The 96,247-nt window shown below is 63.7% G+C and carries 95 protein-coding genes; 52 read left to right on the top strand and 43 right to left on the bottom strand.

Annotated elements, in window-relative coordinates; translation table 11 throughout:
- Nucleotides 1-94: 94 nt before the first annotated feature.
- From KY379_RS18215 to lexA, 3 genes are read right to left on the bottom strand one after another with little or no spacing between them, the layout of a single operon-like run.
- The gene (locus tag KY379_RS18215) at nt 95-1,513 is read right to left on the bottom strand and encodes a Y-family DNA polymerase (protein ID WP_196174310.1); all 1,419 of its coding nucleotides are present in this window, start codon (nt 1,511-1,513) and stop codon (nt 95-97) included.
- A 6-nt stretch (nt 1,514-1,519) separates the two neighbouring features.
- A complete protein-coding gene (imuA, locus tag KY379_RS18210; RefSeq protein WP_261241048.1) occupies nt 1,520-2,140 on the bottom strand; it encodes a translesion DNA synthesis-associated protein ImuA in 621 nt (206 codons plus the stop codon).
- Nucleotides 2,140-2,757 (bottom strand): transcriptional repressor LexA, encoded by a 618-nt coding sequence (lexA, locus tag KY379_RS18205; RefSeq protein ID WP_196174308.1) that lies wholly within the window; start codon nt 2,755-2,757, stop codon nt 2,140-2,142. The genes imuA and lexA overlap by 1 nt, the downstream gene beginning before the upstream one ends.
- 93 nt (nt 2,758-2,850) lie before the next feature.
- Between lexA and KY379_RS18200 the strand changes: the two genes are divergently transcribed.
- A complete protein-coding gene (locus tag KY379_RS18200) occupies nt 2,851-3,510 on the top strand; it encodes an HAD family hydrolase (RefSeq protein ID WP_133324169.1) in 660 nt (219 codons plus the stop codon).
- A gap of 60 nt (nt 3,511-3,570) precedes the next feature.
- Here the strand turns inward: KY379_RS18200 and ureG are convergent, their stop codons facing one another.
- Genes ureG through KY379_RS18160 form a run of 8 tightly spaced genes read right to left on the bottom strand, consistent with a single transcriptional unit; the run spans nt 3,571 to nt 9,127 of the window.
- Complete coding sequence (ureG, locus tag KY379_RS18195; protein WP_133324170.1) at nt 3,571-4,194, bottom strand: urease accessory protein UreG; 624 nt, start codon at nt 4,192-4,194, stop codon at nt 3,571-3,573.
- Nucleotides 4,195-4,205: 11 nt separating this feature from the next.
- The gene (locus tag KY379_RS18190) at nt 4,206-4,880 is read right to left on the bottom strand and encodes an urease accessory protein UreF (RefSeq protein ID WP_133324171.1); all 675 of its coding nucleotides are present in this window, start codon (nt 4,878-4,880) and stop codon (nt 4,206-4,208) included.
- On the bottom strand, nt 4,880-5,425 hold the full coding sequence (locus KY379_RS18185) for a HupE/UreJ family protein (protein WP_261241051.1): 546 nt from the start codon (nt 5,423-5,425) through the stop codon (nt 4,880-4,882). Before KY379_RS18185 ends, KY379_RS18190 begins: the two co-directional genes overlap by 1 nt.
- 23 nt (nt 5,426-5,448) lie before the next feature.
- On the bottom strand, nt 5,449-5,934 hold the full coding sequence (gene ureE, locus KY379_RS18180) for an urease accessory protein UreE (RefSeq protein ID WP_261241052.1): 486 nt from the start codon (nt 5,932-5,934) through the stop codon (nt 5,449-5,451).
- Nucleotides 5,935-5,944: 10 nt separating this feature from the next.
- Complete coding sequence (gene ureC / locus KY379_RS18175; protein ID WP_261241053.1) at nt 5,945-7,648, bottom strand: urease subunit alpha; 1,704 nt, start codon at nt 7,646-7,648, stop codon at nt 5,945-5,947.
- A complete protein-coding gene (locus KY379_RS18170) occupies nt 7,645-7,962 on the bottom strand; it encodes an urease subunit beta (protein ID WP_133324175.1) in 318 nt (105 codons plus the stop codon). The genes ureC and KY379_RS18170 overlap by 4 nt, the downstream gene beginning before the upstream one ends.
- Before the next feature lie 19 nt (nt 7,963-7,981).
- A complete protein-coding gene (locus KY379_RS18165; RefSeq protein ID WP_133324176.1) occupies nt 7,982-8,284 on the bottom strand; it encodes an urease subunit gamma in 303 nt (100 codons plus the stop codon).
- Nucleotides 8,285-8,293: 9 nt separating this feature from the next.
- Nucleotides 8,294-9,127: an urease accessory protein UreD gene (locus KY379_RS18160; RefSeq protein ID WP_133324177.1), complete on the bottom strand. Its 834-nt coding sequence runs from the start codon at nt 9,125-9,127 to the stop codon at nt 8,294-8,296.
- A 424-nt stretch (nt 9,128-9,551) separates the two neighbouring features.
- Here KY379_RS18160 and KY379_RS18155 point away from each other — a divergent pair, with 424 nt between their 5' ends.
- The 3 genes from KY379_RS18155 to KY379_RS18145 all read left to right on the top strand — a co-directional run bounded on the left by KY379_RS18155 (nt 9,552) and on the right by KY379_RS18145 (nt 12,769).
- Nucleotides 9,552-10,571 carry a branched-chain amino acid aminotransferase gene (locus KY379_RS18155; RefSeq protein ID WP_133324178.1) on the top strand — a complete coding sequence of 340 codons (1,020 nt, stop codon included), beginning with the start codon at nt 9,552-9,554 and terminating at the stop codon, nt 10,569-10,571.
- Between the two features lie 148 nt (nt 10,572-10,719).
- Nucleotides 10,720-11,400 (top strand): response regulator transcription factor, encoded by a 681-nt coding sequence (locus KY379_RS18150; protein WP_133324179.1) that lies wholly within the window; start codon nt 10,720-10,722, stop codon nt 11,398-11,400.
- Complete coding sequence (locus KY379_RS18145) at nt 11,378-12,769, top strand: sensor histidine kinase (protein ID WP_133324180.1); 1,392 nt, start codon at nt 11,378-11,380, stop codon at nt 12,767-12,769. The genes KY379_RS18150 and KY379_RS18145 overlap by 23 nt, the downstream gene beginning before the upstream one ends.
- A gap of 35 nt (nt 12,770-12,804) precedes the next feature.
- Here KY379_RS18145 and cysS read toward each other — a convergent pair whose 3' ends face one another.
- Both cysS and KY379_RS18135 read right to left on the bottom strand, forming a co-directional pair.
- Nucleotides 12,805-14,187 (bottom strand): cysteine--tRNA ligase, encoded by a 1,383-nt coding sequence (gene cysS, locus KY379_RS18140; protein WP_133324181.1) that lies wholly within the window; start codon nt 14,185-14,187, stop codon nt 12,805-12,807.
- Nucleotides 14,188-14,196: 9 nt separating this feature from the next.
- A complete protein-coding gene (locus KY379_RS18135; protein ID WP_133324182.1) occupies nt 14,197-15,900 on the bottom strand; it encodes a glutamine--tRNA ligase/YqeY domain fusion protein in 1,704 nt (567 codons plus the stop codon).
- Between the two features lie 248 nt (nt 15,901-16,148).
- On the opposite strand from KY379_RS18135, the gene KY379_RS18130 reads away from it, so the two are divergent.
- From KY379_RS18130 to KY379_RS18120, 3 genes are all read left to right on the top strand, one after another.
- On the top strand, nt 16,149-16,649 hold the full coding sequence (locus KY379_RS18130) for a peptidylprolyl isomerase (RefSeq protein ID WP_133324183.1): 501 nt from the start codon (nt 16,149-16,151) through the stop codon (nt 16,647-16,649).
- The gene (locus KY379_RS18125; RefSeq protein WP_133324184.1) at nt 16,646-17,368 is read left to right on the top strand and encodes a UDP-2,3-diacylglucosamine diphosphatase; all 723 of its coding nucleotides are present in this window, start codon (nt 16,646-16,648) and stop codon (nt 17,366-17,368) included. The genes KY379_RS18130 and KY379_RS18125 overlap by 4 nt, the downstream gene beginning before the upstream one ends.
- A 132-nt stretch (nt 17,369-17,500) precedes the next feature.
- Nucleotides 17,501-17,875: a fe2+ zn2+ uptake regulation protein gene (locus tag KY379_RS18120; RefSeq protein ID WP_133324185.1), complete on the top strand. Its 375-nt coding sequence runs from the start codon at nt 17,501-17,503 to the stop codon at nt 17,873-17,875.
- A 35-nt stretch (nt 17,876-17,910) separates the two neighbouring features.
- On the opposite strand, the gene KY379_RS18115 is transcribed toward KY379_RS18120, so the two are convergent.
- The gene (locus tag KY379_RS18115; protein ID WP_133324186.1) at nt 17,911-18,099 is read right to left on the bottom strand and encodes a hypothetical protein; all 189 of its coding nucleotides are present in this window, start codon (nt 18,097-18,099) and stop codon (nt 17,911-17,913) included.
- A 384-nt stretch (nt 18,100-18,483) separates the two neighbouring features.
- On the opposite strand from KY379_RS18115, the gene KY379_RS18110 reads away from it, so the two are divergent.
- Nucleotides 18,484-18,852: a Mor transcription activator family protein gene (locus KY379_RS18110; RefSeq protein ID WP_261241054.1), complete on the top strand. Its 369-nt coding sequence runs from the start codon at nt 18,484-18,486 to the stop codon at nt 18,850-18,852.
- A 23-nt stretch (nt 18,853-18,875) separates the two neighbouring features.
- Here KY379_RS18110 and KY379_RS18105 read toward each other — a convergent pair whose 3' ends face one another.
- Genes KY379_RS18105 through KY379_RS18095 form a run of 3 tightly spaced genes read right to left on the bottom strand, consistent with a single transcriptional unit; the run spans nt 18,876 to nt 24,991 of the window.
- Nucleotides 18,876-22,550, bottom strand: coding sequence for a translocation/assembly module TamB domain-containing protein (locus KY379_RS18105; protein ID WP_261241055.1), 3,675 nt, complete (start codon nt 22,548-22,550; stop codon nt 18,876-18,878).
- Nucleotides 22,547-24,289, bottom strand: coding sequence for an autotransporter assembly complex protein TamA (locus tag KY379_RS18100; RefSeq protein ID WP_133324412.1), 1,743 nt, complete (start codon nt 24,287-24,289; stop codon nt 22,547-22,549). Before KY379_RS18100 ends, KY379_RS18105 begins: the two co-directional genes overlap by 4 nt.
- Nucleotides 24,290-24,340: 51 nt before the next feature.
- Entirely contained in the window at nt 24,341-24,991 is a 651-nt protein-coding gene (locus KY379_RS18095; protein ID WP_133324193.1) for a GNAT family N-acetyltransferase, read from the bottom strand.
- A 161-nt stretch (nt 24,992-25,152) separates the two neighbouring features.
- On the opposite strand from KY379_RS18095, the gene xthA reads away from it, so the two are divergent.
- Entirely contained in the window at nt 25,153-25,965 is an 813-nt protein-coding gene (gene xthA / locus KY379_RS18090; protein ID WP_196173309.1) for an exodeoxyribonuclease III, read from the top strand.
- 60 nt (nt 25,966-26,025) lie between these two features.
- Here xthA and KY379_RS18085 read toward each other — a convergent pair whose 3' ends face one another.
- A complete protein-coding gene (locus KY379_RS18085) occupies nt 26,026-26,778 on the bottom strand; it encodes an anti-sigma factor family protein (RefSeq protein WP_261241059.1) in 753 nt (250 codons plus the stop codon).
- Nucleotides 26,775-27,296, bottom strand: coding sequence for a sigma-70 family RNA polymerase sigma factor (locus tag KY379_RS18080; protein ID WP_133324196.1), 522 nt, complete (start codon nt 27,294-27,296; stop codon nt 26,775-26,777). The genes KY379_RS18085 and KY379_RS18080 overlap by 4 nt, the downstream gene beginning before the upstream one ends.
- A 132-nt stretch (nt 27,297-27,428) precedes the next feature.
- On the opposite strand from KY379_RS18080, the gene KY379_RS18075 reads away from it, so the two are divergent.
- Together KY379_RS18075 and KY379_RS18070 are read left to right on the top strand one after the other, a co-directional pair.
- Entirely contained in the window at nt 27,429-28,475 is a 1,047-nt protein-coding gene (locus tag KY379_RS18075) for a catalase family peroxidase (protein WP_261241061.1), read from the top strand.
- Nucleotides 28,472-29,005 carry a cytochrome b gene (locus KY379_RS18070; RefSeq protein ID WP_133324198.1) on the top strand — a complete coding sequence of 178 codons (534 nt, stop codon included), beginning with the start codon at nt 28,472-28,474 and terminating at the stop codon, nt 29,003-29,005. The genes KY379_RS18075 and KY379_RS18070 overlap by 4 nt, the downstream gene beginning before the upstream one ends.
- A 43-nt stretch (nt 29,006-29,048) precedes the next feature.
- Here KY379_RS18070 and KY379_RS18065 read toward each other — a convergent pair whose 3' ends face one another.
- Nucleotides 29,049-29,207 (bottom strand): transposase, encoded by a 159-nt coding sequence (locus tag KY379_RS18065; RefSeq protein WP_261241062.1) that lies wholly within the window; start codon nt 29,205-29,207, stop codon nt 29,049-29,051.
- A 53-nt stretch (nt 29,208-29,260) separates the two neighbouring features.
- On the opposite strand from KY379_RS18065, the gene KY379_RS18060 reads away from it, so the two are divergent.
- The 3 genes from KY379_RS18060 to KY379_RS18050 all read left to right on the top strand — a co-directional run bounded on the left by KY379_RS18060 (nt 29,261) and on the right by KY379_RS18050 (nt 31,713).
- Nucleotides 29,261-30,463 carry an MFS transporter gene (locus KY379_RS18060; protein WP_133324200.1) on the top strand — a complete coding sequence of 401 codons (1,203 nt, stop codon included), beginning with the start codon at nt 29,261-29,263 and terminating at the stop codon, nt 30,461-30,463.
- Nucleotides 30,464-30,559: 96 nt separating this feature from the next.
- Entirely contained in the window at nt 30,560-31,105 is a 546-nt protein-coding gene (locus KY379_RS18055) for a cupin domain-containing protein (RefSeq protein ID WP_133324202.1), read from the top strand.
- A gap of 14 nt (nt 31,106-31,119) precedes the next feature.
- Nucleotides 31,120-31,713: a DUF4157 domain-containing protein gene (locus tag KY379_RS18050; protein ID WP_133324204.1), complete on the top strand. Its 594-nt coding sequence runs from the start codon at nt 31,120-31,122 to the stop codon at nt 31,711-31,713.
- A 32-nt stretch (nt 31,714-31,745) separates the two neighbouring features.
- Here KY379_RS18050 and KY379_RS18045 read toward each other — a convergent pair whose 3' ends face one another.
- A complete protein-coding gene (locus tag KY379_RS18045; protein ID WP_133324206.1) occupies nt 31,746-32,750 on the bottom strand; it encodes a bile acid:sodium symporter family protein in 1,005 nt (334 codons plus the stop codon).
- A 104-nt stretch (nt 32,751-32,854) separates the two neighbouring features.
- Between KY379_RS18045 and ampC the strand changes: the two genes are divergently transcribed.
- Entirely contained in the window at nt 32,855-33,991 is a 1,137-nt protein-coding gene (gene ampC / locus KY379_RS18040; protein WP_133324208.1) for a class C beta-lactamase, read from the top strand.
- 299 nt (nt 33,992-34,290) lie between these two features.
- Nucleotides 34,291-34,623, top strand: a complete 333-nt coding sequence (locus KY379_RS18035; protein WP_133324210.1) for a hypothetical protein — start codon at nt 34,291-34,293, stop codon at nt 34,621-34,623.
- 46 nt (nt 34,624-34,669) lie between these two features.
- On the opposite strand, the gene KY379_RS18030 is transcribed toward KY379_RS18035, so the two are convergent.
- The 3 genes from KY379_RS18030 to KY379_RS18020 form a co-directional block, all read right to left on the bottom strand.
- Nucleotides 34,670-34,975: a hypothetical protein gene (locus tag KY379_RS18030; protein ID WP_261241064.1), complete on the bottom strand. Its 306-nt coding sequence runs from the start codon at nt 34,973-34,975 to the stop codon at nt 34,670-34,672.
- Between the two features lie 139 nt (nt 34,976-35,114).
- Nucleotides 35,115-35,303, bottom strand: coding sequence for a hypothetical protein (locus KY379_RS18025; protein WP_133324214.1), 189 nt, complete (start codon nt 35,301-35,303; stop codon nt 35,115-35,117).
- 157 nt (nt 35,304-35,460) lie between these two features.
- Complete coding sequence (locus tag KY379_RS18020; RefSeq protein WP_261241065.1) at nt 35,461-36,348, bottom strand: EamA family transporter; 888 nt, start codon at nt 36,346-36,348, stop codon at nt 35,461-35,463.
- A gap of 239 nt (nt 36,349-36,587) precedes the next feature.
- On the opposite strand from KY379_RS18020, the gene yghU reads away from it, so the two are divergent.
- The 13 genes from yghU (at nt 36,588) to KY379_RS17955 (ending at nt 51,946) form a co-directional block, all read left to right on the top strand.
- A complete protein-coding gene (gene yghU / locus KY379_RS18015) occupies nt 36,588-37,427 on the top strand; it encodes a glutathione-dependent disulfide-bond oxidoreductase (RefSeq protein ID WP_261241066.1) in 840 nt (279 codons plus the stop codon).
- Between the two features lie 161 nt (nt 37,428-37,588).
- Nucleotides 37,589-39,292 carry an amidase gene (locus KY379_RS18010; RefSeq protein ID WP_133324220.1) on the top strand — a complete coding sequence of 568 codons (1,704 nt, stop codon included), beginning with the start codon at nt 37,589-37,591 and terminating at the stop codon, nt 39,290-39,292.
- A gap of 88 nt (nt 39,293-39,380) precedes the next feature.
- On the top strand, nt 39,381-40,064 hold the full coding sequence (locus tag KY379_RS18005) for a transcriptional regulator (RefSeq protein WP_261241067.1): 684 nt from the start codon (nt 39,381-39,383) through the stop codon (nt 40,062-40,064).
- On the top strand, nt 40,061-40,978 hold the full coding sequence (locus tag KY379_RS18000) for a pyridoxal-phosphate dependent enzyme (protein WP_261241068.1): 918 nt from the start codon (nt 40,061-40,063) through the stop codon (nt 40,976-40,978). Before KY379_RS18005 ends, KY379_RS18000 begins: the two co-directional genes overlap by 4 nt.
- Before the next feature lie 186 nt (nt 40,979-41,164).
- Nucleotides 41,165-42,262, top strand: a complete 1,098-nt coding sequence (locus tag KY379_RS17995) for a carboxynorspermidine decarboxylase (RefSeq protein ID WP_133324226.1) — start codon at nt 41,165-41,167, stop codon at nt 42,260-42,262.
- A 32-nt stretch (nt 42,263-42,294) separates the two neighbouring features.
- Nucleotides 42,295-43,539: a saccharopine dehydrogenase family protein gene (locus KY379_RS17990; RefSeq protein ID WP_033698250.1), complete on the top strand. Its 1,245-nt coding sequence runs from the start codon at nt 42,295-42,297 to the stop codon at nt 43,537-43,539.
- Between the two features lie 354 nt (nt 43,540-43,893).
- Nucleotides 43,894-44,454, top strand: a complete 561-nt coding sequence (locus KY379_RS17985; RefSeq protein WP_261261837.1) for an SOS response-associated peptidase family protein — start codon at nt 43,894-43,896, stop codon at nt 44,452-44,454.
- A 14-nt stretch (nt 44,455-44,468) separates the two neighbouring features.
- A complete protein-coding gene (locus KY379_RS17980) occupies nt 44,469-46,253 on the top strand; it encodes a thiamine pyrophosphate-requiring protein (protein ID WP_196173287.1) in 1,785 nt (594 codons plus the stop codon).
- An 80-nt stretch (nt 46,254-46,333) separates the two neighbouring features.
- A complete protein-coding gene (locus tag KY379_RS17975; protein ID WP_133324232.1) occupies nt 46,334-47,554 on the top strand; it encodes a putative DNA modification/repair radical SAM protein in 1,221 nt (406 codons plus the stop codon).
- Complete coding sequence (locus KY379_RS17970; RefSeq protein ID WP_261241071.1) at nt 47,545-48,411, top strand: TIGR03915 family putative DNA repair protein; 867 nt, start codon at nt 47,545-47,547, stop codon at nt 48,409-48,411. The genes KY379_RS17975 and KY379_RS17970 overlap by 10 nt, the downstream gene beginning before the upstream one ends.
- Nucleotides 48,412-48,446: 35 nt before the next feature.
- Complete coding sequence (gene treS, locus KY379_RS17965) at nt 48,447-50,513, top strand: maltose alpha-D-glucosyltransferase (protein WP_133324236.1); 2,067 nt, start codon at nt 48,447-48,449, stop codon at nt 50,511-50,513.
- A gap of 92 nt (nt 50,514-50,605) precedes the next feature.
- Nucleotides 50,606-51,235: a riboflavin synthase subunit alpha gene (locus KY379_RS17960; RefSeq protein WP_261241073.1), complete on the top strand. Its 630-nt coding sequence runs from the start codon at nt 50,606-50,608 to the stop codon at nt 51,233-51,235.
- Nucleotides 51,236-51,244: 9 nt separating this feature from the next.
- Nucleotides 51,245-51,946 (top strand): YoaK family protein, encoded by a 702-nt coding sequence (locus tag KY379_RS17955; protein WP_133324240.1) that lies wholly within the window; start codon nt 51,245-51,247, stop codon nt 51,944-51,946.
- A gap of 9 nt (nt 51,947-51,955) precedes the next feature.
- Here the strand turns inward: KY379_RS17955 and proP are convergent, their stop codons facing one another.
- Nucleotides 51,956-53,458: a glycine betaine/L-proline transporter ProP gene (gene proP, locus KY379_RS17950; protein WP_133324242.1), complete on the bottom strand. Its 1,503-nt coding sequence runs from the start codon at nt 53,456-53,458 to the stop codon at nt 51,956-51,958.
- Between the two features lie 114 nt (nt 53,459-53,572).
- A complete protein-coding gene (locus tag KY379_RS17945) occupies nt 53,573-54,406 on the bottom strand; it encodes an oxidoreductase (protein WP_133324244.1) in 834 nt (277 codons plus the stop codon).
- Nucleotides 54,407-54,514: 108 nt separating this feature from the next.
- On the opposite strand from KY379_RS17945, the gene KY379_RS17940 reads away from it, so the two are divergent.
- Complete coding sequence (locus KY379_RS17940) at nt 54,515-55,471, top strand: AraC family transcriptional regulator (protein WP_261241076.1); 957 nt, start codon at nt 54,515-54,517, stop codon at nt 55,469-55,471.
- A gap of 13 nt (nt 55,472-55,484) precedes the next feature.
- Here KY379_RS17940 and hemB read toward each other — a convergent pair whose 3' ends face one another.
- From hemB to KY379_RS17900, 8 genes are all read right to left on the bottom strand, one after another.
- A complete protein-coding gene (hemB, locus tag KY379_RS17935; RefSeq protein ID WP_133324248.1) occupies nt 55,485-56,459 on the bottom strand; it encodes a porphobilinogen synthase in 975 nt (324 codons plus the stop codon).
- Between the two features lie 41 nt (nt 56,460-56,500).
- The gene (locus KY379_RS17930; RefSeq protein ID WP_261241101.1) at nt 56,501-57,067 is read right to left on the bottom strand and encodes a hypothetical protein; all 567 of its coding nucleotides are present in this window, start codon (nt 57,065-57,067) and stop codon (nt 56,501-56,503) included.
- 14 nt (nt 57,068-57,081) lie between these two features.
- Complete coding sequence (locus tag KY379_RS17925) at nt 57,082-57,975, bottom strand: PA4780 family RIO1-like protein kinase (RefSeq protein WP_133324252.1); 894 nt, start codon at nt 57,973-57,975, stop codon at nt 57,082-57,084.
- A 90-nt stretch (nt 57,976-58,065) separates the two neighbouring features.
- Nucleotides 58,066-59,022, bottom strand: a complete 957-nt coding sequence (locus tag KY379_RS17920) for a 2-hydroxyacid dehydrogenase (RefSeq protein WP_261241079.1) — start codon at nt 59,020-59,022, stop codon at nt 58,066-58,068.
- 9 nt (nt 59,023-59,031) lie between these two features.
- Nucleotides 59,032-60,363 carry an MFS transporter gene (locus tag KY379_RS17915; RefSeq protein WP_133324256.1) on the bottom strand — a complete coding sequence of 444 codons (1,332 nt, stop codon included), beginning with the start codon at nt 60,361-60,363 and terminating at the stop codon, nt 59,032-59,034.
- A 99-nt stretch (nt 60,364-60,462) separates the two neighbouring features.
- The gene (locus KY379_RS17910) at nt 60,463-62,037 is read right to left on the bottom strand and encodes an aldehyde dehydrogenase (NADP(+)) (RefSeq protein WP_261241081.1); all 1,575 of its coding nucleotides are present in this window, start codon (nt 62,035-62,037) and stop codon (nt 60,463-60,465) included.
- A gap of 29 nt (nt 62,038-62,066) precedes the next feature.
- Nucleotides 62,067-63,056, bottom strand: a complete 990-nt coding sequence (gene araD1 / locus KY379_RS17905) for an AraD1 family protein (protein WP_261241082.1) — start codon at nt 63,054-63,056, stop codon at nt 62,067-62,069.
- 28 nt (nt 63,057-63,084) lie between these two features.
- Nucleotides 63,085-64,392 carry an MFS transporter gene (locus tag KY379_RS17900; RefSeq protein WP_133324261.1) on the bottom strand — a complete coding sequence of 436 codons (1,308 nt, stop codon included), beginning with the start codon at nt 64,390-64,392 and terminating at the stop codon, nt 63,085-63,087.
- 186 nt (nt 64,393-64,578) lie between these two features.
- On the opposite strand from KY379_RS17900, the gene KY379_RS17895 reads away from it, so the two are divergent.
- The 3 genes from KY379_RS17895 to KY379_RS17885 all read left to right on the top strand — a co-directional run bounded on the left by KY379_RS17895 (nt 64,579) and on the right by KY379_RS17885 (nt 68,008).
- Entirely contained in the window at nt 64,579-66,312 is a 1,734-nt protein-coding gene (locus KY379_RS17895) for an IlvD/Edd family dehydratase (RefSeq protein ID WP_261241084.1), read from the top strand.
- A 170-nt stretch (nt 66,313-66,482) separates the two neighbouring features.
- Entirely contained in the window at nt 66,483-67,205 is a 723-nt protein-coding gene (locus tag KY379_RS17890; protein ID WP_133324265.1) for a FadR/GntR family transcriptional regulator, read from the top strand.
- An 83-nt stretch (nt 67,206-67,288) separates the two neighbouring features.
- On the top strand, nt 67,289-68,008 hold the full coding sequence (locus KY379_RS17885; RefSeq protein ID WP_133324267.1) for a TorF family putative porin: 720 nt from the start codon (nt 67,289-67,291) through the stop codon (nt 68,006-68,008).
- Here KY379_RS17885 and KY379_RS17880 read toward each other — a convergent pair.
- Entirely contained in the window at nt 68,005-68,919 is a 915-nt protein-coding gene (locus tag KY379_RS17880; RefSeq protein ID WP_261241088.1) for a LysR family transcriptional regulator, read from the bottom strand. The genes KY379_RS17885 and KY379_RS17880 overlap by 4 nt on opposite strands.
- A 148-nt stretch (nt 68,920-69,067) precedes the next feature.
- Between KY379_RS17880 and KY379_RS17875 the strand changes: the two genes are divergently transcribed.
- The 8 genes from KY379_RS17875 (at nt 69,068) to dctM (ending at nt 77,646) form a co-directional block, all read left to right on the top strand.
- Nucleotides 69,068-69,907, top strand: a complete 840-nt coding sequence (locus KY379_RS17875) for a MaoC family dehydratase N-terminal domain-containing protein (RefSeq protein WP_261241090.1) — start codon at nt 69,068-69,070, stop codon at nt 69,905-69,907.
- A gap of 20 nt (nt 69,908-69,927) precedes the next feature.
- Nucleotides 69,928-71,091 (top strand): acyl-CoA dehydrogenase family protein, encoded by a 1,164-nt coding sequence (locus KY379_RS17870; RefSeq protein ID WP_261241091.1) that lies wholly within the window; start codon nt 69,928-69,930, stop codon nt 71,089-71,091.
- A gap of 10 nt (nt 71,092-71,101) precedes the next feature.
- A complete protein-coding gene (locus KY379_RS17865) occupies nt 71,102-72,451 on the top strand; it encodes an MmgE/PrpD family protein (protein ID WP_133324275.1) in 1,350 nt (449 codons plus the stop codon).
- Between the two features lie 36 nt (nt 72,452-72,487).
- Nucleotides 72,488-73,687: a CaiB/BaiF CoA transferase family protein gene (locus tag KY379_RS17860; RefSeq protein ID WP_133324277.1), complete on the top strand. Its 1,200-nt coding sequence runs from the start codon at nt 72,488-72,490 to the stop codon at nt 73,685-73,687.
- Entirely contained in the window at nt 73,684-74,502 is an 819-nt protein-coding gene (locus KY379_RS17855) for an HpcH/HpaI aldolase/citrate lyase family protein (protein WP_261241092.1), read from the top strand. The genes KY379_RS17860 and KY379_RS17855 overlap by 4 nt, the downstream gene beginning before the upstream one ends.
- Nucleotides 74,503-74,659: 157 nt before the next feature.
- Nucleotides 74,660-75,658 (top strand): DctP family TRAP transporter solute-binding subunit, encoded by a 999-nt coding sequence (locus tag KY379_RS17850; RefSeq protein WP_261241093.1) that lies wholly within the window; start codon nt 74,660-74,662, stop codon nt 75,656-75,658.
- 72 nt (nt 75,659-75,730) lie between these two features.
- Nucleotides 75,731-76,363, top strand: coding sequence for a TRAP transporter small permease (locus tag KY379_RS17845; RefSeq protein ID WP_196173260.1), 633 nt, complete (start codon nt 75,731-75,733; stop codon nt 76,361-76,363).
- Complete coding sequence (dctM, locus tag KY379_RS17840) at nt 76,363-77,646, top strand: C4-dicarboxylate TRAP transporter large permease protein DctM (protein WP_133324284.1); 1,284 nt, start codon at nt 76,363-76,365, stop codon at nt 77,644-77,646. Before KY379_RS17845 ends, dctM begins: the two co-directional genes overlap by 1 nt.
- Nucleotides 77,647-77,700: 54 nt before the next feature.
- On the opposite strand, the gene KY379_RS17835 is transcribed toward dctM, so the two are convergent.
- Nucleotides 77,701-78,213, bottom strand: a complete 513-nt coding sequence (locus tag KY379_RS17835; protein WP_261241094.1) for a nuclear transport factor 2 family protein — start codon at nt 78,211-78,213, stop codon at nt 77,701-77,703.
- Between the two features lie 7 nt (nt 78,214-78,220).
- The gene (locus tag KY379_RS17830) at nt 78,221-79,345 is read right to left on the bottom strand and encodes an amidase (RefSeq protein WP_261241095.1); all 1,125 of its coding nucleotides are present in this window, start codon (nt 79,343-79,345) and stop codon (nt 78,221-78,223) included.
- Between the two features lie 173 nt (nt 79,346-79,518).
- Between KY379_RS17830 and KY379_RS17825 the strand changes: the two genes are divergently transcribed.
- The gene (locus KY379_RS17825; protein WP_133324290.1) at nt 79,519-79,998 is read left to right on the top strand and encodes a MarR family winged helix-turn-helix transcriptional regulator; all 480 of its coding nucleotides are present in this window, start codon (nt 79,519-79,521) and stop codon (nt 79,996-79,998) included.
- Nucleotides 79,999-80,036: 38 nt separating this feature from the next.
- Here the strand turns inward: KY379_RS17825 and KY379_RS17820 are convergent, their stop codons facing one another.
- The 5 genes from KY379_RS17820 to iacA all read right to left on the bottom strand — a co-directional run bounded on the left by KY379_RS17820 (nt 80,037) and on the right by iacA (nt 83,926).
- A complete protein-coding gene (locus tag KY379_RS17820) occupies nt 80,037-80,534 on the bottom strand; it encodes a flavin reductase (RefSeq protein WP_133324292.1) in 498 nt (165 codons plus the stop codon).
- A 10-nt stretch (nt 80,535-80,544) separates the two neighbouring features.
- Complete coding sequence (locus KY379_RS17815) at nt 80,545-81,504, bottom strand: PDR/VanB family oxidoreductase (protein ID WP_261241096.1); 960 nt, start codon at nt 81,502-81,504, stop codon at nt 80,545-80,547.
- A gap of 48 nt (nt 81,505-81,552) precedes the next feature.
- Complete coding sequence (locus KY379_RS17810) at nt 81,553-82,293, bottom strand: SDR family NAD(P)-dependent oxidoreductase (protein WP_133324296.1); 741 nt, start codon at nt 82,291-82,293, stop codon at nt 81,553-81,555.
- Nucleotides 82,294-82,375: 82 nt separating this feature from the next.
- Complete coding sequence (locus KY379_RS17805) at nt 82,376-82,738, bottom strand: IacB protein (protein WP_133324298.1); 363 nt, start codon at nt 82,736-82,738, stop codon at nt 82,376-82,378.
- 18 nt (nt 82,739-82,756) lie between these two features.
- Entirely contained in the window at nt 82,757-83,926 is a 1,170-nt protein-coding gene (iacA, locus tag KY379_RS17800; protein WP_196173251.1) for an indole-3-acetate monooxygenase, read from the bottom strand.
- A 531-nt stretch (nt 83,927-84,457) separates the two neighbouring features.
- On the opposite strand from iacA, the gene KY379_RS17795 reads away from it, so the two are divergent.
- From KY379_RS17795 to KY379_RS17750, 10 genes are all read left to right on the top strand, one after another.
- On the top strand, nt 84,458-85,381 hold the full coding sequence (locus KY379_RS17795) for a LysR family transcriptional regulator (RefSeq protein WP_133324302.1): 924 nt from the start codon (nt 84,458-84,460) through the stop codon (nt 85,379-85,381).
- Nucleotides 85,382-85,554: 173 nt separating this feature from the next.
- Nucleotides 85,555-86,838 (top strand): aromatic ring-hydroxylating oxygenase subunit alpha, encoded by a 1,284-nt coding sequence (locus KY379_RS17790; protein ID WP_261241097.1) that lies wholly within the window; start codon nt 85,555-85,557, stop codon nt 86,836-86,838.
- Nucleotides 86,838-87,314 (top strand): aromatic-ring-hydroxylating dioxygenase subunit beta, encoded by a 477-nt coding sequence (locus tag KY379_RS17785; protein WP_133324414.1) that lies wholly within the window; start codon nt 86,838-86,840, stop codon nt 87,312-87,314. The genes KY379_RS17790 and KY379_RS17785 overlap by 1 nt, the downstream gene beginning before the upstream one ends.
- A gap of 10 nt (nt 87,315-87,324) precedes the next feature.
- Entirely contained in the window at nt 87,325-88,284 is a 960-nt protein-coding gene (locus KY379_RS17780) for a PDR/VanB family oxidoreductase (protein WP_133324306.1), read from the top strand.
- 109 nt (nt 88,285-88,393) lie between these two features.
- Nucleotides 88,394-89,638 carry an OprD family porin gene (locus tag KY379_RS17775; protein WP_133324308.1) on the top strand — a complete coding sequence of 415 codons (1,245 nt, stop codon included), beginning with the start codon at nt 88,394-88,396 and terminating at the stop codon, nt 89,636-89,638.
- Between the two features lie 22 nt (nt 89,639-89,660).
- Complete coding sequence (locus KY379_RS17770) at nt 89,661-90,965, top strand: MFS transporter (RefSeq protein ID WP_230385473.1); 1,305 nt, start codon at nt 89,661-89,663, stop codon at nt 90,963-90,965.
- A 70-nt stretch (nt 90,966-91,035) separates the two neighbouring features.
- Complete coding sequence (locus KY379_RS17765) at nt 91,036-92,394, top strand: spinster family MFS transporter (protein WP_133324310.1); 1,359 nt, start codon at nt 91,036-91,038, stop codon at nt 92,392-92,394.
- Nucleotide 92,395: 1 nt separating this feature from the next.
- Entirely contained in the window at nt 92,396-93,355 is a 960-nt protein-coding gene (locus KY379_RS17760) for an AraC family transcriptional regulator (RefSeq protein ID WP_133324312.1), read from the top strand.
- A gap of 97 nt (nt 93,356-93,452) precedes the next feature.
- The gene (locus KY379_RS17755; RefSeq protein WP_261241098.1) at nt 93,453-94,553 is read left to right on the top strand and encodes an NAD/NADP-dependent octopine/nopaline dehydrogenase family protein; all 1,101 of its coding nucleotides are present in this window, start codon (nt 93,453-93,455) and stop codon (nt 94,551-94,553) included.
- Entirely contained in the window at nt 94,550-95,548 is a 999-nt protein-coding gene (locus KY379_RS17750; RefSeq protein WP_261241099.1) for a 3-hydroxybutyryl-CoA dehydrogenase, read from the top strand. The genes KY379_RS17755 and KY379_RS17750 overlap by 4 nt, the downstream gene beginning before the upstream one ends.
- On the opposite strand, the gene KY379_RS17745 is transcribed toward KY379_RS17750, so the two are convergent.
- On the bottom strand, nt 95,511-95,981 hold the full coding sequence (locus KY379_RS17745) for a MaoC family dehydratase (RefSeq protein WP_261241100.1): 471 nt from the start codon (nt 95,979-95,981) through the stop codon (nt 95,511-95,513). The genes KY379_RS17750 and KY379_RS17745 overlap by 38 nt on opposite strands.
- Between the last annotated feature and the right edge of the window lie 266 nt (nt 95,982-96,247).

Below are 96,247 nucleotides of genomic sequence, written 5' to 3'. Positions count from 1 at the left end.
ACGACCGCGACATTAACGCGGCGAGGAACATTCTCGCGGTCGGGCATGGCCGTCTACCTGTAGGAATTCCCGTCCTTATAGGGCGGGGAGGATGTCAAGCAAACCACCCTTGCAGCCACAACGGCCCCGGCGCCGCGAGGTCCTGATAGGCCCAGCCGCGTAATCCTTCGCGGGTTTCGATGCGGTAGTAATCGCGCCGCACATCGCCACCGTCCCACCAGCCGGACTCGATCCGTTCGGCCTGCCCGAGCAGGCGATGGCCACCCTCGCCCAATGCCAGCGGTGCCGGCAACAACCAGCCAGGTCGGCTGCCCGGCAGCACCGCCAACGCGCCCTGACCGCCCTGCTCCGCCGCCTGCCAGGCACACTCCGGACGATGATCGGCTTCGGCGCGCAGGCCTTTGACGGCGTTATCGCCAAGCCGAGCCCGCAGGCGCTCTCGTAATTGCTCCCAGGGCTGCAACTGCTGGGCACGCGGATCGAACAGCGCCCTGTGCTGCGGCACGAAGGCCGGCAGGTCATCGGCTACCAGGCGCAGATTACGCACCGGCGCCGGAATCTGCAGAGGTTCGAGCCGCCCTCGTGCCAGCTCGAACAACATCGCCGCATCGCGCTCGGCCGCCAGCAACCCGACCTTGAGCAAGGTGTCTGCCCCCTCGGCATGCTCCAGGTGCAGGCAAAATCGCTGCACGCCACAGTCGCGCCCGGCCAGAAAGGCCGCCAGGTCATTGAGCAGACGGCGCAGTGGGAACAACAGCGCCTGATGCGACTCGACGTCGAAATTCAGTTCGAGCCGAGCCTCGAAGCGGTCCGGCGGCTGGTAGAAGTCCAGTCCAAGGCTGCGCAGGCCGAGCAACTGGTCCAGATGTAACTGCACCTTGGCGGCAAAGCGCTTGGCCAGAGCGTCGCGGGGCAAGGCCAGGACTTCACCGAGCCGGCACAACCCCATGCGTGAAAAGGCCTCGGCGGCATCACCTGGCAGCCCGATACGCTCGATGGGCATGCTCGCCAGTGCCTCGCGGGTCTGCTGCGGACAGGTCAGGGCCAGGCCATCGTGACCATTGGCGAGCATACGTGCGGCAACCGGATTGGTGGCCAACACGATGCGCTGGCGCAGTCCCAGCTCGGTCAGTTCCTGACGCAGCCGTGCCTCGAAGGTAGGCCAGGGACCGAACAATTGCAGGCTCGAACCCACCTCGAGCAGTAAGGCACGGGGATAATGCAGGCTGACTTGGGCGCTATATCGGTAGGCCCAGGCCGCCAGCAACTGTTGCAGTTGCTCGATGCGCGCCGGCTCGACCTCTACGCAGGCGAAGCCATCGGCCAGCGCACGGGCTGCGGTAAGTGTCTGCCCCGCACGCAGGCCCAAGGCCCGGGCGGCCGGATTGACTGCCTGCAAGACGCGGCGCTGGGTCGGCCCGTTGACCAGTACCAGCGGACTATCGGGGTCGGGGCGTTCGCGCAGGACCGAGTCGAGCGCCAACTGCGGCAGGAGAATACAGGCCCAGAGCATGCTGCATCATCCCCGCCCTGGGCTGGGGATGGCCCCGGCCGGCGGCAGGCCGCCCCTGCACTTGAGCACTCGCCATTGCGCCGGACGGGCGTCGATGGCAACGCGTAATGCAGCCGGCGACGGATTGTGCGCAGCCTGTTGCGAACGACAGGCGAAAGCCAGGGCCTGGCCGGTTTCGGCCGCCACCTGCAGGCGTCGCAACGCGCGGTCGTCGGCACGCTCCGGCCAGCACAGCACCGCAGCGCAACTACCCGAGCGCAGGCACTGTTCGGCAGCCCACAAGGCATCGGCCTGCTGGGCGTCCACCTGCACCAGCCAGCGCAGGTCCACCCCCGCGGCCTGCCAGGCCGGCGCGTAGGGCACGAAAGGAGGCGCCACCAGCACCACCCGGCCACCCTCGGCGCTGAGCCGTGCCAACGAGGGCCAGAGCAGGTGCAGCTCACCGCAACCGGGGCTGGCCAGGAGCAGTTCGGTCAGCGCAGCAGCGGGCCAGCCGCCATCGGGCAAGCGCTCGTCGAGCGCGGCGTGCCCGGTAGGCTGCAGTCCCTGGGGCCGGGCCTGGGCTTGCCGACCACGCCATACCTGGCGCTGGTCGAGCAGCCGGTCCAGGTCGACGACCGCGCCCATCAGTCACGCCTCAACAGGCCACAGAAGACGCCTTCGATGCAGAAGTCGCGTTCTGGACCGACGTCGATCGGGGCATAGGCCGGGTTGCGCGGCAATAACCGATAACCGCCAGGTTGGCGCTGCAAGCGCTTGATGGTGACCTCGCCATCCAGGCGGGCAACCACGATCTGGCCGTCACCCGCATCGGCTTGCTGAAGAATGCCCACCAGATCGCCGTCGTAGATGCCGTCATCGATCATCGAGTCGCCGCGCACCTTGAGCAGGTAGTCGGGGGTACGCCGGAACAGGCTGGGATCGAGCAACAGTTGCTCGTGGATACCCAGGTCGGGACCGATCGGCGCACCGGCGGCGACTTGCCCCAGCACCGGGATTTCGAGGATTTCCGGACGGCGCAATGGCTCGGCCAGGCGGATACCGCGCGCCTGGTTGGGGGTGACGTCTATATAACCGGCCTGGCACAGCGCCGTAATGTGCTTGCGTGCCACGCTGCGCGAGGCGAAACCGAAGCGCGTGGCGATGTCGGCCAGGCTTGGCGGCTGGCCATGGTCGGCGATGCGTTCGCGAATGAAGCCGAGGATTGCCCGGCGTTTTGGGGTCAGTGTGTCCATGGAGTACATTTGTACTCTTTTCGGAACACACTGAACAGCCCCCTTCATCGGCTGCTTTGGTTATCATCCCAGGGTGTTGTGTTTTTCTTGCCTGGATGCCTGATGCTGACCGCCCTGCTGTTCGACCTCGATGGAACCCTGACCGATACCGATACCCTGCACCTGCAGGCCTTCCGCCAGTTGCTGCATGACTATGACGGCCGTGAGCTGACCCAGGCGCAGTTCGATGCACAGGTCAGCGGTCGGGCCAACGGCGCCTTGTTCGCCGAGTTGTTTCCCGCCGCCAGCGCCGCCGAATGCGCGGCCCTGGCCGCGCGCAAGGAGGCCTTGTTCCGCGAACTGGCGCCGGTGCTGGCTCCGATGCCGGGACTGCTGCGCTTGCTGGCCTATGCCGAGGCTCAGGCGATGGGCATGTGCGTGGTGACCAATGCGCCGCGCCTGAATGCCGAGCACATGCTCGCAGCCATGGGCCTGGGCGCGCAGTTCGAGCACGTGCTGGTGGCCGAAGAGCTGGCCCGGCCCAAGCCCGACCCCCTGCCGTACCTGACCGGCTTGCAGCGCCTGGGCGCCAGGCCCGAACAGGCCCTGGCCTTCGAGGATTCGCTGCCAGGAGTGCGTGCGGCCAGTGCGGCAGGGATCTTCACCGTGGGGCTGGCCACCACCCAGACCGAAGAACGGCTTTTGGCAGCGGGAGCTGGGCTGGTGATCGACGATTTTGAAGACCCGCGGTTGTGGGCGTTGATGGGTGATAGGCGGGGGTGAGGGCACGCTTCGCGAAGCGTGCGCTCGATGTGTGCGGCACTACCCCTCCCAAGCGAACACTCACCCCCTGACGCCAAGCATGCCGCGCTCGACGATGAAGTCGATGACCGCCTGCAGTCCCTCGCCCTTCTTCAGGTTACTGAAGGTCCACGGGCGCTGCGGGCGCATGCGCTGGGTGTCACGCTCCATCACCTCCAGGGAAGCCCCGACATAGGGCGCCAGGTCGGTCTTGTTGATCACCAGGAAATCGGACTTGGTGATGCCCGGGCCGCCCTTACGCGGGATCTTCTCGCCTTCGGCGACGTCGATCACGTAGATGGTCAGATCAGCCAGTTCCGGGCTGAAGGTGGCACTCAGGTTGTCGCCGCCGCTTTCCACGAAGATGACTTCCAGATTGCCGAATTTGCGTGCCAGCCCCTCTACTGCGGCCAGATTCATCGAAGCGTCTTCGCGAATGGCGGTGTGCGGGCAGCCGCCGGTCTCGACACCGACGATGCGCTCAGGCTCCAGGGCGCCGGCCTCGGTGAGGATACGTTGGTCTTCCTTGGTGTAGATATCGTTGGTGACCACGGCAATCTGGTAGTGATCGCGCATGGCCTTGCACAGGGCTTCGAGCAGCGCGGTCTTGCCGGAACCGACCGGGCCGCCGACACCGACGCGCAGGGGTTGCTGATAACTTTGCATGAAGGCAGTCCTCAAGAACGGAATAGACGGGTGTATTGGGTTTCGTGTCGTGACGAAGCGATGGCAAGCAACGGCAAGCCTCCACCGAGCTGATCGTCGGCCAGGGCCAGGGCCTGATCGAGCAGGTCGGACAGTTCCGTGCCCAAGTCACGTAACAGGGTCTGCGCCGCCTGCTGGCCGAATGGCACCAGCTTGACGCCAGCCATCACTGCACCTTCCAGCCAGGCGAATGCGTGGCCCAGGGCGAGCTGTCGCAGTGGAATCGACCAATGGGCGCCGAGCCAGGCCATACCGCCGAGCTGGGTCAGCTCCAGACTGGCGCGCCAGGCCGGCTCCTGGCCCAGTTGCCAGCCATCGATCATCCGCGCCAAGGCCGCGCCGCGCTGCTGCTCTTCAAGACGCAGTTCGGCGGTCTCGCGGTTGGCCAGCAGGAATCGGCTCCAGCGAGCGAATGCCTCGGCATCATTGGCCTGGCAGGCCCGGTACAGGCGCGCCAACACCGGCCAGTCGAGGTAGACCAGGGTGTCGTGCATCTGCTCGCGCTGCCAGGCGGCGAAAGCGCCGGTGTCACTCACCCAGCCCGCCTCCACCGCCCATTCCAGGCCTTGCGAATAGGTGAAGCCGCCGACCGGCAGGCCGGGGCTGGCCAACTGCAGCAAGCGCAGCAGTGCCAGGTCGCTGTTCATCAACCGGCCAGCACGACGGCGGCACCGGCCAGCAGGCCGCCACCGAAGGCCTTCTGCAGACCGCTATGGCGGCGCAGCAGGCAACCGACGGCAAAGGCAGCCAAGAGCAACAGGCCGCTGACAGTGACGAAGCCGGCACTGAACTGCCAGAACGCGCTTGGCGTCGCTTCCACACCGTGGGCCCAGCCATGGAACAGGGCGAACACCGGCATGGCCAGCGCCAGCAGCAATTGGCGGCTGGGCAGCAGGACGGCGGCGGCAGCGACCAGCACCGACACGGCGATCATGCTCTCCATACCCAGCACATCACCGAACAGGTGCCCACATACGGCGCCGGCGAACATCGCGGCCAAGGTCGCCAGTGGCAGGACCAGGTTACGCCGGGTCAGCGCGGCCAGCACGCCGGTACCCAACAGCATGAGCAGGTGATCGAGGCCGGTCAGCGGATGCAGCAGGCCATCGTGCAGCGGATTGGCATCGTGGCCGGGATGGGCAAAGGCCGGCAGCGCGACCATCAGCAGGACAAGGGCGAACGTCTTCTTCATCATAAGCTCCATTAACAGCAGGATCAGGTGTGGGATGGCAGGCGCACGAACGGGTGGTCGTGGCTATGGCTGTGGCTATGCGGTGCACTTTGGTAGGCCCCGGCTTCAGGCTCGAAAGGCGCCTGCTCGGCCTCTACGGTCAGGCCCAGGCCGCGCAGCATGTCATCGAGCACATAGTCATGCTGGTAGCGCAGCAGGCCCGGCTCGATCTGCAACGGCACGTGGCGGTTACCCAGGTGGTAGGCAGCACGGGCCAGCAGGTGCGGGTCATCGCAGCGCACCGTGGATACCGCCTCGCGCGCGGCCAGCACGCGCACGACCTGGCCGCCCTCGGCATCGGCGAGCAGCTCGCCGCCACGCAGCAAGTGCCCGCGTTCGAGCATCAGGCCCGCATCGCGGCCATCGTCCAGGGTCACGCGCAAGCGACTCTTGATGCGGCTGTCGACATCCAGGGTGACAGTGCCATCGACGCGGTCGGCGCGCTCGATTCGGCGAGTCAGAACGATCATCTTCACTCCTTCAGAACAGGAAATAACGCTGGGCCAGCGGCAGCTCGCTGGCCGGTTCGCAGACCAGCAGTTCGCCATCGGCGCGCACCTGGTAGGTCTGCGAATCGACTTCGATCACCGGCTGCAGGGTGTTGAGCAGCATGTCGGCCTTGCGCACCTGGCGGCAGCCGTGAGCCACGCCGATCAGGCTGCGCAGCCCGAGTTCCTCGGCCAGGCCACGGTCCATGGCCGCCTGAGGCAGGAACGTCATGCGCGTGGCATGGCGAGCGGCCCCCAGGGCGCCGAACATCGGCCGGTAATGCACCGGCTGCGGGGTCGGGATCGAGCCATTGATGTCGCCCATGGGCGCGGTAGCGATCATCCCACCCTTGATCACCAGGGCTGGCTTGACCGCAAAGAACGCCGGTGCCCACAGCACCAGATCGGCCAGCTTGCCCACCTCAACCGAGCCGACTTCATGGGCGATGCCGTGGGTCAGCGCAGGGTTGATGGTGTACTTGGCGATGTAGCGCTTGACCCGGAAGTTGTCGCTGTATGCGCCGTCTGGTGCCAGCGGGCCACGGCGCAGCTTCATCTGGTGGGCCACCTGCCAGGTCCGCAGCACCACTTCGCCGACCCGCCCCATGGCCTGGGAGTCGGACGAGGTCATGGCGAAAGCGCCCATGTCGTGAAGGATGTCCTCGGCGGCGATGGTTTCGCGACGGATGCGCGACTCGGCGAAGGCCACGTCTTCGGCGATGCTTGGGTCCAGGTGGTGGCAGACCATGAGCATGTCCAGGTGCTCGTCGACGGTGTTGACCGTATAGGGCAGGGTCGGGTTGGTCGACGACGGCAGTACGTTGGCCTGTCCAGCCGCGCGAATGATGTCCGGGGCATGGCCGCCACCGGCGCCCTCGGTATGGAAGGTATGAATGGTACGATCGCCGATGGCCGCCAGGGTGTCCTCGATGCAACCGGACTCATTGAGGGTATCGGTGTGGATCGCCACCTGGATATCCATTTCCTCGGCCACACCCAGGCAACAGTCGATGGCTGCCGGGGTCGAGCCCCAGTCCTCATGCAGCTTCAGACCGACCGCGCCAGCGACGATCTGTTCGCGCAGAGCCTCCGGACGCGAAGCATTGCCCTTGCCCAGCAAACCGATGTTGATCGGCAAGGTATCGGCAGCCTGGAGCATGCGCGCCAGATACCAGGGGCCCGGTGTGCAGGTAGTGGCGTTGGTGCCGGTGGCCGGCCCGGTGCCGCCGCCGATGAAGGTGGTGACGCCACTGGTCAGCGCCTCCTCGACCTGCTGTGGGCAGATGAAGTGGATGTGCGAATCGATACCGCCAGCGGTGACGATCTTGCCTTCGGCCGCGATCACCTCGGTCCCCGGCCCTACCGGCACGGTCACGCCCGGCTGCACGTCGGGGTTGCCGGCCTTGCCAATCGCGGCAATGCGCCCATGCTTGACGCCGATGTCGGCCTTGACGATGCCCCAGTGATCGATGATCAAGGCATTGGTCAAGACCAGGTCCATGGCTTCGGCTGCGAGCATCTGGCCCTGGCCCATGCCATCACGAATGACCTTGCCACCCCCGAACTTGACCTCTTCGCCATAGATCGTGAAATCCTTCTCGACCTCCACCCACAGCGCAGTGTCGGCCAGGCGCACGCGGTCGCCGACGGTGGGGCCGAACATGTCGGCATAGGCCCGGCGGGAAATACGGCTCATGCCCTGCCCTCCAGCGCGCCCATCACCTTGCCCTGGAAGCCGTGGACCTCGCGCTTGCCGGCGTACGCCACCAACTGCACGGTACGCGACTGGCCCGGCTCGAAACGCACGGCGGTGCCGGCTGGAATATCCAGACGAAAGCCGCGGGTCGGCTGGCGCTCGAACACCAGCGCGTCGTTGACCTCATAGAAGTGGTAGTGCGAACCGACCTGCACCGGCCGGTCGCCATGATTGGCGACGCTGACGCTGACTGTTTCGCGACCGACATTGAGTTCGATGTCGCCGTCGGCGACCTGGATTTCTCCTGGAATCATGCTGGGCTCCTGGGCCGGTTCAAACGATGGGGTCATGCACGGTCACAAGCTTCGTGCCGTCGGGGAACGTGGCTTCGACCTGCACGTCATGGAGCATCTCGGCGACGCCCTCCATCACCTGCTCGCGGCCAAGCACTTCACGGCCCAAGCTCATCAGCTCGGCCACCGTGCGGCCATCACGGGCGCCTTCGAGCACCGCCGCGCTGATCAGCGCCACCGCTTCCGGATAGTTGAGCCTAAGGCCGCGGGCCAGGCGCCGTTCTGCCAGCAGTGCGGCAGTGAACAGCAGCAGTTTGTCTTTCTCTCTAGGGGTCAGCTCCATGGCGCTCTCTCAAGTGGCCCAGATGCGCGGCGGGCACGCGGGCAGGCCGAGGACGGCCGGGCGCAATACGTGCCAGAGGCGCTGCAGGGTGTGTTGCAGGTTTTGGTTGTCGTGGTCGAGCAGGCGGATCACCAGCAGCGAGCCGAGCAATGTCGCGCCGGCGGGGTTATCCAGTCGGTCGAGCAGCGCACGCACCTGTTCGAGCACGGCCTGGTCCGCAGGCGCTGCGCAAAAGGTGGCGAGCAGCGGATGCCCGGCGAGCTTGTCGAGCCGCCCACCCTCGATACGCAGCCGCTCATGCAGGCCGGGGCCATCAGGCAGATCGATCTGCAGTCGGCTGTCGAGCGCACCCAGGTCGAAACGCTCGTTCATCACCGGTCGCCCCAGGCACAGGGTCTCCCAGGCCAGCAGTCGGGCGCCGGGCGCAAGGCTGAAACGGCTGTCGAGGCTGGCACGGGCGCCATTGAAGAAGATGCTGTCCTGCGGCAACCACTCCAGCGTGCTGCCGGCCTGCAGGTGAAAATGCTGCGCCAGCCGTGCGGTGGGGCCGATGCTGCGGTAGAACTTGCTGGCACCGGGCATGGTCAGCAGCGCATGGCTGCCGGGTTCGAGGTGGATATCCAGCTCGAGCCGGTCACCGGCGACGATGCCACCTGGCGGGTGCAGGACGTACACGTGGCACGGTGCACCTTCGGGGTAGAAAGGCCGTTGCACCAAAAGAGGTCCAAAATGACGGCGCGCACCAAGACGAGTCACGCCATCGCGTTCGACGAAGCGCAACTGCAAGTACGCGCTCCAGCCTGCCGCCTGTTCCGGTTGTTCGATCTGTTCCGCCTGCGACATCCCGCGGCCCCTGATAATCCGTGGCCTGATGGCCGTTTAGAGGGCCAGCCGCGAGGCATCCCCTGGATGCGGCGGGCTGACCACTCGATCAAATTCGCTGGCTGGATATAGCAGGTTGCGGGCCAACTCTGCAGGTGAAGGAAGATGAAACATCTGCGGCGAGGGCTCTGGCATGGGGCATGAGCACCTGCAACGCCCTTTGGAGGGGCGCAGCCAGGCCCTGTTTCGGTGCCGAGAGGCTCAGGTGAAGGGCGCGAGCATGAAGGGTTCGCTGCGATCGAACTCCCCACCCTTGGAGACCTTCTCGATCATGGACAATTCGTGACTGACCGTTCCCGATCCGCGATGGATGTATTATCGTGGCGAGGTGCGCATATAACAGCCGCCCGAGCGATCGGGCATCTGCAAGACAATCGAGGGTGTCATGAGTAACGAGAGCATTAACTGGGACAAGCTGGGTTTCGACTACATCAAGACCGACAAGCGCTACCTGTCCGTATGGCGCAATGGTGAGTGGGACAACGGCACCCTGACCGAAGACAACGTGCTGCACATCAGTGAAGGCTCCACTGCCCTGCACTATGGCCAGCAATGCTTCGAGGGCCTCAAGGCCTACCGTTGCAAGGACGGCTCGATCAACCTGTTCCGCCCTGACCAGAACGCCGCCCGCATGCAGCGCAGCTGTGCCCGCCTGCTGATGCCGCAGGTGCCGACCGATGTGTTCATCGAGGCCTGCAAGCAAGTGGTCAAGGCCAACGAGAAGTTCGTCCCGCCCCACGGCAAAGGCGCCCTCTACCTGCGTCCCTTCGTGATCGGCACCGGTGACAACATCGGCGTGCGCACCGCTCCGGAGTTCATCTTCTCGGTCTTCGCCATCCCGGTTGGCTCGTACTTCAAGGGCGGCATGAAGCCGCACAACTTCCAGATCTCCAGCTTCGACCGTGCCGCCCCTCAAGGCACCGGTGCAGCCAAGGTCGGTGGCAACTACGCGGCGAGCCTGCAGCCAGGCGCCGAGGCCAAGAAGGCCAATTTCGCCGACGCTATCTACCTGGACCCGCTGACCCATACCAAGATCGAGGAAGTCGGCTCGGCCAACTTCTTCGGCATCACCGCCAACAACGAGTTCGTCACCCCCAAGTCGGCCTCGGTATTGCCAGGCATCACTCGCCTGTCGCTGATGGAACTGGCGCAATCGCGCCTGGGCCTGACCGTGATCGAAGGCGATGTCGAAATCAACAAGCTCGACCGCTTCATCGAAGCAGGCGCTTGCGGCACCGCTGCGGTGATCACCCCGATCGGTGGCATCGAGTACAACGGCAAGCTGCACGTGTTCCACGACCTGGAAAAGGTCGGCCCGGTTACCCAAAAGCTCTATAACGAGCTGACCGGCATTCAGAGCGGTGACGTCGAAGCGCCAGCAGGCTGGATCGTCAAGGTCGCCTGAGGCTTAGCGCCACGCGCAGAGACGGGGCATGCCAGGCAATGGCATGCCCCGTTCTGTTTTTGCGCGACCGGTAGATGAATTTTTCTTAAATCGCCGCTTGTCTATTCTTTGGCACAATCAAATCTCCATTCGCCGCCCAGGAACCAGCATGCCCCGCGTACTGACCATCGAAGACGACGCCGTCACCGGACAGGAAATCGTCGCCGAACTCACCAGCCACGGCCTGGACGTGGATTGGGCCGACAACGGCCGTGAGGGCCTGGCCAAGGCCATCGCCGGGGGATACGACCTCATTACCCTGGACCGCATGCTGCCTGAAGTCGATGGCCTGACCATCGTCACCACGCTGCGCAACCTGAAGATCGCCACCCCGATCCTCATGATCAGCGCCCTTTCCGATGTCGACGAGCGCGTGCGCGGCTTGCGCGCAGGCGGCGACGATTACCTGACCAAGCCATTCGCCTCCGACGAGATGGCCGCTCGCGTCGAGGTGCTGCTACGCCGCAACAGCGTGCCGATGACCCAGACCCGGCTGCAGGTCGCCGATCTCGAACTGGATCTGATCAGCCACGAAGCACGCCGCGGGGAGCAGACCCTCAACCTGCTGCCCACCGAATACAAACTGCTGGAATACCTGATGCGCCATGCCGGCCAGGTGATCACACGGATGATGATCTTCGAAGAAGTCTGGGGCTACCATTTCGACCCGGGCACCAACCTCATCGACGTACACATCGGCCGCCTGCGCAAGAAAATCGATGCGCCCGGCCAGTCGCCGCTGATCCGAACCGTTCGGGGCTCCGGCTATGCCATTGCCGAACCCGTCTAAAGGCTGGAGTTCTTCGACCAGCCGCCTGCTGGCACTGTACAGCTTCCTGTTCGTGGCCTGGAGCTGCATCCTCATGGGGGTGCTGTACTTCGAGGTGTCCAGTTACCTGAACAAGCTGACGCGCCACTCCATGCTGCAGCGCCAGCACCTGTTCGCCCACATGAGCGGCAAGCAGCTCGATGATGCCTTGATCGCCAGCCAGGCCTTCGAGGAGCGCGCTTTTGACGCCTATGGCCTGTTCGACGCCCAGCTCAACCCAATCGGCGGGCGCATCCGCGCCATCCCGCCGGAGCTGGGTATGGACGGCCAGGTGCACGAACTCCAGCGCTGCCTGGACGCCGACGACCCGCATCTTCCGCGCGACAGCTGCGACGCCGTGGCCATCAAGGTGCAAGACGGCCGCTGGCTGGTGCTGGTGCGTGACAACGGCTCGCTGTTCGTGGTGACGCGGATCATTCTCGACGCTTTGCTATGGGGTATCTCCCTGACCCTGATCCCGGGCTTCGCCGGTTGGTACCTGTTGCGACGCCGCCCGCTCAAGCGCATCCGCGCCATACAGGCCCAGGCCGAGTTGATCGTCGCTGGCGACCTCACCCACCGCTTGCCGCTGTCCGCCCGACGCGACGAGCTGGACATGCTTGCCGCCATCGTCAACGCCATGCTCGACCGCATCGAGCGGCTGATGCACGAGGTCAAAGGAGTTTGCGACAACATTGCCCATGACCTGCGCACGCCACTGACGCGGTTGCGCGCCCAGCTCTACCGCATCCGTCAGCAAAGTGCTGCCGACTCGCCCCAGGCCGAAGCGCTGGACCAGGCGATAGGCGAGACCGATACACTGATGGCGCGGTTCCGCGGCCTGTTGCGCATCAGCGAACTGGAAGACCGCCAGCGGCGCGCCGGCTTCGTCCAACTGGACCCGCATGATCTGCTGGTGGAGCTGCATGACTTCTACCTGCCACTGGCCGAGGATGGCGGCATTCGATTGCAACTGCAGCAACCTGAACGACTGGCAGCGCTTCACGGCGACCGGGAATTGTTGTTCGAAGCCCTTGCCAACCTCATGGGCAACGCCATCAAGTTCACGCCAGAGGGCGGCCAGGTGGTCGTGACGGCCCTCCAGAACGAGGCCGGCGTGCATATCGCCATCGATGACAGTGGGCCGGGAATCCCAACCGAGGAGCGGGAGGCGGTGCTCAAGCGTTTCTATCGCAGCGAGGAAGGTCACCGTCACGCAGGGTTCGGGCTGGGGCTGTCGATCGTCGCGGCGATCGTCGACCTGCATGGGTTCGGGCTGGAGGTCGGCGAGAGTGAACTAGGCGGAGCGAGGTTGGTGCTGCACTGCCCGCTGGCAGGCCAGCCCAAGTAGAAACCGGGGCCGCAAAGCGGCCCCGTCAGCGTCTATCAGTCAGCCAGACGCCAGGTGGTCCCACCCTTGCCATCTTCCAGCACCACGCCCATGGCGGTCAGCTGGTCGCGGATACGGTCGGACTCGGCCCAGTTCTTGTCCGCACGCGCCTGCAGGCGCGCCTGGATCAGACCTTCCACTTCGGCAGCGTCGACCTTGCCTTCGGCACCTGCACGCAGGAACTCGTCGGCATCCAACTGCAGCACACCCAGCACATCGCCCAGTTCGCGCAGGCGACCGGCCAGGCCGGCAGCGGCTACGGGGTCGCTGTCGCGCAAGCGGTTGATCTCGCGCACCAGATCGAACAGCACGGCGCACGCCTCCGGCGTACCGAAGTCATCGTTCATCGCCACACTGAAGCGTTCGACGAAGGCTTCACCGCCTTGGGCCGCGACCCGCGGCAAACCGCGCAGGGCATGATAGAAGCGCTCCAGGGCACCCTTGGCATCACGCAGGCTGTCTTCGGAGTAGTTGATGGCGCTGCGATAGTGGCTGGCCACCAGCAGATAGCGCACCACTTCCGGGTGATACTTGTCGAGCACGTCGCGAATGGTGAAGAAGTTGTTCAACGACTTGGACATCTTCTCGCCATTGATGCGAATCATGCCGCAGTGCATCCAGGCGTTGGCGTACTGCTTGCCGGTAGCGGCTTCGCTCTGGGCGATTTCGTTCTCGTGATGCGGGAACTCAAGGTCACTGCCACCGCCATGGATATCGAAGCTCTCGCCCAGGCAGCAGGTCGACATCACCGAGCACTCGATGTGCCAACCAGGACGGCCCGGCCCCCATGGCGACTCCCAGCTCGGCTCACCGGGCTTGACGCCCTTCCACAGCACGAAGTCCAGTGGGTCCTGCTTGGCCTCGTCGACCTCGATGCGCGCACCGATGCGCAGGTCCTCGATCTTCTTGCGCGACAGCTTGCCGTAACCTTGGAACTTGCCGACCCGGTAATACACGTCGCCGTTGCCAGGGGCGTAGGCATACCCCTTGTCGATGAGGGTCTGGATCATCGCGTGCATGCCGGCGATATGGTCGGTGGCACGAGGCTCCTGGTCCGGCGGCAGGATGTTGAGGCGGCGCTCGTCTTCGTGCATCGCGTCGATCATGCGGGCGGTCAGCGCGTCGAACGACTCGCCGTTTTCATTGGCCCGGTTGATGATCTTGTCGTCGATGTCGGTGATGTTGCGCACGTAAGTCAGCTCATAGCCGCTCTTGCGCAGCCAGCGGGTGACCAGGTCGAAGGCCACCATGCTGCGACCATGCCCCAGGTGGCAGTAGTCGTACACGGTCATGCCGCACACGTACATGCGCACCTTGTTGCCATCGAGCGGCTTGAAGGTTTCCTTGGTCTTGCTCAGCGTGTTGTAGATGGTAAGCACGGCGATTCCTTAGCTGCCCCAGGAGTCACGCAGGGTGACGGTGCGGTTGAACACCGGGCGGCCCGGCTGGCTGTCCTTGAGGTCGGCGCAGAAGTAACCTTCGCGCTCGAACTGGAAGCGATCTTCCGGCTGCGCCTGGCCCAGCGACGGCTCGGCGCGGCAGCCGGTGAGCACTTGCAACGAATCGGGGTTGATGTTGTCGAGGAAGCTGCCGCCCTCTTCGGTTTTCTCGGGGTTGGCCGAGCGGAACAGGCGGTCGTAAAGACGCACTTCGCACTCGACGCTGCCCTCGGCCGGTACCCAGTGAATCACGCCCTTGACCTTGCGACCCTCAGGGTTCTTGCCCAGGGTGTCCGGGTCATAGGAGCAACGCAGCTCGACGATGTTGCCCTCGGCGTCCTTGATCGCCTCGTCGGCACGGATCACGTAGCTGCCGCGCAGGCGCACTTCACCTGCCGGTTCCAGGCGTTTGTAGCCTTTGGGCGGCTCTTCCATGAAGTCGTCGCGATCGATGTACAGTTCGCGGGCGAACGGCAGCACGCGCACGCCCATGTCTTCCTTCGGGTGGCGCGGCAGTTCGAGTTGTTCGACCTGGCCTTCGGGGTAGTTGGTGATGACCACTTTCAAGGGGCGCAGCACGCACATGGCGCGTGGTGCGGTGCGATCGAGGTCGTCGCGGATGCTGAATTCGAGCATCGACATGTCAACCACGCCATCGGAGCGGTTGGTGCCGATCATTTCGCAGAAATTGCGGATCGAAGCCGGGGTGTAGCCGCGGCGGCGGAAGCCCGACAGGGTCGACATCCGTGGGTCGTCCCAGGCGCTGACGTGCTTCTCGTCCACCAACTGCTTGAGCTTGCGCTTGGAGGTGATGGTGTAGTTCAGGTTCAGGCGGCTGAACTCGTACTGACGTGGATGCGCAGGCACCGGCAGGTTGTCGAGGAACCAGTCGTACAGCGGACGATGGCCTTCGAACTCGAGGGTGCAGATCGAGTGGGTGATGCCCTCGATGGCGTCGGACTGACCGTGAGTGAAGTCGTAGTTCGGGTAGATGCACCACTTGTCACCGGTCTGGTGGTGGTGAGCATGGCGAATGCGATACAGGATCGGGTCGCGCAGGTTCATGTTCGGCGACGCCATGTCGATCTTGGCGCGCAGCACACGTTCGCCGTCCTTGAACTCGCCGGCCTTCATGCGGGCGAACAGGTCGAGGTTGTCCTCGACACTGCGATCGCGGAACGGGCTGTTCTTGCCCGGCTCGGTCAGGCTGCCGCGGTATTCCTTGGCCTGGTCGGGCGTCAGGTCGCAGACGTAGGCCTTGCCGCGCTTGATCAGTTCGACGGCCCAGTCATGCAGCTGGTCGAAATAGTTCGAGGCATAGCGCACTTCCCCTGCCCAGTCGAAGCCCAGCCACTTGACGTCACGCTGGATGGCATCGATGTATTCCTGGTCTTCCTTGGCCGGATTGGTGTCATCGAAGCGCAGGTGGCAGACGCCGCCGAATTCCTTGGCCAGGCCGAAGTTGACACAGATCGACTTGGCGTGACCGATGTGCAGGTAGCCATTGGGCTCCGGCGGGAAACGAGTGACGATGCTGCTGTGCTTGCCCGAGTCCAGGTCGGCCTGGATGATCGGCCGAAGGAAGTTCGCAGGGACGGCGGGGGCGCCTTTGGCAGCGGCGTTGGGCGCGTTGTCGGCAGTGGGCTTGCTCATAGGATCCTTGAATGCACGTGTCCGGCCTGGGTAGGCCGATTGAATCAAAGGGCCTATCATAGCCGAAGCAGTCGAGCTGCCGACAGCCGGGCTCGGACAAACTGGCACGATTTCTCCCAGCTTTTTGCCAGAGCCTGGCAAAATGGCCGATGCGCGCCATGTGTCGTGCAAGCCTGATACTGCGTCAGCTGTCCATGCGCACGCTGCGCGCCCTAATTCCCTTATGCCTTGAAAGAGCGAATTTCAGCATGTCCAAAGTCAAACTGAGCACCAACCACGGCGACATCGTCCTGCAACTGGACGCCGAGAAAGCGCCGCTCACCACCGAAAACTTCGTTCAGTACGTCAAGGACGGCCACTACAACGGCACCGTGTTCCACCGCGTGATCAAGGGCTTCATGATCCAGGGCGGCGGCTTCGAGGCTGGCATGAACCAGAAGAAGACCCGCGCCAGCATCCAGAACGAGGCCGATAACGGCTTGAAGAACAAGAAGTACAGCATCGCCATGGCCCGCACCATGGACCCGCATTCCGCCTCGGCGCAGTTCTTCATCAACGCTTCCGACAACGACTTCCTCAACCACAGCGGCAAGAACACCCAGGGCTGGGGCTACGCGGTATTCGGCGAAGTGATCGAAGGCCGTGAAGTCGTCGACGCCATCGAGCAGGTCGCCACCGGTTCCAAGGCTGGCCACCAGGACGTGCCGAAGGACGACGTGATCATCGAGAAAGCCGAGATCATTGAGTGATACTGCTGATCTCCGATCTGCACCTGCAAGAAGAACGCCCGGATATCACCCGGGCGTTTCTTGATCTGCTCGACGGTCGTGCCCGCCACGCCAAGGCGCTTTACATTCTTGGCGACTTCTTCGAAGCCTGGATCGGCGATGACGCCATGACGCCGTTCCAGCAATCGATCTGCCAGGCCTTGCGCCAATTGAGCGACAGCGGCACGGCGGTGTACCTGATGCACGGCAACCGCGACTTCCTGCTTGGCCAGGGCTTCTGCAAGGCCGCTGGCGCCACGCTGCTGCCCGACCCCAGCGTGATCGACCTGGGCGGCGAGCCGGTCTTGCTGATGCATGGCGACACCCTTTGCACCCGCGACATCGGCTACATGAAGATGCGCCGCTACTTGCGCAACCCGCTGACAATGTGGATTCTGCGGCATCTGCCACTGTCCACGCGGCAAAAGCTAGCGCGCAAGCTGCGCAACGAAAGCCGCGCCCAGGTGCGCATGAAAGCCACCGAGATCGTCGACGTCACTCCGCAGGAAGTGCCCAAGGTGATGGCCGCTCATGGCGTCCGCACCTTGGTCCACGGCCACACCCACCGACCGGCGATCCACAAGCTGGTGGTCGACGGACAGCCCGGACGGCGTATCGTGCTGGGCGACTGGGACCGTCGTGGCTGGACTTTGCAGGTGGACGAGCACGGTTTCCATCTCGAGCCGTTCGAGTTTTCCTAGCGGCACTACTGGCCCCCCCACTAATCCATGAAAACTCTTTTTTAGGCGCAAGCCTGCAGATTTGCCGTTCTCATTCGTCCTAATAAGTGAGGCACCCATCTTTCGGGAAAAACCACGAAAAGGAGCATTCACATGTACAACCCGCAATCCTCACTGCAGGCCGGGCCGGGCCCGGGCAAGGCGCCCGACGGACCGGTCGCCAGCGGGGACGAACGCCTGGGCAACGAGCAGATCCGCGAACTGCTGCGCAGTTTTGGCCTACGCACCAGCCTCATCCGGCTCAAGGTCATCGACGCACTGCACCACGCAGACCGCAACGGTCGCAGCATCGGTGTGCGCGGTGTGCACGCACAACTGGAAAAACTGGATATCCCTTTGTCATTTCTGAGTGTGCGCGAAGTGCTCAAACGCCTGTGCGCCGAAGGCGTCATCAACTTGGGCAGCGACAAGTGCTACAGCCTCAACCCCGAGGCCCGCGCGGTACTGGATCAGTCATTGCCAAGCTGAACGCCGGGCCGGCCCGCGCTGGCCGGCCGGCATGGTCAAGGCTTGACCTTGCGCCGCAAGATCCCGTTGATCACCACCACGACCACAGCGATGGCGATGGCCAGGATCTGGAAGGTCTGCTCGCTGATGGTCCCCTGCTTTTGCAGGTGGGACAGGCCCAGCATCAGGCCCAATACGACCAGGATGATCAGCAGAGAGTATTTCAGGCGCTGTACGTGTGTCATCGAATGTTCCTTGCAACATCTAGGGCTAATGGCTCGCGACGAGCCGGCGCCATCATACCTTGCCTACCCCAGTCACGGGGCATTTCCTGGTCAATCGAAAGCGACTCCTGGGGGTCGGCACCCTCAATTTCTACTCCAGCGAAAGGTAACGAGAAATCAGGGGCTGTAGGTAAGCGCTGACGTCACTTCCTACATCGTAGGAAACTCCTGCCCGCAAATACTGCTCACCACGCCTACACCCCCTACGCCTCATGGCGCCTAGCGACCAGGCTCGGCACTGCCTGAAAATCCCTCCATGTCCACGATTCCGGATGCCCGGTGATCGTCGACCTGTCACCACGGATGTTCAAGCATCGCACCCCATTTTCCCGGAGGGAGCCTCACATGGAATTGCCAGACCTCACCAGCATCGACATCACCCAGTTGCCACAATCGTTGCAGGCGCTGATCGAATGCGTAGGTATCGAAAACGCCTACGCCCTGACCTGCGCTTTCGGTGGTCGCCCCAAATACATTCCCAAGCATCGGACGCGCACCAAGCTTGCCGATATTCTCCCACCCGAGGCACTCGACGCTCTGATCAAACGCTTTGCTGGCGTTGCGCTGGAGATCCCTAAACCGGATCATTTCCTGCGCCGGCTACGCAACTTGCAGATCCAAAAGGAAAGCGCCGATGGCTTATCTCGAAGCTTGCTGGCACATAAATACGGCCTGAGCCTGCGCCAGATTGGCAACATTCGCCGCCAGATGTAGTGCCAGCCCCGCCGAAGCGGGGCTCAGAAATCACGCTTGTAGAAGATATCCAAAGAGCTGGCCACGCCGCTGGCGGCTTCCAGGTACACCTTCTTGCTCAACTTGTAGCGCAGCGCGATGGTGTTGGCCGGCTCGAATACCCCTACCCCATAGCGCAGGCTGAGGCGCTCGGTCAGGTTGCCGCTGGCGACAACGCTGGTGGAGTTGCCGGCCCCTTCCGTGTCGAGTTGGAAGTCCTCGATACCAAGGCTGGAGGCAAGGCTGCCGGTCACCCCTGCGCTACCGGCCAGCCCCAAGCCCAATGCCGCTTCTGCGAGCATGTTGTTATCTTCACCACTGTTATTCAGCGGTCGCCCCAGAACCAGGTAGGACAATGCCTGCTCCTGGCTCATCGCCGGCTCCGAGAACACCTGGGTGGTGGGCTGCTCGGCGCTGCCGCTCAAACGGATCCCGGCAATCACGTCATCGACCTTGCGAATGGCTTCGATATCCAGATAAGGCTGATCGATGGGGCCGGCGAACAACAACCGCGCCCGGCGGATGGTGAGGCGTTGACCGTAGGCCCGGTAGCGGCCGTCGGCGAGGCTCAGTTCGCCACGGGTGTCCAGATTATCGCCGATGTGCACATGACCAAGCAGATTGGCCGTCAGGCCGAAACCACTGAACGAGAGCTTTTCCTGGCCCACCTCGACATCGATGTCCATGGCTACGGCCATCGGCGTCTGCCCCTGCTCGGTCTGATGACCGACGATAACCGTATCGTCCGACACCTTCACCGTCGATGGCGGCAGTTCGCGCACGACGATCTCGCCCTTGGGCACCCGCACCTTGCCCGTCACCGCCAGCTTGTCGTCGACCAGGCGCACGTTGAGGTCGGGCGAGGCTTCCAGCGTGGCATAGGGCTCGACGGTAACCGGCAGGCGCTGGCCCTGCAGACGCAGATCCATTGCCAGCGCCTGGCCCCAAGTCAAGTCGCCGGACAGCTGCCCACGGCCACTCGCTCCGCTCTGCCAGGCGCCATCCAACTGAATACGCTCACCTGCAATCAATGCCTGCAACGACAGACGCTCGAAACTGACCGGGAGCTCTGCACCGCTGACTTCGCCGCCGGTAAGAGCGAGGTTGCCATTGATCTGCGGAGCCAGCAGCGTACCGGACAAGCGCCCAGTGCCGTTGAGCTGCCCCGTCAAACGCTCGACCATAGGCACGAACGGCCGAGCCACCGACAGGTCCAGGCCGGCCAGGCGGAAGTCGCCGCTCAACGGCTTGTCCTTGCCCAGTGGATCGAGGCGCGCATTGAGGTTCAGCTCACCGAGCCGATCGCCACGAAACACCAGACGAGTGTCGACCCGACGCGGTGCCAGGGTGCTGTCCAGGCGCAGGGTCTGGTAGGGAAAGTCGATCCACTGCCCTTTGTCACGTACGCGCAGGGTGCCGCCACTGGCGTCGACGACAAACGTGCCCTTGGGGCCACTGTCCGGAATATCGAGGTTGACGTCGGCGTTGAGCAGGCCATGCCAGGCGAAATCCTTGGGCAGCCACTGCGCCAGGCTGTCCAGCGGGAACTGCTTGAGGTGATAGCGCAGCCTCGGCTCCGGCGCCAGGCGTTGGTCGTCGCCGCACAGGCTGGCCTGGCCCGAGCGCCAGCAATGGGCACCGAAGTCCACCTGGCCACTGGCCAGGCGCTGCAAACGCGCCGGGGCCTGCAGCTGCCAGTCCTGACCACCGGCCTGGATCCGCCCACTGGCCAGGCGGCCGCGCCAGTCACCCTGCTTCAATTGACCATCGAGCGCCAAATCCAGCTTGAGTTGCGGACCGTCCAGGCCGAGGGTCATGGCCTGCTGGCGGATATCGCCGCTGCCGTTGACCTGGAGCGTGCCCATGGCGGTTTCGCCCAGGCGGATGCCATTGGCGGTGAGGTCGACAACGCCACGCTGGGCGCTGTCCAGTCGCGCATTCAGCGCCAGGCGCTGGATGCGGTTATCGGCCTGAGCCACCTGCTGGCCTTGCAGGGTAAAGGTGCCTTGCGGCGCCTTGAGCGTGCCGGCGACGTCCAGCCGACCTTTCACCTGGCCCTGCAAACCCGGCCACAACTGCCCCAGGCGTGGCAGGTCGAGGTCGATTCGCCCGGCCAGGCGTTGCTGCAGGCTGCCACTGCCATTGATGCGGTTATCACCCAGTTGCACGGCCAACGCCCCCAGCGTCCACTGCTGGTCTGCGCCTTTGGCATCAACCTTGAGCACCGCTGGCTGCCCGCGCAGCCGGCCTTTGAGGTCGAGTTGCGCATCCAGGGACAGTTGCTCGCCTTTCAACTCGCCCTTGCTACGCAGCGGGCCGGCCAGGGTCCCCGGCAACTCGGCGAGCCAATAGGCAGGGTCGAGTGCAGACACCTGCACGTCGACGTCCCACGCCAAGGTGTCGCCGAAGCGCACGGCAACGGAGCCTACTGCCTTGCCTTGGCCTGCGTTGAGCGCAAACTCCGGCAGGCGTACCTGCTGGAGGTCGCCCTCGAACGGACTGGCGACGCTGAATGCGCCGGCCGGGCCATCGAGGTCGCCGGCAAAGGTGCCTTGATACTTGCCGTCAAGATACCGGACTTGGGCGTCGAGGCGCTTGAGGGTCACCTCAGGCGGGGTTTCCAGGGGATACAAGCGCAACCAGGGGAAGTCCTGCCAAACCAGCCGCGCCTCGGCCTTCAGTGCCTGCTGCCAGTCGGCACTGGCCGACAGGCTGAGACGTTGAGTCTCGCTGGCGCTGAGATCGAGAGCGTCCAACCGCGCACCCTTGGCATCGACCCGACCGGCCAGCACCAGCGCCACGGGTGACTGTTCGGCAGGCAGGCTGGCCGTGCCTGCCAATTGGTATCCCTTGAGCAGGTCGCCGTTGGCATCGAGTTTCAGTTGGTTGAGTTGCAGGGTGTCCGGCAGCGTTGCGCTCGGCTTGAAGGCATCGCTTTGGATGTGCAACTTGGCCGGCAGGTGCTCGGCCAGCGCCTGCACCTCGCCATTAAGCCGGGCTTGCAGATAACCGCTGCTGGTGGCCTGTAGATTGAGGGTCTTCTGCAGCTCGCCGGTGGCGGTGAGGGCCAGTAGCCAGGGCTGGCCGTCCACAGTCGGCAACTGTACGTCGCCTTCGAGGCTCAACGGCCAGTCGCCCTCCGGTTGCAGGTCGCCGTGCAGGTCGACCCGCAGGTCATCACGTTGCAGTTGCAGACTGTCGATGCGCATGCCACTGCTGGTCCAGCGTGCAACCAGCTGCAGGTCGCCCAGCAAGTCGCTGCCATCGAGGCGCAACTGGCCGACCTTGACTTCACCCAGTTCGATGGCCACCGGCAGGCGCAGGGCCGGCAGCAGCACCGGACCTGGCTCGGCGGGCTGATCGCTGGGGGCGAAGGCCATGTCGATGCGTTGCGCCTGCAAACGCTCGACGCACAGGGTCGCACGCAGCAGGCAGGCCGGCGACCAGGCCAGTTGCGGCTGCTGCAGCTCGACCTGGTTGCCTGCGCTGTTCCAGCTCAACCGGCTGGCTTGCCAACTACCACCCAGACGGCCCTGGAAGTCACTGACCTCCAGCCCAGGGACGCGCTCCAGCAACCAGCGGCTGCCTCCTTCGCTGCCCAGCAGCGTGGTCACTGCCAAGACCACCAGCAGCAACAGCGCCAGCACAGGCAGCACAACGAATTTGACTACACGCATCACAGCTCCGGCCCCATGGAAAAGTGCAGGCGGAAACCGCCGTCATCATCGAGCGCATGAGCCAGGTCCAGGCGCAGCGGCCCTACTGGCGACACCCAGCGCACTCCGATACCGACGCCCGTCTTGAGGCTGGGCAGCTCCAAGGTGTTGAAGGAGTTACCCTGGTCGACGAAGGTGGCCACACGCCACTTCTCGGCCAGCGAATACTGGTACTCGACGCTGCCCGCAACCAGATAACGGCCACCGATGCGGTCGCCGTCACTGTTGGTCGGCGACAACGTCTGGTAGTCATAACCACGCACGCTTTGATCGCCACCGGCGAAGAAACGCAGCGATGGTGGAATATTGTGCTTGTAACCGTTGGTGGCGCTGCCGCCGAACTGCACACGCCCGAGCAGGCGATGGCGGCGGCCGACGGTGGTCAGGCCTTTGAGCAGGACGTTGCCATGCAGCAGGTTGGTGTCCGACACCAGGCCTTCCTTGGCCGCCTGCACGTCGAACTGCAGACGGTAGCCATTGTGCGGGTCGATCCGATTGTCGCTGCGCAGGTAGGAAAAACTCACGCCCGGCATCAACAGGTTACTCAGCCCCGCGTCATCACCTAGGCGGTATTCCTCACGCTGGTACTTCAGCGACACCACCCGTTGCCAGCCACTGGGCAACTTGCTGTGCCATTCGGGACCCACGGTGAGCAATTTGCTGAGGGTATCGGTACCGGCGATTTCCTCGTACTGGTAGCCCCCGGCGAAGCGCAGCTTGTCGGTCAGCGGCGGATCGAGGGGAATGTCGTACCACAATCCGACGTTCTGCCGCGGGGCTGAAAGCTCGGTTTCCCAGCCATAACTGTGGCCTTGGGGATTGACCCAGTGGCGGGTCCAGTTGGCCTTGCCACGCGGGCCGACGTCGGTCGAAAAGCCCAGGCCCAGGCCCAGAGTGCGCGGCTTGCGGCTGTCCAGGCGAACATCGACGGGAATCTCCTGGCCAACCGCCGCGGTCGGTGCCGCATCCACCCGTACTCCTTCGAAGTAACCGCTGGACTGCAGGTCGTTGTTGAGTTCAGCGATCAACTGCGAGTCATAGGGCGTGCCAGGCTCGAACGACACCATGCGCTGCAACAGGTCTTCGTCCAAGGGCGTGTCGCCGTCGAAATGCACGGCGCCCAGGTAGTAGCGGGGTCCGCTCTGGTAGACCAGATCGATATCGGCAACCCCGGCCTGTGGATCGACGGCCAAACGTTGCTGACTGAAACGACCGCTGAAGAAGCCGTAGCGCAGGGCTTGATTCTGGATCAGCCGCTTGGCGTCCTCGTATACCCCGTGGTTGAGCTGTTCGCCTGCGCGCAGTGCTTTGCTGTCCGGCACCCTGAACGCCTTAAGTTCGCTGGCTGGCCCCTCGACACGCACGGTGACGTTGCGCAAGCGCACAGGCTCACCGGTTTGGATGCGCAGAACAAGCTGGGGCGAGCCATCGGCCTTGGCCGGTGGTTTGACCTCGGTGTCGATCTGCGCCTGATAGTAGCCAAGTGCCTGCGCCGCTTTGCGAGCCTGCTCCTGGGCGCCACGACTAAAGCGCAGCAGCGCTTCCTCATCGCGGTCTCCCAGGCTGCCTATATAGCCTTCGACATTTGCCTTGAGGTCCTTGTTGGCCGGCGCGACTTTCACCAGCAACTCGCTCTGGCCCCATGCGGTAAAACTGGCGGCCCAGAAAACCAGGCCCCAGGTCAGTCTTCCTGAATACGTCATGCCGCGCATGCTACCAGAGCCAGCCGCTCAAGGGAGCGGCCTGGGCGAAGTTCACACGGGTGTCGCTTTTGAAGAGGAAGGATTCGGATGAAAGAACACCCGCTCTCGTATTGGTCCTACCGCAATTTCACCGATTTCCTCATAGCCCTGGCGCTGGTAGAACGCCAGGTAATGCTCATTGCCGGTGTCCAGCACCACCCCTTGGGTGGTCGGATCCTCGGCACACCAGTCGTGCACAGCCTGTAACAATTGCTCGCCATAATGCCGCCCCTGGAATTGCGGATGCACCCCGAGCAACGGCAGAACATGGACCGGGTCGGTCGGCAGGCAACCGGCCAGTGCGGCCTGGTAATCCATGAAGCGCCGAGTACAGCGCAAGCCAGTACCCAACATCATGCGCAGACGCCAGGCCCAACTGTCGACGACGCCAAGCCGGCGCCGGGGCGGTACGATCAGGGCAAGGGCGATGAGGCGGTCGTCGAGCAGCAGGCCGATGGCTGGCAACTGCAGGTAGAAATGCTGGCGCACCCATTCCCGCACCCAGGTGCGCAGCCGCCGCTCGTAGCCAGGGCGTTGCGCCTCGAACAGGTAGGCGAAGGTGGGCTCATGGCGGTAAGCGTTGTACAGCAACGAGCGCGCCTCACGGCGAAAGCCGCCGTCCAGTTGGCAGACCGTTGCCTGCGGGGCATGGGTATCGGGCATCGCGCTCCTCCTTGGAAAGATTCGTTCAGTGCCTTGGAGGCGCGTAGAGGCGCATCGTTCAGCCTCATCAGCACGTTAGCAGTCACCTTAACAGGCCGCCACGCTGGTGATGAGGGTCGATGTCGGCTAGCATCGCGCCTTTTACCAGGATCATCTTTGCCATGAAGATCGTCTGTTTCAACATCAACGGCCTGCGTGCCCGCCCGCACCAACTGGCGGCGCTGATCGACAAGCATCAGCCGGACGTGATCGGCCTGCAGGAAACCAAGGTCAGTGACGATCAGTTCCCGCTGGCAGATGTCCAGGCGTTGGGCTATCACGTGCATTACCACGGCCAGAAAGGCCACTACGGCGTCGCCCTGCTCTCGCGCAAGCCTCCCCTGGCGTTGCACAAAGGCTTTGCCACCGATGAAGAGGACGCCCAGCGGCGCTTCATCTGGGGCACGTTCGAAGACGCCGACGGCAATCCGATCACCGTCATGAATGGCTACTTCCCCCAAGGCGAAAGCCGCGACCACCCGACCAAGTTCCCGGCCAAGCAGCGTTTCTACAGTGACCTGCAGGCCCTGCTCGAAGGTCAGTTCACTGCCGAACAGCCGCTGCTGGTGATGGGTGACATGAACATCTCGCCCCAGGATTGCGATATCGGCATCGGCCCGGACAACGCCAAGCGCTGGCTCAAGACCGGCAAGTGCAGTTTCCTGCCCGAGGAACGCGAGTGGATGGAGCGCCTGAAGAACTGGGGCCTGGTAGACAGTTTCCGCCACCTGCACCCGGAGGTAGCCGACCGTTTCAGCTGGTTCGACTATCGCAGCCGCGGTTTTGAGGATGAACCCAAGCGTGGTCTGCGCATCGACCTGATCATGGCCTCTCAGGGTTTGCTGCCACGGGTCAAGGCGGCGGGCGTCGACTACGAGCTGCGCGGTATGGAAAAGCCATCTGACCACGCACCGATCTGGCTGGAGCTGGGCTGATGCCAGCGGCCCCGTCGCCTGTAGCCGGCTGACCGGCAATGGGGCCTTGGCAGTCTTGGCCTACAACCCCAAACGCAACGCCTGCCCTACCCTTGCCCCGCGCGCATCGTCCGCGGCACTGACCAGGGCAAAGTTGTACGCACCATGGGACCAGTAACGCGCCTCCAACTGCCCATCTACACGCTGCCCATCGGGCATGCGCCCGAACAGCTTGCCGGGCGAGCGCATGAACAGGCTGATCCGCCGCCCCTGCGCGTCTTCGAACACCAACAGCGCTGCCGGCCCCTGTTCGTTGCTGAGCAAACGTGCACCTACCGGTGCGAAGCCATAGCCGCCAAGGTCCGGCAGCGGACCCACCTGGTCGAAATGCTGGCCTAGCCAGGCACGGAGCATAGCCGGATCGCTGGCCTTGACATCCAGCGCCTGGCTGGCGGCAAACATGCGGTGCGCCTGCAGCGCATCGGCCATGGGCAACACACTGTCCACCAAAGCCATGTCCCTGGCCTGCCAACCGCCCAGCCCACCTACGCCGAGGGCTACCAGCAAGACTGCCGCCGATGCCCAGCGGCGCTGACGACGCTGGCGCAACTGCCGGCGCAATCGGCTCAGATCCAGATGGGGCGCTCCTGGCAACTCACCCATCCCGGCTAATGCAGTGCGCAGGCGCCGAGCGTCGCTGCGCCAAGCCTCGACGCGCAGGGCCTGTTCAGGATTGGCAGCCAGCCACGCCTGCACCTCGGCCCGTCGCTGCGGGTCCAGGCGCTCGTCGATATACGCATGCAGTTCGTGCTCGCTGGGAATCAGGCGCGTCATTTCAGCCTCCGCAAGGCCGGGGGCGGCGGGTTGCCCTCAGTCAATTCACGTAACGCGGCGCGGGCGCGCGACAGGCGCGACATCACCGTACCAATGGGTATGCCCAAGGCTTGGGCGGCCTCTTTGTAACTCAGTCCCTCGACACTGACCAACAGCAGCAATGCCCGTTGTTCCGCACTCAGACGGGCGAAGGCTCGCAAGTCGGCCTGGGCCATGACGATGCTCTCGGTGTCGCTGGCCAGCGGCTCGCTGGCAGCCTCGCCGAGGCCGAACCAGGACAGCCAGCGGGCGTGCAGGCGCTCACGACGTTTACCGTCGAGGAACAGCCGATACAGGATGGTGAACAACCAGGCGCGCAGGCCATCGGCATCACGCTGCTGGTCGCTGCGGCTCAGGGCCCGCTCGACCGTAGCCTGGACCAGGTCATCGGCACCACCGGCATCGCGGGTCAGCCAGAGGGCAAAGCGACGCAGGCGTTGCAGCAGCTCGCGCCACTGGGTGTCATCCAGCTCATGCATGGCAAGATTCCGGGCTTTGGATGTGGGTCAGTGTAAGAGGCAGACGTCTGAGCAGGAAATCTATTCCCAGGCAGGGAATAAGTTTTGCCCTGCCGCGTCGTACACGCACCTCAACTGCAATGGACACATGCCATGAAAGCTCCCCTGCACGGTCTGCCCAAGGCGTTGCGCCTTGGCGGGATCGGCGCGACGTTGCTGGCGCTGGGCGGCGCCTTCGCCTATGCCGCCGGCTGGGTCGGTGGCCCCGCGCTGACCCCGCAGCGCATCATCGACACTTTCGAAGCCCAGGCCGGTCATCATCCAGGCTATCGGAAGAACCACGCCAAGGGCCTTTGCGTCAGTGGTTACTTCCAGGCCAGTGGGCAGGCTGCCGCACTCTCCACCGCCCGCGTGTTCAGCCAGGCCCGGGTACCGGTGATCGGCCGCTTCGCCATCGGCGGCGCCAATCCCTTCGCGCCGGACACCAGTGTTCCAGTGCGCAGCCTGGCGCTGCAGCTCAGCAGCGATGACGGCCAAGTCTGGCGCACTGGCATGAACAATCCGCCGGTACTGGCGGTGAGCACGATAGAAGGTTTCTACGATCAGGTACTGGCCAGCGCACCGGACCCAGCCACTCGCAAACCCGACCCGGCCAAGCTGCAAGCCTTCTTCGCTGCCCACCCGGAAAGCGCGGCGTTTCGCCAGTGGGCCGCCAACTACAAGCCGAGCGACAGTTTTGCCAACACCCAGTACCACAGCATCAACGCCTTTCGCCTGATCGATGCGCAGGGCGCCGAGCATCCGGTGCGCTGGCAGCTTGAGCCGCAGGCCGCTTTCACGCCCCTGCCGGGACAGGTTGACGACAAGCAGTTCCTCCAGCACGACCTGCAGCAGCGCCTGGCCCAGGGGCCGCTGCGCTGGACCCTGCACCTGACCCTGGCCGAACCCGGCGATGCCGTCGACGATCCCGCCCGTCCCTGGCCAAGCGAACGACGCAGCGTCGACGCCGGCACCCTGGTGCTGGAAAAGGTCGACGGGCCAGAACAGGGTGCTTGCCGCGATCTGAACTTCGACCCGCTGATCCTGCCGAGCGGTATCCGCCCCTCCGCCGATCCGATCCTCGCGGCGCGGTCGACCGCCTATTCGGAGTCGTTCAACCGCCGCAGCCGAGAATCGCTGCAAACCGGAGCCCGCCCATGAAACCTCAAGCCTTCCACCCCGTCGCACGCCTGCTGCATTGGCTGATGGCGCTACTGATCCTGGCCATGCTGTTCATCGGTGTGAGCATGGTCGGCGACCTCTCGCCCCGGCACACTTGGCTGCTGCCCCTGCACAAGGCCATTGGCCTGGCATTGCTGGTGCTGGTACTGGTACGCATTGGCCTGCGCCTGACCCTTGCGCACCCGGCCCTGCCCACCGACCTGCCCCCCGTGCAACGGTTCGCTGCGGGTGCCTCGCACCTGCTGCTGTACGGTTTGATGCTGGCCATGCCGCTGTTGGGATGGGCCATGCTGTCGGCAGGTGGCTATCCGCGTCCGCTGCAATTGCCCGCCATCGCTCCCCATGACCTGCAGCTGTATGCCATGCTGCGACAGGCCCATGGTTGGGCGGGCTATCTGTTGTTCGCTACCGTCCTGGTCCACCTTGGCGCAGCCCTGGTGCATGCCTGGGTACGTCGGGACACGGTGATGCGCAGCATGTGGCCTGGGCCGTTGGGGCGTAGCGAATAGCGGGTCGACATCGGGTAAGCATTCTCTTGACATCCTCCCCGCCCTAAAGGACGGGGATTCCTACAGGTAGACAGCCATGCCCGACCGCGAGAATGTTCTTCGCCGCGTTAATGTCGCGGTCGTGAGTGACACCACACTCACAAGTCCATTCTCTTATTCCAAGGCCGGTCCTAACTTTCGGACTACTGGGCGGAGTTCGCACGCCTCGCTATCCCTTCCCGCACTAAAGTACGGGGTATCTCGCGGAGAAAACCGATGAACGTCGCCCAGGACCCTGCCAATCTGTCCGCCTCCCGCCTGGACCTGCGCCCGCTGCTGCTGGCGAACATGGCCTGTACCATGTCGATGATGGCGTTCGTCGCCCTGATCGGACCGATCGCCCGGCTGCTCGGCATGGCCACCTGGCAGGCCGGCGCGGCGGTTACCGTGGCTGGCGTGGTCTGGGTGCTGCTGGCAAGGCCCTGGGGGCGAGCCGCCGACCGCCTTGGACGGCGGCGCATTCTGTTGCTGGGCAGCGCCGGCTTTACCCTGGCCTACTGGCTGATGTGCCTGTTCATCGAAGGCGCCCTGCGCTGGCTGCCAGGGGCGACCCTGGCGTTCGTCGGCCTGATCATCGCCCGTGGCTGCATCGGAGCGTTCTATGCCGCGATTCCGGTAGCGTGCAATGCCCTGATCGCCGACCATGTCGAGCCACGCCGACGGGCTCGGGCCATGGCCTCACTGGGTGCAGCCAATGCGGTCGGCCTGGTGGTCGGCCCGGCGCTGGCCGCGCTGCTGGCGCGACACAGTCTGAGTTTGCCGTTCCACGTAATGTCGCTGCTGCCTGCCGGGGCCTTTCTCTATCTACTGTTGCGCTTGAGAACACGCCCCTTGCCCCACAACCATGCGCCTAGCCCGGTACACCTGGCTGATCCGCGCCTGCGCCGCCCCCTGCTGGTGGCCTTCAGCGCCATGCTGGCAGTGACGGTATCGCAGATCGTGGTCGGTTTCTTTGCCCTCGACCGCCTGCAACTGAGCCCGGCCGAAGCTGCCCAGACGGCCGGCATCGCCCTGACCACGGTGGGCGTGGCACTGATTCTGGCGCAGTTCCTGCTGCGGCGGCTGGAATGGCCACCGCTGAAGATGATCCGGGTGGGCGCCAGCGTTTCGGCGCTTGGTTTCGCCTGTGGCGCGGCGGCCACCTCCGCCTCCTGGTTGTGGGCCTGCTATTTCATTGCCGCGGCGGGCATGGGCTTCGTCTTCCCGGCCTTTTCCGCACTGGCCGCCAACGCCATGCAAGCCAACGAGCAAGGCGCCACGGCCGGCTCGATCGGCGCAGCCCAGGGCATGGGCGCAGTGATCGGACCATTGGCCGGGACCCTGGTCTACGCCCTCGATCCGCGCCTGCCGTTCCTGGCAGTGGCTGCGCTGTTGCTGCTGGTCGGGCTGTGGCCGATGCCACGCGTCAAACTAGCCTGAGAAGCACAGCGCGCAAGCGAGCAGAGTATGTTTTAATGCCTCGCCCATTATTTTTGACACCTTTGACAACCCTTCTTTTCTGACTTCAAGGCGGCTATGGACACGGGGACACGACTCAAACTGGTGCGTGAACGCAATAACCTCTCCCAGCGGGAACTCGCCCGCCGCAGTGGGTTGACCAACTCGACCATTTCGCAGATCGAGCAGAACCGCGTCAGTCCATCGGTCAGTTCGCTGAAAAAGCTGCTCGAAGGCATCCCCATGACCCTGGCTGAGTTCTTCAGCTTCGACGAGCCGGTACGCGAGGAGCGTTTCGTGTTCCGCGCCGGCGAGCAGCCGGACCTCGGTCGCAACGGCCTGCGTATGCTGCTGGTCGGGGCCAGTGTCGAAGCGCGGCAAATGCGCATGTTGCGTGAGCTCTACGCCCCGGGCGCCGATTCGGGCGAGCCGATCGTGCACGCCGAAGGCGAAGAATGCGGCCTGGTGACCCGAGGCACGGTGGAGTTGTGGGTCGATGGCCAGGTCAGCGTGCTGAACTCTGGCGATGGCTACTACATCCCGACCACCCTGCCGCACAGCTTCAAGAATATCGGCCCCGACGAGGCCGAGATCATCAGCGCCAACACCCCGGCCAACTTCTGACCGCAGGCGCCCCGATGAGGCACCTCCTCCTGCTGGCCAGTCTGCTGCTGGCGCTCCCGGTATCGGCCGAACAAGCCTGCCCCGAAGGACAATATCCGGTGTGCCTGTTGGGGTGCTTCTGCGCCCCGATCGATCCAGGCCAGGCTGGCCAGGTGCTCAAGGATGTCGAGGTGATGGCCTCGGCCAGTCTTGCCTTTGCCTTGCGCCAGGCGCGCGACCAGGCGGCCGCCCTGGGCAGCGAGCCGATCCCTTTGCATATCCGTGCGCAGCTTGAGCCGTGGTACGACTTTGCCGTGCTGGACGCAGCGCGCTACCGGGTTGGCGACGAGCAACAGCTCAGTGCGGCCAATGCCATGCTGCAGAACCCGGATGTAAATGCGGTCACCTTGATCGACACGATCGTGTTCCGCCATGCCGACGATGCCGAGGACAACGTGGCGTTGTGGGCCCACGAGCTCAAGCATGTCCAACAGTACCAGGAGCTGGGCGTCGAGGCGTTCGCCCAGCGTTACACCCGCGACTACCAGGCGCTGGAGGAGCCGGCCTATGCGATCGAGGCCGAGGTGAGAAAGGCATTGCGTGGACGCAGTTCAGGGCACGCACGCTGAGCGCGCCCTGCCATTATCAATGGCCCTGCGACTCAAGGCGCAGCGGTCGCCTGCTCCGCCGCCACTTCACGGCTGGCATAGCGCTGCGCCAGGACCGCACAGACCATCAGTTGAATCTGATGAAACAGCATGAGCGGCAAGATCATCGCGCCAATGCCGCTGCCGACGAACAATACCTGCGCCATCGGCACCCCCGTGGCCAGGCTCTTCTTGGAGCCGGCGAAGACGATGGTGATGCGATCCTCCACGCTGAAGCCCAGTACCTTGCCGAGCAAGTGGGTGCCGAACAGCACCACCGCCAACAGAATGCCGCAAACGGCAAACAACCCTGCCAGGTGCTGGGACGACACCGTATGCCACAGACCCGTGACCACCGCTTCGCTGAATGCGGTGTAGACCACCAGCAGGATCGAGCCCTGATCCACCAGCTTCAGCCAACGGGCGTTGTGCTTGACCCAAGCGCCAATCCAGCGGCGCGCAATCTGTCCGGCCACGAATGGCACCAGCAATTGCAGGGTGATCTTGAGCACGGCATCCAGGCCGGAGCCGGTGTCGCCACTGGCGCCGAGCAGCATCATCACCAGCAGCGGAGTGAGGAAGATGCCGATCAGGCTGGAGGCAGCAGCGCTGCAGATGGCCGCGGGGACGTTACCGCGCGCCAGCGAAGTGAAAGCGATGGCCGATTGCACGGTGGCTGGCAGCGCGCAAAGGTAGAGAATCCCCAGGTACAGCTCGTTACCGACCAGCGGCACGAACAATGGCTTGAAGGCCATGCCCAACAGGGGGAAGAGCACGAAGGTGCAGGAAAACACCAGCAGGTGCAGGCGCCAGTGCCCGGCGCCGGCGATGATCGCTTCGCGCGACAATTTCGCCCCGTGCAAGAAAAACAGCAGGCCGATGGCCAGGTTGGTCAGCCAGCCGAAATAGACAGCGCCATCGCCCGAACAAGGCAGCAAAGTGGCGATCGCTACAACGCTGAGCAAGGCCAGGGTGAAGTTGTCGAACAACATCCGCACATACTTCATAACAGTTTCCATCTTGTCGTTGTCCAAACCGCGACGATACCGTCTGCTGTTGCTTCCTGCTAACGCCAGAGCTCCCGCCGATATCGCTCAACGGACACCCTTTCAAAGGATCGACCATGTCATTCACCCGCCTCACCCTCACTCTGCTGGCCTTGTCCAGCCCCTTGGCCCAGGCTGCCGAGCCGCTACAAACCCAGGTCGACGACGTCATCGAGCCGCTGATGAAAGCCGAAGGAATCACCGGCATGGCCGTAGCGGTCTACACCCATGGTCAGGCGCATTACTTCAGCTATGGCGTGGCGAGCAAACTCGAGCGCACGCCGGTAACCGCCGACACGCTGTTCGAGATCGGCTCATTGAGCAAGACCTACACCGCCACCCTCGCCGCGCTGGCCAGCGCCGAAGGCTCGCTCGACCTGACCGCCCAGGCCCAGCGTTATCAACCGGCATTGGCGGGCAGCGCCTTGGGCAAGGCCAGGGTGCTGGACCTTGGCGCCTACAGTGCCGACTGCCTACCCCTGCAGTTTCCCGACGAGGTACGGACCGACGCCCAAGCGCTGACCTTCCTTCAGCGCTGGCAGCCGCACAGCCAACCCGGCAGCCAGCGCTGTTACTCCAATCCGAGTCTGGGGCTATTCGGCGATCTGGCCGCCCGCGCACGGCATCAGCCCTTCGCCACACTCATGACCCAGGACCTGTTGCCGCGCCTAGGCCTGCATCACACCTACCTACAGGTCCCAGCCGAGGCCCAAGGGTTGTATGCCCAGGGTTACGATGCGCAGAACCGCCCGGTGCGGGTAAGCCCAGGCCCCTTCGCCGATGCAGCCTACGGTATCAAGACCAGCGCCCGAGACCTGCTCCGTTACGCCCGCCTGCACATGCAGCCCGCCGAACTGGCGCCAGCACTGCGCCAAGCCGTGGACATCACCCAGCAAGGCTATTTCGAGGTCGGAGCCATGACCCAGGGCCTGGGATGGGAACGCTATCCCTACCCCGTTTCGCTAGCGACGCTGATCGACGGCAACGGCCCACAAATGGTCCGTGAACCGCAGGCTACCCAGCGCCTGGATCCGGCGCTGCCACGTCAAACTGCGGCCTGGTACAACAAGACCGGTTCGACCAATGGTTTTGGTGCCTACGTGGCGTTCATCCCTGGGCAGAACAAGGCGATCGCCTTGCTGGCGAACCGCAATTACCCTAACGAAGCCCGGGTGCGCGCCGCCTATCAGATCCTCTCTGAAGCGGACCGGTGAGTCACTTTCATCAGGATTGTCCGACACGATGTAGTGCCAAAAAAAATTCACTACAAAACTGTTGACGCCGCCAATCGCCCTTGGGCATGATGAGGCCGTCTCCCCGATCGGGAGCGGTGGCAAGGGTGTTCCAGACGGCCTGCGCGGTAACGCAGGCCGTCCGTGGAGAGGGAAACTGTCCAAAAGGCAGCGTGAGAAAGCCCCTGTTGCGATGCTGCTGTAGCAGCCTAGGTAGTGCGCTACACCGAGATAGCGCCAACTGAGAAAAATCAACAACGAATGGGTAATAGGGGCTTTATATGATGAACTTGAACAACAATCCCACGATCGACCAACTGGCCCAGCTGTTCGCCGCACGCAAGGACAGCATGGATGACCACCTGCTGTGGGTCAGCCAAACCGGCGAAGTGCGCCTCGACCGCCTTCCGCCCAATACCATCGAAGATGAATTCGAAGAGCACCTGCCCAGCATGCGTGCACGCTTCAAGGTCTACCGCCGTGGCCAGGGCTACGTCGGCAAGAAGGCCGCCGCCGATACCGAGTTCGTTGGCCGCCTGCTACAGACCCTGCAACAAGAATGGCCCGCCGCCCGTGAGCAGCAGGCAGTGAAGGTGATCGAGCCGCTCAACTGAGTCGCTGCACCGATACTCGAGCCCGGCCAGTGATGGCCGGGCTTTTTCATGCTCGCAACTTTGCCGCGACCGGTTCCGGCAAGGCAATTACCCCCGTGGCCAAGGCGCGGGCGCGGTCGACCCCCCATACCATCGCACGGGTCATGGTCTCGCCCGGACGAGCGCGGTAATACTCCTCTACCAGGGCCTTGCCATCCGGGGCATACAGCCCGATGAACAATTGCGTGGCGCCCAGGCGCGACAAGCGCACCTGTACATCGAAGGTGGTGCCATCGCTCAATGCTTCATCATGGCAGCGGCTGTGCAGCTGGGCATCGGCCCATTGCCAATAGGTCTTTTCCCTGACTCGCATGGATAACGCTCTCCTTTGCCGTTGTACCGCGCAAGGATTTCACAAGCGCCTGGCTTCAGCGAGAGCGAAGCGACGTTACCATGAGCAGGATCAACCAATTCCTACAAAAACCCCGCCATTCGGCGGGGTGTGATGGGTTTCAACGTTTCTGTGGTATGCGGGGAGTGAAGCGGCCCTTCTTGGCACGCTGTAGATGTGCCGGCTGCAATTGCTCCGATTCGTCCAGGGTCATGTGGGCGAAGCCGAGGCGGTAAGCGGCTTGACCGCAACGTACCTGGCTGTTGATCGGGAATGCGTCGTTCATGTCTTCGTAAAAGGACTCGCTCATGCCCTGTCTCCCTCCAGCGGCGACCCTGCCGGCAACCAGATCGGTTGCCTGAAAGAACGGGGCCGATGAAATGAGACTAGCCGGTCATTTGCAGACTACCTGGGCAAAACATGCGGCAGCCGACCAGTGGCTCAATGCCAGCTCATCCTCGCCACGCTCACTGGGCGCTCACGGCCCGCAAGCGCTGGCCGAGCTTGGGCCCGAACACGTTGACCAGCAGGCCGGCCATTACCAACAAGGCACCCCAGCCCTGCATCGGTGTCAACCGCTCGCCCAACAACCAAGCCGAGGAGCTCAGGCCGATCACCGGCACCAGCAGCGAAAACGGCGCCACCTTGCCAGCCGGATGGCGCGACAGCAGCTTGCTCCACAGACTGTAGCCAAGCATGGTGGCGACGAACGCCAGGTAAGCCAAGGCCAGAATCGAACTCCAGCTGATGTTGACCAGCGCCTGGCCGATACGCTCAGGGCCTTCAAGCCACCACGACAACGCCAGGAACGGTAGCGGTGGAATCAGCCCGCCCCAGATCACCAGCGCCACCAGGTTCACCGAACCGAAACGCCGGGTGATGATGTTGCCCATGCCCCACGTGGCTCCACCGCACAAGGTCAGGAGCAAGGCCACCAGCGGTACATGACCGCTGTCCTCGCTGCCGATCAGCGCCAGGCCACTGGCCGACACCAACAACCCCAGCACGCTGGCCACACGCAAGCGCTCACCCAGAAACAGCGCGGCGAAGCCCAGGGTGAAGAACGCCTGCGACTGCAGCACCAGCGACGCCAAGCCGGGAGGCATGCCGCTGTACATAGCCTGAAAGAGAAAGGCGAACTGCCCCAGCGAGATGGTCGCGCCATAGGCGATCAACCACCGCCACGGCAGATTGGGTCGTTTGATCAGGAAGATCGCTGGGAAAGCGACAAGAAGGAATCGCAGCGCGCCCAGCAGCATCGGAGGCAACCCGTCGAGGCCGACCTTGATGACCACGAAATTGACTCCCCACGCGATGATCACCACCAACGCGGTCAGCAGGTCCTTGAGCGGCATTGCAGCATCCTTTTTCAGGCTTCGAGACATATTTCGTTACAGCATAAGGCCATTCCCAAGCCAAGGACCAGCACAGTTACCGAGCAGCCTTGCGCAACAGTCCGCTGTTATGCCCGGCAAGGCCCCTCTCGGCGGGAGCGCCCCGCTGGTTGTTCATTTGCGCTCGCCGGCGAACCCGTGGCATAGATGCAGGTCCACGTCTTTACCTGAATCATTGCGCCATTGAAGGAGAACCGTGCATGAGCAAGTCCCCCTACACCCCACCCAAGGTCTGGCGCAATGACGCGGCCTCTGGCGGCCAATTCGCCAGTATCAATCGCCCAGTGGCCGGCGCGACCCACGACAAGGACCTGCCCGTGGGCAAGCACCCCTTGCAACTTTACTCCCTGGCCACTCCCAACGGCGTCAAGGTCACCATCGCTCTGGAAGAGTTTCTCGCCCAGGGCCACACGGATGCCGAATACGATGCCTGGCTGATCCGCATCGGCGAGGGCGACCAGTTCGGCAGCGGCTTCGTCCAGGTCAATCCCAACTCGAAGATTCCCGCCCTGCTCGACCGCAGCGTAGAACCGCCGGTGCGGGTGTTCGAGTCAGGCTCGATCCTGCTGTACCTGGCGGAAAAGTTCGGTGCTCTGTTGCCCACGGCCCCGGCCGAGCGTACCGAGGCGCTCAACTGGTTGTTCTGGCAGATGGGCTCGGCGCCCTACCTGGGCGGCGGCTTTGGCCACTTCTATGTCTATGCGCCAGAAAAGTTCGAATACGCCATCAACCGCTTCACCATGGAAGCCAAGCGCCAGCTGGATGTGCTCGATCGACGTCTGGCTGAGAGCCGCTACCTGGGCGGCGACGCGTACAGCATCGCCGACATCGCCGTCTGGCCCTGGTACGGCCAACTGGTGCGCGGCAATCTGTATGGTGCCGCCGAGTTCCTGGCCGTGCACGAATATGTCCACGTGCAGCGCTGGGCCGAGGAAATCGCCCGGCGCCCGGCGGTACAACGTGGCACCCGGGTCAACCGTACCTGGGGCGATGAGGCGAGCCAGGTGGCGGAACGACATTCGGCGGCGGATCTGGACTGACGGCCTGAGCCCTATCGCCGGTGCGCTGGCGATAGGGCAATCCCGCCGCAACAATGCCCCCATGCAAAAATCCATTTCTGCCGCGCAAACCTGCTTACCCTAATCCCTTCTTGTACACTCCTCGCATAAGCCCAAACCTGCACAATCTTTTTGGTGAAAGCATGATCGAGGTAACCGAGGTTTCCATTGCCGAGCTGCGTGACGCGCTCGAGTCTGGCCGCACGACGGCAGTCGAGCTGGTCAAGGCCTACTTGGCGCGCATCGACGCCTATGACCCGGCCGGCACCGCTACCGCGCTGAACGCCGTGGTCGTCCGCAATCCCGAGGCGATCAAGGAGGCCGAAGCATCCGACGCCCGTCGCGCCAAAGGCGAGCTTCTCAGCCCGCTCGACGGCATTCCCTACACCGCCAAGGACAGCTATCTGGTCAAAGGCCTCACGGCAGCCTCCGGCAGCCCGGCGTTCAAGGACCTGGTCGCCCAGCGCGACGCTTTCACCATCGAGCGCCTTCGCGCTGCCGGCGCCGTGTGCCTGGGCAAGACCAACATGCCGCCGATGGCCAATGGCGGCATGCAGCGCGGTGTGTACGGTCGCGCAGAGAGCCCTTATAACGCCAACTACCTGACCGCACCGTTCGCCTCAGGCTCCTCCAACGGCGCAGGTACCGCGACTGCCGCCAGCTTCAGTGCCTTCGGCCTGGCCGAGGAAACCTGGTCGAGCGGGCGTGGCCCGGCCTCGAACAACGGGTTGTGCGCCTACACCCCTTCCCGTGGCGTGATCTCGGTGCGCGGCAACTGGCCACTGACGCCGACCATGGACGTGGTAGTCCCCTACGCCCGCACCATGGCCGACTTGCTCGAAGTGCTCGATGTGGTGGTCGCTGACGATGCCGACACCCGCGGCGACCTCTGGCGCCTGCAGCCCTGGGTGCCGATTCCGGCGGCCTCCTCGGTGCGCCCGGCCTCTTACCTCGACCTGGCGATGGACGCCAGCAGCCTCAAGGGCAAGCGTTTCGGCGTACCGCGCATGTATATCAATGCCGACCCCGAAGCCGGTACCTCGGAAAAGCCAGGTATCGGCGGCCCGACTGGCCAGCGCATCCACACCCGCGCCAGCGTCATCGCGCTGTGGCAGGCGGCGCGCCAGGCCTTGGAAGCAGCCGGAGCCGAGGTAGTCGAAGTGGACTTCCCGCTGGTGTCCAATTGCGAGGGCGATCGCCCTGGTGCACCGACCGTTTACAACCGGGGCATCGTCAGCAAGGCGTTTCTGCACGATGAACTGTGGGAATTGTCGGGCTGGGGCTTCGACGACTTCCTGCGCGCCAATGGCGATCCCAAGCTCAACCGTCTGGCCGACGTCGACGGGCCGCAGATATTCCCGCACGACCCAGGCACCCTGCCCAACCGTGAAGACGACTTGGCCGCCGGCATGGACGAATACGTCAACATGGCCAAGCGCGGCCTGAAGACCTGGGACCAGATCGAGACCCTGCCGGACGGCCTGCGCGGCCTGGAGGCGACCCGCAAGCTGGACCTGGAAGACTGGATGGACGATCTTGGTCTGGACGCGGTGCTGTTCCCGACCGTAGCCGACGTCGGCCCAGCCGATGCCGACGTCAATCCGGCCTCGGCAGATATCGCCTGGAGCAACGGGGTCTGGGTGGCGAACGGCAACCTTGCCATCCGCCACCTGGGCGTGCCGACGGTGACCGTGCCGATGGGCGTGATGGCGGATATCGGCATGCCGGTTGGCCTCACCTTTGCCGGCAAAGCCTACAGCGACAACGCATTGCTGAGCTACGCCGCGGCATTCGAGTCGACCGGCTCGCGTCGCATGATCCCGCCGCGCACCCCCGCGCTGGGCTGAATCGCTGGCATCTTCGAGGGTAATCGGCCATCGCCATATTCAACCTTTTGTGCAAAAATACACAAAAAGTTGAATATGGCGATCATCCATGCCCCTGTCTCTCGTTGAAGAGCGTCAACTCACCCTCACTGTCCTGAAGGCCACCATTCAGGCCTTGGGTAGCGTCGCTCCAGGCAACCTGGAAATCCTCCTGCACGACCTCGACCATCCGGAACAGTCCGTGGTGGCAATCGTCAACGGCCATCTTTCTGGGCGGACGGTCGGCAGCCCGATCCTGGCCGCCCCCGAACAGGACCAGGGTTTCAAGGCACTGATGCAGGCCACTGCCGAACAGCAGGGTTGCGACCCTGTGGTACTGCCCGATTACCCCACCTACCTGAAGGGCCGCAGCCTACGCAGCGCTACGGCGATCTTTCGCGACAGCAGCGGTCATCCCTTCGCCAGTCTATGCGTCAACACCGACGTCACCGGCCTGGACGCCGCCATGCGCTTTCTGCAGCAGCTCCAGCCGTTGGGCGCCACACCCGCGCAGAGCCCTGCCGATGAGCCCGCCGACATGGCCCTGTTGATGAGTGAAATCATTCAGGACTCGTTGCAGCGCTCAGGCCAGGGCCGGATGAACAAACAGGCCAAGGTCGAAGCCGTGCGTGTCATGCAGGAGCGCGGGCTGTTCATCGTCAAAGGCGGCGTGGAGAAGGCCGCCGAGGCCTTGGGTGTGACCCGCTACACCGTATACAACTATCTCGAGCAACTGCGCGGAACCAAGCCATGACCTTACATATCAATACGCCCCTGATCGAATCGCGCCCGCTCTCCCTCACCGCTGAACGCTCCATATGGCTCAAGCTCGAGGCCTTGCAACCCTGTGGCTCGTTCAAGCTACGCGGCGTCGGCCATGCCTGCGAGGTGCACCATGCCCGTGGCGCGCGTCGATTCGTATCGTCTTCGGGGGGCAATGCGGGCCTTGCGGTTGCGTACGCCGGGCGCAAGCTGGGCGTGCCGGTGACCGTCGTGGTGCCCGAGACCACCACCGAACGGGCGAAGGAACTGCTGCGCCAGGAAGACGCCAATGTGGTCGTGCACGGCAGCTCATGGCAGGAGGCCAACGCCCTGGCGCAAACCTTGATCGGCGCTGAAGATGCCTTCATTCATCCGTTCGACGACCCCCTGCTGTGGGCCGGGCATGCCAGCCTGATCGATGAAGTGGCGGCAAGCGGATTCAAGCCTGACGCAGTGGTCCTGTCGGTAGGCGGCGGTGGTCTGCTCAGCGGCGTGGTCGAAGGGTTGACACGCAATGGTTGGCACGATGTGCCGGTCCTGTCGGTAGAAACCGATGGCGCGGCATCCCTGCATGCGGCGATGCAGGCAGGGCATACGGTGGAGCTGGAGCGAATCGATTCGATCGCCACTTCGCTGGGGGCCAAGCGCGTTGCCGAGCAAGCGATGACGTGCACGCGTCGGCATCCGGTGCAGAGCCACCGGGTCAGCGACCGGGCAGCGCTGGAGGCATGCGAGCGGTTCCTGCTCGATCATCGCGTGCTGGTGGAGCCGGCCTGTGGCGCGGCGTTGGCCTTGGCGTATACGCCGGGTGCGTTGGGCAGTTACCAGCAGGTGCTGGTGGTGGTCTGTGGTGGGGCTACGGCGACGTTGGAGCAGATTCGGGCGTGGTTGGAGGGGTGCGCTTGAGGGTTGTGGTGCAGCGGTTACCCGAGATAGTCACATAGTCCTGCTCTACTGAACCTGCCATGCACGGAAAAAATCCGGCGAATCGCCAGCATCGCTGACGAAATGCGTGTTCCGCTCTTTCGATATGCGGCAAGGGAAGGCACAATGCGTGTCCTTTTTTTGGCCGGCCTGGCCGGGGGCCTTTAAATGATCAAGACGCCGTACTACCTCATCGACAAAACCAAGCTGCTGGGCAACATGGAGAAGATCGCCTACGTGCGCGAACACTCCGGCGCCAAGGCACTGCTCGCCCTCAAGTGCTTCGCCACCTGGTCGGTATTCGACCTGATGCAGCAGTACATGGATGGCACCACTTCCTCGTCTCTTTACGAGCTCAAGCTCGGCCGTCAGAAGTTCGCCGGCGAGACCCATGCCTACAGCGTGGCCTGGGCCGACGATGAGGTCGAGGAAATGCTCGATAACTGCGACAAGATCATCTTCAACTCGATCGGCCAGTTGCAACGCTTCGCCGAACAGTCCGAAGGCAAGGTCCGCGGCCTGCGGGTCAACCCCCAGGTAAGCAGCTCCGACTACCTGCTGGCCGACCCGGCGCGCCCGTTCAGCCGCCTCGGTGAATGGGATCCGGAAAAGATCGAGCAGGTCATCGGGCAGATTTCCGGCTTCATGTTCCACAACAACTGTGAGAACGGCGACTTCGGTCTGTTCGACAAGATGCTGTCGCACATCGAAGAGCGCTTCGGTCATCTGCTGCACAAGGTTGAGTGGGTGAGCCTCGGTGGCGGTATCCACTTCACCGGCGAAGGCTATGCCCTGGACGCATTCTGCGCGCGCCTGAAAGCCTTCTCCGAGCAGTACGGCGTGCAGGTGTACCTGGAGCCGGGCGAAGCCGCCATCACCAACAGCGCCTCGCTGGAAGTGACCGTGCTCGATACCCTGTACAACGGCAAGCACCTGGCCGTGGTCGACAGCTCGATCGAAGCGCACATGCTCGACCTGCTGATCTACCGCCTCAACGCCAAGATGGCCCCCAACGCCGGCGAGCACACCTATATGGTTTGCGGCAAGTCGTGCCTGGCCGGCGACATCTTCGGCGAATACCAATTCGAGCGTCCGCTGGCCATCGGCGACCGCCTGTCGTTCGTCGACGCAGCGGGCTACACCATGGTCAAGAAAAACTGGTTCAACGGTCTGAAGATGCCGGCCATCGTCGTCAAGCAGCTCGACGGCAGCGTCGAAGTCAAACGCGAATTCGGTTTCGAAGACTACGTTTCCAGCCTGTCGTAAGACCGGCTTTCAAGTAAGGAGCAAGGGATAAATTGAAGAAGAACGTTCTTATCATTGGTGCAGGAGGTGTCGCCAAGGTGGTGGCCCACAAGTGCGCGCAGCATAACGACGAACTGGGTCGTATTGCCATCGCGTCACGGAACATCTCCAAATGCCAGGCCATCATCGACAGCGTCAAGGCCAAGGGTAGCCTCAAGGTACCCGCCGACATCCAGGCCTTCTCGCTCAATGCCCTCGATGTCGAGGCAACCAAGGCGCTGATCCGCGAAACCGAATCGCAAATCGTCATCAACGTCGGTTCTGCCTTCCTCAACATGTCGGTGCTGCGTGCCTGCATCGATACCGGTGTCGCCTACCTGGACACCGCCATCCACGAAGAGCCGGGCAAGATCTGCGAGACCCCGCCGTGGTACGGCAACTACGAGTGGAAACACCTCGAAGAGTGCCAAGAAAAGAACATCACCGCCATTCTCGGCGTCGGTTTCGACCCGGGTGTGGTGAACAGCTACGCCAAGCTGGCGCAGCAACAGTATTTCGACCGCATTGATTCGATCGACATCCTCGACGTCAATGCCGGTTCCCATGGCAAGTACTTCGCCACCAACTTCGATCCGGAAATCAACTTCCGCGAATTCACAGGTCAAGTCTGGAGCTGGCAGAACAGCCAGTGGACCAGCAACACCATGTTCGAAGTCAAGCGTACCGACGACCTGCCGGTGGTCGGTTCGCAGAACCTGTACCTGACCGGCCACGACGAAGTCCATTCGATCTCGAAGAACCTCAACGTGCCGAACGTACGGTTCTGGATGAGCTTCGGCGAGCACTACATCAATGTGTTCACCGTGCTGAAGAACCTCGGCCTGCTCTCCGAGCAACCGGTGAAAACCGCCGAAGGTCTGGAAGTGGTACCGCTGAAAGTGGTCAAGGCGGTGCTGCCGGATCCAGCCTCACTGGCCCCCGGCTATACCGGCAAGACCTGCATCGGCGACCTGGTCAAAGGCACCAAGGACGGCCAGCCACGCGAAGTCTTCATCTACAACGTGGCGGATCATGAAGAAGCCTACGCTGAGACCGACAGCCAGGGCATCTCCTACACTGCAGGCGTTCCACCTGTGGCGGCGGCCTTGCTGGTCGCCCGTGGCGAGTGGGATGCCAAGCGCATGGTCAATGTCGAGGAGCTGCCAGCCGAGCCGTTCCTCAAAGCCTTGGACGTGATGGGCCTGCCCACCCGCGTCAAGGATGAAAAAGGCGATCGTCCTTGGGACGCTGAAGCCTAAGCGGTTCAAGAAAGGGGCGCCAATCGGCGCCCCTTTCGTTTTTCCGGCATTGGTTTGCCCGATTCCCCGGTCCCCTCCCCGTTCGTCGCCGCCGCCTCGCATGAGGCTGAACGGCAACCGTCCTCCTGCCCTCGGAAGTGCAGGCCCGCTCGCCATGAGCCTGGCCTGTCGTCCCAGGGATCCAAGCCAAGGAGGAGGAACACTATGTGCCAATGCATCGTCCAGCCACCCACAACCGGTGCCCGACTTGCACCGTCAGGCCCGCTCCACTGCGACGTGACAGGTACGGACGAAGATCCGGAGGACACTGCCCCAAGCCAAGGCGAACCTCGGCGACGCCTGGTCAAACCACGCATGCGCCTGCAGGCCCTCCTCAGCCGTGATGGCGAGGCTACGCCATTGCAGGTGCGCTGGGGCTGGGTGCCCCACTGGTCGATGGGCACCCGCCCCGCCCTGACCCATTTACCCCTTGAGCAGGTGATGCGCTCGCGCCTGTATGCCAGGTTGCGCGACGAGGGCCGTGCCTTGATCCCCGTGGAAGGCTGGTATGAGGCCGCCCGTGATAACACACCCGGAGCGCGCCCTCGGCTGGCCTACGTCACTTCGCGGCGCAATGAACCCCTGTTTTTGGCTGCCGTAGCCCAGGCCAGCGACGAACACAATGGTTGTGACGGCCTGGCTCTGGTGACCTACGACCCCGGCAATGGCGTGACTCACCTCCTCGCCTTCGACGAGACCGGCGCCCAGGCCTGGCTGCGCGCCGGCCTTGACTGGGAACAGGCCCGAACCCTGGCCAACCAAGGGGCACTGGGCGCAGACCACCTGGAACAACTGTTCTGGACCAAGCGCACCTTCATGGCTGGACGCCGACGCAGCACGGCAATGCAGCCCTGCGCCACCTCGAACGCAATCTGAACAGGAGTCAAACCATGACCACCACCGTCAGCGACTTTCTTGTCGAACGCCTTAGCCAATGGGGCGTGACGCGCATCTTCGGCTATCCCGGGGACGGCATCAACGGCGTGTTCGGTGCCCTACGCCGCGCCGGCAAGATCGAATTCATCCAGTGCCGCCACGAAGAGATGGCCGCCTTCATGGCCAGCGCCCATGCCAAGTTCACCGGCGAGCTGGGCGTCTGCATCGCCACCTCAGGGCCGGGCGCCTCGCACCTGCTCACCGGTCTTTACGATGCGCGCATGGACCACATGCCGGTGCTGGCCATCGTCGGCCAACAGGCACGAACCGCCCTGGGTGGGCATTACCAGCAGGAACTGGACCTGGTGTCGATGTTCAAGGACGTGGCCGGCGCTTTCGTTCAGCAGGCCTCGGCACCGGCGCAGGTCCGCCATTTGCTCGACCGTGCGGCACGCACCGCCCTGGGAGAGCGTCGGGTGACCGCGCTGATTCTGCCCAACGACCTGCAGGAATTGCCCTACGAGGCCCCGGCCCGGGCCCATGGCACCTTGCACTCCGGCGTTGGCTACCAGCGGCCCAGCATGGTCCCCCGGGGCGAAGAGCTGGAGCGAGCTGCGCAGATCCTTAACAGCGGTGAACGGGTGGCGATCCTGGTCGGCGCCGGGGCGCTGCAAGCCAGCCGCCAGGTTGCAGCGGTGGCCAACACCCTGGGCGCAGGCGTAGCCAAGGCCTTGCTGGGCAAGGCCGTACTCGCCGACGAGCTACCCTGGGTCACCGGCAGCATTGGCCTGCTAGGCACCGAGCCCAGCCTGAAACTGATGAACGAATGCGACACCTTGCTGATGATCGGTTCAGGCTTCCCTTACGCTGAGTTCCTTCCCGAGGAAGGCAAGGCACGCGGCGTGCAGATCGATATCGCACCCGACATGCTCGGCCTGCGCTACCCGATGGAGGTGAACCTGCAAGGCGATGCGGCCGATACCCTGGACGCCTTGCTGCCGCTACTGGTCCATAAGGAAAAACGCACCTGGCGCGAGCGCATCGAAGGCTGGCGCAAGCGCTGGGACGACAAGCTGGAGAAACGCGCCCTTACCCCGGCATCGCCGATCAATCCACAACGGGTGGTGCATGAACTGTCGCCGCGCCTGCCGGACCAGGCGATCATCACCAGCGACTCCGGCTCATGCGCCAACTGGTTCGCCCGCGACCTGCAGATCCGTCCGGGCATGCAATGCTCGCTGTCCGGCGGCCTGGCTTCGATGGGCGCGGCCGTCCCCTACGCGATCGCCGCCAAGTTCGCCCACCCCGAACGCAGCGTGATCGCCCTGGTCGGCGATGGCGCCATGCAGATGAACAACCTGGCTGAGCTGATCACCGTGGCCAAGTACTGGCGCCAGTGGACGAATGGCCGCTGGATCTGTGCAGTGTTCAATAACCAGGACCTCAATCAGGTGACCTGGGAGCAGCGGGTCATGGAGGGCGACCCCAAGTTCGTCGCCAGCCAGGAGATCCCCGATGTGCCCTACCATCTGTTCGCCATCTCGATCGGCCTCAAGGGTATCTACGTAGAGCGCGAAGAAGACGTCGGCCCGGCCTGGGAACAGGCCCTGGCCAGCGACGTACCGGTGGTGATCGATTTTCGTACCGACCCGGACGTGCCGCCGTTGCCACCGCACATCAGCCTGGAACAGGCAAAAAAATTCGCCTCGGCACTGCTGCAGGACCCTGACCGCGGCGGAATCATCAAACAAACGGCGCGGCAATTGCTGAGCAACGTGCTGCCAGGATCGAAGGATTGAGGACGAGGTCGACAGCAGGCCCTTGCAATACGCGCGCGCTCAAAATACTGTATGAATATTCAGTAAATTGAGAACACCCCATGCAGCTCATCGCCAAGCTCGGCATCCTCGCCGATGCCGCCAAATACGACGCCTCCTGCGCCAGCAGTGGTGCGCCCAAGCGCAGTTCGCGTGGCGGCAACGGCTTGGGCGCCACCGATGGCATGGGCATCTGCCACAGCTACACCCCCGATGGTCGTTGTGTGTCGCTGCTCAAGGTGCTGTTGACCAACTTCTGCCTGTACGACTGCCAGTATTGCGTCAATCGCCGCTCCAGCAATGTGCCCCGGGCGCGCTTCAGCCCTGAGGAGGTGGTGCGCCTGACGTTGGATTTCTATCGGCGCAACTGCATCAGCGGCCTGTTCCTGAGCTCGGGGATCATCCGCTCGGCGGACTACACCATGGAGCAGTTGATCCGTGTGGCCCGCCTGCTGCGCGAAGAGCATGGCTTTCGCGGCTACATCCACCTCAAGACCATCCCTGACGCCGATCCCCTGCTGATCGAAGAAGCCGGGCGTCTGGCCGACCGCCTGAGCGTGAACATCGAGTTGCCCACCGACGCCAGCCTCAAGCGCCTGGCGCCGGAGAAGCAAGCACACACCATCCGCCAGGCCATGGGCGTCATCCATCAGGGCCAACAGGCCGTGGCCAACGAGCCGCGGGCACCGCGTTTCACCCCGGCCGGGCAAAGTACCCAGGTGATCGTCGGCGCCGATGCCACCGACGACAGCACCCTTCTGCGCAATGCCGAGTCGCTGTACCAGGGCTACGGGCTCAAGCGCGTGTACTATTCGGCGTTCAGCCCGATCCCTGATAGCCCGGGTAGCGTTCCCCTGGCCGCCCCGCCCCTGCTGCGCGAACACCGCCTGTACCAGGCCGACTTCCTGCTGCGCGGTTATGGCTACAAGGCCGGCGAACTGTTCAGCGACAACACCAACCTGGCCCTGGACATCGATCCAAAGCTGGCCTGGGCACTGGCCAATCGTGAAGTTTTCCCGCTGGATGTGAATCGGGCCGAGCCGGCGTTGCTGGCACGTATCCCTGGCATCGGCCTGCGCAGCGTACAGCGCTTGGTCGCACTGCGCCGCGAGCGGCGGATTCGCTACGACGATCTGATCCAATTGCGCTGCGTGCTGGAAAAGGCCCGGCCGTTCATCGTCACCAGCGACTATCGACCGGCCCAGGCAGACCTGCGCAGCGGACTGCTGCGGGCCCGCCTGCGCGAACCTCAGGCCCCCGTGCAAATGGGGCTGTGGGGATGATCGCGCTCGATTGCGACAACCGCTTCAGCCGCTGGCGTGAACAAGCCCGGCGCCTGCTCGAACACGGCGTCGACCCTGCCGAAGTGACCTGGGCCCAGGGACCTATGAATGACCTGCTGGCCACGCCGCTGCCCCTGCCCGAACAGCCCGGACCGTTCAAGGCTCGGGTACCGGCGGCGCTGCTAGATCAGTTGGAACAAGCGGCACGCTATCGCGGCGCGCAGCGCTGGAACCTGCTCTACGAGGTGCTCTGGCGGGTGGCCCATGGCGACCGCACCGCGATGTTGGCTGGCGACCGCCTGGGCAGCGAGTTGCAGCGACGGATCAAGCAGGTCAGCCGCGAAGCCCACCATCTACACGCATTCGTACGGTTCGTGCCATTGCCCGAAGGCCTGGCCGCACGGTTGCAACTCGACCTGGTGGCCTTCCACGAGCCGGCCCACGACATTCTGGAAAGCGCCAGCGGACATTTTGCCGACCGCCTCGGTCGCCAGCGCTGGTTGATCGCCACACCCGACGACGGCATCCGTTTCGATGGCCAGGCGTTCGATTACCAGCGATGTTGCCCGCAAGCCTGGCGTGACTGGGCGCGCAACGCCGACGACCCAGGTGCCGACCTGTGGCGGACCTATTACCGACACACCTTCAACCCCGCCCGTCTCAATCCCGATGCACTGCGCCAGCATCTGCCGGGGCGTTTCTGGCGGCACCTGCCGGAGGGCATGCTGATCCCGCAGCTGGAGGGGCTGGCCCGGCAGGGCAAGCAGCGCGATGGGCAGGCCGTGGAAGTGGCCAGCCAGCGTGGGAAACGGGTCGGTCGACTCCAGCCGAACGTTCCGCCGACAACATCGTCTTAACTTGGGTCGGTGCCGACATGCAAAGAGGATGCGCAATGACCCAACCCGACCCGTCATACGTCAAGTGGCTCGAAGAGCGATCGATGCTCAAGGCCTCCCAGGAACGCGCAAAGCTCTACGCGGGGCAGTCGCGCCTGTGGCTCAACCCGTACGCCGAGGCCCAGCCCCGCCGCGCTACCGAGATCGCCTCGGTCTGGCTGACCGTCTATCCCGACGCCATCATCGCCCCCGAAGGCTGTTCGGTGCTCGCTGCGCTGGGCCACGAGACCTTGTGGAAACGCCTGTCCGAGCTGGGTGTACAAGGCATCCACACTGGCCCGATCAAGCAGTCTGGCGGCATCCGCGGGCGTGACTACACGCCTAGCATCGATGGCAATTTCGACCGCATCGGCTTCGACATCGACCCGTTGTACGGTAGCGAGCAGGAGCTGGTGTACATGAGCCGCATGGCCGCAGCGCACAATGCCGTGACCATCGACGACCTGATCCCTTCGCACACCGGCAAAGGCGCCGATTTCCGTCTTGCGGAAATGGCCCATGGCGCCTATCCGGGGCTTTATCACATGATCGAGATCCGCGAGGAAGACTGGCACCTGTTACCAGAGGTGCCGGAGGGCCGCGATGCGGTGAACCTGCTGCCGGCACAGTGTGACGAACTCAAGCTGCGCCACTACATCGTCGGCCAGTTGCAACGAGTGATCTTCTTCGAGCCAGGGGTCAAGGAAACCGACTGGAGCGCCACAGCAGCGATCACTGGCGTGGACGGCAAGACCCGACGCTGGGTGTACCTGCACTACTTCAAGGAGGGCCAACCTTCGCTCAACTGGCTCGACCCGACCTTCGCTGCCCAGCAGATGATCATCGGCGACGCTTTGCATGCGCTGGACTGCCTCGGTGCCCGTGGCCTGCGCCTGGACGCCAACGGCTTTCTCGGCGTCGAGACGCGTGTCGACGGCCCGGCCTGGTCCGAGAGCCACCCGCTGTCGATCGTCGGCAACCAGCTGATCGGCGGCATGATCCGCAAAGCCGGTGGCTTCAGCTTTCAGGAGCTGAACCTGACCCTGGACGATATCGCACAGATGTCCAAGGGCGGCGCCGATCTTTCCTACGATTTCATCACCCGGCCGGCGTACCAGCATGCGCTGCTCACCGGCGATACCGAGTTCCTGCGTCTGATGCTCAAGGAGATGCACAGTTTCGGCATCGACCCGGCATCGCTGATCCATGCCCTGCAGAACCATGACGAGTTGACGGTCGAGCTGGTGCACTTCTGGACCCTGCATGCCCACGACATGTTCATGTACAAGGGCCAGACCCTGCCCGGCAACATCCTGCGCGAGCACATTCGGGAGGAGATCTACGAGCGCCTCTCGGGGGAACATGCGCCGTACAACCTGCGCTTCGTCACCAATGGTATTTCCTGCACTACGGCCAGCCTGATCACTGCGGCACTGGGCATTCGTGACCTGGAACGGATCAGCGCGGCAGATATCGAGCAAGTGCAAAAGGTGCACCTGCTGCTGGTGATGTACAACGCCATGCAGCCGGGGGTGGTGGCGTTGTCCGGCTGGGACCTGGTCGGCGCCTTGCCGCTGGACGCCGAGCAAGTGGCCGAACGCATGGCCGACGGCGACACCCGCTGGATCCACCGCGGCGGCTACGACCTGGCCGGGCTCGATGATCAGGCTGAGGCCTCGGTGCGCGGCATGCCACGGGCGCGGGCGCTGTATGGCAGCCTGGACAGCCAGCTGGAAAACGGCGACTCGTTCGCCTGCAAGGTCAAGAAGCTGCTCGCCGTACGCCAAGCCTACGGCATCGCCACCAGTCGCCAGGTCCTGGTGCCCGAGGTGACCAGCCCTGGGCTGCTGGTGATGGTGCACGAGTTACCGGCTGGCCGCGGCATTCAGATCAGTGCGCTGAACTTCAGTCAGCAGGTGATCGCCGAGGAGCTGCACCTGACCGGCTTCAGCCCAGGCCCGGTGGTCGACATGATCAACGAGACGGTCGAGGGCGACCTGACCGAAGATGGCCGCCTGATGATCAATCTGGACCCGTACGAGGCACTGTGCCTGAGGATCGTCAGCAGCAGCGGACATGTCTGATAGCGGCGATGAGCCCAGGACGGCCACCTTGCATTTACCGCTCCAGAGGCATAGCGTGCTGGGGTTTCCAGCCCGCGCCCAGGAGCAACACCATGTACACCGGCATCGTCCAGGCCGTCCGCCCTCTCCTCAATGTGACCCGCTACCCGGGTCACAATCAGTTCACCATCGACCTCACCCCCGAACTGCTAGAGGAGCTGAAGATCGGCGCCAGTGTCAGTGTCGAAGGTACCTGCCTGTCGGTCACCGAGATCGACGGCAGCCAGGTGCGTTTCGATGCCATGACCGCAACCCTTGAACGCACCAACCTGCGCTTTCTGAGCGCTGGCCAAGGCGTGAACATCGAGCGTTCGGCGAAGATGAACGCCGAGGTCGGTGGGCACCTGATGGCAGGTCACATTGCTTGCACGGCCGAGATCGTCGAGCTGTCGATCGAGGAAACCGGCGCCTTCATCAAATTCCGCATGCCGCCGGAATGGGCCAAGTACGTGTTCGCCCGCGGCTTTCTCGGCGTCAACGGTTGCAGCTTGACCGTGGCCGATGTCGAGGATGGCGTGGTGACCATCAACCTGATTCCGGAAACCCTGCGCCAGACCACCTTTGCCCGCTACCAGGCCGGGGACCTGCTCAACATCGAGGTGGATCACCAGACCATGGTTCTGGTGGATGTGGTCGAGCGCACCCTCAAAGGGACGCTGGCCCGCGAAAACCTGCTGCGCTGAGGCCTGCCGATGCTGCCGAGCGCGTTCTCCAGCCGCAACGCCAGGCGTGTGCGCCTGCAAGTCCTGCGTGGGCGCGTGGGCCTCGGGCTGGTCGCCGGCCTGTCGGTACTGGCCGGCATGACCGATGCCATAGGCCTGTTGGCACTGGGCGACTTCGTGTCGTTCATGAGCGGCAATACCACCCGCCTGGCGGTAGCCATCAGCGAGGCTGACCTTGCCCTAGTATTGCGCCTGAGTGGCGCGTTGTTCGGATTCGTCGCCGGCAATGCGCTGGGCGTGCTGCTGGCACGCAGCTTCCAGCGACGGGCCTGGCCCGTGTTGCTGGTGGTGGCGGGACTGCTTGCCGGCGCTGCGGCGTGGCCGTGGGCTGCGAGCTTTCCGGCCTTGCTCGCGGCGACCTTGGCCATGGGCATGATCAATGCGGTGGTCGAGCAGGTAAACGGCCTGCCCATCGGGCTGACCTACGTGACCGGCGCGCTGTCGCGTTTCGGTCGCGGCCTGGGCCGCTGGTTGCTGGGCGAGCGCCGTAGCGGCTGGCGCGTGCAACTGGTGCCGTGGACCGGCATGCTCCTGGGTGCGGCCCTCGGCGCCTGGTTGCAGCAGCGCCTGGGCCTGCAGGCGCTGGCTGGCAGTTGCGCCCTGGCCTGCGTGCTGGCCCTGGTATCGCGCTTCATCCCGCGCAACTGGCAGCGCGGCTACATGCCGCGCTGAGCACAGCCACTAGTCGATGCGCGGATGCTGCTGCACCAGCAGCTTGCGTTTGGCCTCCAGTTCGGCGATCTGCGCGTCGATGTCCTCGATCTTCTGCTCGATGTTGTCATGATGTTCCTGCAACAGTTCGCGCGCTTCTTCGATGTCCGACGCTGCCGGTGCGGCTCCGCGTAGTGGCTTGTTGGCGGTCTCCTTCATGGTCACCCCGGTCAGCAGGCCGATGGCGGCGACCACCATCAGGTAGTAGGCTGGCATGTACAGGTTGCCGGTGCTTTCCACCAGCCAGGCAGTCAAGGTCGGGGTCAGGCCGGCGATCAGGATCGAGATGTTGAACGCGCTGGCCAGCGCGCTATAGCGGATATGGGTCGGAAACATCGCCGGCAGCGTCGAGGCCATCACGCCGATGAAGAAGTTGAGCAGCACGGCAATGAGCAACAGACCGGCGAAGATCAGCCCCAACACGCCACTGTTGACCAGCATGAATGCCGGGATGGCCAAGGCGAACAGGCCGACGCTGCCCAGGATGATGAATGGACGGCGACCGAATTTGTCACTGAGCAGCCCGATCATTGGCTGGACGAACAACATGCCGACCATGATGGCGATGATGATCAACACGCCGTGGTCTTCGCTGTAGTGCAGGTTGTGCGACAGGTAACTGGGCATGTAGGTGAGCAGCATGTAGTAGGTGACATTGGTCGCGATGACCACGCCGATGCAGGTCACCAGGCTACGCCAGTGCTTGGTCGCCACCTCCTTGAACGAAACCTTCGGTCCTGAGGCCAGCCCTTCGCGGTCACCTTGCTCGAGCGCGTCGACGTGCTGCTGGAATGCCGGCGTTTCTTCCAGTGCATGGCGCAGGTAGAGCCCGATGATGCCCAGCGGCAAGGCCAGGAAGAATGGGAGGCGCCAGCCCCACTCGAGGAACTTTTCTTCGCCCAGGACCGTAGAGATCAGCACCACGACCCCGGCACCCAACACGAAGCCGGCAATCGAACCGAAGTCCAGCCAACTGCCGAGAAAGCCGCGCTTGCGGTCCGGCGCATACTCGGCGACGAAGATCGAGGCGCCGGTGTATTCGCCTCCCACCGAAAAGCCCTGGGCCATCTTGGCCAGCAGCAGCAGGATCGGCGCCCAGATGCCGATCGTCGCGTACGAGGGTATGAGTCCGATAGCGAAGGTGCTCAGCGACATGATGACGATGGTCGCGGCCAGCACCTTCTGCCGGCCGAACTTATCGCCCAAGGCACCGAAGAACAGGCCGCCCAGCGGACGGATCAGGAAGGGTACCGAGAAGGTCGCCAAGGCAGCGATCATCTGTACGCTGGGGTCGGCGTTGGGGAAGAACACCTTGCCGAGGGCGTAGGCGACGAAGCCATACACACCGAAGTCGAACCATTCCATGGCATTGCCCAGCGCCGCAGCGGTGATCGCTTTGCGCATCTTGGCGTCGTCGACGATGGTGATGTCCTTGAGGCCGATGGGCTTGACGCCCTTCTTGCGTGATTTCATGCCGATATCCCTTGTGCTTCACTGTTCCCCGGACGTGATCGTCTGGATGGCCGGGTGCTAAGCATGAGATACGCGGCTGCCCGCAAAAATTCAGTACGCCAGCGTTTATCCCGCTCAACCATCGGTCGAACGCGACAACGCCTCCCAGGCATCGATCTCCTCGCTCAAGGTCGCGAGCTTTTCGCGCACCAATGCCAGCGCATCGCTGCCCAGCAGAAGGTGCGCAGGGGGTGTTTCGCTGCCGATGATCGCCAACATCGCACGCGCCGCTTTGCTCGGGTCGCCCAGCTGCTTGCCGCTCTTTTCTTCGCGGGCCTGGCGAATCGGGTCGAACAACGCGTCGTAATCGGTAATCGAACGGGCCGTCCGGCTCATCGAACGCCCAGCCCAGTCGGTGCGAAACGAGCCGGGCGCGACGGCGGTGACGTGGATACCGAACGGCTTCACCTCCTTGCCAAGAACTTCAGAGATGCCTTCCAGCGCGAACTTGCTGCCGCAGTAATAGGCGATGCCCGGCATCGTGATGAAGCCACCCATCGAGGTGATGTAGAGAATGTGCCCGCGTCTGCGCGAGCGCATGTGCGGCAGCACGGCCTTGCTCACGGCCACCGCACCGAACACATTGACGTCGAACTGTCGGCGCATCTCGCTCAGTGCCGACTCTTCCATCACCCCTTCATGGCCGTAGCCTGCATTGTTGACCAGTACATCGATCGGCCCGACGTTGTTCTCGATGTCTGCTACCACCGCGTCGATGGCAGAAAAGTCGCTCACGTCGAGCACGCGGCCCACTGCATGGGCGCCATCGAGCGCCTCGAAGGCCTGCCGCGCCTGCTCACTGCGGACCGTGCCGACCACACGATGGCCCGCAGCGAGCGCCTCCTGGGCCAATGCTCGACCGAATCCACTGCTGACGCCGGTGATGAAAAGCGTTTTGCTAGATGACATGTGCGCACTCCACTGAACGTTGACGTGGATGCACGATAACCAGCCGTGGTAGTTTTCCTCAGGCTGGTTTCTGTGGTTTTCTTGCCTATTTCTATGAGGCCATCGCCGATGAACGAGACGGCTGCCGCTGCGCCGCTGGCCGACCGGCAACGCTTGCTGACCCTGCTGCGCGCTCAGGCACCCACCGAAGGCTACAACCTGACGGCCCTGCCCGACGTGCGCATCCTGCGTTCGAACCGGGCCTTGGCCCGCACGCCGGTCCTGTATGACCCTGGCATCGTGATCGTCTGCCAGGGCCGCAAGCGGGGCTATTTCGGTAGCCAGGTGTACCTGTATGACGAGCAGCACTACCTGGCGGTCGCGGTCCCGGTGCCGTTCACCATGGAAACCGAAGCCTGTGCGCAACACCCTTTGTTGGCGCTCTACCTGCATCTGGATTTCCAACTGGCTGCCGAGTTGCTGGTGGAGATCGACCAGCATCAGCCCTCGGCACGGGTACACCCACCCGAGAGCATGATGTCCAGCCCCATGGATGCCACGATGCAGGCGTGCGTGCTGCGCCTGGTGGAAGCACTGGACGAGCCGCTGGACGCAGTCATCCTCGGACCGGCACGGGTACGCGAGCTGTATTATCGGGTGCTCACCGGGCCCCAGGGCAAGACGATGCGCGCGGCGTTGGCGATGCAGGGGCACTTCGGCAAGATCGGCAAGGCCCTGCGCTGCATCCACGCCCACTATGCCCAAGCGCTCGATCTAGGGCACCTGGCCGGTGAAGCCGGCATGAGCGTGCCGACTTTCCACAGTCACTTCAAGGCGATCACCCGCACCTCGCCAATGCAGTACTTGAAGTCGACACGCTTGCACCAGGCGCGGCTGCTGATGGTGCGTCAGGGGATGACGGCGGAAACGGCATGCTATGCGGTGGGCTATACCAGCCCTTCGCAGTTCAGCCGGGAATTCAAGCGACTGTTCGGCCTGACACCGGCAGCCGAGGCCAAGCGGATGCGGGAAAGCTTTGCCCTGCCCCCGGCGTTCGCCGGGGCACAGTACGTCTCGTCACATTGAGGCGTTCGGCAAATCAGATACCTTCGCGCGCCAGGTCCATGGCGAAGTAGGTCAGGATCAGGTCAGCCCCGGCACGCTTGATCGCGCCGATGCTTTCACGAACCACGCGGCCTTCGTCGATGGCGCCGGCCAGACCGCCGAACTTGATCATCGCGTACTCGCCGCTGACCTGGTACGCCGCCAGCGGCAGGCGCGAGGCGGCGCGGATGTCGGCGATCACATCGAGGTAGGCGCCGGCCGGCTTGACCATCAGCACATCTGCCCCTTCCTGCTCGTCGAGCAGCGACTCACGCACCGCTTCGCGGCGGTTCATCGGGTTCATCTGGTAGCTCTTGCGGTCGCCCTTGAGCGCGGTACCGCCAGCCTCACGGAACGGGCCATACAGCGAGGAGGCGAACTTGGTCGAATAGGCCATGATCGCCGTGTCATGGAAGCCCGCACCGTCCAATGCGCTGCGAATCGCCTGGACCTGGCCATCCATCGCCGCCGACGGCGCGATGAAATCGGCACCGGCTGCGGCCGCGACCACCGCCTGCTTGCCCAGGTTGGCCAGGGTGGCGTCGTTGTCCACGCCATGGTCGTGGAGCACGCCGCAGTGACCGTGGCTGGTGTACTCACAGAAGCAGGTATCGGACATCACCACCATTTCCGGCACGGTGTCCTTGCAGATACGCGCCATGCGCGCCACCAGACCGTTCTCGTTCCAGGTGTCGCTGCCGGTGGCATCGAGGTTGTGGGAAACGCCGAAGGTCATCACCGACTTGATACCGGCACGGGCATAACGCTCGATTTCCTGGGCAAGCCGTTTTTCCGGAATGCGGTTGACGCCCGGCATGCTGGTGATTGGCACGAAGTCATCGATGCCTTCTTCGACGAAGATCGGCAGGATCAGGTCCTCGAGACGGAACTCGGTCTCCTGGAAGATCGTGCGCAGGGACTCGTTCTGGCGCAGGCGGCGTGGACGAACGGCAGGGAAAAGGTTGGACATGACAGCTCCAGGGATTTTTAACGGCGTATACCTTATGCCTGTCACGCGCCAGTGGAAAGGCCAAATCGCGAGAATGTGCATTGCAGGTGATGCAATAGCCGGCCCAGAAGCACCTCATGGACCGGCTTGGCAGGCATGTTCAGACTGCAACGGCGAGCGTCGGCTCCCAGGGTTGTACAGGCGCCTGGGGCAGCCAGTGCGGAACCCCCCGGCTGAGGCAAGAAGGCAGCCATCGCCTCGACCAGGTTCGCCACATTGGGCAGCGGCGCAGGTGTGGTCGACGGTCTCTCTGCTAACGAAGCGGGTTGCATCGCCAAGGTCGATTCGGCCAACTGCAGGCCACTCTGCGGGACGATCGCCAGGGCTTTGGCCGTCACCATGGCAGGTTTGGCGAACAGGAAGTCATCGGCGGTCACCTGAGCGACCTCGAGTGCGTCCAGGTACTGCACTTTCTTCCCTTCCGGATCACCGGACAGGTGTACATGAATCGACTGAACGATGGCCACTTCGCTGGCTTGTATCAGCTTGCTCCGCCCACTGGGTACGACTTTGCCTGGGACGCTGGCGACTACGTCGATTTCCCCGAGGCACGACCTGAAAAACCCCATCGACCTCAACCCAACTACTGCAACCAGGGCGGAGGCGGCTCTTCGGTCCTGGCCGGCCCACTCTCGACTTCCGCCAGTGCAGCACGTCGACGGGCGTCGTCGAGCCGGGCCGCTTCGATCTCGCGCATCACCCCAGCGACGTCCGCTGCATGCTCGTCATCCTCGAACTGCCCGCTCAACGGGCTGTCCGGTCGCAGCTCACCGGCTTCGTACAGCGCCCACATTTCCTGGGCATAGCGGGTGGCCTTGAGCTCCGGGGCGAAACGGCCGAAATAATGCGCCATGTTCCCTACATCGCGCTGCAGCATGCTGAACGCATGGTTGTTACCGGCAGCGTCCACGGCCTGCGGCAGATCGATGATCACCGGGCCGTCGGGCCCGAGCAGCACGTTGAATTCCGACAGGTCGCCATGGACCAGGCCGGCGCACAGCATCAGCACGATCTGACGGATGACGAAAGCGTGGTACTCGCGCGCCTCCTCGGCCTCCAGATGCACATCGTTCAGGCGTGGCGCGGCGTCGCCATCGGCATCGGTGACCAGCTCCATCAACAGCACACCGTCCTGGAAATCGAACGGCTTCGGCACCCGGACCCCGGCACCGGCCAAGCGGAACAAGGCGGCCACTTCGGCGTTCTGCCAGGCGTCCTCGGCTTCTTTGCGCCCATACTTACTGCCCTTGGCCATGGCACGGGCCTGACGGCTGTTGCGCACCTTGCGCCCTTCCTGGTATTCGGCGGCCTGACGGAAGCTGCGCTTGTTGGCTTCCTTGTAGACCTTGGCGCAGCGCACCTGGCTACCGCAGCGCACCACGTAGACGGCGGCTTCCTTGCCGCTCATCAGCGGGCGCAGCACTTCGTCGACCAGGCCGTCTTCAATCAGCGGTTCGATTCGTTTTGGCGTCTTCATCAGGCTTGCGTTCGAGGTCCTGTTTGGCCACTTGGCGGCGAAGTAGCCATCCTCTCACAGGCTGCTGCGTCTTGCTCGTCTGTCTGCGTCTTACACCACGCGGTGGCAAGGTGCCCTACCCGCGAGGACCGCTGCCATTTCAGTCGCCGCGGTACGGGCCATCAAGGCGCGCGCCTCGACGGTGGCCGAACCGATGTGCGGCAAGGCCACCACCTGGGGCAGCGCCAGCAATGGCGAGTCGCCAGGCAAAGGCTCACGCTCGAACACATCCAGTCCAGCCGCGCGGATTTGCCCCTGCGCCAGCGCCTGAACCAAGGCGGGCTCGTCGACCACCGCACCACGGGCGATATTGATGAACACGGCATGGTCACGCATCGCCGCGAATTGCTCGCGGCCGAACAGGTGATGAGTGGCCGGGCTCAGTGGCACGCAGACGCAGACGAAATCGGCCTCGCCCAACAACTGCATCAGCGGCAGGCGTCGGGCGCCGAATTCCGTCTCGTACTCAGGCTTGGCACTGTTGCCGCTGTACAGCACCGGCATGCCGAAACCGAAATGCCCGCGCCGGGCCACGGCCGCGCCGATACGCCCCAGTCCAACGATGCCCAAGGTCTTGCCGTGCACGTCGAGACCGAAGCGCGAAGCGTCGATTCCGCTGCTCCACTCGCCGTCGCGTACCAGTTGCGCCATCTCGCAGGCCCGGCGTGCGGCCATCATCAACAGCATGAAGCCGGTGTCGGCAGTGGTTTCGGTCACCGCATCAGGCGTGTTGGTCAGGCAGATGCCGCGTTTGCGCAGGTAGCCCAGATCGTAGTTGTCGAATCCAGCGGACACGCTGGCGATGACCTTGAGCGCCGGTGCGCGGTCGAGCAACTCTGCCCCCAGCGGCAGCGTGCTGCCGATCAGCCCGTCAGCAGTGGCCAATGCCGCGAGAAAAGCCTCGCGATCGGCCAACGGCTGGTCGAAACGCTGGAAGCGATAACGCTGACCCAGGTCGGCCAGCACCTCGGCGCTGGCGATGGGCCCGAAGGAAACGACATGTTGCATGAAACCTCCTCAGTCGATGCGCGATTCAGGTTGAGCTGCATACAGGCGGCGCGGCACGGCCCAGAGGATCAACACCACCGCCAACAGGCTGACCGCCGTCAGCAGCCACAGGGCCGGGGTCGGCGAGCCGCTCACATCGCGCACCTTGCCCACCAGGTACGGAGCGACGATGCCGCCGAGCTGACCGATGGAGTTGATCAACGCGATGCCGGCGGCGGCAGCGAGGCCAGCCAGGTACTTCGGAGGCAGGGTCCAGAAGATCGGCATCCAGGCGATGATCCCGGTCATGATCAGGCTCATGCCCAGCATCAACAGCCACAGCTGTCCGGTGAAGCCGGCACACAGCGCGTAGCCAAGGGTAGTCATCACCGCGCAGCTCGCCATGTGCCAGCGACGCTCGCTGCGCAGGTCAGAACTGCGACCGATCAGCAGGTTGCCGACCACCGCCAGCAGATACGGGATCATCGTCAGCAGGCCGATATCCATCGCATCAGCCACCCCGGCGTTGCGGATCAGCTGGGGCATCCAGAACAGCAGGCCAGTCAGCGCCATCACCAGGCACAGGTAGATCGCCGACAGCGCGATCGAGGCCGGCTCGCGCAGAATGGCCCGTATGGAGCTGCCACCGCTGGGCTTGGGCTCGGCGTCCAGGCGCTCGCGCAGGTAGCGTTTCTCCTCTGCGTCGAGCCAGCGCGCGTCCTCGATCCGATCGCTCACCAGCCATAGGACCAGAAGGCCAAGCAGCACCGACGGCAAGCCTTCGAGCAGGAAAAGCCACTGCCAGCCAGCCATGCCGTTGACCCCGTCGAAATGGCTGAGAATGAAACCGGCCAGCGGGCCGCCGACGATCCCGCACAGGCAGATCGAACTCTTGAAGTAGGCATTGATACGCGCACGGCGATCACTGGGGTACCACTGAGTGAAGAAGTACAGTACCCCTGGGACGAACCCGGCTTCCATGACGCCGATGAGGAAACGCAGGACATAGAACCAGGTCTCGCTGGTGACGAACATCATCGCCGCGGACGTCAGGCCCCAACTGATCATGATGCGAGCGATCCAGATGCGCGCGCCGATGCGGTGCAGCAACACGTTGCTCGGTACTTCGAACAGGAAGTAACCGACGAAGAACAGGCTTGCACCCAGGCCATACACGGCATCGCTGAAACCCAGTGCGCTCTGCATCTGCAACTTGGCGAAACTGATGTTGACGCGATCCAGATAGGCGAACAGGAAACACAGGATGAACAACGGCACGATGCGCCAGTTGATCTTGCGGAACAGGCGGTTATCCAACGACTCCCGTTCGACCAGGTCGACGGGCACGGAACGGCTGGGCATGGCTGCAACCTCTTGTTGTTGTTCTTGGGGGCATTCGGTAAAAGCCCGCCGGACGAGGCCTGGCGGGCGTACAGCAGTGCAACGCCTACCGCTGGGGCGTCAGCTCAGCGCCTCACGGCTGTGCTGACCATCGACCAGGCGCTGCAGCCCCAGTGGGTTGGCGTTCTTCAGGGCATCAGGCAGCAGCGCGTCCGGGTAGTCCTGGTAGCACACCGGGCGCAGGAAACGGTCGATGGCCAAGGTCCCGACCGACGTGCCGCGGGCATCGGAGGTCGCCGGATAGGGGCCGCCGTGCACCATCGCATCGCACACCTCGACGCCGGTCGGGTAGCCGTTGACCAGCAGGCGACCGGCCTTGCGCTGCAGCAACGGCACCAAGGCGGCGAAGCGCTGGAAGTCCTCCGGCTCAGCGATCAGCGTGGCGGTCAGTTGCCCGTGCAGGGCTTCCAGCGCCCGGCGCAGTTCGGCTTCGTCGGCCACTTCGACGACGACCGTGGTAGGGCCGAAGACCTCTTCCTGAAGCAACTCATCGCCATTGAGCAGCAGGCTCACATCGGCCTGGAACAGCTGCGCCTGGGCCTGGTCGCCGACCTGATCGGCACCGGCCAGGTGGCGCACTCCCGGGTGCTGCTGCAAACGCTGCACGCCACTGGCGTAGCTGCGCAGAGAGCCGGCGTTGAGCATGGTCTGCCCGCCCTGGTCGGCCAGTTGCGCGCCGAGTGCCGCGACGAAGGCGCTGAAGGCTTCACCGGCGATACCAATGACCAGGCCAGGGTTGGTGCAGAACTGCCCGCAGCCCAACACCACCGAGCCGGCCAGCTCCTTGGCCACCTGCTCGCCCCTGGCCTGCAACGCTCCAGGCAACACCAACACCGGGTTGATACTGCTCATCTCGGCGAACACCGGGATCGGCTGCGGCCTTGCCGCTGCCAGATCGCACAGGGCGCGACCGCCCTTGAGCGAACCGGTGAAGCCCACCGCCTGGATCGCCGGGTGACGGACCAGCGCCTCACCGACACCGGCGCCGTAGATCATGTTGAACACGCCAGCCGGCATGCCAGTGGCTACGGCTGCACGCTCGATGGCTTCAGCCACCTTTTCCGCCGTGGCCATGTGGCCACTGTGCGCCTTCACCACCACCGGACAGCCGGCAGCCAGGGCAGCGGCGGTATCGCCACCGGCGGTGGAGAACGCCAACGGGAAGTTGCTGGCGCCGAACACGGCCACCGGGCCGACGCCGGTACGGTACTGGCGCAGGTCCGGGCGCGGCAACGGCTGACGATCGGGCTGCGCGCGGTCGATACGTGCACCCAGGAAGTCGCCACGGCGCAGCACCTTGGCGAACAGGCGCATCTGGTTGCTGGTGCGGCTACGTTCGCCCTGGATGCGCCCGGCCGGCAACGCCGTCTCGCGGCAAACGGTGGCCACGAAGTCATCGTCCAGCGCATCCAGTTGCTCGGCAATGGCATCGAGGAACTGCGCCCGACGCTCCGGCGCCAGACCGTTGTACTCGGCGAATGCCGCTTCGGCGGCCTGCGCTGCGGCGGCCACTTCTTCAGGAGTGGCCTGGGCGAAGGCCAGAGGCAATGCGTCGCCGGTCCGCGCATCGAGGCTCTGTAGGCGTACGCTGCCAGCAGCGCTGCGCTGGCCACCGATGAAGTTGCTTACGGTCATGGTTGACTCCTGTAACGAAAGAAAAAAACTCAGAGGCTTTTCACGACCCCGGGGCGGACCTGCTCGGGCGCGGCTTTGATGCCGTTGCGCAGCGGCTGGCCGAAGGCATCCAGGCTGACCTCGAAGGTATCGCCAGGACGGGCCTGGATGCCGTCGGCGAACGACAAGGTGGCAGTGCCGAAATAGTGCACATGGATATCGCCGGCGCGCAGGAACTGGTCGTACTTGAAGTGGTGGAACTCGAGGTTCTCGAAGCTGTGGCACATGTTCTGCTCGCCGGAGAGGAATGGTTTGCTCCACAGCTCCTGGCCATCGCGAAGGATGCGGCTGGTGCCTTCCAGGTGCGCCGGTAACGCGCCCAGGCGAAGTTCCGGCCCGAAGCTGCAGGCGCGCAGTTTGGAATGGGCCAGGTACAGGTAATTGCGCCGTTCCATGACATGGTCGGAAAACTCGTTGCCCAGGGCATAGCCGAGGCGGTACGGCGTGCCGTCTTCACCGATCAGGTACAGCCCGACCAGCTCCGGCTCCTCGCCGGCATCCTCAGCGAAAGCGGGTAACGGCAGGTCGGCGCCGGGGCGTACGACGACGCCGCCGTCGCCCTTGTAGAACCACTCCGGCTGTGCGCCCTCCTCGCCTGCAAGCGGCCGACCGCCCTCCAGGCCCCACTGGAACATGCGCATGCTGTCGGTCACGGCGCCTTCGGCCTGCTGCTGGTGCATCTTGTCACGCGTGGCGGCGCTGCCCAGGTGAGTCAGGCCGGTACCAGTGACCAGGCAATGCGCCGGATCCGGATGGTCCAGCGGGGGCAACACCCGACCTTCGGCCAGCAGGGCCAGGTAGTCGTGGTGCTCGCCCAAGCCTGCGGCCTGCACTTCACTGGCCAGGTCGCGGCCAGCGGCAATGGCCTGCAGGGCCAGCTCGCGGGTACTGCCGGCGCCACGCACTTCCAAGGCGTGCTCGCCTTCCACCACGCCCACACGGCGCTCGCCGGTGGCGGTTTCGAATTGGATCAATCGCATGTTTGTGCTCGCTTTTCGGTTGCGAAGATTAGCGGGAGGGCTCGGCCACCCGCGTCGATGCCAGGCGCTGGCGGCGCTCCAGGCGGTTGTAGACCACGCCGGTGAGCAGCAGCCCGAACAGCATCACCAGGGCCAGGAAATACAGGCCCGACGACAACTGCCCGGTGTGCTCCTTGAGCGCACCGATGCCATATGGGCCGAGATAGCCACCGAGGTTGCCGATCGAGTTGATCAGGGCGATCCCCGCCGCAGCGCTGGCTCCGGAGAAGAACCGCCCCGGCAGGGTCCAGAAGATCGCGGTGCAGGAGAACAGCGCGAACGCCACCAGGCACAACGCCGCCAGCTGCATCGCCGGCACGCTCAACCAGGCGCTGAGGAACAGGCCGAGTGCGCCCAGGGCATACAGCAAGGCCAAATGGCCGTAACGATCGTTCAGGCGATCGGAACTGCGGGGTACCACCAGCAGGCCGATGATGCCGAACACATAGGGCACGGCCGATACGAAGCCAGTGACCAGGTCGCTGCCACCAAACTGGTGAATGAGCGTTGGCAGCCACAGGCCCAGTCCATAGATGCTCAAGGTCACCGGCAGATAGAACAGCGCCAGCAACAGCACCCGGCCATCTTTCAAGGCATGCAGGGGATTGCCATGGCGGGTCTGGCCGAACTCGCGCAGGTCGTTGGCCAGTTGCTCCTGCAGCCAGTTGCGCTGCTCGTCGGACAGCCAGCGCACCTTGGCCGGACCATCCGGCAGCAGGCGCAGGGTTGGCCAGGCCAGCAACACCGCCGGGGTACCGATGCAGATGAACAGCCACTGCCAGCCATGCAGGCCATGGAGACCATCGAGCCCCAGCAAGGCCCCGGACAGCGGGCCGGTGACCAGCATCGCCAGCGGTTGCGAAAGGATGAAGAAGCCGAGGATCTTGCCGCGGTGGCGCACCGGATACCACTGGGTGATGTAGTACAGCACACCCGGGAAGAAGCCCGCCTCGGCCGCGCCGAGCAGGAAACGCATCACGTAGAAGCCATTGGGCCCGGTGACGAACGCCATGCCGACGGTGATCGCCCCCCAGGTCACCAGGATGCGGGCGAACCAACGACGGGCGCCGAAGCGGTCGAGCAGGAGGTTGCTGGGCACCTCGAAAATGAAATAGCCGATGAAGAACAGTCCGGCGCCCAGGCCGTAGGCCGCATCACCAAGACCGATATCGGCCCCCATGTGCAGCTTGGCGAAGCCCACCGCCGAACGATCGACATAGGCCACCAGGTAAAGCAGAACCAAAAAAGGGATGAGTTTCAGTGTGATCAGGCGGACCAGCCGCTGCTCCTGAATCATGGCGATGTCTCCAATTGTTCTTGTAATGGGCACAGCACCGGGCCGGGGCTTTTTGGCAGACCTCTGACCTGGCTGAACGATCTTATAGTATTACTATTTAAATCGACAACCCTTCACATCCGTCATTTTTGCCGGTACATTCACAACCATAACGACAAATAGTAATACCAATAAGGTACCCCTCCCATGTCTGATCACAAACGCCCGCTGCGCTCTGCCCAATGGTTCGGCACTGCCGACAAGAACGGTTTCATGTACCGCAGCTGGATGAAGAACCAGGGCATTCCCGACCACGAATTCCAGGGCAAGCCGATCATCGGCATCTGCAATACCTGGTCCGAGCTCACGCCCTGCAACGCGCATTTCCGCAAGATCGCCGAGCATGTGAAGAAAGGCGTGCTCGAGGCTGGCGGCTTCCCTGTGGAATTCCCGGTGTTCTCCAGCGGCGAGTCCAACCTGCGCCCGACTGCCATGCTTACCCGCAACCTGGCGAGCATGGATGTGGAAGAAGCGATCCGTGGCAACCCGGTGGATGCCGTGGTGCTGCTGACTGGCTGCGACAAGACCACCCCTGCGTTGCTGATGGGCGCCGCCAGCTGCGACGTACCAGCCATCGTGGTCACCGGCGGGCCGATGCTCAATGGCAAGCACAAAGGCAAGGACATCGGCGCTGGGACCATCGTCTGGCAGATGCACGAGGCCTACAAAGCCGGCCAGATCGACCTCAACGAGTTTCTTTCGGCCGAAGCCGGCATGTCGCGCTCGGCGGGCACCTGCAACACCATGGGTACCGCCTCGACCATGGCCTGCATGGCCGAAGCACTGGGCACTTCGCTGCCCCACAACGCTGCCATACCGGCGGTGGATGCACGCCGCTACGTGCTGGCGCACTTGTCGGGCATGCGGATAGTCGACATGGTCCACGAAGACCTGCGCCTTTCGAAAATCCTCACCCGCGAGGCGTTCGAGAACGCCATCCGCGTCAACGCCGCCATCGGTGGCTCGACCAACGCGGTGATCCACCTCAAGGCGATCGCCGGGCGCATTGGCGTCGACCTGCAGCTCGAAGACTGGACCCGGGTCGGCCGTGGTACGCCGACCCTGGTCGACCTGCAGCCGTCAGGGCGTTTCCTGATGGAAGAGTTCTACTATGCCGGTGGTCTCCCTGCCGTCATCCGTCGCCTCGGCGAACACAACCTGCTGCCCAACCCCACCGCATTGACCGCCAATGGCAAGAGCCTGTGGGACAACTGTCAGGCTGCACCGCTGTATGACGAAGAGGTCATTCGTCCGCTCGACAAACCGCTGGTGGCCGATGGCGGCATCTGCATCCTGCGCGGCAACCTGGCCCCCAAGGGCGCGGTGCTCAAACCATCGGCGGCAACACCGGCACTGATGCAACATCGTGGTCGCGCGGTGGTGTTCGAGAACTTCGAAGACTACAAGGCACGTATCAACGACCCTGAACTGGATGTCGATGCCGATTCGGTCCTGGTCATGAAGCACTGCGGACCCAAGGGCTATCCAGGCATGGCTGAGGTGGGCAACATGGGCCTGCCGGCCAAGCTGCTGGCCCAGGGCGTCACCGACATGGTGCGTATCTCCGATGCCCGCATGAGCGGCACGGCGTATGGCACCGTGGTGCTGCACGTGGCGCCTGAAGCAGCGGCCGGCGGACCATTGGCGGCGGTGCGTGAAGGTGACTGGATCGAGCTGGACTGCAAGGAGGGCCGTCTGCACCTGGACATTTCCGAAGAGGAACTGGCTGGCCGTCTGGCCGACCTGCAGACGCCCGTGCAACTGATCAGCGGCGGTTATGCGAAGTTGTACCTGGATCACGTGATGCAGGCCGACGAAGGCTGTGACTTCGACTTCCTGGTCGGCTGCCGTGGCTCGGCGGTGCCCAAGCATTCGCACTGAATGCCTGGGGGGCTCGTCGTTGGATGGGGTGGCGTTGCACGCATCGAGCGCCGCCCGCGCGGCGCTCGATCCCAAAGGCGCCGCGCATGTCACGACGAACACAAGACCGGCCCCCCTCCCACTGATGCTATGATGCGCAGCCTCCGCCCGAAGGATCTCCCCCGCCTCACATGAACTACCGCCAGCCCACCACGCGCAAGAGCATGCACGCCACTCTGGTCCAGGACCTCGGCCTGCAGATCGTATCCGGCCAACTCGAGCCCGGGCAGAAACTGCCCTCCGAGGCGAGCCTGTGCGAAACCTACGCGATCAGCCGGCCGGTATTTCGTGAAGCGATGCGCGCGCTCACCGCCAAGGGCCTGGTCGAAGCCCGCCCGCGGGTCGGCACCCTGGTTCGTCCGCGCCATGACTGGCACATGCTCGACCCCGACGTGCTGCACTGGCTGATGCAGGCCACGCCGCAACAGGAATTCTTCAATACCTTGTCCAGCGTACGCTGGGTGATCGAACCGGCCGCCGCCGCGCTGGCAGCGACCAATGCCACGGCCGAAGACGTTGCCTCGATCGATGAGGCCTATCAACGCATGGAAGCGGCGCGCAACCATGAAGAACGCCTGCAGCCGGATCTGGATTTCCATGCACGGATCGCCGACGCAACCCACAACGACCTGCTGGCCTACTTGTGCAACATGCTGTCGATGGCGCTGCGTGAATCGGTGCGCTACTCCAACCAGCGCCCCAACTTCGATGAACTCGCCCTGCCTCGGCACAAGGCGATCCTCACCGCGATCCAGAATGGCGATGCGCTGGGGGCCCGGCATGCTTCGCTGGTTCAGCTCGAGGATGCGCGGGTGGCCCTGAGCAAGGTTCTCGGACAAGACCCGCTCGGTTGATACGCTGGGCGTCATGGTATACCCGTTGCGGTCAACCCAGGTATCCTTGGCCCCTTTAGAGCAAGCCTTCCAGGACGGTGACCATGACCAGGCCCCTTCTGCTGCTGGGCGCGGCCCTGCTGCTGAGCCCTGCGCTGCACGCCCAGCAAATGCTCCGCCAGCTGGGCGACTTCGACTTCACCCTCGGTACCACTCCCTCACGCAGCATGGCTCAGGGCCTGATCTCGCCCAGCGCCGTCGGCGCCTTTCACGGCGGCCTCGACTTGAGCCACCCAAGCGGCTGGTACGTCGGCCAGTATGCCCCGAGCATGGGCGTAGCGCCCGACTCCACGCTGAGGCTGGACAGCTATCTGGGTTACAAGCATCACTTCGACCATACCCTGGGGTATGAGGTGGGGTTGATCCATTACAGCCAGCCGAATATCGCCGGACCTGACAGCTATGCCGTGTATGGCGGCGTCTCGATACTCGGCAGCCGCTTCGGCGGCGCACTGCGCGACAACCCCGACAATCGCACCGGTACCCTGTTCGCCGATCTCGGCCGGCTGCCACTGCTCGATGCGCAGCTCACCGTCAAGCTTGCCCATCATCAGCTGGGCACACCGTTCACCATCGGTGACGGTAGCCAGATCGATGGCTTCTCCGACTGGTCGCTACAGCTCTCGCGCCCTTGGCTAGGCTTGGACCTGGACCTGATCTACAGCAGTTCCGACCTCAGCGGTGGTGGTTGCGACGCCTACGCCGGCATCAATACCTATTGCGAAAGCGTGGTCACACTCAAGGCTCAGCGCAATTTCTTCTAGGTGCTTGGCGTCAGTGCCTGTGCGCCGTTCTCTGGCATCAAGGTCGCGATCAAAGCCCGGACAGTCCCTGGCAGCGCCTCCAGTTCACGCACCAGGATACTGCGTTCACGCACCGCCCAGGGCTCGTCGAGGGTAATGGTGACCAGGTTCATGGTCTGGCTGTTCCGCAGCGCGGCCGATTCGGGAATGATGCCGATCCCGACACCGGCCTCTACCAGCCGGCAGATGGCCTCGAAGCTCGAAAGCTGGATACGCAGCGACAGGTTCAAGCCCATGCGTTCGACATGGTCGCGCAGAAAGCTCAGCAACGTGCTGCCGTCATGCAGGCCGATATGCTGGAACGCCAACGTCTGCTTCAACGTGACCTGCTGGTACTGCGCCAGCTCATGCCCCTGGGGCACGATCAGCACCAGGCGGTCGGTGCTGAAATGCATCACCTGCAGGCCGCTCGCCTCGACCGGGCCGGCGATGATGCCCATGTCGCTGCTGCCATCGAGCACACCCCGCACGATATCCCGGGACAGGCGCTCCTGCAGGTCGACCGTCACCCCTGGACGCTTGGCCAGAAAGCCTGCCAGCACCTCAGGCAGGAACTCGGTCACCGCGGTGGTATTGGCAAAAATGCGGATATGCCCGGCCGAATCAGTACCGAATTGCGTGAATTCAGCCTTGAGGTAGTCCACCTGGCGCATGATCAACCGCGCATGGGTCAGCAACTTGTGGCCAGCGGGTGTCAGTTCGACACCTCGGCTGTCGCGGTATAGCAGACGGGTATCGAGCTGCGCCTCCAGCGCCTTGATGCGGGCGCTGGCGGCAGCTGGGGAAAGACAGGCGCGGCGTGCGCCCTGGGTCAGGCTCGGCGACTCGCCGATATGAATGAATAGCCTCAGGTCGGCCAGGTCGAAATGCATGGGAGGCTCCGGTCGGGGGGCGTTAGCGTCGATACAGGCACAATCATGGCGTTCAGCATACATGAACGCGGCTTTACGCAAATGCAAATTCACAGAATGCCAGGCGCCTCGCATGATCGCCCCATAACAACAAAGCAGAGGCATCGTGATGACTGCTACAACTCCGCCTACCGACTACAGCGCCTGGATCGGCCGCACCGAAGAGGTCCATGACGAGCTGAGCCGCAACCTGGTCAAGCGCATCGCAGCGACCTTCGGCGAGATTGCGCCGGCTGTCGGCCAGCCCCTGCCAGCGCTGTGGATGTGGTGTTTCTTCCAGGAGCCGGTAAATGAGGCACAGTTGGGTAGCGACGGCCACCCGGCCCGCGGTGGCTTCCTGCCTCCGGCCGACAATCGCAACCGCATGTGGGCGGGCGGACGGGTCGAGTTCATCGCCCCGTTGCGGGTCGGCAGCGAAGCCCAGCGTCTTTCGACCATCGTTCATATCGAAGAAAAGCATGGCCGCACAGGCGCCCTGCTGTTCGTCACCGTGCGCCACGACTACTCCCAAGACGGCCAACTGTGCGTGCGTGAAGAACAGGACATCGTCTACCGCGAACCCAACCCGCCCAAGCTGGATAGCCGCCAGGCAGATGCCCCAGCCGATTGGAGCGAGTCGGTGACACCGACGCCGACCCTGCTGTTCCGCTACTCGGCGGTGACCTTCAACGGCCATCGCATCCACTACGACCACCCCTACGTGACCGCCACCGAAGGCTATGCCGGACTGGTGGTGCACGGCCCGATGATCGCCACGCTCAACCTGCATGCGTTCATTCGCGCGAATCCGGGTAAGTGCGTGCGGCATTTCGCCTATCGCGGCGTACGCCCATTGACCGTGCCGACGCCTTTCGAGGTAGCCGGTCGCCTCGTCGAGCCCGGCCAGGCCCAATTGTGGGCCGGTAATGCCGACGGTGTGGCGCAAAGCGCCGAAGTTCGTTTCGACTGATCGCTGACAGGGACACCCCAATGCCTACTTACGATAACGATGACCTGACTGCCATTCGCGAAGGCGTGCGCGCACTGTGCGCCGAGTACCCTGCCGAATACTGGCGCAAGATCGACGAGGAAAAAGGCTTCCCCGAGGCCTTCGTCAAAGCCATGACCGAAGCCGGCTGGCTGTCGGCGATGATTCCCGAGGAATTCGGTGGTTCGGGCCTGGGTCTGGCCGAGGCATCGGTCATCCTCGAAGAGGTCAACGCCTGCGGCGGCAACTCCGGCACCATCCACGGCCAGATGTACAACATGTTCACCCTGCTGCGTAACGGCAGCGAAGAACAGAAGCGCTATTACCTGCCTAAGCTCGCCAGCGGCGAACTGCGCCTGCAGTCGATGGGCGTGACCGAACCCACCACCGGGACCGACACCACCAAAATCAAGACCACCGCCGTGCGCAAAGGCGACACGTACGTGATCAACGGTCAGAAAGTGTGGATCTCGCGGGTCCAGCATTCCGACCTGATGATTCTGCTGGCGCGCACCACACCATTGGCCGAAGTGAAAAAGAAGTCCGAAGGTATGTCGATCTTTCTGGTCGACCTGCGCGATGCCATCGGCAACGGCCTGACCGTGCAGCCGATCGCCAACCTGGTCAACCACGAAACCAACGAGCTGTTCTTCGACAACCTGGAAATCCCCGCCAGCAGCTTGATCGGCGAAGAAGGCAAAGGTTTCCGCTACATCCTCGACGGCCTCAATGCCGAGCGCACGCTGATCGCTGCCGAGTGCATCGGCGATGGCCGCTGGTTCGTCGAGAAAGCCAGCCAGTATGCCCGCGACCGTGTGGTATTCGGTCGACCGATCGGGCAGAACCAGGGCGTACAGTTCCCCATCGCCGAGGCGCATATCGAAATCGAGGCTGCCGACCTGATGCGCTGGCGCGCCTGCGAGGAATACGACAGTGGGCGTAATGCCGGAGCCGCCGCGAACATGGCCAAGTACCTGGCGGCCAAGGCCAGCTGGGAGGCCGCCAACGCCTGCCTGCAGACCCACGGCGGCTTTGGCTTCGCCAACGAATACGACGTCGAACGCAAATTCCGCGAAACACGTCTGTACCAAGTGGCGCCGATCTCGACCAACCTGATCCTGTCCTACGTAGCCGAGCACCTGCTCGAACTGCCACGCAGCTTCTGAGGGCCCGACCATGCAAAATACCCATGCCTTGGCGGACTTTCTTGCCGGCCTGCATTACGCACAGATCCCCGGCCACGTACTGGACCGAACCGAAGACTTGTTCCTCGACTGGCTGGGCTCGGCCTTGGCCAGCCAGGGCGCGCACCCGATCCCGCTGTTCGAGCGCTATGCCGAACGCATGGGCCCCGCCCAGGGCAGCGCGCGCATCCTGACCAGCGGGCGTACCTCATCGCCCTACTTCGCCGCGCTGGTCAACGGCGCCGCTTCCCATCTGGTCGAACAGGACGACCTGCACAACAGCTCGGTGCTGCACCCGGCCACCGTGGTGTTCTCGGCGGTCCTGGCTGCCGCCCAGGACCTGGGCAAATCCGGCCAGGACCTGCTGTTGGCTGCGGTCGCCGGCTATGAGGCGGGCATTCGTATCGGCGAGTTTCTCGGTCGCTCGCACTATCGCATCTTCCACACCACCGCCACGGTCGGCACCCTCGCGGCCGCGGTGGGGGTGGGCAAGCTGCTCGGTTTCGACAAAGCGCAGTTCATCAACCTGCTGGGCAGCGCCGGTACCCAGGCCGCCGGTTTGTGGGAGTTCCTGCGCGACGCCGCCGACTCCAAGCAGCTGCATACCGCCAAGGCTGCCGCCGATGGCCTGCTCGCCGCCTACCTCACCGCTGACGGTCTGACCGGCGCACGCAACATCCTCGAAGGCGAGCAAGGCATGGCCGCTGGCATGTCCAGCGACGCCGACCCGAGCCGCCTGAGTGACGGTCTCGGCACACGCTGGGCGCTGGTCGAGACCTCCTTCAAGTTCCATGCCTCGTGCCGTCACACCCACCCCGCCGCCGATGCCCTGCTCCATCTGATGCAGCGCGAGAACCTGAGCCATGAGCAGATCGCCAAGGTGGTCACTCGCGTCCACCAGGGCGCCATCGATGTACTGGGCCGGGTCAACGTGCCGACCACCGTGCACCAGGCCAAGTTTTCCATGGGCACCGTGTTGGGCCTGATCGCCGTGCACGGTAGCGCACAACTGTTGGAGTTCCGCGACCTGGCCTTGAGCGACCCACGGGTAGCTGCCCTGCGCGACAAAGTGCAGATGCAGCTCGACGCCGAAGTCGACGCGGCCTACCCGGCGCGCTGGCTTGGCCGTGTCGAGGTCACCGATGTGCAGGGTCGCCACTACAGCGCCGCCATCGACGAACCCAAAGGCGATCCGGGCAATACCCTCAGCCGCCCGGAGCTTGAAGCCAAGTTCCAGCGTCTGCTGGCCTATTCCGGTGCACGCAGCGAGGCCCAGGGCCAGCAGTTGATCGAGCGGGTATGGCAATTGCGCGATGCGACTACGCTGACAGACCTGTATTGAGCCGCGCCCGGCAACCCAGAACCTTAGGTGACTCTCATGACCCACTCCACGCCCCGTCCCCTTGATGGCATCACCGTCGTCAGCCTGGAGCACGCCATCGCGGCGCCCTTTTGCACCCGTCAGCTGGCCGACCTGGGCGCCCGCGTGATCAAGGTCGAACGCCCCGGCAGCGGCGATTTCGCCCGCGGCTACGATCAGCGTGTCGACGGCCTGGCCTCGCATTTCGTCTGGACCAACCGCTCCAAGGAAAGTCTTACCCTGGACCTCAAGCAGCCCGCTGCCGACAGCATCCTGGAGGGACTGTTGGCCAAGGCGGACGTGCTCGTGCAGAACCTCGCGCCCGGCGCAGCGGCGCGCATGGGCTTGTCGTTCGAGGCGCTGCATGCGCGCTTCCCACGCCTGATCGTCTGCGACATTTCCGGCTACGGTGAAGGCGGTCCCTATGAAAAGAAAAAAGCCTATGACCTGCTGATTCAGAGCGAGGGCGGCTTCCTTTCGGTGACCGGCGGCCCTGGCGACGACGAAATGGCCAAGGCCGGCTGCTCGATCGCTGACATCGCCGCCGGCATGTACGCTTACACCGGTGTGCTTTCAGCGCTGATGTTGCGCGACAAGACCGGGGTGGGCAGCCGCATCGACGTGTCGATGCTGGAAAGCCTGGTGGAATGGATGGGTTACCCGATGTACTACGCCTACGATGGCGCGACACCGCCGCCAAGGGCCGGAGCCTCGCACTCGACCATCTACCCTTACGGCCCCTTCCCCACCGGCGACGGCGGCACGCTCATGCTCGGCCTGCAGAACGAGCGCGAGTGGGCGCTGTTCTGCGACAAGGTATTGCTCGATCCAGCACTGGCAAGCGATGAGCGCTTCAACGCCAACTTCAAACGCTCGGACAACCGCGACGTACTGCGCCAGCTGATCATCGAGCGCTTCGCCAGCCTGTCGCTGGACGAGGTGGTGGCGCGCCTGGAACAGGCACAGATCGCCAACGCCCGGGTCAATGACATGCATGGCGTCTGGCAGCATCCGCAACTGCGGGCCCGCGACCGCTGGCGCGAAGTGGACAGCCCGGTCGGCAAGTTGCCGTCGCTGCTGCCACCAGGGCGCAACGACGCCTTCAGCCCTCGCATGGACGGCGTTCCGGGGCTGGGTCAGCACACCCAGGCCATCCTCGCCGAACTGGGCTTGAACGACGCGCAACAGGCCGATCTCGCCGCAGGCGGTGTGGTATGAGCCGCGTGCGCTCGGCACTGTTCGTGCCTGGCAGCCGGCCGGAGCGCTTCGCCAAGGCATTGGCGGCCGGTGCCGACGTGGTCATCGTCGATTTCGAGGATGCCGTGGAGGAACCACTGAAACAGCAAGCCCGCGCCAACCTGGAAGCCTTCCTGCAAGCCGAGCCGCAGTCGCGCGTATGGGTCCGAGTGAATGCGCCGCAACATGCCGAGCATGCCGCCGATCTGGCGTTCTGCGCCCGCCAGCCAGCCGTTGCCGGGCTGTTGCTGCCGAAGGTGGAAAACGCCGCCCAGATCGCGGTCGCCTGGCACGCAGGCAAACCGATCTGGCCGATCATCGAAAGCGCCAAAGGTCTGTTGGCCCTGGCGCAGATCGCCGCCGCCGATGGCGTCGAGCGCTTATCGTTCGGCAGCCTCGACCTGGCCCTGGACCTCGACCTCAACACCGAGAGCGACGCGGCCCGGCAATTCATCGAACACGCCCGCCGTATGGTGCAACTGCATTCGCGTGCCGCCGGGCTGCTGCCACCGCTCGACGGCGTATTCCCGGCAATCGACGACCCCGAAGGTTTGCAGCAGGCGACGCGCCATGCCCGCGATATCGGTTATGGCGGCGCGCTGTGCATCCATCCCCGGCAGGTGGCGGTGATCCACGCCGCGCTAGCGCCGAGCCACGATGAGCTGGCCTGGGCGCAGCGGGTGGTGGCGGCCAGTGCTGCGGCAAACGGTGCCGGTGCCTTTCAGCTCGATGGCCAGATGGTCGATGCGCCGGTGCTGCTGAGGGCGCAGCGCTTGCTCGATCAATCCAGCGCTTGAGGATTCGCACAATCTTCTATAGTGAACGTTTGCGCGGTCAATGACAGTGCGTTCGGCTCTGCCGAACGCTGCCTTATCCAAAAGCTGATTGTCCATACACGCACCGTGGTCCATCTTTACGCCAACCCTCTACAACAATAAATCCGAGGTGACATCGATGTTCAAGCTGACCCAGGCGCTCCTCTGCGCCGCCGCAGTGTCCATGGCCAGCATGGCCCACGCCGCCGATCCCATCGTCATCAAGTTCTCCCACGTGGTGGCAGACAGCACGCCCAAGGGCCAGGGCGCGCTGATGTTCCAGAAGCTGGTCGCCGAAGACCCGCAGCTCAAGGACAAGGTCAAGGTCGAGGTCTACGCCAACTCGTCGCTGTTCGGCGACGGCAAGGAAATGGAAGCCCTGCTGCTGGGCGACGTGCAGATGCTGGCGCCGTCGCTGGCCAAGTTCGAGCACTACAACAAACAGGTGCAGATCTTCGACCTGCCATTCCTGTTCGATGACCTGGCGGCAGTCGACCGCTTCCAGCAAGGCCCCCAAGGCAAGGCGCTGCTGACGTCCATGGAAGACAAGGGCATCCGCGGCCTGGCCTACTGGCACAACGGTCTGAAACAACTGTCGGCAAACAAGAAAGTGATCCTGCCCAAGGATGCCCGTGGTCTGAAGTTCCGCGTGCAAGCCTCCAGCGTGCTCGAGGAGCAGTTCAAGGCCATTCGCGCCAACCCGCGCAAGATGAGCTTCGCCGAGGTCTATCAGGGCCTGCAGACCGGTACCGTCAACGGCACCGAGAACACCTGGTCGAACTATGAAAGCCAGAAGGTCAACGAAGTGCAGCCGTTCTTCACCGAGACCGACCATGGCCTGATCGACTACATGGTGATCACCAACGCCAAGTTCTGGAACGGCCTGCCGGAAGATGTGCGCAACGAGCTGCAGACGATCATGGACAAGGTCACCGTCGAGGTGAATAAACAGGCCGAGGCGCTCAACCAAACTGCGAAGCAGAAGATCATCGACGCCAAGACCAGCGAGATCGACACGCTGACCGCCGAGCAGCGCGAGCAATGGCGCAAAGCGATGCGCCCGGTATGGGAGAAGTTCTCCGACCAGATCGGTGCCGACCTGATCAAGGCTGCCGCCGCCTCCAACAAAGCTTCCTGACGGCCCTCCCGCGCTGTCCGGGCCACCCCTTGCGCGGGTGGCCCGCCCGCCCTTTCTGTCTGGAGAATCCCTATGCAATCGCTCAGGCGTGTCTGGGAGCATTTCGAGGAAGGCGCCATCGCCTTTCTCCTGGCGGCCATGACCTTGGTGACCTTCATCTACGTGGCCCTGAACAACGTCTACGCACTGTTCTACAGCCTCAGTGACCATTGGCCCTGGGCCAGCGACCTGCTGCTGTCCATCGGCGACCATCTGATGGGCTACGCCCAGGAAATGACCTGGAGCATCGCCCTGACCAAGGCCCTGTTCGGCTGGTTGATCTTCTTCGGTATCTCCTATGGCGTGCGTACTGCCGGCCACCTGGGGGTCGATGTGCTGGTGCGGCGCACGTCCAAACCGGTGCAGCGGGTGTTGGCGATGATCGCCTGCGCCTGCTGCCTGGCTTACGCCGGGCTGTTCCTGCTGGCCAGCGTGAAATGGGTGAGCGCGGTGCTCGCGGCCGGTATCGGTGCCGAGGACCTGGACCGCTATGGCATCAAGATCGGCCATATCGCGCTGATCGTGCCGCTGGGCTTTGCCCTGATCATCGTGCGCTACCTGGAAATCCTCTATCGCCTCTACACCCATCGCCAGTACGACCTGGGTCTGGCCGACGAGGCTGCGGAAGCGAGCAAGCTGGCCAACCCCGGTGAGGAGCATCACTGATGACGGTACTCTGCCTGTTCCTGTTGTTGTTCGTGTTCATGTTCCTGGGCGTACCGATCGCGATCTCGCTGGGCCTTTCCGGGGCGCTGTCGATCCTGATGTTCAGCCAGGACTCACTCAGCTCGCTGGCGATCAAGCTGTTCGAGACCTCCGACAGCTACACCTTCCTGGCGATCCCGTTCTTCCTGCTGTCAGGGGCGTTCATGACCACCGGTGGTGTGGCGCAGCGCCTGATCGACTTCGCCAATGCCTGTGTCGGTCATATCCGTGGCGGCCTGGCCATCGCCGCCGTGCTGGCGTGCATGCTGTTCGCGGCGTTGTCGGGTTCCTCGCCGGCCACCGTGGCAGCGGTCGGCTCCATCGCCGTGGCTGGGATGGTGCGCTCGGGGTACCCACGGGAGTTCGGCGCGGGGATCATCTGCAACGCCGGTACCCTGGGTATCCTTATTCCGCCCTCGATCGTGATGGTGGTGTACTCGGCCGCCACGGAGACGTCGGTCGGCAAGCTGTTCATGGCCGGTGTGGTGCCAGGCGCGCTGTTGGGCGTGGCATTGATGGTGGCCATCTACATCGTTGCCCGGGTCAAGAAGCTGCCGGCGCAACCACGGGCCAGCTTCGCCGAGTGGCTGCGGTGTGCCAAGCGTTCGTTCTGGGGGCTGTTGCTGCTGGTGATCATCCTTGGCGGCATCTACAGCGGCATGTTCACTCCCACCGAGGCAGCGGCGGTGGCGGCGGTGTATTCGGCGTTCATTGCCTTGTTCGTGTACAAGGACATGCGCTTGCGGGACTGCCCGAAGGTGTTGCTGGAGTCTGGGCGACTGACCATCATGCTGTTGTTCATCATCGCCAACGCCATGCTTTTCGCCCATGTGCTGACCACCGAGCAGATTCCCCAGCAGATCACCCAGTGGGTGATGTCCGAAGGACTGACGCCGATCGGCTTCCTGATCATGGTCAACATCGTGCTGCTGGTGGCGGGGAGCTTCATGGAGCCCTCAGCGATCATCCTGATCCTGGCGCCGATCTTCTTCCCCATTGCCATGCAGCTTGGCATCGATCCTATTCATCTGGGGATCGTGATGGTGGTGAACATGGAAATTGGGTTGGTGCATCCGCCGGTGGGGTTGAACCTGTTCGTGACTTCGGCGGTGACCGGGTTGACGTTGGGGCAGACGATCCGGGCTGCGCTGCCTTGGTTGTCGATTCTGCTGTTGTTCCTGATCCTGGTTACTTATGTGCCGTTTATTTCGTTGGCTTTGCCGGAGTGGTTGGGCATGCCTTGAGGTCTTTGCTGCTTTCGAGATCGAGCGCCGCGCGGGCGGCGCTCGATCCCCAAATCACCGCCCAGGAACAGGCAACTGCGCCTCGCTGTCCCACCGCGAAACCGGCCGACTGAACAGATTCTCAGTCTGAAAATGCGCCATCCGCCACGCCCCATCCTCGACCACGAATCGCACAGTCAATCGCGCCGCATTCAGGTGCGAGGCGCCATCGGCAAAGGTACTGGTCTGTAACATCACCCAGCGTCCCAGCCCTTCCTCGCCATCGACCTCGATCACCTCGCTGGTCAAGAAGTGCACGTTCAGGGCAAAGTGCGCCGGGGTCTTCATGTAGGTGGCCAACATCGCCCGAATCGCCTCACGCCCGCGATATCCGCCAAAGCTCGCCGCATACTTGGCACCCTTACCCTCCCACACCGCCTCGCGACTGAACAGCCCCGCCAGCTCATCCAGCGGCGTGCTGGCATCGAGCTGGTCGCACAGCTCCATGTAGCGATTGATGCAGACCCGAATGGCCTGCTGGCTTTCGAACCGCTGCAGGCGTGCCTGCAACTCAACGATATCGCTCATCGTCACCTCAGCATCGAGTGTTGGCGTACAGGTTGAGCAGCACGCGCTCAGCCACCGCCAGCAGTTTTTCGTCGGCGCCCTTGGCCGCTACCAGTTGCAAGCCCACCGGCAAACCGCACTCACTGCCCAGCGGAATGCTCAACGCCGGGTGCCCGGACAGGTTGAACGGGCGCACCAACGAGGTCATGCCCAGGACAGCGCGGGTGTCGGCGGCATCTTCCAGGCGCAAGGGAAAATCCGGCATGGTCGGCAATGCCAGCACGTCGAATTCAGCCAGGGCCCGGTCGACTTCCTCGGTGAAACGCGTGCGTACGCCTTCGGCCTCTGCCAGCGCCGTGTCGCTGGTCTGCCCTGCCGCTGCCAAACGCCCGGCGATATCGGCGCCGACCTTGCCGGTGTCCAACAGGTGCCCGCAGCCTTCGAACGTTTCGCGGTTGATCACCACCATGCCAGCCTCGTAAGCGGCACCGAAATGCTTGAACTCGACGTTACCCAGGGGCAGCCCGGTGGCCGCCAAAGCGCCCTGTACCACCTTGTGGATGGCAGCTTCGGCAGTGACGCGCAGAACACCGATACGTGCCTGGCTCGGCACCTGGGCAGGCGTGAAGGTCGGATCGATCATGCCCATGGCCCGTACCAGCATCGGCAGGCTTGCAGCGAACGGACCGACGCAGTCGAGGCTGGTGCGTGCTGGCATCACACCTTGGCGGCTGACCCGGCCGAACGTGGATTTGAGCCCGAACACACCGCAGCAGCAAGCCGGGATGCGCACCGAGCCGCCAGTGTCGGTACCCAGGCTGAAATCGGCCAGGCCGGCGGCGACCGCCGCCGCCGAGCCGCTCGACGAACCACCCGGAATGCGCCCCGGGAAACGCGGGTTGGCCGCCGTACCGGTGTAGCGATTGATGCCGGTGGTGCCGAACGCCAGTTCATGCAAGCTGACCTTGCCGGTCAGGCGTGCCCCGGCTGCCAGCAGATTGCTGACCACCTCGGCATGCCGCTCGGCCAGCGGTGCATGTTCCAACGCCTGGCTAGAGGCACGGGTCGCAGTACCGGCGACATCGAGCGTGTCCTTGACCACGACTCGGGGGCCATCGCCGCCCAAGTCAAGGGTTTCAACTATGATCGTCATGTTCGCGCAGCCCTTTTCAAGAATGTATACCGGACCTGAGCCCGGCGTTAACATGGCGAATAATTACGTGAAATGTCAACTGAACTTTCCAGTATTATGCCGCCACTTTTTCATGGCCAAACTCGCTGAAACGTCTATGATGTCGCGACTATTTCCGCACAAGTAGTGAATCGATGAGCACCTCGAAAAGCAAAGGTCACCGCCATCACGACCCGGCCAGCGATGAATTTCGCAAGGAGGATTTCCCCTTCTACTGGCTGGCCCGGGTGCATGGCCGCTATACCCAGAACATGGAGCGTCTGCTCAAGAAGATCGACCTCGACGTGCCGCGCTGGCGCGTGCTGTGGATCCTCAACGAGAACGGCGAATCGAGCATTTCCGAAATCTCCACCCACGCCATCGCCAAGCTTTCGACCATCACCAAGATCGTCTACCGCATGAAGGAGGACGGCCTGGTCGATACCGCGCCCAGCCCCGAGGACGGTCGCGTGACTCAGGTACGCATCACTGCCGTTGGCCTGCAGAGCATCGAGCGGATGCAGGAGGTGACCCGCGACCTGTTCCAGCGCAGTTTCAAGGGGCTCACCGAAGCCCAGGTACAACGCTTGAATCGCATGCTCGAAGTGGTCTTCCATAACCTCGAAACGCCGTGATGCCCAGGGCTGCTAGGCAGCCCTCGCCATGCGCCGCCTCAGCACGCCTTCGAAGCTTCGCTGACGCGGTGATAGGCGCGGTTGAAATACACCAGCCCGTCATCGGCGCCGCCATGGCGGATGCCCTGGATCTCGCAGTAGAAAATGCTGTGTGAACCCACCTCATGCACCTGGGCGATACGGCAGTCGAAGTTCACCAGCGCTTCCTGCATCACCGGCGCCCCGCTCTCAAGGACCATCCAGTCGGCACTGGCGAAGCGCTGGTCCATGTCCAGCTCACGGTTGGCGAACGCGCCGGACAACGCCTGGTGAGTACCGGCCAGCACGTTCACGCACAGCGCGCCGTTGGTCTTGAACATCTCGTTGGAGTACGACGACCGGTTCATGCATACCAGCAAGGTCGGCGGCGAGTCGGTCACGCTGCACACCGCCGAGGCGGTGAAACCGAAGCGTCCGGCCGGGCCATCGGTGGTGATGACCGACACGGCGCCACCGAGCATCGCCATTGCGTTGCGAAATTGGGTTACCTCTACCATGGTCATCTCCTCAGATATCCAGGACCAGCTTGTTGGATTTGGCCCGCGAGCAGCACACCAGGATCTGGTCGTTGGCGGCCTTTTCTTCGTCGGTCAGGTACACATCGCGATGGTCCGGCTCGCCTTCGAGCACCTCGCACATGCAAGTGCCGCACACACCCTGCTCGCAGGAAATGTCGATCTTGATGCCGACCTTGGCCAGGGCATCGAGAATGGTCTGACCTTCGGCGACCTGCACGGTCTTGTTGCTGCGCGCCGCCACCACCTCGAAGGTGTCACCGCTGGCGTCGACCTCGACCTGAAAGTACTCCTTGTGAATATGGGACTCGTCATAACCCTGCTGCCGTGCGCCCGCGATGACCCAGTCCATGAAGCCCGACGGACCACAGGTGTACAGGTGCGTGCCAGCGCTGCCCTGGCCGAGCACGGCAGGCAAGTCCAGACGCTGAGCGGCGTCCTCGTCGTCGAAATGGGTCACCACCCGCGCAGCGAACGGCGCATTGGCCAGTTCGTCGAGAAACGCGCTACGGCTGCGTGAGCGTCCGCAATAGTGCAACTCGAACTCGGCACCCTGCCGATGCAGGGCATGGGCCATGGCAATCATCGGGGTGATGCCGATACCGCCGCCGAGCAGAATCGAGCGTTTGCCATCGCTGGCCAGCGGGAACAGGTTACGCGGCGTGCTGATCTGCACTTCGCGGCCCTCGTGCAGCGACTCGTGAACTTGCACCGAACCGCCGCGGGACGCAGGGTCCTTCAGCACGCCCAGGCGGTAGACGGTCACCTCGGCGGGGTCGCTGCACAGCGAATACTGGCGCACCAGACCAGGTGCCACATGGATATCGACATGTGCGCCAGCCTCGAAGGCTGGCAGCGCGGCGCCATCGGCCCGTCCCAGTTCGAGGACGACCACGTCGGCCCCTTGGATCTCGCGCTTGCGCACGACTACATTCAACAGTTCTTCATTCATGGCCGGTGTCTCGGGTTACCAGAGGGGGCGCCGTGCGCCCCGAAAAAATCAACGCATGAACAACCCGCCGTTCACGTCCCAGGTCGCTCCGGTGGTGAAGTAGGCTTCAGGTCGCGCCAGTTGCACGATGAGATCGCCGAGAAAGTCGGCATCGCCCAAACGCTGCACCGGAATGTTTGCCAGCAAGCCCGGGAGGCGTTCGGCAGCCACGGCGGCGTGCACCGCCGGCGAGTCGATCGGCCCAGGCGCAACGGCGTTGACCGTGACGCCGCGGGCGGCGAATTCTTTGGCGAAGATTTTGGTCAAGGTGACGATGGCCCCTTTGCTCGCCGCGTAATGCGCGCCGGTAGCGGTACCGCCGTTCTGCCCGGCCAGCGAGGCCATGTTGATGATGCGGCCGTAACCGGCCTCGGCCAGGTACGCCCCCAGCACTTGGCAACCCAGGAACACGCTGCGCAGGTTGAGGCCGACCACCGCGTCGAACTCTTCCGGACTGATCTGCATCAGCGGCGTGGTTTTGGTCACGGCGGCGTTGTTGACCACCACGTGCAGCGCGCCGAAGTGCTGCAGCACCTGGGCCAGGGCCTGTTCGAAATCGGCCTTGTCGCCGACGTCGAGCTTCACCGCCAATACCCGGCCACCCGCCCCTTGCAACTGCTCGGCGGCGGCCTGGGCCAAACCCAGATCACGGTCCGAGACCGCCACGTCGAATCCTGCTGCCAGGAGCCGAGCGCAAAAACGCTGACCCAGACCTTGACCGGCGCCAGTGACCAATGCGACTTGGTTCATGGTCGGCTCCTCAGAAGAAATGGCCGATACCGGCAATGGCATCGACAGGCTTGATCAGATTGCTCACAGGATATCCTCGACATCAGGCACGCTGGATGATCAGTTCGCGGCCCACGCGGGCCTCGACCTTGGCGTAGCGCCACAGTTTGTACGGCCCGTCGCCCACCGCCGTGGTGCGGAACAGGTTACAGGCGGCATGCACGGTTTCAATGTCCGGCACATCGGCCAGCAGGTAGGTGGTCCAGGGGTAGCCATCGGACGGACCGACCATGCTCTGGTCGTCGTCCATGTTGCCCAGCACGCTGACCCCGGCCAGGTCGTGGATGTCGTTCCACATGGCGCTGAAGGCGGCCCACACCTGCAACTGCTCCTCGCGTGGGGCATCGAAGAAGTTCTGGTTGATGCCCATGCAGAACAGCACGCGCAAGGTTTTCTTATCGCTCATGACAAAGATCCCTGGAAATTAGAGGTAGCCCGGAAGGGGCTGTTTACCGAAGAACATCGCCCCGGCGTTCTGATAGGTGACGTCGCCCATGAAGGCGTGCTGGGTGACCACCTGCGCATCGTTGACGCAGCGGGCCAGCGGGCTTTCGTTGTAGATGCCGGTCATTCCCGAGAGCATCTGCGCGCTGCGTGCCACTTCGGCAGATACCCGTGCGGCATGGGTCGAGGAAAGTCGCAACAGGTTGGTCACCTCGACCGGTACCGGATCGCCGGTCAGCACGTGCTCCCAGGCCCGTTCGATGGACTCGTAGAAGAAGGCACGCGCCGAACGCAACGCAGCCTCGGCCTTGGCCACGTCCACCTGGGCCAACGGCCGGTCGGCCAATGCCGGGGCTCCGGTTACCGAAATACGCCCGCTGGCCATGCCCGACAACTCATCCAGGGCAGCGCGGGCCACACCCAGGCCAACCACCGAAAGGACCTGGGTAGCAAAAGACAGTGAGGGATAGCGGAAAAACGGCTCGTCCAGGTTCGGCTTACCGCCGCGTACGAACGTCCACTGCTCGCCGACCAGCACGTCCTCGACCACCAGGTCGTGGCTGCCGGTGCCGAGCAGGCCGACGGTGTCCCAGGTTTGCTCGATGCGCGCCTGGCTGCGTGGCAGTACGGCCAGGCGCGGCAGGTCGAGCTTGTCGCCGTTGCGTGGGGCGATACCGACGCCGACGATATCGGCACACATCGAGCCGCTGGAGTATTTCCAGCGGCCATTGACCCTGAAGCCACCGCTGACGATCTCGGCAGGCTGCGGCGGGAAGATGCCTCCGGCGAACACCGTATCGGGGCTGTTGCCATAGATCTCGGTGATGGTTTCCAGCGGCAATGCTGCCAGGTAAACCGGGCTCATGCCGAAGCTGGCCACCCAGCCAGCCGATCCATCGGCATGGGAGATGCGTTCGATCATTTCGCAGAAGGCCGCTGGCGAGCACTCCAGCCCACCGAAGCGCTTCGGCACCAGGGCGCGGTAGACCCCATGAGCCTTGAAGGCATCGATCACGTCGCGGGAAATGTGGCGCTGGCGATCGAACTCACCCAGGCGGGCACGATCACGAACGCCTTCTAACAAAGCCTCGAAGGCAGGGCCGGAGGCAAGCGCCGATACAGGCGCGGCACGCAGGCAAAGCGAATCCATGGACTATCTCCGTCTCAGGCACGGTTTTTGTAGTGATGCTGGAGTTCGGGGGCAGGATGCGAATTGGCTGCGCTCACTCGAGGCGAACAGGGGCCAGGCGCAATGGCGAAGGTGGGTCTGGGCGGCATGGTGTATCTCTCTTGTTGTGTGTGCCGGTGAACAAAATTTGCGTTCGATTACGTGAATTGTCAATTGAATTTTCACGCTTAAATCATGGCTTTCTCACGATCTAGCCGGCCGCATTCGCCCGACCTATCCGCTTAATTAATTGATTTAAATGGCGTTTTATTCAGATCCCGAACCTTCGCGACAAAGCAAAAAAAACTAACCGACCCCGCCAATATTCCAAAAAATTTTTTATGCACTTTTCACATGATTTCAGCGAAAAAAAAGCTGGTGTAGGATGGCCAGGCATGGACCGCGACGACGCCCGGCAACCGCGCCGGGACGATAACAACAAGCCAGAAAGCGCCCCACCAGGATGGCGGGGACCACGCCAATGCCTGCCGTGCTTACTCCGAGGTAGAGGTCATGCCCACCCGCCCTATCGACATGCAGGACCACCGCCTGCGTTACCTGCACCTGAGCCATGACAAGGGCTCGATGCGCGCCGCCGCCGAAGCCCTGGGGGTCGCCACGTCATCGGTCAGCCGCCAGATTGCGCGGCTGGAAGAGGAACTGGATATCGAACTGGTACGTCCCGGCACCCATCGCATCAGCCTGACTGCTGCCGGCGAGGCGGCCGTGGATTACTACGTCGAGCGCCTGCGCCAGCACTCGGCACTGATCGACCGTCTCGACGAACTGCGTCAGCGTCAGCAGGCCTCGACGGTCATCGCCATCGGCGAAGGCCTGCTCGGCGCCCGAGCGATCAATTCGCTGCAAGGCTTCCTCCACGCCCACGGCGCGCACAAGGCCGAGATCATCAGCGCGCCATCGCTCGAGGTGCAGCGCAAGGTGCTGGCCGACGAGGCCCACCTCGGCGTGATCTTCGCGCCCAGCGCGACGGCGCGCCTGACCCGGCTGTTCAGCCTGGCCCAACCGCTGCGCATGATCGTGCACCGTGACAGTCGCATGGCCCAGCGCTCGACCGTCACCCTCGCAGAGGTGGCGCGCGAATCGCTGGTGTTGCCCGGCGCCAACTTCCGGGTGCGCGAACTGGCCGATGCCGCGTGCAAGGATCAACCGTTCGACATCGTGCCCACCCTCACCTCCAATTCGCTGGCAGTGATCCTCGACTACGTGCGTTCGGGGTTGGGGGCCACGTTGCTGGCCGAGTTGCCGATCATCGACGAGATCAGGAACGGCACCTTCAAGGCACTGGCTATCGATTGCCCGGCGATGAACGCCACCGATATTCAGATCGTCACCCGCCGAGGTCGGACCCTGGATGGGCTGAGCCGCGAGCTGGCAACGGAGATGGCCAAGGCGGTACGCATGGCGGCCAACTCCTGAGAGCCAGTTGCTGATACCACTGCAGTGGGTTGGCCCCTGTAAGAAGACACCGCAGTTGCAACTGAACACTCGTTGCATAAAACGCAACGACATTGCCCGTCCCTGTCATTGAGCGCCCCTCACCCTGCCATTAGCGTTGCTCACATAAGAAATCGCCTTGCAGAGGTATTCCCGTGAGCAACCTGATTCCCGCCGTCAACCTGACGGTCGACCCGGCCGAGCTGGTGCAGGCCGACCGTGTCCACACCTCCCTCTACACCGACCCGGCATTGTTCGATGCCGAGTTGGAAAAGATCTTCCACAGCACCTGGATCTGGGTCGCCCACGAAAGCGAAATCCCCGACGCCGGCAGCTACAAGACCACCTATATCGGCAAACAGCCGGTGATCGTGGTGCGCGACCGCAAGAAGGACATCAACGTCCTGCTCAACCGCTGCCGCCACCGTGGCGCTACGGTGTGCGAGCACAAGAAAGGCAAGACCAACAGCTTCGTCTGCCCCTACCACGGCTGGGGCTACGCCCTGGACGGCTCGTTGCGTGGCATCCCACACCCGGAAAGCTATGGCGACTGCATCGACAAGAGCGAATTGCCTTTGGTCAGCCTGCGCACCGAAAGCTACGCCGGCATGGTCTTCGCCACCTTCAAGGAGGACATCGAGCCGCTGGAAGACTTCCTCGGCGCGGCGAAGAAATGGATGGACCTGTTCATGAAACAGGGCGCCGGCTACGGCATCAAGGTCCCAGGCGAGCACCGTTTCCGCTTCCCCGGCAACTGGAAGATCCAGCTGGAAAACACCACCGACGCCTACCACTTCCCGCTGGTGCACAAGAGCTTCCTGTCCTCGGTCGACGAGCAGACCCTGGAGCTGTTCGACTTCGTCAAAGGCCCAGGCTACGTCGAAGACCTGGGCAATGGCCACAGCGTGATGGTGATGATCCCTGAGCTGGTGGACCTCGAAGCCGACCTCGACAAGCCGATCCCGGAGCGCTTCGAAAGCCTCGCCGCCGAGCTGCGTGACGAGGGCATCGAGGAACAGCAGGTACGTCGCATCGTGCGCGCCGTCGGCGGTTCGGGCTTCAACCTCAATCTGTTCCCCAACGTCGCCTGCTCGATGGCGTTCTTCCGTGTGCTGCAGCCGATCTCGGTGAGCGAGACCGAGATCCACCACTCGGTGATCACCATGGACGGCGGCCCGGCGGCGGCCAACCGCTACCGCCTGCGTCTGCACGAACACTTCCAGGGGCCGATGGGCTTCGGCACGCCGGACGATTCCGAGGCCTGGGAGCGGGTGCAGAAAGGCGCCAATGCCGGCGAGAACCTGTGGATCATGCTCAACCGCGGCCTGCCAGGCGAGAAGCCCAGCGAAGACGGATTGATCTCCGACGTGAGTGCCGAAACCGGCATGCGTGCGGCGTACCAACAGTGGAAGAAAATGATGAGCGCGGAGAACAAATGATGAACCTGAACCTGTTCAACGAAGTCACCGCGTTCATCTGGCAGGAAGGCGACATGCTCGACCATGGTGAGTACGACGCCTGGCTTAACCTGTGGACCGACAAAGGGACCTACATCATCCCCATCGATCCCAAGCAGACCGATTACGAGAATACCCTCAACTACGCCTACGACGACCACCACATGCGCGGCCTGCGCGTGCAGCGGCTGATCGGTGGCGAGTCGATCTCGACCAGCCCGCAACCGCGTACCGTGCGCACGATCTCGCGCATCCGCGTGCTCGCCGACGATGGGGTGAATGTCACCGTGCGTGCGGCACAGAACATCCGCGAGTTCCGCAAGGAAAGCCTCAAGCACTACAGCGCCGATCTGACTTACACCCTGGTGCGTGCCGAAGCCAGCTTCAAGATCCACCGCAAGGTCATCAGCCTGATCAACAGCGACGATGCCCTGGCCGGTATCGGCTACATCCTCTAGGGCGACGGCCATGAGCGAACAACTGCTCGACGTGACCGTCACCGCCCGCGAGGTGCAAGGGGACGACATCGTCGTCCTCGAACTGGCTGCGGTCGATGGCCAGGTGCTGCCGCAGTTCGCCGCGGGGGCCCATATCGACCTGCATCTGGCTCCCGATCTGGTGCGTCAGTACTCGCTGTGCGGCGACCCGGCGCAACGCAATGTCTATCGCCTCGGCGTGCTCAACGACCGACAATCGCGCGGCGGCTCGCGGACGGTGCACGAACGCCTGCAACCCGGTACGCCGATGCGTATCAGTGCGCCACGCAACCTGTTTCCGTTGGCCAGTGATGCCAAACGCTCGATCCTCCTCGGAGGCGGCATCGGCATCACACCGCTGATCGCCATGGCGCACACCCTGCACGCCCAGGGCCAGCCGTTCGAACTGCACTACCGGGCCCGCTCGCGCAGCCGCTGCGCCTTTGTCGACGAACTGCTGGCGGCGCCGTTCGCCGCCAGTGTGTTCACCCATTTCAGCGACGAAGACGGCAACCGGCCATTGGACCTGGCCCGGGTGCTGGGGCCGGGCACTGAAGGCGTGCATCTCTATACCTGTGGCCCGACAGGCTTCATGGATTGGGTGATCGAGGGCGCACGCCAGCAAGGCTTCGACGACCGGCATATCCACCACGAGCACTTCCAGGCTGAAGTCGACACCTCGGGCGCCAGCTTCGAGGTGGTGGCGGCACGCAGTGGCAAGCGCGTGCAGGTGCAAACCGGGCAGACCTTGATTGCCGCGCTGCGTGATGTCGGGGTCAAGGTCGAGGTGTCCTGCGAGCAAGGTGTGTGCGGCACCTGCCTGTGCGATGTGCTCGAAGGCGAACCCGATCACCGTGACCATTACCTGACCGATGAGGAGAAACAGAGCAACGAACAGATCGTGCTGTGCTGTTCCCGGGCGCGCGGCAAGCGCCTGGTGCTGGATATCTAAAACAACAAAAACAAGACGTGACAGACAAGCGGGCCCAGACCTGCAGTGTTTTCTGCCCAGTTACCCGACTGCCCGGAACTTGTACTGATCACATTTCCAGGATTACCCCATGGAACTCATAAGGCCGTTGCGTGCGAAATCGATTTGCCTGTGTATTGGCACCCTGATACCCCTGAGCAGTTGGGCGGACGTGGTCGATGACAGCCACCTCTCGCTGAACTTCCGAAACCTCTACCTGAACCGTAACTTCACCAACTCCAGTGCCCCTGTGTCCAAGGTCGGCAACTGGTCCCAGGGCTTCGACCTGCAGTTCGAATCCGGCTACACCGACACGCCGTTGGCCGTCGGCCTGGACCTCAATGGCCAGTATGCGCTGCGTCTGGATTCGACCGGCAACGACGGCTCCCTGCCCTACAGCCGGCATCGTCAACAGGCCGCCGACGACTACAGTCGCGGTGGTGCCACACTGAAACTGAAATACGCCCGCACCGTGGTGAAAATCGGTGACCAGAAGCCGTTCTACCCGGTCGCGTCCAATGACCCCAGCCGCCAGCTCGACACCATCTACCAGGGTGCAGTGGTCGAGTCGCGGGACATCGATGGCCTGACCTTGGTCGGCGGCCGCTTCTGGTCGATCGTCACCCGTGAATCCTCCAACCACGAGCGCCTCTACCGCTACGGCACCAGCGATAGCCAGGACAGCGACGGCCTGGACTTCGTCGGAGCCACCTACAACCTGACCCCGGACCTGCAAGGCAGTTACTTCCATGGCGTGCTCAACGACGTCTACAAGCAGGACTACGGCGGCATCAAGCACACCCTGAAGTTCGCCGATGGCTATCAGCTCAAGACCGACGTCGGCTACTTCAACAACCGCGAGGACGGCGCCGCGCGCAGCGGACCGGTGGACAACCGCGCCTACTTCGGCCTGGTGACCCTGGAGAAGAGCGGCCACATGGTCGGCCTGAGCTACCAGCGCATGACCGGTGACACGGTGTTCCCGACCCTAAACGGCTACGTGCCGCAACTGTGGCTGCCCAACTGGGCCAGCGTGCCCTTCATTCGCCCGGACGAGCGCAGCTGGAGCGTGCGCTACGGCTACAACTTCGCGGCGATGGGCGTCCCCGGCCTGAAATTGTTCACCCGCTATATCAAAGGCACCGACGTCGACCGTGGTCCAGGCCTTGCACGGGACCAGGAAAGTGAACGGGACATCATGCTCAGCTACGTGATCCAGAGCGGGCCACTGAAAGACCTGTCGTTCGACCTGAAGAACATGCGTACCCAACAAAAATATGGCAACGACTACAACGAGTACCGCCTGATCACTTCCTACACCTGGAAATTCTGGTGAGTGGCCCGTCTGGAGATGGCTCATGAGTAATCTGAACACCAGCATCACCCGTGATACCGATCCTCGTACCATGCGCCGTATCGTCATTGCCTCGGTACTGGGTAATGCCCTGGAATGGTATGACTTCTTCCTCTATGGCACGGCAGCGGCACTGATCTTCGCGCCGCTGTTCTTCCCCGCTGGCACCGATCCGGTGCTCGGCACCATGGCTTCGTTCGCAGGCTTCGCGGTGGGTTTCCTGGCCCGCCCGCTCGGCGGGCTGATCTTCGGCCACATCGGCGACAAGGCCGGACGCAAGAAGGCCCTGGTGATGACCCTTGCGATCATGGGCGCCGCCACCTTCGCCATGGGTCTGTTGCCGACCTTCGAGCAGGCCGGCTATCTGGCCCCTGCATGCCTGGTGATTCTGCGCGTGCTGCAAGGGGTGGCTTCAGGTGGCGAATGGGGCGGCGGCGTGCTGCTGCTGAGCGAAAACGCGCCCAAGGACCGCGTCGGCTTCTATGCGGCCTGGAGCCAGCTGGGGGTCTCCGGTGGCTTCGTGCTGTCGGCTGCCGCGTTCTATCTGGTGCAGATGTTGCCGGTCGACGACATGATGAGCTGGGGCTGGCGCGTGCCGTTTCTGGCCAGCATCCTGATCTTCGGGGTTGGCGTCTACATCCGCCGCCGGCTGCCTGAAAGCAAGGCATTCGTCGAAGAACAGGCTCAAGCCGACCAGCCTGAGCACATCCCGGCCATGGAAGTGTTGCGCAAGCACCCCAAGGCGGTGCTGCAAGCCATGGGTATCCGCATCGCTGAGAACGGCAGTGCCTACCTGTTTCTGGCGTTCACCATCGCCTACGCCAAGTTCACCGGCCTGGACACCCAGTTGGTGCTGGCGGCAGTGATGGTCGCGATGATCGTCGAAGCCGGCACCATTGTGTTCTGGGGCTGGTTGTCGGACATCCTTGGCCGCCGCGTGGTGTACGCGATCGGTTCGGTGGGGCTGATGCTGCTGGCCTTCCCGTTCTTCTGGATGCTCGATACCCATTCGCCTGTGTGGGTGTACCTGGCGGCACTGCTGGGCATGGCGTTCTGTCACGGCGCGATGATCGGCACGCAACCGGCGCTGATGGGCGAACTGTTCCCGCCCAAGGTGCGCTACTCGGGCCTGGCCATGGGGCACGAGATCGCCTCGATCTTCTCCGGCGGTCTGGCGCCGTTGGCGGCCACCGCGCTGTTCAGCCTGTACAAGGACGCCTGGCCGGTCTCGGTGATGCTCCTGGTCATGGGCGCGATCACTACCGTCGCGGTGTTTTCCATCAAGCCGCAGGCTGATCCACGGCGATGAGCCCGCCGCGCCCTCAGCCACATCTCAACGCCCCGACACCTTACGGCTTCCTTTTCGAGAGCATGCGAGCATGACGAACCTCACCCAAGCGCAACCCGAAACGCTGCGCGAAAAGCGCTACTTCTACGAATGGTACGTGGTCATCCTGTGCATGGTGGCCTACATATTTTCCTTCGTCGACCGGCAGATCCTCGCGTTGATGATCGAGCCGATCAAGGCCGACCTGCAGTTGACCGACACCCAGTTCAGCTTGCTGCATGGCCTGGCATTCTCGTTGTTCTATGCGTTCATGGGCATGCCCATCGCCTATCTGGCGGATCGCTTCTCGCGACCGCGGATCATCGCCCTGGGAGTGATCTTCTGGAGCATCGCCACCGCGGCCTGCGGCCTGAGCAAGAACTTCGTGCAGATGTTCCTGGCCCGCATCGGCGTCGGCGTCGGCGAGGCGGCCCTGTCACCTTCGGCCTACTCTATGTTCAGCGACATGTTTCCCAAGGAAAAGCTGGGCCGCGCTGTTGGCATCTATTCGATCGGTTCGTTCGTCGGTGGTGGCGTCGCCTTCCTGGTCGGCGGCTACGTGATCGCCATGCTCAAGGATGCGCAAACCATCGAGGTGGCGTTTCTCGGCGCCATGAAGGCCTGGCAGCTGGCGTTCTTCATCGTCGGCCTGCCGGGGGTGATCGTCGGCCTGCTGATCTGGTTGACCGTGCGCGATCCTCAACGCAAAGGGGCCCAACTGGACGCCGACGGCAAGGTACGCAAGGTCCGGCTCACCGACGGCCTGCGTTTCATCGGTCGTCATCGGGCGACGTTCGCCTGCCACTACCTGGGCTTCTCGTTCTACGCCATGGCGCTGTACTGCATGCTCAGCTGGACACCGGCACTGTATATCCGCAAGTTCGGCATGAGCCCCGAGCAGGCAGGCTTCATGCTAGGTTCCATCCTGCTGCTGGCCAATACCACCGGTGTGGTGTTCGGTGGCTGGCTCACCGACCACCTGGCCAAGCGCGGGCGCAGCGATGCGGCAATGCGTACAGGAGTGATCGGTGCAGTGGGCATGATCGTGCCGGCAGCCCTGTATTCGCAGGTCGACCAGCTGTGGTTGTCGGTGACGTTGTTGGTACCTGCCATGTTCTTCGCCTCGTTCCCGATGCCGGCCTCCACGGCTGCCATGCAGATCCTCTCGCCGAACCAGGTGCGCGCACAGGTGTCGGCGGTGTTCCTGCTGATCAGCAACCTGCTCGCTCTGGGCCTTGGCACCACATTGGTCGCGCTGATCACCGACCGCTACTTCGGCGTACCGGCGGCAGTCGGCTCGTCGATGTCGATCGTCAGCGTGTTCGCCTCGTTCCTGGCCATCGTTCTATTGGCCAAGGGCTGCAAGTGTTTCAGGGCCAGCATGCAACGCGAACACCCCGGCGCCGCCTGAGATGCTCAGCGACAGCGGCCTGCTGCAGCGTTTCGTCCTGCTCGACTCCTTCGACCTGGCCGAGATGCAGACGCAGCTGGCCAATTACCTGTGCCCGCATCGCCTGCGGGTACTGGACGATACGCCACCGCACTTACAGGTCGGCGGCGTGGAGTTCGGCGGTGTGCGGTTGCTCGAACTGCACTACCACGCGCCAGTGGAGATCAGCCTGGAGAGCAGCGGTGAGCAGTACCTGTTTCGCAGTACCTTGCAGGGGCGCTGCGAAGTGACCCAAGGCCGACGGCAGGCAGCGGTCGCCGCAGGTGGCCTGAGCGTCAGCTCGCCGTTCGCCAGCAGCCGTATCGTCACGGGCGGCAGCTGCCGCAACGCCGTCCTGAGCGTGCCGCGCGAGGCCTTGGAAGTGCAGGTCCAGCGCTTGCTTGGGCACAGCCTGCGCCAGCCACTGGCGTTCGATGTGCCGCTTGCCGCCAGCCATCCTGGCGTGCAGGCGCTGGGCCTGGGGTTGGACTATATCTGCCGCTTGTTCGCCCTCGACCTCAATCTGGCGGCGTTGCGTCAGGGGATGTCGGAGCACTTGGCGCACCTGCTGCTGACCCAATTGCCGCACAACTACAGCGCCGCCCTCGAACATGCTCAGCGCCCCCCGTTGCCCTGGCACGTGCGCCGGGCCTGCGACCATATCGACGCACACCTGGACCAGCCCTTGGCCCTGGCCAGCCTGTGCGCCCTCAGCGGCGTCTCGCTACGCACCTTGCAAACCGGCTTTCGTCGTTTCCTGGGGCAAACGCCGGTCGAATACATTCGCGAGCGTCGCCTGCTGGCGGTGCACCATGCCTTGCAAGCTGGCGAAGGCAGCGTCACCGATGTGCTGCTGCGCCATGGCATCAACAGCCCCGGGCACTTCACCCAGCAATACCGCCGCCGCTTCGGCTGCCTGCCCTCGGCCACCCTGAACCGTTGAGTCGCTGCGCAATCGGTACGCCTGCTGCGCGATCCGTAGCGCCCTGGACGGATCCGCTCGCTAGCATCGACTGACCTCAACACAGGAAACGACACCCATGAATATCACCATCCTTGGCGGCGGCCACGGCTGCTATGCCGCCGCCGTCGAAATGGCCGAGCGCGGTCACAGCACTCGCCTGTGGCGGCGCGACCAGGCGGCGCTGAAGCAATTGCAGGCCATCGGCGCACTGACCGTTCGCGACTTTCGCGGCACCCGGCAGGTCGCGCTCGACCAGCAACTGACCTTGGTCGGCGACCTGGCCCAGGCCCTGGAAGGTGCGCAACTGGTGGTCATTCCGCTGCCGGCGACCACGCACCAGGCCCTGGCCGCTGACGTCGCACCCTTGCTGCGCGACGGCCAGGTGGTGTTCCTGCCGCCGGGCACCTTCGGCAGCTATGTGTTCGCCAAGGCCATGCACGAGTGTGGCAACCACGCCGAGGTAGCCTTCGCCGAAACCGGCACCCTGCCCTACCTGGTACGCAAGCATGGTCCCGATCAACTGGTGATCAGCGCCTATGCCACACGCCTGCCTACCGGCGTGCTGCCCAGTCGCCTGTCGGCCCATGCCTTTGACGTGTTGCGCGAGGCGTACCCTAGCGTGGAGCCGATCGAGGATGCCCTGAGTGGCGCACTGATGAACGCCGGGCCGATCATCCACCCACCGCTGATCCTGATGAACGCCGGCCCGCTGGAACACTTCGACTCCTGGGACATCCACAACGAAGGCACCCAACCATCGATCCGCCGGGTCACCAACCAACTGGACGCCGAACGCATGCGCGTGCGCGAAGCGCTCGGCTACCCCGCGCCGCACTTCCCTCTGGCCGACCACTACAACACCGACCAGGGCGATGAATGGATGTATGGTCGCGGTGCCCACGGCAAGCTTACCGACAGTGGCGACTGGCGTGAGAAGATCGATCTGCAGCAACACCGCTACATGCTCGAAGACACTCGCCTGGGCCTTTCACTGCTGGTCTCGGTGGGACGCTGGGCGGGCGTGCCGACGCCTGTGGCCGAGGGTTTGCTGGCCCTCGCCTCGGCAGTGACCGGGCGCGACCTCTACAGCGAAGGTCGAACCCTGGACAACCTGGGCCTGGCGACGCTGGACAAGGCGCAGATGGCGGCGCTGCTGCGCGAGGGGGTGCTGCCATGAGCGCGCCTGTACAGCGTATCGCAGTGGTGGGGGCCGGGCGCATGGGCGAAGGTATCGCCCTGGCCTTCGCCCAGGCCGGGTTGCAGGTGAGCCTGATCGATCTCAAGGTCCGTGAGCAAACGGCGCAGGTACGTTACTTTCAGGTGCTACGGGACAACCTGGCAGCCGAAGCCGCCAACCTGGCGACCCTCGAGCTGATCGACGCCACGCAGGCGCAGTGTTTGCTGGAGCGCATCTGCCTACTGCCGCGCACCGAGGGGCCCCAGGCGCTGCAAGGTTGTGGACTGGTCTTCGAAGCAGTGCCCGAGGTGTTGCAGGCCAAGCGCGAGGCATTCGCCTGGATCGACCAGCATGTGGCAGCGGACACCATCATCGCCTCGACCACCTCGACCTTTTTGGTGACCGAGCTGGCCGCCATGGTCGACAAGCACGCGCGAATGCTCAACGCGCATTGGCTCAACCCCGCGCATCTGATGCCGTTGGTGGAGGTGTCACGCAGTGCGCAGACCAGCGATTCGACGGTCGATGCCCTGTTGGCAACCCTGCGCGCCATCGGCAAAGTCCCTGTCGTGTGCAACGCCGTGCCAGGTTTCATCGTGCCCCGCTTGCAGGCGCTGGTGATGAACGAAGCTGCGCGCATGGTCGAAGAAGGCGTGGCCAGCGCTGAGCAGATCGACCTTGCGGTGCGTACCGGTTTCGGTCTGCGCTTTTCCGTGCTGGGCCTGCTCGAGTTCATCGATTGGGGCGGTGGCGACATCCTCTACTACGCCTCGCAGTACCTTGCCAGCCAGCTCGGCGAGCGTTTCCAGGCACCGCCCAGCGTGCTCGCCAACATGCGCGATGGGCGTAGCGGGCTGCGAGACGGCATCGGCTTCTATGATTACCAGGACGTCGATGTGGCCGCCTACCGTCAGGCTCGGCTGGCCACGCTGGTGGGGCGCATACGCAGCAGTGGGCTTACGCCGGTGTTCCAGGCTCCGACGGCCGGCGCATGACCAACAGCTTGCTGACCATGCGCTGGCACACCTCGTCGTGCTGGTTGAGGGTGAGGCATTCGGTGGTCACCATGGCGCGGTCAGGCTTGGATTTCGACGGCTGGATTTCCAGTATCTTGCAGAACACGTGCAGGACGTCGTCGGGCCGGGTCGGGCGGGGCCACTGGATATCGCCGCCAGCACCGATCACGCCACTGCCGATGGGCAGGCATTCGGTCAGTAGGCGCATGGTGATCGCCGCGGTGTGCCAGCCGCTCGCGGCCAGGCCTTTGAAAAAAGTGCCTCGGGCCGCGGCGTCGTCCAGATGGAAGGGTTGCGGGTCGAACTGGCGGGCAAAATCGATGATCTGCTGGGCATCGAGGGGGAAATCGCCACTGCTGAAAGTCTGGTCGACGTGCAGGTCATCGAGATAGATCGCATTGCCAACGGACATATCGTGCCTCTCCAAGTAGGGTCGTCGGCTTCTAGGCTAGCGCAAAGTTTTGGCTCTTCACGGATTGTCGGGGAGCTTGGCTTGGCTTGGCTTGGCTTGGCATCTAGATCGTGAGCTCATCCATTGTGTGTAGTGGCGCTACTGGCCCCTTCCGCCTTCGGCGGCCTACTTTTCTCTTGGGAAAAGTAGGCAAAACCGCTTGCTCCTGCATCCGGCCCTCCGCTTCGCTACGGGTCCCCTCGCTACGGCGCCTTCCGGGCCCGCGC

The sequence above is a fragment of the Pseudomonas sp. HD6422 genome (genome assembly GCF_025377065.1).
Lineage (GTDB): Bacteria > Pseudomonadota > Gammaproteobacteria > Pseudomonadales > Pseudomonadaceae > Aquipseudomonas > Aquipseudomonas putida_U.
This window is presented reverse-complemented; position numbering and strand designations above follow the sequence as displayed.

Excerpts from the sequence above, each read along its gene's own strand:
- KY379_RS18010 (WP_133324220.1), top strand. The coding sequence starts at position 37,589 with ATGATCGAGGTAACCGAGGTTTCCATTGCCGAGCTGCGTGACGCGCTC.
- KY379_RS18035 (WP_133324210.1), top strand. The coding sequence starts at position 34,291 with ATGATGAACTTGAACAACAATCCCACGATCGACCAACTGGCCCAGCTG.
- KY379_RS17900 (WP_133324261.1), bottom strand. The coding sequence starts at position 64,392 with ATGATTCAGGAGCAGCGGCTGGTCCGCCTGATCACACTGAAACTCATC.
- KY379_RS18045 (WP_133324206.1), bottom strand. The coding sequence starts at position 32,750 with ATGGAAACTGTTATGAAGTATGTGCGGATGTTGTTCGACAACTTCACC.
- KY379_RS18120 (WP_133324185.1), top strand. The coding sequence starts at position 17,501 with ATGTACAACCCGCAATCCTCACTGCAGGCCGGGCCGGGCCCGGGCAAG.
- KY379_RS17975 (WP_133324232.1), top strand. The coding sequence starts at position 46,334 with ATGCAGCTCATCGCCAAGCTCGGCATCCTCGCCGATGCCGCCAAATAC.
- KY379_RS18005 (WP_261241067.1), top strand. The coding sequence starts at position 39,381 with ATGCCCCTGTCTCTCGTTGAAGAGCGTCAACTCACCCTCACTGTCCTG.
- KY379_RS18085 (WP_261241059.1), bottom strand. The coding sequence starts at position 26,778 with ATGACGCGCCTGATTCCCAGCGAGCACGAACTGCATGCGTATATCGAC.
- KY379_RS17825 (WP_133324290.1), top strand. The coding sequence starts at position 79,519 with ATGAGCACCTCGAAAAGCAAAGGTCACCGCCATCACGACCCGGCCAGC.
- KY379_RS17895 (WP_261241084.1), top strand. The coding sequence starts at position 64,579 with ATGTCTGATCACAAACGCCCGCTGCGCTCTGCCCAATGGTTCGGCACT.
- KY379_RS18130 (WP_133324183.1), top strand. The coding sequence starts at position 16,149 with ATGTCCAAAGTCAAACTGAGCACCAACCACGGCGACATCGTCCTGCAA.
- KY379_RS17920 (WP_261241079.1), bottom strand. The coding sequence starts at position 59,022 with ATGCAACATGTCGTTTCCTTCGGGCCCATCGCCAGCGCCGAGGTGCTG.
- KY379_RS18025 (WP_133324214.1), bottom strand. The coding sequence starts at position 35,303 with ATGAGCGAGTCCTTTTACGAAGACATGAACGACGCATTCCCGATCAAC.
- imuA (WP_261241048.1), bottom strand. The coding sequence starts at position 2,140 with ATGGGCGCGGTCGTCGACCTGGACCGGCTGCTCGACCAGCGCCAGGTA.
- KY379_RS17805 (WP_133324298.1), bottom strand. The coding sequence starts at position 82,738 with ATGAGCGATAAGAAAACCTTGCGCGTGCTGTTCTGCATGGGCATCAAC.
- hemB (WP_133324248.1), bottom strand. The coding sequence starts at position 56,459 with ATGTCCAACCTTTTCCCTGCCGTTCGTCCACGCCGCCTGCGCCAGAAC.
- KY379_RS17785 (WP_133324414.1), top strand. The coding sequence starts at position 86,838 with ATGAACCTGAACCTGTTCAACGAAGTCACCGCGTTCATCTGGCAGGAA.
- KY379_RS17820 (WP_133324292.1), bottom strand. The coding sequence starts at position 80,534 with ATGGTAGAGGTAACCCAATTTCGCAACGCAATGGCGATGCTCGGTGGC.
- KY379_RS17745 (WP_261241100.1), bottom strand. The coding sequence starts at position 95,981 with ATGTCCGTTGGCAATGCGATCTATCTCGATGACCTGCACGTCGACCAG.
- KY379_RS17870 (WP_261241091.1), top strand. The coding sequence starts at position 69,928 with ATGCCTACTTACGATAACGATGACCTGACTGCCATTCGCGAAGGCGTG.
- KY379_RS18050 (WP_133324204.1), top strand. The coding sequence starts at position 31,120 with ATGAGGCACCTCCTCCTGCTGGCCAGTCTGCTGCTGGCGCTCCCGGTA.
- KY379_RS17835 (WP_261241094.1), bottom strand. The coding sequence starts at position 78,213 with ATGAGCGATATCGTTGAGTTGCAGGCACGCCTGCAGCGGTTCGAAAGC.
- KY379_RS17750 (WP_261241099.1), top strand. The coding sequence starts at position 94,550 with ATGAGCGCGCCTGTACAGCGTATCGCAGTGGTGGGGGCCGGGCGCATG.
- KY379_RS17795 (WP_133324302.1), top strand. The coding sequence starts at position 84,458 with ATGCCCACCCGCCCTATCGACATGCAGGACCACCGCCTGCGTTACCTG.
- KY379_RS17865 (WP_133324275.1), top strand. The coding sequence starts at position 71,102 with ATGCAAAATACCCATGCCTTGGCGGACTTTCTTGCCGGCCTGCATTAC.
- proP (WP_133324242.1), bottom strand. The coding sequence starts at position 53,458 with ATGAAATCACGCAAGAAGGGCGTCAAGCCCATCGGCCTCAAGGACATC.
- treS (WP_133324236.1), top strand. The coding sequence starts at position 48,447 with ATGACCCAACCCGACCCGTCATACGTCAAGTGGCTCGAAGAGCGATCG.
- KY379_RS18020 (WP_261241065.1), bottom strand. The coding sequence starts at position 36,348 with ATGCCGCTCAAGGACCTGCTGACCGCGTTGGTGGTGATCATCGCGTGG.
- KY379_RS17780 (WP_133324306.1), top strand. The coding sequence starts at position 87,325 with ATGAGCGAACAACTGCTCGACGTGACCGTCACCGCCCGCGAGGTGCAA.
- KY379_RS18000 (WP_261241068.1), top strand. The coding sequence starts at position 40,061 with ATGACCTTACATATCAATACGCCCCTGATCGAATCGCGCCCGCTCTCC.
- KY379_RS17915 (WP_133324256.1), bottom strand. The coding sequence starts at position 60,363 with ATGCCCAGCCGTTCCGTGCCCGTCGACCTGGTCGAACGGGAGTCGTTG.
- KY379_RS17770 (WP_230385473.1), top strand. The coding sequence starts at position 89,661 with ATGAGTAATCTGAACACCAGCATCACCCGTGATACCGATCCTCGTACC.
- KY379_RS17885 (WP_133324267.1), top strand. The coding sequence starts at position 67,289 with ATGACCAGGCCCCTTCTGCTGCTGGGCGCGGCCCTGCTGCTGAGCCCT.
- ampC (WP_133324208.1), top strand. The coding sequence starts at position 32,855 with ATGTCATTCACCCGCCTCACCCTCACTCTGCTGGCCTTGTCCAGCCCC.
- KY379_RS17830 (WP_261241095.1), bottom strand. The coding sequence starts at position 79,345 with ATGACGATCATAGTTGAAACCCTTGACTTGGGCGGCGATGGCCCCCGA.
- KY379_RS18190 (WP_133324171.1), bottom strand. The coding sequence starts at position 4,880 with ATGAACAGCGACCTGGCACTGCTGCGCTTGCTGCAGTTGGCCAGCCCC.
- KY379_RS18150 (WP_133324179.1), top strand. The coding sequence starts at position 10,720 with ATGCCCCGCGTACTGACCATCGAAGACGACGCCGTCACCGGACAGGAA.
- KY379_RS17980 (WP_196173287.1), top strand. The coding sequence starts at position 44,469 with ATGACCACCACCGTCAGCGACTTTCTTGTCGAACGCCTTAGCCAATGG.
- KY379_RS18095 (WP_133324193.1), bottom strand. The coding sequence starts at position 24,991 with ATGCCCGATACCCATGCCCCGCAGGCAACGGTCTGCCAACTGGACGGC.
- KY379_RS18185 (WP_261241051.1), bottom strand. The coding sequence starts at position 5,425 with ATGAAGAAGACGTTCGCCCTTGTCCTGCTGATGGTCGCGCTGCCGGCC.
- KY379_RS17755 (WP_261241098.1), top strand. The coding sequence starts at position 93,453 with ATGAATATCACCATCCTTGGCGGCGGCCACGGCTGCTATGCCGCCGCC.
- KY379_RS17810 (WP_133324296.1), bottom strand. The coding sequence starts at position 82,293 with ATGAACCAAGTCGCATTGGTCACTGGCGCCGGTCAAGGTCTGGGTCAG.
- xthA (WP_196173309.1), top strand. The coding sequence starts at position 25,153 with ATGAAGATCGTCTGTTTCAACATCAACGGCCTGCGTGCCCGCCCGCAC.
- KY379_RS18160 (WP_133324177.1), bottom strand. The coding sequence starts at position 9,127 with ATGTCGCAGGCGGAACAGATCGAACAACCGGAACAGGCGGCAGGCTGG.
- KY379_RS18135 (WP_133324182.1), bottom strand. The coding sequence starts at position 15,900 with ATGAGCAAGCCCACTGCCGACAACGCGCCCAACGCCGCTGCCAAAGGC.
- KY379_RS18145 (WP_133324180.1), top strand. The coding sequence starts at position 11,378 with ATGCCATTGCCGAACCCGTCTAAAGGCTGGAGTTCTTCGACCAGCCGC.
- KY379_RS18100 (WP_133324412.1), bottom strand. The coding sequence starts at position 24,289 with ATGACGTATTCAGGAAGACTGACCTGGGGCCTGGTTTTCTGGGCCGCC.
- dctM (WP_133324284.1), top strand. The coding sequence starts at position 76,363 with ATGACGGTACTCTGCCTGTTCCTGTTGTTGTTCGTGTTCATGTTCCTG.
- KY379_RS17860 (WP_133324277.1), top strand. The coding sequence starts at position 72,488 with ATGACCCACTCCACGCCCCGTCCCCTTGATGGCATCACCGTCGTCAGC.
- KY379_RS17940 (WP_261241076.1), top strand. The coding sequence starts at position 54,515 with ATGAACGAGACGGCTGCCGCTGCGCCGCTGGCCGACCGGCAACGCTTG.
- KY379_RS17760 (WP_133324312.1), top strand. The coding sequence starts at position 92,396 with ATGCTCAGCGACAGCGGCCTGCTGCAGCGTTTCGTCCTGCTCGACTCC.
- KY379_RS17945 (WP_133324244.1), bottom strand. The coding sequence starts at position 54,406 with ATGTCATCTAGCAAAACGCTTTTCATCACCGGCGTCAGCAGTGGATTC.
- KY379_RS18030 (WP_261241064.1), bottom strand. The coding sequence starts at position 34,975 with ATGCGAGTCAGGGAAAAGACCTATTGGCAATGGGCCGATGCCCAGCTG.
- KY379_RS17815 (WP_261241096.1), bottom strand. The coding sequence starts at position 81,504 with ATGAATGAAGAACTGTTGAATGTAGTCGTGCGCAAGCGCGAGATCCAA.
- KY379_RS17775 (WP_133324308.1), top strand. The coding sequence starts at position 88,394 with ATGGAACTCATAAGGCCGTTGCGTGCGAAATCGATTTGCCTGTGTATT.
- iacA (WP_196173251.1), bottom strand. The coding sequence starts at position 83,926 with ATGGATTCGCTTTGCCTGCGTGCCGCGCCTGTATCGGCGCTTGCCTCC.
- KY379_RS18055 (WP_133324202.1), top strand. The coding sequence starts at position 30,560 with ATGGACACGGGGACACGACTCAAACTGGTGCGTGAACGCAATAACCTC.
- KY379_RS17765 (WP_133324310.1), top strand. The coding sequence starts at position 91,036 with ATGACGAACCTCACCCAAGCGCAACCCGAAACGCTGCGCGAAAAGCGC.
- KY379_RS17890 (WP_133324265.1), top strand. The coding sequence starts at position 66,483 with ATGAACTACCGCCAGCCCACCACGCGCAAGAGCATGCACGCCACTCTG.
- lexA (WP_196174308.1), bottom strand. The coding sequence starts at position 2,757 with ATGTACTCCATGGACACACTGACCCCAAAACGCCGGGCAATCCTCGGC.
- ureE (WP_261241052.1), bottom strand. The coding sequence starts at position 5,934 with ATGATCGTTCTGACTCGCCGAATCGAGCGCGCCGACCGCGTCGATGGC.
- KY379_RS17845 (WP_196173260.1), top strand. The coding sequence starts at position 75,731 with ATGCAATCGCTCAGGCGTGTCTGGGAGCATTTCGAGGAAGGCGCCATC.
- KY379_RS17995 (WP_133324226.1), top strand. The coding sequence starts at position 41,165 with ATGATCAAGACGCCGTACTACCTCATCGACAAAACCAAGCTGCTGGGC.
- KY379_RS17955 (WP_133324240.1), top strand. The coding sequence starts at position 51,245 with ATGCTGCCGAGCGCGTTCTCCAGCCGCAACGCCAGGCGTGTGCGCCTG.
- KY379_RS18075 (WP_261241061.1), top strand. The coding sequence starts at position 27,429 with ATGAAAGCTCCCCTGCACGGTCTGCCCAAGGCGTTGCGCCTTGGCGGG.
- KY379_RS17880 (WP_261241088.1), bottom strand. The coding sequence starts at position 68,919 with ATGCATTTCGACCTGGCCGACCTGAGGCTATTCATTCATATCGGCGAG.
- KY379_RS18110 (WP_261241054.1), top strand. The coding sequence starts at position 18,484 with ATGGAATTGCCAGACCTCACCAGCATCGACATCACCCAGTTGCCACAA.
- ureG (WP_133324170.1), bottom strand. The coding sequence starts at position 4,194 with ATGCAAAGTTATCAGCAACCCCTGCGCGTCGGTGTCGGCGGCCCGGTC.
- yghU (WP_261241066.1), top strand. The coding sequence starts at position 36,588 with ATGAGCAAGTCCCCCTACACCCCACCCAAGGTCTGGCGCAATGACGCG.
- KY379_RS18200 (WP_133324169.1), top strand. The coding sequence starts at position 2,851 with ATGCTGACCGCCCTGCTGTTCGACCTCGATGGAACCCTGACCGATACC.
- KY379_RS18170 (WP_133324175.1), bottom strand. The coding sequence starts at position 7,962 with ATGATTCCAGGAGAAATCCAGGTCGCCGACGGCGACATCGAACTCAAT.
- KY379_RS17925 (WP_133324252.1), bottom strand. The coding sequence starts at position 57,975 with ATGAAGACGCCAAAACGAATCGAACCGCTGATTGAAGACGGCCTGGTC.
- KY379_RS18060 (WP_133324200.1), top strand. The coding sequence starts at position 29,261 with ATGAACGTCGCCCAGGACCCTGCCAATCTGTCCGCCTCCCGCCTGGAC.
- KY379_RS18215 (WP_196174310.1), bottom strand. The coding sequence starts at position 1,513 with ATGCTCTGGGCCTGTATTCTCCTGCCGCAGTTGGCGCTCGACTCGGTC.
- KY379_RS18155 (WP_133324178.1), top strand. The coding sequence starts at position 9,552 with ATGAGTAACGAGAGCATTAACTGGGACAAGCTGGGTTTCGACTACATC.
- KY379_RS17855 (WP_261241092.1), top strand. The coding sequence starts at position 73,684 with ATGAGCCGCGTGCGCTCGGCACTGTTCGTGCCTGGCAGCCGGCCGGAG.
- KY379_RS17875 (WP_261241090.1), top strand. The coding sequence starts at position 69,068 with ATGACTGCTACAACTCCGCCTACCGACTACAGCGCCTGGATCGGCCGC.
- KY379_RS18080 (WP_133324196.1), bottom strand. The coding sequence starts at position 27,296 with ATGCATGAGCTGGATGACACCCAGTGGCGCGAGCTGCTGCAACGCCTG.
- KY379_RS17910 (WP_261241081.1), bottom strand. The coding sequence starts at position 62,037 with ATGACCGTAAGCAACTTCATCGGTGGCCAGCGCAGCGCTGCTGGCAGC.
- KY379_RS17960 (WP_261241073.1), top strand. The coding sequence starts at position 50,606 with ATGTACACCGGCATCGTCCAGGCCGTCCGCCCTCTCCTCAATGTGACC.
- KY379_RS18070 (WP_133324198.1), top strand. The coding sequence starts at position 28,472 with ATGAAACCTCAAGCCTTCCACCCCGTCGCACGCCTGCTGCATTGGCTG.
- KY379_RS17930 (WP_261241101.1), bottom strand. The coding sequence starts at position 57,067 with ATGGGGTTTTTCAGGTCGTGCCTCGGGGAAATCGACGTAGTCGCCAGC.
- araD1 (WP_261241082.1), bottom strand. The coding sequence starts at position 63,056 with ATGCGATTGATCCAATTCGAAACCGCCACCGGCGAGCGCCGTGTGGGC.
- KY379_RS17985 (WP_261261837.1), top strand. The coding sequence starts at position 43,894 with ATGCGCCTGCAGGCCCTCCTCAGCCGTGATGGCGAGGCTACGCCATTG.
- KY379_RS18115 (WP_133324186.1), bottom strand. The coding sequence starts at position 18,099 with ATGACACACGTACAGCGCCTGAAATACTCTCTGCTGATCATCCTGGTC.
- ureC (WP_261241053.1), bottom strand. The coding sequence starts at position 7,648 with ATGAGCCGTATTTCCCGCCGGGCCTATGCCGACATGTTCGGCCCCACC.
- KY379_RS18165 (WP_133324176.1), bottom strand. The coding sequence starts at position 8,284 with ATGGAGCTGACCCCTAGAGAGAAAGACAAACTGCTGCTGTTCACTGCC.
- KY379_RS17850 (WP_261241093.1), top strand. The coding sequence starts at position 74,660 with ATGTTCAAGCTGACCCAGGCGCTCCTCTGCGCCGCCGCAGTGTCCATG.